This window comes from Candidatus Binataceae bacterium, assembly GCA_035308025.1.
Lineage (GTDB): Bacteria > Desulfobacterota > Binatia > Binatales > Binataceae > JAJPHI01.
The window spans coordinates 1-114,493 of sequence record DATGHL010000017.1; the positions used below are offsets into that span (position 1 = coordinate 1).

Genomic DNA, 114,493 nt, shown 5'->3' on the forward strand with positions numbered 1-114,493 from the left:
GGAGGACTCAACCAGGGGTGGGCCAAAACTGAGTATCGCGGAGACCGCCCTCGTTCTTATCGAACAGACGGAGCAGTTAACCCTGGCGGCCACCGGCAAAAATAGTTGTCGCTCATCGGCAAAAATAGTTGACGTCCAACACCACGTTGGCAAAAAGCGGCTCGGGCTGGACGACACGACCTATCGCGGAATCATCGCGCGGGTCTGCGGCGGCAAAACTTCGGCTGGCGATCTCGATGAGCGTCAACGTCACGCGCTGCTCGATGAGTTCAAGCGGCTTGGCTTCCAACAAAGCACTTCATACACAACGTCGCTTGACGAGTTTGATGATCGCGAGCCGCAGGCGCGGCTGATCCGGGCATTGTGGGCTGATCTATCAGCGCTCGGAGCGTTGCGCGATCCGAGCGAAAAGGCGTTGCGGCGCTTCGTCAAGCGAGTCGCAAAAGTGGATTCGCTGGCCTGGCTCGGACCGCATGAGGCGAACGCGGTTATTGAGGCGCTCAAACAGTGGAGAAAGCGCGCTGCGGTCACAAGCAGGCTTCGACCGGGCGGCGCGGCGGGCGCTGACAGTTAGAAAAAACGCGCGATCGGGGCGCGAGTAAAAAACAGTCAAGGAGGATTTCGCGGAATGGAGAATCATATCGACACGGGCGGCTCGGGGCATCTTAACGGCAACGGCAAAGGGAAGCATGCTGCCGTGAACATAGCGGTGCCAACGCCGAAGAAGCCGGCGCGCGAGTCAACGAAGCGGCGCCGAAAGGCAAGCAACGCGGGTGATTCGAACGCTATAGGCGTCTTGGGCGACGTTGCGACCAAAGTCGCCGTCACCTCGCACGAGTACTATCGGGCTGCGCGAGAAGAGGCATTATATGCCCGTGTGCAGGCGAGAACCGGAGAGGAATGCACCAATTACGACTACTGCGACAATGTTGCTGAGACAGCGGAGGCCAAAGCGCGGTTCATGCTCGCCCTAATGAGCCTGCATGAATGCTTATCCACGCAGGGGTTGGCCGTCAAAGACGTATATAAGGTCATCATCGACGCTGATGATTGTCGAGGCGCATTCGAACTGTGCGGGGAATGGCATGCCTGCGCAGAGTTGGCCGCCAAAGCCGACAATGATGACTTACCCACGCAGGAGCAGGTTGTCGAGCTGATCGGCAGGACGGAAATCCTGATCGAGCGGATACAGGCGTTCTTCGAGAAAGAGGGCATCCAGCCGGATCATTTTCGACGGTAGGGCGACGTTTTCAAAGGAAAATCAGGTTGAGGTGGGGAGATGGCGGACAAAACGCACAAAAAGACGGGCTGGATGCGGCGGTGGACGCGCTGAACGGCGCTGCAGAGAAGGCCTGGCAGCCGCCGCACAAGCGCGTCGAGGCATTACTCGACCGGCTAATGGTCGGGATCCATCCGTCGCGGCGCGGCGAGGTTGCCGATCTAGTAAATGTCGCGAATCCGCGGATCGTCGAGGCGATCTCGCGCGGCGATGAGCAGACGCTCACTAGTGAAAAAGACAAGCTGGCGCATGCGATTCGCTTCGGTGGATTCAGCAATGCGAAGGTCGAGCCGTCACAGATTGAGATCTGGGAAAAACCCTTCCGCCTTTATGGCTGGGATTCGGGTGAGGTCGGGGTCATCAAGGGCCGTGTCAAACCCGGTATGCAGATTCAGGCGGTGTCCTGGTGGGCGGTGAAGATCGACGGCCACGTGCATAAGCGCGAAGAGATTAGGCTCGGTATGCGCCTGGCGTGGGATAAAGAGACCACAGACCGCGAATTTTTGGAGCGCTATGACGCGCGGAACCCGATTCCGGCGACTTCGACTGTCGAGTTCCAGGCCTCGCGCGATCCTGAAATCAGGGCGGCGCTCGAACGGGTCAGGGCGTCCGGAATGGCCTGATACGAAAGCAACTCACAGAATTTCAGGCCGCGTGCGACTCGCTGATCGGGGCTTTCATGGATGTGAAAAGACCCTTCGAGGCGTCGATCAACACGCTGGGGCGCATTCGCGCACTACCGATCGAATCCGTCGAAATTCTCACGCAGGGCATTAAGGAGTGTAACGCCGCGGCGGCCAGCATCCGCACTCATTTGCTGGGAACCGAGAGCATCGCGGCCTTTGGGAAGCAGTTCCTTGAGCTCGAACGGACGTTACAGCGCCTGATCGAAGGGCAAAAACGATGAGCGCGGCCGCTTGCATCTGCCCGATCACCCCGGACCGGCGAATCACCAAACCATGCGCTTGTCACGCCTCGTCGAGCGTGGCGCGGAGCGCCGCGACTGAACACGCGCCGGAATGGATCGATCTGATTCCAGCCGGCAGCTTTTCGACGCGCGACGGGCGCGGTCCGTTTAAGAACGAACATCCCGACGCGGTGATCGCGGCGACGCGCGAGCTCCGCATGACGGCGGGGCTGCCGATTGACTACGAACACGCCACGGATGTCGCCGCGCCGGAAGGGCGGCCCGCGCCGGCGGCCGGTTGGATCAAAGAGCTGCGGATTGTGCGCGGCGGGATTCAGGGCCGGGTCGAATGGACCCAAGAGGGCGCGCGTAAAGTCGCATCACGTGAGTATCGGTATGTCAGTCCGGTTTTCGAACACGACCAGGGTGGGAACGTTCTATGCCTGTTGCGGGCGGCAGTAACCAATAACCCTAACCTCTATATGCGAGCGATCTCGTCGGCGAGGAACAATCAGATGACTAGTCAATTAACGGCAGTGGAGAAGCAGGTTTGCGCGCAGACCGGGGTTAGCGAGGCAGAGTTTGCAGCGACGAAAGCGACCCGCAATGGCACGACGCGAACGGGTTTGTTCAGCGCCGGAGCGCCGGCTCCGCTGGGAATCTGTAACAACATCACTCACCAGCTTACCGAATACGCAGTTACGCATTCGGTCGGGAATCTGCGCGCCGCGCACGCGTATATGACCAACTTTATCGGGCACGCGGCGGCGCGATTCCTGACGGCGCACGATCTCGAGTTTTGCAAGCAGCATGATATGCCGCTCGCCAAGTTCGCGATCGCCAGGCACGCCCGGATGAGCGGCAAGCCGCTGACTGTTTCGCACGGCCAAGTCGAACGGCAGGCGCTGGCCGATGCGCAGTTTGAAATGAATCAGCAGACCGAACCCTCGGAGCTGCTCAAGCAGGCGAGCGAAGAGATCAGCCAATTCTTGAAAGATCCCGACCATATCGAGTCACTCCATCATCTGGTCAATGCGGAAGCCTACGTCAGCATGGCGATGAAGAAAGTGGGCGCGGTCCGGCAGCAGGCCGGCGGGTACTGACGAACAAATCGGAAACTCAAAAAGGAGACAGCAAGATCGAAAATGGTTGAACCAAAAGCTGACCCGAAAACTAAGGAAATCACGTTGCCTTCGGGGCGTAAGGCGGTGATCCGCGAAGGCTTCGGCCGCGACTTGATGAGGGCGCAGAAAGTCGCGAGGGACGTCGCTGAAATTCCGATGGCATTGGTCGCGCAGCTCGTCGAGATCGACGGCGCGACGATAGTATATGAAGATGTGCTCGAGATGAACCTTGCGGACGTACTCATGCTCCAGGCGCAGGTAATGTCGGGGGATTTCGATTCCCCTCCGCCGCCGACTTTGCCGGCCTAGTTCAGTTTGGCTTTTTAGCCGAGGAACTAGAACGGATGAGTTTCGAGCGATTGACCTATTGGCTGGAAGCCGTGCGGGAGCATCAGGAAGCGGTCAACAAGGAAATCGCGCGGGCGCGTGGAGGGTGACGGGTTTTTCCCGGCGACGGAGTGGCTGAAGCATGGCGATAAAGCTTTTCGAAATTGGCTATCTCATCGCCTTGAAAGGCGTGGCCGCCTTTCACAGCGCCATGGCCAGCGTCACCGGTGATTTTGAAAAAGTGAATGAGGCCGTCAAAAGCACGCAAGCCATGCGAGAGTTTTCTGCGAACCTCGGCATGATGGGCGGCGCCGCAGTCGCGGCGGGCGGTGCGGCGAGCGCGGCATTGTACTCTGTACTCAAGCCCGCGATGGAGTCCAAGGCGGAATGGTCGCGCGTCCAGGAATCCATGAACGATGGCGCCGCGACCATGAAGAACCTGAACGAGGCGCGGGAGACGGCCGAGAAGATCGTGTCGGCGAGCGTCATTAGCGAGACGCAACTCGGCGAGGCCTACTACGTCGCGAGAAGCAACATGATGTCGCACGCCGAGGCGCTCGACGCGATCAGCGCGGCGAATGACCTGGTGGTCGCGACGACGCGCAACGCGGCCGACGCGCAAGCGCAGATGGCTCCGACGACGCGCACGCTGACGACGATGCATCAACTGTTCGGAATGTCCGCGCGGCAGGCCGCCGATCAGATGGCGGCGTTGCAAACGCGATATGCGGAGTTGGATATTTCGGAAGTCACGTATGGTCTCCAGTACGCACAGCCGGTGACCAAACAGACCGGCATGGGCGTATCCCAAATGGAAGCGGCGCTCGCGATGTTGTCAGTCGGCGGCCTGCACGGCCAGGACGCGGGCACGGCCTTCCGCGAGATGATCGCGAAGTTCACGACGGATTCGAAGTTACAGCAGTTTGTCCGGGTAAATAAGCAAGGCGGTTTCGATCTGGCGGCCTCGCTCGACGCACTCAAACAAGCGATGGCCGGGCTTTCGCCGCTTCAGCAGGCGATGGCTCTCAAGGGCTTTGGCTTCAATCTTCGGGATGTGACCGGCGTGAACATCCTGCTCGGCAAGATCGGCGAGCTCCGCGCCGCGACCACAGACCTGGATCATTCCCAAGGTGACGCGGCGAAGCTCTCGACGACCAGAATGTCGGCGGCGGATGAGCAGTGGGCGGAGCTGCTGAATAATCTCGATCTGCTCAGGACAGCGATCGGCGAGAATTTGTTGCCCATCGTGAATCGCTGGATCCCGAAGCTGATAAGCGGGCTTCAGTCGATGCACACCTGGGTCGAAAAGAATCGCGGAACCGTGACCACCTTGCTGAAGGTCATGGCGGGCTTCGCCGCGATCATGATACCGCTCGGCGCGATTGCGGTGCTCTTCGCCGGCCTCAGTTTTGTCGTTTCCTATGTTCCGGGAATGACCGCGCTGGTCGGAGTGATCAGAGGCGCCGGAATCGCGACCAAAGTCTGGACGGCGACGCAGTGGCTGCTGAACGCCGCGATGGATGCGAATCCAGTCGGGCTGGTGATCATCGGGATCGCCGCGCTGATCGGGGTCGTCTATGAGCTTTACAAACACTGGGATATGGTCAAGACGTTCGTGATGAAGATGATTCCTGAGGCGTTTCACTGGGGCGTCAACCTATTGAAAAGCTTCGCGGCGGGCATCGCGAGCGCCGTCATGTATCCCGTGCATGAGGTCGAAAAGCTCGCGGGTAAAATGGGCCGTTTTCTGATCGGGCACAGTCCCGTCCCTGAAGGGCCATTGCATGACCTTAATTTGAGCAAAACGATCGCGATGACCCTTCAGCCGATGCCGGTGCTCGCCGCGATACGGCGGACGGCGGCCGCGATGGCGATCGCGGGGCCGATGATGCTCGGCGGCGCGGGGAGCGCCGGCGCCGGCCTGGCGGGCGTCACGATCAATTACTCGGTCACGATCAACGGCGGCTCGGCGGACGAGTGGGTGAGGTCGGCCAAGCGGCACGCGGACGAGCTCGTCCGTATCATTGATGAGAAGATGTCGCGGCGAGAGCGGAGGAGCTACCGAGATTGATGGGGGGAAGCGAAATGACCTTTCAATCGATTTGCTTGGTCTCTTCAGTGGTCCTTATCGCACTATGCGGTTGGATGAACTTGCGGATCACGAAGCGCCTTTGTCTCGGTCTCAAGGATTTGTCCGAAATAACGACCTCAATACAAACTTTGCCTGCGAACCAGCCGGATGGCGGGAATAAGTGCACGTCGAGCTCCCGCTTATCAACTAGGTAAGACGTGTGAACGAAGGGAAGGGTGGTCGTAGTACCTCGTCCACGCACGTCGAGGTCCATTGCAATCTGCTTGGCAGGCGGCCGATTAGGGTCAAATCTGAGACCTAGGAGAGCGCGTTTGGGCCGTAGCGGCCGAACAGACTGAAAGACTAGGGTCCGTTGAGCCTGATTCATTAAGAGTATATGAAACCACAACGCGTCACCCTCCTCGGTCCAAATTGGTTCGTCGCACTCCAGAATTGGAGCCTCGATCTCGACTTGGTACCGGTAGCTCAACCAGGCGAACAGTGCCGTCGCGCTAGTCGCCACCGCAACGATTATTTCAGCTACATCCACTAACGAGAGACTCGCAAGCCTCAGCCATTAGATAATCAATTCTGGATGCCTTCAAGGATTCGGCTTTGCCGCGTGGATCGTACCTCGCGCGTCGTGTTCTGAATGTGCTCGATGAGATCAAACCATCCGAGCGTTTCCGGCCCTCCTGCATCCTTAAATTAGGCTCGCTAATGGCAGCTCGGGGAGCGGGCACTCGCGATTCCTCATAAATTGCCGCGATCAAACCAAGCTGCCGATCTGATCAAACCAAGGTGCCGCTTACAGTGTGGGCGATCGCCTGAAACTGGCAATCGCCTGCGCTTAGACGTGTCATAAGATGCACGGCGCGATGCGCGCACACGCCTTTATAGCTGTGCAGCATCAATAAATCTAATGTTGGAGAGAGCTTAAGGCGGATGGAATGGTCAGATGGTTTGATCTCATCCGAGGGCGCGAAGGCGAAAACAGAACCGTTGGGCGCGGCTATTCTACTTCAGAGACTCTTCAGCCCTATCGATCGTCGCCACCAGTTCATCAAGTCGCACACGGTAGCTATCGACAAACGCTGGAAGTTCCCTCAGTGCCTCAATGCGGAGGCCGCGACTTGCTTGTAGCAGCGGGGTTGTCTTGTCGAGGATGCGCTCCTCCTCGTCCAGTTCGACAAGCTTGCCCCAATCGTCAACGCGAAACCTACGATATAGACGCACTAGGAATTGCCAACGATCCCCAGTTTCTCCATATTCGAGCTCTTGTTCAAAGCCCGCTTCGCATTCACCTAATTGCCAACCCGGCGCAAACTCAATACCGGCTTGGGCAGCGGCAAGTCGCTTCTCGACCTGCCCGATTAGCTCGTTAATGCTGTTACTCTTCTCGTTTAGTCGCTGCGCGGCGTTGGAAAACTCGGCGAGCGACTTCTCTATATCAACCATGCGGTCAGCCAATCCTTGGGACCGATCAGGTCCATGTTGCGGAATTATCATGCGCAGCTTCCGCTGCGACTTCAAGCCGCGCCCAACGGCTATAAGAATTGCACCATAAGCGCCCGGCACTCGCAACATGGCGCGTAGCGATTATCCACAGAAATCCAGCCCGTCACCCGATTGCGCCGAGAAAAAGCACGCCGGCAAGCTTCTGCTGAGCAAAATAGATACTTCATAATGAGATCCGTCTTACGCGCTGAAGCTTCTGCAATCTCGCCTCTCCATTTCTCTTTCGATGATCCGCATGAGCTCGGCCGCGTGCCGCTTCGCGGCTTTTGCCCACTCGTCCGCCGAGCCGCCGGGGATCGTCGGCGAATAGTTGACGACGATCTGGACGGGCGCCGGGCCCGCGCTACCCGCCATTCCGCTGAGCAGCATCGGCGCCGCGATCATCGTAGCGAGCGCCGTCCGATGCATCGCCGCGACGATCGGCGACGGCCGGATCGTCTCCGCGATCGTTTCCACCAGCCGGATCCGGTTCAAGTCGCGCAGCGGCCCGACCTTCGCCGGCGAATGCGGCAAGTAATCCCGCAGCTTGCCGAGCACACCCTCGATCGCGTGGATCGGCCACGTCACTGCGCTCTCGATCCCCTTGGCAAAGGTCTTGAGTAGATTGACGCCCCACTGAAACGCCTCAGGAATTATTTTTACAAAGAAATTCTTGATCTGCGGCCACCACGCGATCACCGCCGCAACCGCTGCGACAACTCCGACCCCGATCGCGATTGCCCAGGCCGCCGCCAAACCGGTCGCGCTGGCAATCACAATGGCGATAGATCCGAAAACCGTCAGCAACGTACCAATCGCTATGGCCGCCACTCCCGCCACTCCAGCGAAAATCAGTAAATACTTGGTCAAGGTCTGATGGGTGTCAGCGAAACTCTTTGCCATGTTGACTACGCCAGTCAGCATGTCGATCAGCGTCGAGAGCTTGCCCAAGAGTGCACCCAACGCGTCCTTAAGATTCTGAAAGCTCTGCCAGAAGATCTGCTTCTTCGAAGCTTCAGTCGCTTCGTTGATGCCTTCCATTCCCGCGACCGCGCCCGGCGCTATCGACGCGACCTTCGCCAGGTTCTCGCGTAGCATCCCGGTCTCTTCGATCAGCGGTAGCAGCCGCACCCCCGCCGTCGCCCCAAAGACTTTCGATAGATAATCAATCTGCGCGGCGTGTCCCATCGTCGCTAGCCGCGCGCGCACCTGATCGAGCACATTGACTAATCCGTGCTGCGTATCGATTCCGTATTTCGCCCCGTGCGTCAGCACCTCCGAGAGCGCCATCGCCGCCCGCCCAGCCCCTTCCGGGCCGAGGATATGCTGCATCTCGGCCATCACGCCGAGCGCTTCCGCCGCGTTACCCTTCGCCATCAGCGTCGCCCCAGCCAGCCGCCCGAGGGCCGACGGCACCGCGTCCAGATTGGTCACGCCAAAGACCTTAGTTACCGCCGCAAAGGTCCCGGCGATCTGGATCGCTGAATTGCCGCAGGCTCTCCCCGTTTCAGTGAACAAATTCATTGCCGCGGCGGCATCGATCCCGGTTGCCGCGTGCAGCTTCAGCGCCTGCGTCGCCGCATCAATCGACGCCGGCAGACTATGAAATACTGGCGCGGCATCTTTCACCCTCGCTAAAAACTCATCCGTCGAGCCCTGATGCATCGACGAGAATTTCTCCGCCGCCTCGCGCGCCGTGTCGAGCTGGCTGCCCGTCCAGCCGGTCACCGCGCCGAGCTTGGCCAGTACCGATTGCGTCTCGCTGGCCGCCTCGACGATGCTCTCGACGCCGCCGAGCACGCCCTCGCCGGCGCTCTTCATCTGCTCGCCGATCTGCTCCAGGCCCATGCCGGTCAGCACTTTGGCCGACGCATCGAGCCCTTCGAATTGTTCGCGGATATGTCCCACGACGCCCGACACCTTGTCGATCGCCTTGATGACGTATCCGAGCTCGAACAGCTTAATCGCCATCGTTTTACGATTCCTTCATCACGCTTGCGCGGGCCGCGATCTAATACCCGCCGGCGGAGCGCCGCGCGGCGCCGGCCTTCTTCATGGCCATGCTGATATATGCCTCGGCGTTGACCAAGAATTGAAGCGATTCCAGATGCTCCGGGTCTTTTAGGAATTTCGCGATCTCGTCGGTCGCCAGCTTGAGCAACTCCGACGGCTCGGTGTTCTGATTCATTTCAAATTGAGCATCGGGCAACTCCCGCCTTCCGCACGCCGATAGGCGGATACCGTCACCCGGCGCGGATGACACGTGCATGGCCCGGTAATTCGCCGATCCGGGGTGATCGGGCAGATGCAAGCGCCCTCGCTCATTTCTTTTGTCCTTCTGCGACACTCTGGAGCGTGCGTTCAAGTCTGAGAAACTCGACCGACAACTCCATCATCGCTTTGTTTCGGCGCATAGAGTCGCGCAAGATGATCGTTGCCTCGCGGCATTTTCTCGTTGCCTCGGCCAGAACTTCCGGCGATTCAATGGGTAGCGCGCGGATGCGCTCCAGAGTCAACGCCGAGGCTTCAAGTGGTCGCTTAAAATCCCCGAAGGCTGCGATCAACGAATCGAGTGCCGCTCGAAAATCCGCCGCCGGCTTATTTGCCGGAATCCCGATTTCCTTCATCGCGATTTCTCCATCAGCCGCCGCTCGAATCGCCCGAAGCGTATCGCCGAGCCGCCGCAGCGCTTCACTCTCCTGAATCAGCTTGAGCCGCATCTCGCCGGCGAGCGTGCCGAGCTCACCGGCGACCGTCTTTTGGAGATCGGCCGGGAGCCGCATCGCCGCGATTCGCTCGATCGAGCCGAGGATCGCTTCGGCCGGCGTAATCACCGTCTCGCGGATCGCCGCCGCTGTTCGCTCCGCCGCGCCCGTCAATGTTTTCGATTCTGATTGTTGAGTGTAGGCCATATACTCAGTTCAAATTTATTTCGCGAAACCCATGTCCGTCCGACAAGCCCCCCAGGTAGGAGATCGCGTGTCGTTTAAGGCTCGCGCCGCAATAGCCACAAATCAGGCGCGAACCTGTTTCTCGTTCTTGCAGTTCCTCCATTATGAAATCGACGAAATCTGGATTTAGTCTCGTTTTCCATACGCGCCTGGTATGCCGCGAACGCCTCGGCCAGCTCGTCGTCCGCTGCCCGGCTATTTCGTGGAAGAGTCATGCTCGGCCCGGCTTTCGACGGAGCGCAAATGATCCATCATCAACCGCAGCTCCGCTTCGACCGGCGCCAGGTTGACCGCCCCGAGCTGACGATCACTTCGGCGCTATCGTCGAAAAGCTTCATCTGCTGGCGCGTCTGGTTGCTCATGGACGCCAGATCGAGCGCCGCGAGGCGCTCACCGATGCGATCGACCATCGGTCTCATCCGATCGATCGCGTCGAGCATCGTGGCGAACCGCTTCGTTATTTCCGTCTGCTGCGTCTTCCAGTCCTGCATCATCTCGAACTCCCTCTTATGACATCCGTGCCGCGCGCCGCTGTTCTCGCCGCTCGCGTTTGCGCTCGGCCCTCTCGCGCCGAGCGGTTTCTTTTTGTTTTTTCAAAAGCGTCTCGGTGCGTCGCTTCACGTCACCCTCAGATGAAAAAGCCGGCGAGCTCAGCCGCCGCCAGCCGCTCAGCCCGACTCAGCCGCGCGCCAGCCACACTCCACCGCCGGCGTTGTTTGAGCGCTTCGATGACCGCGTTCGCTTCCTGCGGTCCCAGCCAGGCCAGCGAATCCACTTTTGCGACTCGCTTGACTAATCGCCGCAGCCCCTTTTCACTCGGATCGCGCAACGCTCCGAGCGCCGCCAGGTCAGCCCATAGGCAACGGATCAGCTTCGCTTGCGGTTCGCGATCATCGAACTCGTCGAGTGATTTGGTGTAAGAAGCGCCTTCTCGAAACCCGAGTCGCTTGAACTCGTCGAGCAGCGCGCGGCGTTCGCGCTCGTCGAGCTCGGCGGCCGAAGTCTTGCCGTCGCAGACCCGCGCGATGATTCCGCGATAGGTCGTGTCGTCCAGCCCGAGCCGCTTTTTGCCAACGTGTATCTTCCCCAACTCGGCGCGCCGCATGGTTTCGACTGCAGATTTTCGTGCGCCGTTCATTGAGCTCCATCACCGCGTCGATGCGCCGCAATCCACGCCCGCACATCTTCGGTTCGATAGCGGATGAGCTTCGAGCCGAGCTCGATGTACACCGGCCCTCGGTCTTGCCGACGCTAAACTCTCAGCGTCGCAGGCTCAACCCCCAGGATGCGCGCGACCTCTACGTCTTCTAGTAGTTTTTCGACCGTCTCACTCATCATGAGTCCGCCCGCCACACCACATAACCGCTTCCATCGCGCCGCCGTACGGAGGCTCCGCCGATTATCAGCCAGACAATTTCGTCGCCGGGCTCCAGCGCCGCTGAGACTTTCTCGACGAATGCCTCAACCGGCCAGCCCTGATGTTGGTAAGCTTGTTTCGCGACCGACTCGATATGCTGCCGCAACTCTTGGGGTGTCCGCGTCAAAGTTGCGTGGCAGCGGGTGCAAATGCCCGTCGGCTTGGCTTCGGCTTCGGCGAGCCGCCGATTGGCGACATCAACGAACGCCCCGGCCGCGATCACCACCGCCGCCAGATCATAAATCGCCGCGTCTATCCGTTGGGTCAGCGCTTCGCGGTCGAACACTGATAAACGCTTACTGCCGGATAATGCTGTTTCGAGCTGACGGAGCGCCGCGATCCCATCGCGCACGGTCACCTCTCGGCGAACTTGCATTTCCCTATCGTCTAGTTTGGCGGACATGATATTTCTCTCTGGCACCATTAGCCTCACCCGACTGCCGATCTGATTGGCCGTTGCGTCAATGCTGAAATCGAGATTTGAACGGTCTCGGGTTTGGCGTCCTTGCCTCTTCGGACCGGTAGCGCCGCGCGATCGACGAAACCCAGATCTGCGGCGTCGGCAAGACTTAGCGCATCAATCTTTGCGTCAAGCGCGCGCCGCTCAAGCTCTGCATATACGCCGAGTAACAGGCGGATTGTGCCCTTGCTTCTTGTGAGGCAGTGTTCGACGAGTGGTCGGTCAAAAGTCACACCCTCGACCAGATCGAGCGCCAGTAACATCGCGTCCGCCAATGATGCTTTTTGGAACTCGACGCCGCCGCCGACACGCGAGCTGATAGCCTCGAGGAAGCCGGTCGCGCCTTCGAGCAGCCGTGCCAGGCTGCCGATCGATATGAAGACGATCCCACGCTCGCCTCATCCGCCAGATCGCGCAGCGTATGCAACAAACTGAAGTTCCGCCCGCGCGCAAGATAGTCACTCTCATCAATCAAGAGGTAAAGATCGGGCTGGGTTTTCAGTTCTGCTAGGAGCGTTCTATATAGATACTCGGTCGAGGACCATTCGGTGCCCCAACCCGGGTTGATCGCGCTCAAAATATCTCTAAGCATCATGCCGCGACTGGACCGCCAAGCCTCACGCGCTCTGACCCATACGACGCGGCCATACTTATTCCGAATCGCTTCGATGAGAGAGGTTTTCCCCAAGCCAGCGGCGCCATAGATGACACCTAGTGGCTGAGAGCGTGTTAGCCGGGCAGGCACTGTAAGACCCGCGACTATGTTTTGCGTGGACGATGTAATTCCCGTTTTCACGCTACTAGTCCCAAGCTTTTGCGCACTTCAAACTCGCGGCTGGTTTCATATCCCCCAACCCACAAAGCGTCAGATCTGCTTAGCTCGCCGCTCGGCATGGCCTTGAGCTGCAGGTAGCGTTCAAAATCCAGCTCCGCCGGGCTTTGGGCAGGCCAATCGGATGAGTCGTCAACCGATGGCATCCGCGCCTCAATCTGCGGCCGAAGCTTGATGACGTTGTTTGTCTGCGCTGCGGCGCCGGCTTGAATCGCTTCGCTGGCCGCCGTCAACGCTGGTGTCTGATAGGAAAACCGTTCATGTTCGGGCACGGCGCTCGGTGCGTTTTTCGCGGCGTGTTCCAGCACCTCGTCCGCGAGGCTCGCGGGATTGATCCGCTTTACGAGGCGTCGCGTTTCCGCGCGCCGCTCGCTCATGAAGCGGTTTTGAAACTGCCGCGCCGCGATCGCGAGCGTGTCACGATCCAGTCCCGCGCGTTCAGGGTTGACGGCGACGCAGAGCTTCTCGCGTCCGCGCCGAGTTTCGCGAAACACATACACTAGCCCCATGTTCCCGGATGGATGCGGAAAGACCCTTACCTGCTCGCCGCAGTGCGCGCTCAGCTCTTCCGCGATGAAATCGACGCCCTCAACGTGGACCTTGCCCGCGACGACTTTGCGCAGCACCGAGCCTTGACTGAGCAGTCCCAGCGCGGCGCGGTCATCAATAAAACGCACCCCGCCGCGCCATGCCGCCGCTACCTCATTCGGTGAACAGCCGGCGAGTCCGGCGTGAACTCGGGCGCCGTAAACATTCGCCGCCCAAGTATCAATCTTCGTTTGCAGCTCTTCGACCGTCAGCTCTGCTTCAAACAGTTCCGCGCGGTTCTTCCCGAAACGTGCCGCAAAAGATTTTCTCGCACGCCGCGCTTGTTGCTCCGCAACGCTATGGCCAGTAAAGCCCGGCAGCATCGGAAAAAACTCGTGCGACAGCGTTCGATTCATCCGCTCGACGTGAGATTTCAACTCCGGCCGGAAGGGTGGGCGCGGCGTGTAGGTAATCCCCAGATCTGCGAGCAGCCGCTGCAAGTGCTCGCTCACAAATCCGGCGCCGTTGTCCCCGACAATCTCCTCGGGGACGCCCCACGCCGTGATCGCCTTGCAGATAAGCCGCGCCGCTGCACTCGCGCTTTCCGACGGCGCAACCAGAAACATCGCGCGCCGGGAGTACACATCGATGACCGCGAGAATCGCGTAACGGCGGCCGTCGCTGAGCATGATATCGCCGCGCGTGCCGTCGATTTGCCACTGCTGGTTCAGCCGGACTATATGCACGTCCGCCCGCGCAACCTTCGTTCGATGTTTCGACTTGAATCGCCCCGGATCGTTCAACGCTTCTTCCAGCGCCGGGTTCTCGGTGCGCCAACGTCGGACGTAATCCTTGATCGCGGTCAGGGAAGGGAGTTGAGCGTCGGGGCATCGCACGATCATCGCTTCGCGGATCCTCGGCGCTGTAAGCGAGCGGCCGAACTTGGCAAGCATCGCCTGCGTCAACTCGCGCAGCTCGGCCTTAGATTTCGATGATCCCGCTCTCCGCGCGATTTCCGTGTTTCGGCGCGAGCGCGCCGATCCCATTGCGCGCCAACTTCGCCCATCTGATTAGCGTCGGCGCGCTGACTTTGACGATCCCTGCCGGCAGCTCGATCTCGCCCGACCGGCACAGTTCGGCGAATTTCTCGGACGCGATCGATGGTGACAGCCCAGAGTGACGCTCAAATTCCCGCAGCCGCTCTAGCACACAGGCCCGCGCAGTGACTACTTGGCCCGCCTTGTTTGACAATTCGATCAAAGATTTGACGGCCGCGGCGCCGGTCCGAACGGAAATCGGCGGCTTTGCACCGCCGCGCTCGCGCTCGTCGGCTTGCTGCGACGGGCGCTCGCCTTCTGAACTCAGACCGGCCGCCGCAGCCGAACTGAATAATTTTTCGCTCGCTTGTCGCTTTGCTCGATAGCGCGCTTTTGAGAAGGCGCGCAAAATCTCGGATGTATAATGAAGTTGGTAAGCCTTTCCTGATTTTCGTTTCGGGACACCAGCTTCGCTGGCGACTCGGTGAAAATGGTCTGTGGACCATCCTGCCGCATTTGCGAGCAGTTCTGCCGGCAGCTCGATCATCCTTGATTCTCTCGCCGCGCTTTCAGTGCCCTTCTGCGATAGCGAGAAGGCCAAATATCCGCCGGCTTCATTCCAAGCGCGGCTGCAATGAGCCGCTCGGCTTTCAAATACGGATGATCGAGGGCTTCGCGAAGGGAATCTCGTCTGTACCCGTTTTGAAAACTGAGAGCCCGCAGCGATAATCCCCTGCGGTGCAATTCGGCGATCACATATTCGCGCGGCCAGTCAGCGCCGGTTGACACTACGCTGACGGCCACCGATGATGCGCGTAGACTCATTTGGGCATATATGCCTTATTTCAATTGTCGTGTCAACTACAATCAGACGGAGAGGGCGAAAGCCAAAAGCTGAACCCGCGCGCCCCGAAATTCCGGCCGCTCTTCATCCGACAGTTATGATGGCGGGGTTGGCCGCGCGCATAGAGCGAGCGTCCCGAGACGCGCCGATGAACCGGACCGAATTAACCAAGGCGGCCGGCGTCTCGCGCGCCGCTCTATATGCTTGGATCAAGGGCAGTTCAACGCCGAGCATCGCAACCTTAGCGCTCGTCGCTAGATTGACCGGCACCTCGCTCGGCTGGCTTGTCAGCGGCGAAGGTGCGATGCGTCCAGGGGAAGAAGTGCCCGGCGGATACGCCTTGCCCGCATCGCCTTTTTATAACGTTCAGCCGCCGCCTTTCGCATTCAAAGAGGAATGGCTCGCGGATTTGATCACAGAATCGGGCGCGAAAAAACCAGGCGAACAGATTTACTTAATCGCCGTGACTGACGATGCGATGGAACCCACGCTCAAACGAAAAGATTTACTCTTGGTACACCGGCGCGCGCTGCGGCGTGGAGAAAGCGGGCTTTATGCCTTGGTCATACGAGACCCTGTCGGAACTGGACAGCTAGTAGCCCGGCGGATCCAATGGGAACTAGACGGAACCCTTACCATAAGGTGCGACAACCCCGCCTATCGTTCCGAAACCCGAGCCCTGCGAGCAGAGGAAGCGCCACAAATCGTGGGACCGATCCTCTGGCGCGCTGGGTATGTCTGAAGGATTAGCTTAACTAATTCCGTCAGGAAATCTCGATCCGCTGCAACGCCGGAGCGATCCGGCAAAAAAGATGCCTTCGAGCCCGTCAAAAAAATATCGAGCGAAGGCGATCTTCGCTCGATATTTTTGGCTTCGCTCGACATTTTTGGAAGCAAATAGTGTCGATATTTCAAGCACCTACGCTCATCGCTCGACATTTTTCCGCGTCGGCGGGATGATTTGATCTAAATGTCGAGCGACGCAGTTAGGCCCCGCTTCTGCCTAACGTCGCGTGCTTCCACACCTTCGCCGGTTCAGGTCTCTCGGCAGGATTGTTTGATCTGACGAGCCGGGCTTACCTGCCGTCGTTCCCCTGCGCGTGGCCATCTCACGCGGTTCTGACGACGGGTCAGACGCGGGCCAACAGCCCCGCCGTTGTTAGGGTTTAAGGCTTCGTCGCGTCCCATCGCAGCAAGTCGAACCAAGTAGCGGATCGACAAGTCCGGCCAAGTCCGTACTAGTCCGGCCAAAAATTGCCGAGCGATCAAACCATCCCGTCTCTTACACTCCTTGTTTGGAATCGCGGCGCGATGGTCCGCTTCGGCTACGCTCAGGGCAGGGTTTCGCCGCGGCTCGCGGTGCTCACCGGCCCAGGATAACTAATCAGGCTGGCGCAAAGGTTCCCGACGCCGGGGCGGAGGCTGGGAGGGTCAGGGTGAAGATGGCGCCGCGTGGAGCGGCATTCTCGACCGCAATTTCGCCATCGTGGGCGAGGGCGATTTGCCGCGCGAGGGCGAGGCTCAGCCCCTGGCCTTTCGCTAATGATGGGCGGAATCTGGATCAGTGAACTCGTCGAAGATGCGCGGCAGGTGTGCGGCGGCGACGCCTTGACCCTGGTCGGCGATAGTCAGGGCGCACGACGCCTTCGTCATGCGAGACGGCCACCGTGACCGCGGTCCCCGGTGGACTGAAGCGTATAGCGTTATCGATCAGCGCGGCGATGACGCACTTGATTTGCGTGCTGTCGAGGCTCGCCGGCGCGCTCTGTGACAGCGTTTGGGTGATAACGATTTCGCGCTCGGCGGCGCGCACACTCGCCTCGGTGAGGACCTCGCGGACGACCGCGGAGAGGTCGGCAGGCGCGAAATTGAAAGTCCAGGTGCCGCTCTTCATGGCGGTCAACCGGATGACCTTATCGAACAGTTGGCCGAGACGGCCGGCAGCGTCGCGCACGCGGATCAGCCACGCCTTACGCTCATGCGGGTCCATCGCGTCGTCCTCCAAAATCATCTCGATCACCGGAATGATATGGCTGAGCGGCGTCCGCGTTTCATGGTTGAGCAGGCGTAAAACGTCAGTCTTGAGCTGGTCGACCTCTTCGAGCGAGGTCAGCCGTAAGAAGGTTCGGACTTTGGCAATCAACTCGTCTTCGTCAAACGGCTTGGTAATGTAATCGTCGGCGCCGGCCTCGTAACCTTGCAGCCGTTCGGAGAGCATCGCTTTGGCCGAGACCATGATGATCTTGGCATGACGCCGCGTGCGATCGGCGCGCATCCGGCGGCAGGTATCATAGCCATTGAGACCGGGCATCATGATAATCCATCAGGACCAGGCCGGGATGAAACTCAGTGGCGAGCTCGAGGGCATCGTTGCCACAAGCCGCGGTGGCGAGGTTATAGTCCTCACTGAGTATCTCTTCGAGGATGGCGACGTTGACTGGATTATCGTCGACAATGAGTATTCGGCTCTGATTCATAATTCACCTACTGCGATTTGAGCGGTGGGGTGTGCCATCGCGCGGCGGGAGCGGCATACTGAATAGTGAGATGGCGCTCCGAGGTGAGGGAGATAAACTCATCGACGACCTGCGCGAGCAGCAGGTTCAGATCGGCCAACTCGAAGTTGAAGTTCATCTTGCCGGACTCGAGCTTGGACAAATCCAGCAGATCGTTGAGCAGGGCCAGCAAAATGCGGCCGCTCCGATCGACGCGGTCGAAGTATTCGCGCAGCTTCTCGGGTTTGACGCGACCGCTCCGGCGCATACCGAAGCCGGCGAAACTCAGAATGCCCTGCAGGGGTGTACGCAATTCGTGGGATATATTGGCCAGAAACTCACTCTTGGCCAGATTGGCGGCCTCGGCGCGCTCCTTTGCTTCATGCAAGCTTTGCGTGAGCTGATGGCGTGAGTATTCGTAAATCCATCCGAGGAGCGCGATGAATAGTACCGCAGTAGACAGGGCCGCCTCGAGAACCAGACGACCCAGGCTTGCGAAAGGGGCTCGGGAAAGGGGTCGCCGAAACTCGTCATGTAGTAAAAGGTGACAATCTCGGCGGCGATGTAGCCGGCGCAGATGAATCCGAAGTTGGCGCCGACGAGGAAAGCCGCCATCAGCGGGAAGGGCACTTGCCAGGCCAGAGTAGCTATACAGTAGCCGCCGTTCTGATAGGCGATGTAGTTGAGGCCGCTGAGGATTTCGAGACAGAGCATCACGCTCGGCGCGTGCGACGATTTTGTGTGCCGCAGCAGAAAGGGATTGGTGAGGATCAGGAAGATCAGGAGAACCAGGGCCAGCCGCGGTCGGTCTCGGGCCTTCAACCTCCCAGACTAAAATCGTGAAGAGCGCGCCGAAGGCGGCGGCACGGCCCACAACTCGTATCGTAATCAGGACGCGCGCGCGACGGCCTTCGTCCGGTCCGGCGGCGCGGGTCTGCGCGCTGAAATAGTCATCGAGCCGATACGCCATCCGGCCAAAACGGCCAGATGTCGTCGTGACGAGATGGTGGGCAAAGGCTTCGCGTCGCAGCATCCCAGGGAGTGTGGAGCAAACGTGATGCGGGTTGCGTTTTTGAAGCGGGGCGAAGTTCAGGAGTTGCCCGCTCGAACATATCGACGGCAAAGCTCCTCGAAGTGACCCAGACTGGGACACCGCGCGGGGCCGGGCGATCGCGCGAGTTGAATCGAGGCAACTTCGAGTAGTTTATGATTAAACCCGGGGCGTCAGCGGATCAAAGGCGAAGGGGTCGGGGCCGAAGCGGTTGGGTCCGACGGTGCCGCGCAGACAGCACCATATCAGGAGGATGAGGTAACATCCCGCAGTGATTAAGGCAAAAATGATCCAGAGCCCGCCGAAAACAGGCTGGCCAGTAGAATAGGTCATCGCGAGAAAAATCAGCGTGAGCGAGGCCGCGGGCGACGGCAGGAGCAGGTACCATCCTGAGCGATCGATGTCGTGAAGGCGGCGCACATGGACGGCGAGATTCGGCAGGATCAGGCCGAGACCGACGATGACGGCCAGCACTGGGATCAAGCGCGCGACGGTGTTGACGACTATTCCGAAAATCACGAACCACCAGTATTCCGAGCGCGGCGCGCGCCCCTTAAAGACAGCGTAGTTGGTGAGGCAGGCTTCGATCGCCTCAAAGAAACCCATCGGGATTAACCTCTCGTTGCGCGCGATCAAGACTCTTGACGCAGCTTGCGGACTTCTGCCGTCGGCCGCGCCACGCAGACTTGGCTCAGAATGACATCAGGGCCTGCTTTGCGGTTACGGGTATTGCGCAACACGACACTAATGTAATGCGGCGGGTGACGAAATTGAACGGTGCCGCGCAAATTCGCGTCCGATCGAATGAGCTCCGCAGCATGTCTGCGAGCGCCTCGAGCGCGGCTGCGGGCGACGCGATGGTGGAGCTATAAGCCCATCCGTCGTCGCCAGCAAATTGATTCACCCCCGCGCGATCGCTCAATTAGCATCGACCCCGCCAAATTCTGGCTATAATTGTCGAGGGCGGCCCCTTCGGTTCACAGGGGAGTGATGCAGGCCTTAATCAATGGAGATTGACGATGCGCTTATCAAAGTCGCGTTTTGTATGCGCGATTCTCGCCCTCCTCATGCTCGCGAGCGTGAACGTGATCGCCCGCGGTCAGGCATCCGGCGCGAGTGAACGGATCCTCTGGAGCTTTCGCAATGGCGCCGACGGCATTTTACCCAGTGCCGGACTGATCATGGATGCGAGCGGCAACCTCTACAGCACGACGTTGGGCGGCGGTACACAAGCTGCTGGGACGGTGTTTGAGGTGACTCCTCCCGCCGTTTTGGGTGGCGATTGGACCGAGTCCATCCTCTGGAGCTTTGGCAACGTTCCGGACGGCGCAGGCCCTTTTGCCGCCGTGCTGATGGATGGTAGCGGCAATCTTTACGGCACGACCTTCGGGGGCGGCGCTTATGACGCGGGGACGGTATTTAAGCTGACACCGCCCTCTACGGTAGGCGGAAATTGGACCGAGTCAATCCTTTGGAACTTTGGCCGCGGTGCTGACGGCTATAACCCCTATGCTGGTCTGATCATGGACGGGAGCGGCAATCTCTACGGCACGACCTACGAAGGTGGCGTGTACGGCCCGGGTACGGTATTCAAGCTGACACCGCCCTCAGCTAACCGGGGGAATTGGACCGAGTCGATCCTCTGGAACTTCGGCAACGGCGCCGATGGCAAAAACCCCTACGCCGGTTTAATCCTGGAGGCGAGCGGCAACCTCTACGGCACGACGGACAACGGCGGGGCCTACGGCTTAGGGACGGCGTTCATGTTGACGCCGCACTCGACCGGCGGCAAAGGCAATTGGAGCGCGTCAATCCTCTGGAGCTTCGGCAATGGCGCCGACGGCCAACACCCTCTTGGCGGCCCGATCATGGATGCGAGCGGCAACCTCTACGGCACGACCAACGTCGGGGGACCCTACGACAACGGGATCAACGATTTCGGAGGGACAGCGTTCGAGCTGAGCCCGCCCTCAAGCAGCGGGGGCAATTGGACCGAGTCCATTCTATGGAGCTTTGGCCGCGAGGCTGATGGCCAAATCCCCTATGACGGTCTGATCATGGATCCGAGTGGCAATCTCTACGGCACGACCTACGAGGGCGGGGCCTTCGGCGGCATGGCCAGGCGTTCCGGGGATGGGACGACGTTCAAGCTGACGCGCAAAGGCGGCAATTGGACCGAGTCAATCCTCTGGAACTTCGGCAACGGCGCCAGTGACGGCATTTTGCCCTTTGCCGGCCTGATCATGGATGGGAGTGGCAATCTTTACGGCACGACTTCAGAAGGCGGGGACTACGCCGGGACAGTGTTCGAAATCTCCAACATCTCGGGTCCGCAGATCATCGTGAGCCCCAGGAACGTCGTGTTTCCGGACACGGAGGTCGGAAGCACTTCCATCGCCAAGGTACGAGTGCGGAACACCGGCACTGAGCAGTTAATCGGCGCCATGAAGAGTCCGCCACGGGGATTCAGTCTCAGCGGGCCGGGGAATTTCAACCTCGCGCCCAATACTGAAGCCACAATTACGATGATGTTCACCCCGACCTCGACCAGGCGGACGCTTCACGCAGACGCCATTGTGTCGAATGCGGTGAATCACAGCACGGTGCACATCAAGCTGGAGGGCACGGGGACGCCGTAACCAAGCATCGCGTCCTTGAGAGTCGCTCAAACTGCTCGCGCGTGAGGTCCGCGAGTCACACCGGACGTTCAGAATTCGATCGGAGTGCCGAAGATCATCGCATGAGCGGCTTGGCGCCCGTTCGTGCGGCAGCGCGGCGGGTTTGCCAAGAGGGCGCGAAGGGGAGTCTAATCGCGCGGGGTCATGGCCGCGTTGCGGCGGCGCATATCAGCGCGGGAGACAGGCGATGAACGGGGTATCACACGTCGCGATTGGGGTGCGCGAGATGGAACGGTCGCTGAAGTTTTATCGCGACCTGCTCGGGCTCGAAGTCAGGTACGATCGCACTCAGCCGATCGGCGGGATGCCGCGGCTGTACGCCAATCCGGAGAAGGGGCAGCGCCGCGCCGTCCATCTGCATTACGGCAAGGGGGCCGACGGCGGATTTGTGGTGCTGTCGGAGCGGCCGGACGGGACGCCGGGTGAGGCGATCAAGCTCGACCAGGTCGGGATTTCGCACTTCGCGTGGTGGGTGGACGATCTGCGGGCGATTCACGCGCGGCTCGCCGCCGCCGGGGTCAAGATTCTGGTGGCGCCGAGCGCGGTCGATTCGGCCGGTTATGGTGACGCGCCCGGCAAGCAATACCTGACCTGCCTGTTCGAGGATCCGGACGGGATTATTCTGCAACTCGATCAGCGGGTGGACTAAGTGCTGCGCGGGATGCGCGTGCTCGATCTGAGCACGGAGCGGGGCCTGCTCTGCGGGCAGATGCTCGGGGACCTGGGCGCCGACGTGATCAAGATCGAGCCGGTGGGCGGGTCGCCGGTGCGGCAACTGCCGCCGTGGCTGGACGAGCGCCCGGGCGCGGACAACTCGATCTACTGGCTGGCGTTTAATCGTAACAAGCGGGCGATCACGCTCAATCTCGAGAGCGCCGCCGGGCGCGGCCTACTGAAACAGCTTGTAGCCAAAGCTGACATTTTGATCGAGTCGGAAGAGCCGGGCCGGATGGCCGCAGCGGGGCTGGATTACGCGGCGCTGAGCGCGGCGAATCCGGCGCTGGTCTACGTCGCGATCACGCCGTTCGGTCAGGACGGGCCGAAGGCGGGCTGGGCCGACAGCGATTTGATCCTGATGGCGGCCGCCGGCGTGCTGATTCTTTACGGCGACGAGGACCGCGCCCCGATTCGGATGAGCGTGCCGCAGGCCTATCATCATGCCGCCGCGGACGCCGCCGGGGCCGCGCTGATAGCGTATTACGAGCGGCTGGCTTCGGGCCGCGGGCAATTGGTCGACGTGGCGGCGCAGGAAAGTATCGGGCTGGCCGGCCAATCGACGGCGCTGGCGGCGCTGGTGGAGAGCGCCGAGACGCAGCGGATGGCGGGCGGCGCGAAGCTCGGGGGGCTGCGCGTGCCGTTGGTCTGGTCGTGCAAGGACGGCCTGGTGTCGTGCGTGTTCCTGTTCGGCAGCGCGATCGGGGTCTTCACGCGCCGGCTCGTCGATTACATCTTCGCGCAGGGCGCCTGCGACGAAACGATGAAAAATACCGACTGGATCGGCTACGGCGCCAAGCTGATGTCGGGCGAAGAGCCACTGGCCAATTACGAGCAGGCGAAGGCGGTGATTGCGGAGTTTCTGCAGGGGCGGAGCAAGGCCGAACTGTTTGAAATCGCGCGCGCCAACAATCTGTTGATTGCACCGATCGCCACGATCGAGGACCTGCGCGAGAATCCGCAATTTGCGGCGCGCCAGTTCTGGCAGACGGTGGCGCATCCCGACGGCCGCCGGCTCACATACCCGGGCGCTTTCGCGCGCTTCAGCGCAACCCCGATGAGCATCCGGCGGCGGCCACCGACGGTCGGCGAGCATAACCGCGAAATCCTCGGCGGCGAACTGGGATTGAGCGATGCCGAATTGGCCGCGCTCGCGCAACAAGGAGTGATTTAATGGGTGCGCAGGCGCTGGCGGGCGTGAAAGTGCTCGACTTCATGTGGGTGCTGGCTGGGCCCGGAATCACGCGCAGCATGGCCGACTACGGCGCGACCGTGGTGCGGATCGAAGCGACCACGCGCACCGATCCAATCCGCACGGTGGGCCCCTTCCAGCGCGACCTGGTCGCGCCCGAGAGCTCGGCGCTGTGGTGGAACAACAACGCGGGCAAGTACGGGATGACGCTGGACATGAGCAAACCGGAGGCGCGGACGATCGTGCTCGATCTGGTGCGCTGGGCAGATATCGTGGCCGAGGCCTTTTCGCCCAAGGCGATGCGGGCGTGGGGGCTGGACTACGAATCGCTCCGCGCCATCAAGCCCGACATCATCATGCTGAGTAGCTGCCTGATGGGGCAGAGCGGGCCGCTGGCGCGCTTTGCCGGCTTCGGCAATCTGGCGGCGGCGATGTGCGGCTTCTATAATCTGGTGGGCTGGCCGGATCGCACGCCGTCGGGACCGTTCAGCGCGTATACGGATTACATCGCGCCGCGCTTCGGGCTGGCCGCCGTGATGGCTGCGCTGATTCATCGACGGCGGACGGGGGAAGGTCAATATATCGATCAGGCGCAGGCGGAGTCGGCCTTGCAGTTTCTGGCAGTTCCGATCATCGATAATGCGGCGAACGGCCACAGCTATCCGCCGGTCGGGAACGAGGATCTCTATCACGCGCCGCACGGGGTCTATCCGGCCGCTGGGGAGGATCGCTGGATCGCGATCGCATGCCGCAGCGAGGCTCATTGGCGGGCGCTGCGCGAAGAAATCGGCAGGACCGAGCTGCAAGCGGATGGGCGTTTTCGCACTCTGGCCGAACGGCGGCAGAATCGCGTTGTGCTGGACATGATGATCGGCGAGTGGACGCGCAATTATACGGCGGAAACGCTCGAGCGGCGCTTGCAGGAGGCCGGCGTGCCGGCTCATACAGTGCAGAACGCCGCCGACCTCGCGATCGATCCGCAACTGGCTCATCGCGGGCATTTCGTCGATCCGCCGCACGCGACTGCGGAGCACGCGTGGGTTGAGAACTCGCGCTTCAAGCTGTCGCGGACGCCCGCGCAAATCGCGCGCAACGCGCCGACCCTGGGTCAGCATAATCAGTACGTACTTGAACAGATCCTCGGCTATAGCGAGGATCGGATTGCCGGGTTAGTCGCGGATGGCGCTTTGGGCTAGAGTCGGGCTGAAATCGTTCGGTTGATACCGCACAATCAGGCTAGCCTTACAGCAAAACAGCAGGAACAATAGTTACTAAGCAATAAGGAGCTGACGCGGCCAGTGATGTGCCTCTTCGCTCGCGTATACATTAAAAAGTGAGGAGCACGGTTTTTTGGCGACGATCTGTTGGCGGAAGCGCGCTGCTGAGCGTGTGGCTACTACTACTCGCCTGGTCATTTCAGCTCATGACGGGAGTCGCGCGGGCACAAGCGGCGAAACCTGCGACGGCGTCGGCCGCCGGGTCGGTCACGGCAATCCAGGGCAAAGTCGCGATTTCGCGCGGCAGCAATCAGTTCGCGGCGCTCTACGGGACGCCAGTGCAGGTAGGCGATCAGGTGACGACGGCGCCGGGCAGCCAGGTGACGATCACGCTCGATGACGGCACGCAGCTCGAACTGGCTGAGTCGAGCACTCTGATGATAATAGCGAATCGGCTGAACGCGAGCGGCCAGCGCGCCCAAACGAGCGTCGATCTGCTCGGGGGGCTACTGCACTCGCTGGTGCGCTTCGCACCCGGCAACGCGCCCAACTATGAAGTACATACGCCGAACGCGGTCGCCGCGGCGCGCGGCACCAATTACGATACCGAATACACCACAGGCACACCGCGCAAGGAGAATCCGGGCTGTCTCCAGTTTACGGACATCGCGGTTTTCGAGGGTTCAGTCGCGGTGTCGAATCCGACCAGCTCAAACAAGTCGGAGGTGCGCCTGACGCGCGGGCTTAAGGACTCGGTCCCGTGCGTTCTGGCGCCAACGGCAGGCGTCGCGATCGGCACGAGTGCGGGGGCGGCGGGCAGCGCGGGTGGCGCCGGTGGCGCCAGCGCAGGAGCGGCCGCAGGCGGAATCAGCAGCGCCGTGATCGTCGGCGGAGTCGCGGTCGCGGGCGTCACCGGGGGAGTGATCGGCGGGGTCGCCGGCGCCGGCGGATTCGGTAATGGCGGCGGCAGTAATGCAACGCCGACGCCGGCGCCAATCAGTCCGTCGCAGTAGTGCGGCGTGGGTGACACTCCGGTCGCGGAGTTTGGCCAAAGCAAAGACACAACTCTCTCTCGCCTCCATGGCGGACTCACGAGAGTTGGCGTACCTGAAAATCGGACATTTTCGGGGCTGGACTGAAACATCTCCAAATTGAGATGGCGTATTCCTGCTGAGGCGCTGCGCGAGCGCGGCTCAGCTCGGTTCGCGATAGAGCAGCCGTGGCGAAGTGGGAGGGCAGCAGGTTATTCGTACCGTTGCGGCGCGGCTTTTGCTGTCATCGAGGAACCTGTGGGGGTATCGATGAAGTACCAAGTGATGGCGCGAGCGGCGCTGTTTGGATGGTTTTTTCTGGTGACCTCGAATTTCGGTGGGACACCGATCAAGCTCGGCGATTACAACAGTCAGTATGGGTGCCGCGACTGGCTCGGCGGATGCCAGCAATGGATCGCCGGCGCGGGCGGCGCGTGCTCGACGGACTGCGGTTTCGACAGCGGCAAACTGCATGATGACTATGTGTATTTGTTCTATCCGGATTCCGGCGGCGTCGTAAAATCGAGCGGGTATGGCTCGCTGGCAAGCTGCGAGGGGGCGATTACTCAGTGGTGTCCGAGCGAGGTCACCGGCGTCGCGGGCAACTGCTCGGCGGACTGCTTCTACGAGGGGAATACTCACGAGTAACTTGCGCCGCGCGCCTTGCGCCGCTGCGCTAGTGCGCCGGCGCGGGACTGAGGAAGTTCGCGATCTTGTGATCGGCGTCTTCACTCGACATCGCGGTGAGTTGCGGGGGCGCCCCGACGTAGGCTTCGGGACCGGTGGTGTGCAAACAATCGAGTAGCTTCATGCGGTCGGAAACAGTCGATAGATTGCCGGTCGCAGCTTGATCCGGGTTAGCGCACTGGCGCACCGATTCCGCAATCAGCGGATAGACCAAGCCCATAACGCCGAATTTGTCCAACTCCGCCGACGGCGGCGACCCCGGCTGCGCGAACCGACAGAGGTCGTGGTCCGGAGCAGCCCCGAGCGGAATCCAGACGTTGTCCCAGTCGGCGATGCGCGGTGAGCTGGTTTTGCAGTTGCCTTCGTGGGAAAGAATCGCGGCCCAGCGCGCCGCGGCCTTCGCGAGCCACAGGAGCTCGTCGGGCGGTTCGTCTTCTTGCGCAAATTGGCGGATCGCGTCGGCGTAGGCATTTTTGGCTTGCGGCTCATTGCCGGCAGCATAGAAAGCGTCGCCCAGCATAACCTGCGGCTCCATCGCGGAAGCTGGTTCCAGGGGCGGCGGCATCGGCGAAGTCGCGGCGGCGTTTTCGAAGGCGACAACCGCAGAATCGAGTGAAGACTGGAAAATATATCTTAATGTCGGTGCAATTGCGCGACCCGGCGACCATCCAATCGCCTGCAAAAACTGTCTCTGCTGACCGTCGGGGAGTGCCTGGGCGCGGAGAGCGGCAGCCGCCATGTCCGTCCAGGCGCGGCCCTCGGCGAGGAAGAGTTGGCGCGGATGCTGATCGGTAGGCAGGTATAACTGGATAAGTCGCACCATTTGCCGAGAGACCAGGTACCGGCTCGGCAGGTCACTGTGAGCTGCCGTAACCCCGTGAATCCAGGAAAGCACGTAGACCACATTATGAATCGGGAGGTGATCTTTTTCGGGGGGCAGACGTTGCGGGATCCGATCGATCAGACGGACTATTCGGGTGTAATCGATGGGCTGGACGTTAGCCTGAGACGTAGTCGCCGGATGCCAGCAGAGGAAGTCGCGCGAGTCGTCGTCCATCAGGCTGCTGAAAGCCTGGATGATGTCGCTTTGCAAGCCGATCGAGACAATCCGCAAATGTTCCTGATCGGACATCGCGCGGCGGGGAATATCTTTCAGGCTATTCAGTGCGGCATTGGCCGCGCGAAAACCCGCGGCGCGCCGCTCCGGCGGTGTGCAGCGCGCGGTATCGACGTTGAACAACGCGAGGTTGGTCTGCACGAGCATCCGGCAGGTGTTGCTGAGGCCGCTTCGCGCGTCCATGCGCTCGAGGTCGGGCATAGCTTGCGGATCGCCGCGCTGAAACGCTGAACCATCGAAAATAACTTCGCCCAGGCAATTGCTGTCCGGGGTATTGGGATGAGGACCGAAGACCGCGGCCGCCGCGCGGCTCTCGTCTAAAACAGCCTTATCGAAGAAGATGGTCCACAGTGGTTCATTCAGAAAGAAATCACTGGCGAGCAGCGGGTCGGCCTGCAGGAGCACCGTTTTCGAGGTCTGTTCGAGCGCCTCGCGCAGACCGCGCCGCAGGCCGGCGCCGGCGCTTGGGAGTGGATACGAGAGCGACTGAGTATTCGTCGGGCCTTGCGACTTGACGAACAGGGTCAAGGATTCGCGCGGCGCAGAGGGCGTCGCCGCGGCGGCGCACGGCGCCGGCGAACAGCTAATGCCGATCTGCACGACGAATTCCGGCGGAATCCCCAGAATGTTTCGCACCAGCCCGGTGATGTCGCCGGTAGAGATGTCGAGGCCGAACGGCTTGAAGGAAACCGCGTCGGGCGTGTTCGTGCCGAGCACGTTCTCGAAGGCCTGCGACTTCACGATTTCGTTAACCCCGGTGATCTTGGCGTTGACGTCATCCACCAGCACCGAGGGCAGATCGAATTCGATGGCGTGATCAAGCAGGAGCTTTTCGGCTTGCGGATCGATCGCGACGGTGATCCGTCGATGACGCAGGTCGCGCCAGACGGCGACCGTCGAAACGATGATGAGGGCGGCGCCGGCGAGAAATAAAAGGATGGTTTTGACCAGGGCATAGGCCGCGTCGGCCCAGTTTTTTGCTCTTTCGGCGCGGCTGTCGGGGTGGGGCTTTGGGGCTGAGCCCGCAGGCTGGTGGTCAGCGCGGGGCTTGGGGACCGACGGCTCCGCTGATGGTTGCGCATTCGGCTCGTCGGTGTCGGGCGTCACAGCAGGGACCGCTTTAATGGGCGCCGGCGGGGGGGCGGCCTTTGGCGCGCGGCAGCAGAAGACAGAGCGCAATCGCGAAGATCATTACGACGCTGAGCGAATGGTAAATGTTGTTCAGCGAGAGCATCGTCGCCTGACTCTGGACGCTGCCGTAGAGCATCTGCAGGCCCTGTTTCTGTCCGGTAACGAGTTCGTTCAAGTAGTTGAAGTGGCGGGCACCGCTCGGCGGGGTCATACCGAGGCGCCAGGCGTCGAAGGCGGTGATGTGATCGACCAGGAGGCTCTGCTGAATCTGCTCCTTGCGCACCAGCAAGGTGGTTAATACGGAAGTGCCGATAGAACCGCCGATATTGCGGGTCATTGAATAGAGGCTGGCGGCGTAGCCCATCTGCTCGCGCGAGATGGAGCCGAGCGCCGCGGCCGAGAGATTGGGGAAGACCAGCCCCATGCCGACCCCCTGGATCAGCGTGGGCCGGATGAAATTGCCCATCGCCATGCTGAGGTCGAGATCGCCGAGCATCCAGGTGGAGACGCCCATGAGGAAGAAGCCGAAGGCGACCAGCGGACGGGTGTCGTAGCCGCGGCGCGCGATCCCGCCGAGCAGAAACATCGCGGCCATAACGCCGAGGCCGCGCGGCGCCATCGCGAGGCCGGCCTTCCACGCGGTGTAGCCGAGCAGGTCCTGCAGAAAGACCGGGTTGAGAATCTGCACGCCGTAGGCGGTGAAGGTGAGCAGGATCAGCAGGACGGTCGGGACGGTGAAGTTGCGATTTTTGAGAATGCGCACCTGCACGATCGGTTCGGGGGTAACCCATTCGTGGTAGATGAAAATCAGGAAGGCGCTGCCGGCGATCAGGCTGAAATACCAGACCCAGGCGGTGGCGAACCAGTCGGCGCGTTCGCCGCGATCCATCACGATCTCGCCGAGGCCCAGCGCGAGCACCAGGCAGACTATGCCAAGCCAATCGGCGCGCCCCTTGCCTTTGAGTTGGCGCAGATAACCGGGGTCATGGACGAAGGTCGAAACCATGAAGGCCGCCGCGATGCCGATCGGCACGTTGATATAAAAATTCCAGCGCCAGTTAAAATTGTCCGTGATGTAGCCGCCGACCGTCGGACCCATGATTGGCGCGACCATCAGCCCGAGGCCCCACACCGCCATCGCCAGCGTCTGCTCGTTGGGCGGAAAGGTCTCCATCAGGATGGCCTGGGAGAGCGGTTGCAGGGCCGCGCCGGCGATCCCCTGCAGGAAGCGGAAGGCGACCATCTGGTTGAGCGACTGCGCCGCGCCACACATCGCCGAGGAGATGACGAAGGCCGTGATCGAGATGATGAAGTAGCGTTTGCGGCCGAACTGTCCTGCGATCCATCCGGTCGTCGGAATCATGATGCCGGCGGCAACCAGATAAGTGGTGACGACCCAGGTGACTTCGTCGATGGTGGCGGAAAAACTGCCCTGCATGTGCGGCAGTGCGACGTTGACGATTGAGCTGTCGAGAACTTCGAGCGCGGTGCAGAGGATCACCGAGATGGCAATGATCCACTTGTGGGAAACTTCGGCGGGCGCGGCTGGTACGGATTGCGCAAGCGCGGCGGCGGTACCCTCAGGCTCCATCGCTGATTTTTATGAAGCGTCAGCCGCCAGACTCATTCGAGGCGTTGTCCGGGGCGCAGGACGGAGGCGGCGAGCTCGCTGGGCGCAATCTTTTTGGGACTCGGCTCGAGGCGGACGCGGCGGACGACCAGCGTCGCGCCGTTGAGGGCGACACGAAGTCCGTCGGCGTCAAGATCGAGGATCGTGCCGGCAGCCGCGGCTCCGGCACGCTCGGCTTCGAGAACCGCGTCATATAGATGAAGCGGCTGGCCGGCGATCAGGGCGTAGGCGGCGGGCTGCGGATCACATCCGCGAATCAAGTTATGGACTTCGCGCGCCGGTCGCGAAAAATCGATGCGGGCATGCTCGTCGCGGCAGAGTGATTCGTAAGTGGCGCGGCTTTCATCCTGTTCGATGCGCGGTGGATCACCCGCCTCGACCAGTCTCAGCGCTTCATCGAGGGTCTCGATGCCGAGCGGAAAGAGCGTGTTGAAGTAGAGCGAGCCGGTGGTGTCGTTGGGGCCGATCGGAACGCGGCGCTGGAGCAGGAGTGGTCCGGTATCGATTCCACGATCGGGCCAGAACCATGAGATGCCGCTCTCGACGTCACCCTGAATCAGCGTCCAGTTGATCGCGCTGCCGCCGCGATGACGCGGCAGGAGCGAGGGATGGAAACAGATGGTCTTCAAGCGCGGCGCGAACAGGATGCGCTCTGGCACGATAATCGTGACAAAGGCCATCACGCAGAGATCGGCGTTGAGCGCCTTGAAGTGCTCGAACGCGGCCTCCCCCTTGAACGACGCAGGCTGGCTGAAGGGCAGGCCAAGTTCCACGGCCTTGGCTTTGAGCGGGTCCGGGCGCGCGCCGGCAACATCCGGCGGCGCGAAGAGGTGGACAATCTCGTGGCCGCGGGCCTGCAGCACTGCGAGGGCCTTCTCGGCAAAAGTGGCCTGGCCAATCAGGACGACGCGCAAGTTGAACCTCCTCCGGGCGGCTGGATGGGCCGAGGTTAGCAAAACTCGACGGGCAGTGCACGATTACCGTGGCGACGGGATTCGGCGGTGGCAAATCCTCCTGATTCGTCGTCGCGGCGGCCCGGTAAGATTTTCCGGCGCGCGCTTTTTGCACAGCCACAATATGGCGCGATTTTGTTCAATCGCCAGTAATTGAAAGGGTTGTGCGACTCGCTGGCTTGGGCGCGATCATTGCTCCCGTAAGCGGCAGCAAGACGCAACCAAAAGGTATACTTATATGGGCTATGGAATCGCGTGGTTATTGGGAGTGCCAGTTTCTGTCTTAATTATCTGGTTTATCATTCGTCGAGTACTGTAGCTGGGGATTCTTTTCGCTCGATCTAAGCTTTGGACAGCACCCATCGAGGACATTCACAACGCGAGGAGGTCGGCCATGTCGCCAATACTTATCATCCTGATTCTACTTCTGATTTTCGGCGGTGGAGGCGGCTATTATGCTTATGGCCTCGGCGGCGGAATAGGTATCGGCGGAATCATCCTGATTGTCCTGATCGTGATGCTGGTTACGGGTCGATTATAACGCAGGCAGCAGGCCGTTAGTTGAGCGCCGGCCGCTAAGTTTATTCGGCCGACGCTCCAGTGACGTTTAGCGGCGCTCAGCGCGGGTTTTTGCCGCCTTTTTAGCTGCCACTGATCGATCGTTGCTGGTGCGATCCGCGGCTGCTTGCCGTCCATGGATTGAGATTTTGGCCGACGAGAGCGCCGTCCTTGATTCCTTTTTTAGAGTTGCAGTACTGGCGTGCGCGCGCTTCGGTGCGGGTTTCTGCAATTTAGATGACGCTTGAGAATCAAGTTTTGCCTTTCTTCGGGTTTGCGGCGATGAGTTACGAGTGGCCGGCGGGGGTAATTTGATTCCGGCGCGCCGAGCCTTGGACAAGCCGATCGCAATTGCCTGCTTGGCGGATTTAGCTCCGTGCTTCCCCTCGCGGACATGCTCAATTTCTTCGCGGACGAACTCACCCGCTTGGGTTGACGGCGCTTTCCCCTCGCGGGCGTCCTTGCGTGCTCGCCGTAAAGTTTGTCGATCAGGCATCTCACACCTCCTGTTGGTTTAAAGGAATCCTGGAAAATGATGATGCGAGCAATTGAGATGCCAGAGCGTCGCCTTGATTTTCCGTCGATTCTTCACTCCAGTAATTGCGCTACCAGCAAAAAGGTGAGCCCCAACGTTCGATGCAGAGCCCGGATCCTAATCCGCTCGGACAGGCACGGCGCTCAAATATGACAATGAGCTTTTAACTAGTTGAACGGCGCGGACCACATCAGCGCCTCTCGGCCGTTAAGCGGCGGCCATCGCCGCCAATTTCCCCAGGGCGGAAATTACCTGGGCAATCTGGTCGATGGCCGCGACGACTTTGGCTTCGTCGGCCTGCGCCTGCGTGACCGTCTGAGTCGCTGTTTGTACGCAGGCTACGGCGTCTTTGTATTCCTGTTGCGTCTGGTCGAGGACAGAGTCGGCCAGCGCGCCGAGTCTTACCGTCAGGTCATTAAACTGTTTGCCCAGTTGAGCTTGTTGGGTTGGATTTCGCGCCTGCTGATAGAGCTTCCATGTCTGATTGATCAGAGCAACGAGGATATCGTGGTCGGATAGATTCGGCACGGAGCGGCTCCTCTGATTAATTTTGCGAGGTGTGCGACTTCAGACTTCCGACGTTCGAGGCTGCCGTCAGCGCTGCGGCGTAAAACTCTTCGATGTCATGCCGGTTAAAAGTAGTATTCTGAAGTGCGTTCACCAAAGCTGTATTCGCCGCGACACAGGCGGCAGCGCTTTTCTGAATTTCCGGAAATGCCGTATCAACTTCCTCGAGGTTCTGCCGGGCGAGAAGGTAGCCGCTCAGACTATCCGAGCGTGCGAGCCGATCGCGCGGATTCGCATTGATCGCCTGGCCTGAGGCTATCGCCAGTTGGGCAGCAGTATTTCTGAAGCGAAACGCGAAGCCATCGCGCTCGAGTGAGAAATTGTCACCTACCGTTTTGCAAATAATCGGGACGGTATTTTTGGTGCTTTCGACAACGGCGTGAATCGCGTGGGCTTTCATGTTATCGAGGATTAATTCCGTCAGTTGCTGAGCAAGGTCGCTAATCGCGTCCGCGCTCGCATTGGCCGCGGGAGAGCCTGGGATTGCCTGTAACGCCGCGGCAAGATCGTCTGAAGATTTCTTGATGTCGTCCTTGCTGTCGGCGTTCATAATCCCGCTAAGAGCAGCGCCGTAGGCTTTCATCACCTGCGGACCCGAAAGAAAGGTCTCGAACCAGTCACCGGAAAAATCGGCAGCCAGATTGTCGTATTCACAAGGCTTTTCCGTCGCGCCTGCGCTGACCACCGCGTGACCGACCTTTTTGCAGTGTTCTATGTAAGCGACGGCAGCGCTCTCATTCGGATTGGCCTTCGTCGAAGGAGGATCTGGAATCCGGTAGAGCGCCAAGTTCATCGCGACGGTCTGATCTCGCATCTTCGTGAGTTCGTTCGCAGACGCGTCGCCGAAGGCCGTCGCCGCGTCGGCGAATTTAGTGGTGGCGGCGCGCTGGTTAGCGGTGAGTCCGCATCCACTCACGCCTAGCACTGCAAGCAGCAGAAACCATAGGTGCCTGGTCATTCGATTTTCGATCTCAGATCTCTCAGTTAGCCGGATTGATATATCGGCGCTCGTTAATTCCTAGTCCAGTGATGAGTTCAGCGCTTCGCGTCGAATCTATTTTCCGTCTGGCGCGCAGCAGGTCAAGTCAGTTCTTCGATGCTTGCTTTATCGGCACGATGCCCTTCGCCATCCAATCCATCACGTCCGGGAACAGACGTTCGGAGAAACCGCCCGCCAGTCCGGCCAGCAGGATTTTGAGCCTGCTCAGGATGTCGGCCGGGGCGAGCGCGAGAACGCCGTGGAAAGGATGCCAACGCGCTGGATCGGGCATGGTGAGCACCGGCAAGAATTGCTGCTCCAGCGGAATCAGGTGACAGGCGAGACAGGAGAAAATCAGGAAGCCGGCGGCGGCGCCAAACAGCGGCGCGAGTGCCGCGCTGAGCAAGCTCGGATCTTGACTGGCAGGCAGCAGGAGCGGCTGCCGTGCGGCCAGATTCTGCACGCGGAGCACGCTGCTGAGAAAAGCGCCGGCGGCGCCGGCCATCATCGAATAAAACAAAGCCGGGAGATAGGGAATAGTCCAGATAATTTTCCACCACAGCGAGCCCTTAAAGCTGCCATCGTAGTACATTCCAGAGGTCAGACAGCAAAAGACTCCAAGGATGATCAGGCTGGCGATCAGCAGAACGGTGGATTCCAGGATCGTGCGAAAAAGCCGCGCGCAGAGTTCCTGGTTGCGCTTCCAACTGGTCATCACCGTGTGCAGATCGCTGAGCATCTGCTCGGCGGCAGCGCGGAGGCTGGGCTCGTCGACGGTGTCGGCGGTGAAGGAATTCAGCGGCACGCCGGAAACCTGAGAGTAGACCCGCCGCATCGCGCGAAACCATTCGCGCACGCGCGGCGCGGATTCAAGCCTGACGAGCACGGTCTCGAGGCTGTTGATATCGTCATGACTGACCGGCAGCCCGGCGCTGTCACGTCGAACGATCAAGTCGGCCACGTGCTGCGCGTCAAGATGATCGGAAGAGCGATCCAGGGCAAGGTACTGAGCCCGCAACTCCTGAAAAGAGCTATATTCAGACGTCGATAGATGACGCCGGCGGCCGCCCCGGACGAGACGCGGCGTGCCCGCATCCACGGTCTGGCTCAAGTTGATGGATTCACTGGCGGCGGCCATTCTCGTACTCGCTTAAGTGCTAGCTATGGGCGCGACTTCAAGGCACCCGCACCCATCTTGATGCGATCAGCAATTGCAGTACCAAGTCATTGACGCAGATTTCCGCGCGGAAAATCTGTCTGCGTGCCAACTGCGTTTAGCGGTTGTTAGACAACCTTAGCAGCTAGCCAGCTCGAACCTTCTCTGCTCGATGCGAGTTCGGACAAATTTGACTCTACGGGGAGTGGGGCAAATAATGATCGCAGTTTGCGGATGATGCTTGGGGGCGGGAAGAGCGGATGAACGGCGCGGGCGGCCTCGGCGTTATGGATTTGGTCTTCGGCACCGGGCCAGTGGTCCAGGTAGTGCTGTGGACGCTGGTGGCTTTTTCGGTCGGTAGCTGGGGCATTATCATCTATAAGTTCGTGCAGATTTCGCGGGCGCGCCGGCAATCCGAACGCTTTATCGCGATCTTCTGGGAATCGAAAAATCTCGCGGCAATTCATACGGCGAGCGTGGGCCTGGGGAATAGTCCGGTCGCGCAGGTGTTCCGCGCGGGCTATCAGGAATTGCTCCAACTCACGCGGGCGAAGCGTCAGGCGGTCGGCGCAGAGAGCGGCTTCTCGACCGACCTGGGCGGGGTCGAAAACGTCACGCGCTCGATGAAGCGGCAGTCGAATATCGAACTGACCAAGCTTGAGCAAGGGATTCCGTTTCTGGCGACGACCGGGTCGACCTCGCCATTTATCGGGTTGTTCGGCACGGTATGGGGAATAATGACAGCGTTTATTGGGCTGTCGGCGGCTCATACGTCGAATATTCAGGCGGTCGCGCCGGGTATCGCGGAGGCGTTGATCACGACCGCGGTCGGACTCGTCGCGGCGATCCCGGCGCAGATGTTCTACAATTTCCTGACGACGCGAGTGCGCGTACTGGCGGTCGAGATGGATAATTTCATTTCTGAATTCCTGAATATCGCGGAACGTCACTTCCTGTCGTGAGAAACTCGACGCTCCGCCCGGCGAGGAACCCATAGTGGCGACAGAGTCTGGGCCGCGCGGGATGCTGGTCTCGCAAATCAACGTGACGCCGCTGGTCGACGTCATGCTGGTGCTGCTGATCATCTTCATGGTGACCGCGCCGATCATCCAGCAGGGCGTGCAGGTCAGCCTGCCGAGGGTCAAAGCTGCCGCTCTGCCGGGCAAGGACGAGCAGTTCATCGTCTCAATCACGCGGGCGCGACAGATCTACCTGAACGACGCGCCGATGAGCGTCGAAACGCTGACGGAGAAATTGATGGCGATCGGACACGAACGGCCGGATCGGCAGATTTTTATTCGCGCCGACGACCAGGTCCCTTATGGCGAAGTGATCAAGATGATGGCGGCAATCAAGGCGGCGGGAATCGAAAATGTGGGGATGGTGACGGAGATGCCGAATGAGGCCGCGAGCGCGTCGGGCAAAGGCGGCTGATTCTTCTCACGGTGCGGGAGATTTTGGTCGGTCCGCGCCGGGCGTCCGCTGATGGCCTCGCCGAACGATCGCGGCAACACCGGCCGGCCCTCGTGGCGCGGCTATACGCTGGCGATGGTAGTTTCCGCGCTCGGTCATGCGGCGCTGATCGTGCTCATGCTGGTGATAATTCCGCGCATCTGGCGGGCGCCTCAGCCGCCGGCAGCCTACACGGTCAAGATTGTCGATTCGATGCCGGCGGGCGATCTTGGGACTCATCTGCCGCGCCTCAGCGAGAGCGAGAAGCCGGCGCCGGCCGCACGCGCGAGTCAGGCGCCGGAAGCCGCGGCGACGCCGCCGCCCGAGGATCGCGATAAGGAGGCGATCGCATTGAACACTATCCATGTGACGCCGACGCCAACGCCGCGAGCAACCCCGAGTCCGCGCCCAACTTCGCGTCCGACGCCGCGCGCGACGATCGCGCCAACACCGCGGCCTCGCAAGGCGCATCCGATCACCGTCGCGCCGACGCCGACCACGACCCCAACACCGCGACGCGCCAGGCGTCGGCGGCCCGCGCCACCGCCAACGCCATCACCGGTGGTCGTGGCAAAGGCCGCGCCGACGCCGAGCGTCCGGCAACAACTTGCCAAGGTGCGCGCCCAACTCCTCGCAGAGGAGTCCCGGCGGCCCAAGGCCAGTCGCGAAGAAACCACCCCCAAAGGAATCGATGCGGCAGAGCGCGGCGGTCCAGTCGTCGCGAACCGCGCGTGGGAGGGTAAAGGCTACGGCGTTGGTCCCGGCAGCGGCAGCGCTGGGATTCAACAGGATGCGGGGTTTCTGCTCTACTATCAGGAGGTGCAGAAACGGATAAAGGACGCCTGGAGCTTCGCCGGGGGGAGCGATCCCGATCTGACGGCCACGGTAACTTTTGGCATCAATCCGGATGGATCGCTGAATTCGGTCAAGGTAACCTCGAGCTCGCACGATCCGGCGTTTGACGATTCGGTAGTCCGCGCGATCCGACGGGCAGCGCCCTTCGCGCCGCCGCCGGATAAGTACCAGGCCCAGTTTCTCGACGGCGTGCCAGCGATCTTCAAGCTGGCCAATCTCACGAATGCCGGAAACTAGACTGCGCGCTCGACGTTTAATTGCAACGGTGACAGCAGCAATGAGAATGGTATCAAGCGCGCTGGCGGCGCTGCTTATGACGGTGGCTGGCGCATCGGTGACGTGGGCGCAACCCCTGACCAGCGCACCGTCAACCTTGCCGCCGATTCAGATCGTCGGCGCTGAGCAGGTCGCGCCGATCGCGGTCTCGGCACTCAAGAATATCGGCGGCGACGACGATCATCGGGTCTCTGAGGTTTTCGCCGCAACGCTCGATCGCGACCTCAAGCTGTCCGGCTATTTCCGCCTGATCAGTCCCCAAGCCTATGTCGAAGATGCGCAAGCCTCGGGCTACAACCTCGGTGAATTCAATTTCGCCGATTGGAGCTCAATCAACGCCGAGTTTCTGGTCAAGGGCAGCGCCAAACGCGACGGCGGGCAGGTGCTGATCGAAGCGCTGTTATTCGACGTCGGGCAGCAGCGGCGGATGATGGGGGAAAAGTACACCGGCGCGCCCAACGAAGTCGGTGAGATGGCGCGGCGCTTCGCCGACGCCGTGATGGAATCTGTCACCGGGACCCGCGGGCCCTTCGCGAGCCGCCTCGCCTTCGTCTCAACTCACGGCGGGCGCTTCAAGGAAGTCTATACGCAGTGGCTCGATGGCGCCGGCGAGAACTTTCGCGTAACCGATAATCCGACGATCAATCTGTTTCCAAGTTTCGACAAGAGCGGCAGTCATTTACTCTATCTATCGTACAAGTCGATGAGCCCAAGCCTCTACCTGGCCGACACCAACCAACGCGTCGAAACGCGCATTCAGTCAGCGATGGGCATGGCGGTCGGCGGCGCACTGACGCCGGACGATCGGATCGTGGGGGCATTCTCGCGCGGCGGCGCGACCAATCTCGAACTGCTTGACGGCGGCGGCGCGGAGATCAGCCGGCTGACCGATGATCACGCGATCAACGTCAGTCCGTCGGTGTGCAGCGGCGGAAGTCAGTTGGTCTTTACCTCAGACCGCGCCGGCACTCCACAGATTTACGTGATGGGGCTCGATGGCGGCACGCCGCAACGGGTTACCTTCAAGGGCGACTACAACACCGCGCCAGCTTTTTCGCCCGATTGCAAAAAGATCGCCTATGAGACGCGGACCGGCGGCGGAATTTTTCAGATCATGGTAATCGGAGTGGGTGGCGGAGCGGCGCGGCAATTGACCAGCGAAGGCTCGAACGAGGGTCCCTCATGGTCCCCGGACGGGCGTTATCTGGCCTTCAGCTCGCGGCGCGGCGGCCGCTCACGAATCTATATGATGCTTGCGGCGGACGGAAAAATCACCGGGTCGCTAACCGAAGGAGACGGCAATGATACGAATCCCTCTTGGTCGTGGTGGATCGGTGGCTAAGGCGGCGGACTGGCGCATCGCGGTCGTTGCGACGCTCGCGATCGTCGCATTGGCCGGCGCGGGCTGCTCGTCGAAGAAGCCGGAGGGCGCGGGTGGTCCCGGCGAAGGGCAAAACGGACTTGGCCAGTCGAGTGTCTCGAGCAGCGACTCGCTCAGCCAGCTCCAAAAGGGCACGCTGGGCGCGGGCAATCAGGGTCCGCTGACGGATATCCATTTTGACTATAACGATTCGACGGTGCGCGCGCAGGACGGCGAGATTCTGAAGACCAATGCGGACTGGTTACAGAAAAACCCGACAACGCACGCGCAGATCGAAGGCCATTGCGACGATCGCGGATCAGAGGAATACAACCTCGCGCTGGGCGCCAAGCGCGCGCAGGCGGCCAAGGATTATCTCCAGACTTTGGGCGTCGACGCGAGCCGCCTCTCGACCATCAGTTACGGTAAAGAGCTGCCCTTGTGCGCCGAAGAGACCGACGAGTGCTGGGCGCAGAACCGCCGCGATCATTTTGCGGTCTCTCAGAGCGCGGGGGGCCCGCAATGAGATTGCCGCAAGCGGCTCTGATGCTGACCGCGGCTCTGATGATAACCGGGGTGCTCGCGCTGGCGGGCTGCGCGCCGAGCGGTGACGTCGACCAGTTGCAAAACGGTGAACAATCGCTGCGCCAGATGGTCGCGGACGATCGTCAGCAGATCGATGCGTTAAAGGAAAAGCTCACGCAGGACGACGACAAGATCGCCCAGCTGCAACAGGGTGGCGGCCAGAGCAACGACTTTGCGGCTCTGCAGGAGCGCGTAAAGAAACTCGAACAGGGGCAGAGCGTCTCGGCAGCGTCGCCCACCGCGCCTGGCGCAGCGTCGAGCCCCGGCGCCGAGGCGAGTCCCGGCGCCGAGCCGACGCCGGGCAATGAGGGAGCCCTGCCGCCAGACGCCACTGCGTCCACGCCCTCGAATGCGCCCCCGCCTGGTCCCGCAGCGCCAACCGCCGCGCCGATGACTTGGCAACAGGCGGCCACGTCGGAGCTTGCCGCCGCGCAAACCGACGCCGGCGCCAGGCAGTATCGCGCCGGGTTACTCGCGATGAAAGCCGGCAAGTATCAGGCTGCGCTCGGCAAGTTTCAGGATCTGCAACGCCGCTATCCCAAGTCCGCGCTCAGCGAGCCGGCAGAATACTTTTCCGGCAACGCGCTGTTTGAACTCGGACAATTCGACCGCTCAATCCTGCAGTTCGCCGACTTGACGATGCGCTTTCCCGAGGGTCGCTACGCCAGCGCGGCGCTGTGGTGCGAGGCCCAGGCCTTTCTCAAAACCAACGATCCCATCGACGCGCGGCTGACCCTGCGCAAACTCGTCGACGATCATCCCGACACGCCCGAGGCGACGGCCGCGGGGCCGCTGATGGCGTCGCTGTCGTCTTAGCTGTAGCCGATGCGAATAATCCGCAATCTTGACGACTTGGGGCGGCCGCCGGCGCCGGTGGTGGCGCTGGGCAATTTCGACGGCGTCCACATTGGTCATCGCGCGATTCTCAAAACCGCGATCGAGCACGCTCGTCAGCTTGGAGGGGCCGCTTTCGCGCTGACCTTCGATCCGCTGCCCGCCAAGGTGCTCGCGCCGAAGCGCGCGCCGCGCTTGATTCTGACGCCCGAAGATAAGGCGGAACTTTTGCGCTCGTCCGGGCTCGACGGCGTGATCGTGCTCGAATTCACGCTGGCGCTGAGCCGGCTCGATCCGCACGAGTTTGCGCAGCGCTACTTGCGCGAGCGTATCGGCGTGCGTGCGATCGTGGTCGGCCACAACGTCAGCTTTGGGCATAATCGCGCGGGCAACGCCACGGTGATGGAGGCGCTCGGGCGGGAATTGAGCTTCGAAACGATAGTTGTCGGGCCAATCGCTCTCGGCGACGCCGAGGTGAGTTCCACCGGCGTGCGCGAGGCGATTAGCGCGGGCGAACTGCGGCGGGCCGCCGCGATGCTCGGACGGTATCACTTCCTCAGCGGTCCGGTGGTGCATGGACGCGAGCGCGGACGCACGATCGGCTTTCCGACGGCCAACGTGCAGCCGCGCACCGAGTGCCTGCCGCCCGATGGTGTCTATGCAACGCGCATCGTGCTGGCCGACGGCGCTTATCCGTCGATCACGAATATCGGGATGCGGCCGACTTTCGCCGAGCCGGAGCGCAGCTTCGAGGCCCACATCTTCGACTTCGACCGCGACCTCTATGGGCAAGAGGTCAAGCTCGAACTCATCGAGCGGATTCGCCCTGAAAAAAAGTTCGCGTCGGGCCAGGAGCTCGCAACGCAGATCGCCGCCGACTTGCAACGCGCGAAAGAGATTCTCGCGGCGGCGTGACCCGCACCGGCAGTTAGAGCCGCGCGGCCGGCTCGACCCACTCGCGGGCGAGATGCTCGAGATGCGCCGGGATTTGCGCCTCATCGGAGGGCATCCGCACAAAGGGGATGACCTCGCTGACGCCAAGGTCGCGGTAGCGCCGTAGACGATCGGGCGTGACGGCTTGCTGATAGGGGGAAACGATGATCTCAATCGCGTCGCGGGTGCGACCGTTTTCAACCAGCAAGGCGTCGAGGCGGGCGAGTTTTTCGGCGAGCTGCGCATCGCTCAGATTGACGCTGAACCAGCCGTCGCCGTAGCGCGCGACGCGCCGCAGCGCCGGCAGACTTTCGCCGCCAAAAATGATCGGCAGCCGCGCGCCGCGCCCCGGCTTCGGGAAGCTGCGCGCATCTTTGAAATTGGCGAACTCGCCGCTGAAGGTGGATTGCTCGTCGCCCCATAGGCGGCGCATCGCTTCGATGTATTCGCACGTCCGCTGGCCGCGCCGCGCGAAGCTCACCCCCAACGCGGCGAACTCCTCCGCCGACCAGCCAACGCCCACGCCCAGCGCGAAGCGTCCCTCGCTGAGACGGTCGAGACTCGCGATTACCTTGGCCAGGATCAACGGATTTCGCTGCGGCACCAGGCAAATGCCGGTTGCCAGCCGGATGCGGCTGGTGCGCGCGGCGGCATAGGTCAGCGCGACGAACGGGTCGAGAAGATCGGTCGTGCCCGCGGCCAGAAACTGCCCATCGGTGGAATAGGGGTAGGTCGAATCGTAACGGTCAAACAGGACGACGTGTTCGGGCGCCCAGAGCGTCGCGAAGCCGAGCCGTTCGGCGTGCTCGGCCGCCGTCTGAAGCGTGCGTGGGCGCGCGCCCTTGCCCATCCCGATTCCGCTAATGCCGATCTTCATGACGCCACCTCGTTAAGCCGGCTTCGCGCCGCGTTACGCCAGCCGCGCCGCCGGCTCGACCCATTCACGGCCAAGCTTTTCCAGGATCGGCGGCAACTCGGCGTCGTTTTCGGGTGGCGGACAGAGCAGCACAATTTCGCTTACCCCAGCCTCGTGGTAACCGGCCAGGTCCTCGCGCGTGACCGGTTGCAAATAGGGCGAGACGATCAGCTCGACGCTGTGCGGATCGCGATTACGCTCGCGCAGGAGTTCCTTCAAGCGGGCGATTTTCGCCGCTGCCTGTTCGGGATTGAGATTGAAGCCGAACCATCCGGTGCCGTAGTCGGCGACGCGGCGCAACGCCGGACCGCTCTCGCCGCCGAAGATGATCGGAATGTTCGCCCCTTGGGCCGGCTTCGGAAAACTCCGCGCATCTTTGAAATTCACGAATTCGCCGCTGAAGCTGGCCTTTTCTTCGCCCCACAGCTTGCGCATTACGTCGATATACTCGCGGGTCCGCTGCGCGCGCCGCTCGAAGGGGATCCCCAGGGCCGCGAACTCTTCCGACGACCAGCCGACGCCAACCCCCAAGGCGAAGCGGCCACCACTCAAGTAATCGAGGCTGGCGACGACCTTGGCGAGGATCAGCGGATTATGCTCGGGCACCAGGCAGATCCCGGTGGCGAGCCGGATACGCTGCGTAAGCGCCGCGACGTAGGTCAAGCCGATGAAGGGATCCGTCCAATCGACTGTGCTGGGAGCGCCGAAAGCGCCGTCGTCGGAATAGGGGTATTTCGTCTCAGTATATTTGTCGAAGAGTACTACGTGCTCGGCGGACCAGAGCGTACCGAAGCCCAGGCGCTCGCAAGTTTCGCCGAGCATACGCAGCGTCGCCGGGCGCGCGGCTCGGCCAATCCCAACAGTTAGCAATCCTATTTTCATCGTGATTACCTAGTCCAGTTAGTCAGTCCGCGAATCTATTGTTTATTCGTCGTCTCGATGTCAGCGCATTCGGCGGTTCACACTCCACTAATCAAGAATCTTGACGCAGCTCGCAGACTCGCCTGCTCGCTCCGCGCGGCGGCCGCGCTCCGCTAGCGCGGTTTGACGAATTTGAGCATAAAGCGGTCCTGCTGATGATTCATCTTCCAGAACGGCAGGGTGCGGTTATCCTTGGGGTTGCGGAAAATGTCGGAATCGGCCGCCAGCCGAAAGCCCGCGTCGCTGATCTCTTTGATCTCGAACTGCTCGTCGATGCGATGAAGAGTGCCGGCGTCCCGCGCGCCCGATCCCGGCTGCGCGCTGTTATCCACGATCGCATAAACCCCGCCGGGCTTGAGCGCCTTGAACACTGCCTCGTTGATGTTCGTACGATCAAATTTCCGGTCCACCATGTCGTGATAGTTGAGATTAACGATCACCAGATCGAGCGTACCGGGCGACGCCGGCAGAAATGCGGGATCATCGAAGGCTCTCGGTACCTCGATTAGATTCGCCATGCCGGGTTCTTTCATTCGCGCTTCCCAGGCTTTTTCGGCGTCCTTGAATTTGGCGCCGAAGGCCGGGTTCTGTGAATAGACCCGCCCCGCCGGGCCGACGATGCGCGCCAGCAACTCCGTCGTATAGCCGCTGGCGGCCCACAGGTCCGCCACATGCATCCCCGGCTTGACTCCGAAGAAGGCCATCACCTGCGCCGGCTGCCGCGACGCATCGCGCTCCTTATCGGCCGCGGGCCGATCCGGTGAGCTCACCGCGGCGGTGATATATGCGGGAATGTCGGCTGGCGCGAGCGCGTGCTCGTGGACGACTTTGTCCGCAATCGCGAGGTGCGGCGCGCTCAGAAAAAACAGGCTCACGCCGACAATCAGGCCGGCAATCAAAACCATCCTCAAATCTTTCATGCAATCTCCGGGTGGCGCAGCGGCGCTAATTCTTGGCCGCTTGTGCGCGGCCCCGCTGCATCACCGATTCACGAGCGCCGCCGAGCTCGCCGAGATCAGCGGCGCGGTTGAAAGCGCTGAAAGCCTCCTGCTCGATCTGCAGAGCCTCCTGCAGCGAAGTGCGGGTCGTGCGCTCGTAGAGCTGTTTCATCTGGCGAACGATTTTCTGATTCGCGCCGGCGATTTGCCTCGCGAGCTCGCGCGCCGTCGCCATCAGCTCGTTCGCCCGAACCACGTGGTTAACCAAGCCCATCCGCTCCGCTTCGCGCGCCGACAGATAGTTGCCGGTCAGCGACAGCTCTTTCGCCTTGCGAATTCCGACCGCGCGCGGCAGCCGCGCCGACATCCCGCCCCCCGGCATCACGCCGACCCGCGCGTGGGTATCGGCGAACTGCGCCGTCTCAGCCGCGACGATCAGATCGCAGGCCAGCGCGAGCTCGAAGCCCCCGGTGATCGAGAAGCCATTGACCGCGGCGATTACCGGAACTTCCATGTCGTCGATCACGGAGATAAAGCTGACTTTGCCCTCGTCGCGGATGCCGCCCTGCGAGGTGCCGAGCTCGCGCAGATCAAGCCCGACGCAGAAGGCGCGGCCCGCCCCGGTGATGATCACGACGCGGACCTCGGGATCGCTGCGCAGCTCCTGCATCGCCTGGCAGAAGGCTTTGCGCATTTCGCGGTTCAGGGCGTTGAGCTTCTCCGGGCGGTTGAGGGTGACGGTGGCGATGCCATCCTGCTTATCAATCAGAACTACGACTTCGGCGTTACTCATGGCCGAAGTCGTAACACAGCTATGGGAACTCTGGCAAAAGCGTTAGAGTGCGTCAGACGGAAGCGAACGATGCCGACGGCAAGCATTGCTTCGGCGGAATCCTAATCGTCGCGTTCGAAAATCCGATGGCGGCCGAAAAGGCTCTGCTAATACCATTCTCCCTTGATGCCTAGTGGTTCCAGTGATTTTATGTCCGTGACCCGCACAGCCAGCCCAGAACCCTGAGGCGCAGACCATGCCCACCCCGCAGGTTGATGCCAGGTTTTCGTCTCAATGATCGCGTTCGCTCCTAATTCTCGTGCGCGGTCTGCCATCGCGACCAACGCTCCATCGGCCGACCCGTACCAGACCTTCCCTACATCAATAGTAGAAACTTTAACAAAGGCCACGCTCGCGGGGAGTGACTGTTTCGTAACAAAGACCTTTTCCTGGCTGGGTGGGTAAGAGGTTTGGACGGGAGTCGAATCAGTCGTAGTTTTGAGAATAAACGGACTGTGGGCAGAACACCCCGCTAAGAAAAGGAACAGAAGTAGGAGATACCTGCGGCCTAGCGCGAGTGGAGCCTGTGCAGGCTGTATTCTGACTCGTCTTTCCGGGTTCAACGCCCCGGTTTCGATGCTGTCGTCGCGTTCAATGATGACTGCGGATTCGTTCATAACGGCCGAAGTCATAACACAGCTACGGGAACTCTGGCAAAAGCGTCCACATCAACCGCAGCGGAGTCGCGCCGGCCATAAGAACTTTCGCAACGGACTGATAGACTTATCGGAAGAGAAATCGGCGCGAACGAAAGAATTGATGGATGCAAACGCATCGGCGGGTAACCGCGGGCGCGCCGACTTCGGCGGCGTGACGGTGGTCGCGTTCGAGAGCCGGATGGCGGCGGAGACCGCCCGGCTGATCGAACGCTTCGGCGGACGCGCCCTGATTGCGCCGGCGATGCGCGAAGCGCCGCTCGAGGAGAATCGCGCAGCGCTCGACTTCGCCGCGCATCTGCTCGCGGGTGAATACCCGGTCGTCGTCTTTCTGACCGGGGTCGGCGTGCGCGAACTGTTCCGCGCGATGGAGACGCGCCATCCGCGCGTCGAGCTGGTTGCCGCATTGTCGCGTACGCTGACGGTTGCACGCGGGCCCAAGCCGGTCGCCGCCCTGCGCGCCGTCGGGCTCGAACCCAGCCTCGCCGTCGCTGAGCCCAACACCTGGCGCGAGATTCTCGACGCGCTCGATTGCAATATCACGCTCGCAGGCCAACGCGTCGCGATCCAGGAATACGGCATCACCAACCGCGACCTGATGGCCGGGCTCGAGGCGCGCAACGCCGAGGTCACTGCGGTCCCGGTCTACCGCTGGACCCTGCCGCTTGATCGCGCGCCTCTGCGCGAGGCGATCCGCGCGATTGTCGCGGGAGAAGCGGGCGTGGCGCTCTTCACCAGTTCGATTCAGATCACCAACTTGATGGGGTTGGCTGAGGCTGACGGGCTGAGCGAGCAACTGCGGCGCGGCCTGGCTGCGATCGTGGTCGCCTCGATCGGACCGATCTGCTCGGAGCAACTGCGCGCCTGCTCGATCACAGTTGATGTCGAGCCGAGCCACCCGAAGCTCGGTCATCTGGTGAAGGAAACCGCGGAGGCGATCGCCGGAATCCGCGCGGCCAAGCCTGGGGCGATCGGGTTAATCGAGCCTGTGCGTCGAGTGGATGAATCGTCGAATGAAATACCGCCCCCGGCGAGCGTGCGCGGCGCTTTGGCCGACAGCCCATTTATGCGCGCCTGCCGGCGCGAGGCGGCGCCCTATACGCCCATCTGGCTGATGCGCCAAGCCGGGCGTTACATGCCGGAATACCGGCGGGTGCGCGCCCAGAATACCTTTCTCGAAATGTGCCTGCGGCCGGAACTGGCGACAGAGGTGACCGTGACTGCGGCGCGGCGGCTCGGCGTCGATGCCGCGATCATCTTCGCCGATATTCTGCTGCCGCTGATTCCGATGCGCGTCGGGCTGAGTTACGAATCGGGTGATGGCCCGGTGATCGAGCGGCCGCTGCGAAGCCTCGAACAGCTCGAACAAATTCCGCCGGTAAATGCCGAGGAGTCGCTGGGCTTCGTCGGCGAAGCCATCCGCCTCGTCAAACGCGAGCTCGGCGAGAGTATGCCGCTAATTGGTTTCGCCGGCGCCCCCTTTACGCTCGCGTCGTACCTGATCGAGGGCGGCGCGTCGCGCCAGTATCAGGCGACGAAAACCCTGATGTATCGCGAGCCCGCGACGTGGCATCGCCTGATGAGCACGCTCGCCGGCGTCACCGTCGATTACCTGAAGATGCAGATCGCCGCCGGCGCCGACGCGATCCAGTTGTTCGATAGCTGGGTCGGCAGTCTCGGCCCCGACGATTACCGCCGCTTCGTCCTGCCGCATACCCATAGCGTGATCGCGGCGGTGCGCGGCTTGGTTCCGGTGATTCACTTCGGCACGATCACCGGAAATCTCCTTGAGCTGATGCGAGAGGCGGGCGGCAACGTGATCGGTCTCGATTGGCGCGTTGATCTCGACGAGGCCTGGCGTCGGCTCGGACCCGACGTCGCGGTTCAGGGCAATCTCGATCCGGTCGCATTGTTCGCGGAGCCTGCGGAGATTCGCCGGCGAGCGCAACTAATTCTCGATCAGGCGGCGAACCGCCCCGGCCACATCTTCAATCTCGGCCACGGGATCCTGCCCAAAACTCCGGTGGACAATGTGATCGCTCTGATCGACGCGGTGCATGATCTGAGTCGGAGATGAATCATGACTCGGAGATGAATGAGGCATCCGCAACCGACGCTCTGTTATTGATCGGCTTCGGCGGCCCGGAGGGACCCGCGCAGGTTCGTCCGTTTCTTGATCGCGTGCTGCAGGGGCGGCCGGTTCCGCGTGAGCGTTACGAGGAGGTCGCGCGCCACTACGAGGTCTTCGGCGGATATTCGCCCTACAACGATCTCACGCGGCGTCTTGCAGACGCGGTGCGCGAAGCGTTGCGGCGGCAAGCGAACGAAATTCCGATCGCGATCGGAATGCGAAACACCGAGCCTTATATGGTTGACGCGATCCGCGCGCTGATGGATCGCGGAGTGAAGCGGGCATGCGGTTTCATCCTTTCGGCCTTTCGATGCGACGCGAGCTGGGAACGCTATCAGCGCGAAACCGCCGCGACTTGCGAGACACTCGGCGCCGCGGCCCCCACGATCGTCTATCCTACGCCCTGGCACACCCGTCCGCAGTTTATCGAAGCACTCGCTGATCGCCTGCGCGAAGCGCTGGCGGCGAGCGCTCCTCGCGAGCGTGACAACGCCGAGCTGATCTTCACCGCGCACAGTATCCCCTGTTTGATGGCGGCGGCATCCCCATACGTCGAACAACTGCGCGAGACCGCTGCGCTTGCCGCGGCCGCCGTCGGCATCGACCACTGGACACTGGCCTTTCAGAGCCGTAGTGGAGCCCCGCGCGATCCTTGGCTGGAGCCTGACGTGCGCGACGTCATCGTCGCCGACGCTCGGCCCAAAATCGTGATGCCGTTGGGCTTTCTCTCTGACCACGTTGAAGTGCTCTATGACCTCGATGTCGAAGCGGCTGACGCCGCGCGTGCTGCGGGCGTATCGATCCGACGTGCTGGGACCGTCGGTGACCATCCGGCCTTCGTCGATCTGACGGTGGAAATCACGCTCGAGTCTCTGGCCGGCGCGGGTTAGCCTCGATGGCGGCAGGTCAGTCTCGACGAATCGTCGTGATCGGCGGTGGGATCACCGGGCTGGCGGCAGCTTATCGATTGCGCGAGTTCGCCAGCGCATCTGAAGCGCCGGTCGAAGTCATCCTGCTTGAGGCCGGCAACCGCCTGGGTGGCGCACTCGAAACGGTCTACTCCGATGGCTTCACCATCGAGACCGGGGCGGATTCATTCCTTTCGGAAAAACCGGCGGCGATGAATTTGGCTGAGCGGCTCGGCCTCACGCGCACGATGGTGCGGACGCAGGAACAGTTTCGCAAGACGCTGGTGGTGCGCAACGGCCGGCTGGTCGAGATTCCGGCGGGTTTCAGCCTGCTGGCGCCCACTTATTTCGCTCCGATCCTGCGCAGTCCGCTCTTCAGCCTCGGTGGTAAATTGCGCATGCTGCTCGAACCGCTCGTCCCGCGCCGGCGCGCGACCACCGACGAAAGCCTCGGCGCCTTGGTGACGCGTCGGCTCGGCCGCCAGGTGCTCGAGCGCATCGCCCAGCCGCTCGCCGCCGGCATCTATACTGCCGACCCCGCACAACTCAGCGCCTCGGCGACGATGCCGCGATTCGTCGAAATGGAGCGGCGCTACGGCAGCCTGATCCTGGGTCTGCGCGCCGCAGCGCGCGGGCGCGAAGCGGAGAGCCGCAGGGTTAGCGGCGCGCGCTGGAGTCTCTTTGTCAGCTTCAGCCGCGGGATCGGTACGCTGGTCGAGGCGCTCGCCGCCAGCCTCGGCGACGTCGTCCTGCGCGGCCGCCGCGTCGTCGCGCTCGCGCGGAAGCCGTCCGATGGATGGAAGGTCCTGCTCGCCGGGGGTGCGGAAATCGATGCCGACGCGATCATCTGCACTACGCCGGCTGCGTCCGCAGCGAAACTCGTGCGTTCGCATGACGCGGCCCTCAGCGCGCAACTCGATGAAATCCGCTACGCCTCTGCCGCAACCGTGAACCTCGCCTTTAACGCGAGCGATTTCGCCGCGCCACCGGCAGTCTTCGGCTTTGTCGTGCCCGCCGCTGAGCGGCGTAACATTATTGCGGGCAGCTTTTCGAGTCTCAAATTCGCCGGACGCGCACCCGCTGACAAGCTCCTCGCGCGAGTTTTCATCGGCGGCGCCTTCAACAGCGCCATCCTTGCGCGTGATGACGACGCGTTGATCGCAACTGCACGCGCCGAGTTTGAGTCTCTGCTCGGAGTAACCGCGACGCCGCTACTCGCGCACGTCAGGCGCTGGCCCGACTCGATGCCGCAATACGCGCTCGGTCATCTCGATCGCGTCCACTCGATTCGCGCCCGGGTTGCGCGGCTCTCCGGCCTGATCTTGGCCGGCGCCTATCTGGACGGCGTCGGCATCCCCGACTGCGTGCGTCAGGGCGAGGCGGCGGCGGAGATAGTGATTGGGTCTCTCGCCGATTCCGGAAAGTAGTATGAGCGCCGGCCGTCACTACCACGACGATGTCGATGGCGCGAGCTGGGCGCGCGTCATTGCTCATGCGGACATGGACGCGTTCTACGCGTCAGTTGAGGAACTCGACAACCCGGCGCTGCGCGGCAAGCCGGTGATCGTCGGCGGCAGCTCGCGCCGCGGCGTCGTCACATCGGCCTCCTATGCAGCCCGCCGCTTCGGCGTCCGCTCGGCGATGCCGACAGCGCAGGCGCATCAGCTCTGTCCCGATGGCATCTTCGTGCCGGGCCGCATGACCCGTTATGCCGAGGTCTCGCGCGTCGTGCGCGAGGTCTTCGACAGCTTTAGCCCGGTGGTCGAACCGCTGTCGCTGGATGAGGCGTTTCTCGATCTCAGCGGCACGCGCCGCCTGCTCGGTCCTCCGCTCGACGTCGGCCGCGCGCTCAAACGCCGCGTGCTCGAACGCACCGGACTGGTCGTTTCGGTCGGAATCGCACCGGTCAAGATGGCGGCAAAAATCCTCAGTGACCTCTCCAAGCCGGACGGCCTGCTCGCAATTGGCCCCGAGCATCTGTGCGAATTCCTTACGCCGCTGCCGGTTGAGCGGCTGTGGGGCGTCGGGCGGGTGACGCTCGAGCGGCTGCAGCGCATGGGAATCATTACGATCGGTGATCTGGCGGCGCGCGACAGCGCCGCGCTACGCGCGATGCTCGGCTCTTTCGGGGCGCATTTGTACGAGCTTGCCCACGGCCGCGACCCGCGTCCGGTCGTCGGCGACTGGCAGCGCAAATCCTATGGCGAAGAGAACACCTTCGAGCACGATCTGGCGCTCGACGCGCTCGAACTGAAACGCACGCTCATCGCTCATGCCGCGGCCCTGGGCCGGCGGCTGCGCGCGGACCAGGTGCAAGCGCGCACCATCACGCTGAAACTCAAGCTCGCGCGGCCGCTCGGCGGTGGACGCTATCCGAGTCTCACCCGGAGCTATTCGCTCGACGCCGCCACCGATGATACCGGCGCGATCGCGCGCACTGCGATCGCGCTGCTGGAGCGCGTCGATGACCGCGATCGCATAAGACTCGCCGGCATCCAGGCGCATAACCTCGAACGCCTCGACGCGGCGCAACTCGGGCTCTTCGATCGCCGCCAGGGGGCGAACCAGCGGAACGAAGTGGAGCGAGCAGGCGAGTCTGCGAGCTGCGTTCCAGGAAACGAGTCTGTGACGCGCGGCCAAGGTCAAGACCAAGCCTCAAAAGCCAGCAGGCTAAACCGCGCCCTCGATCAAGTAACGACGCGCTTCGGCGCCGCCGCCGTGACCCGCGGGATGACCGAGGCGACTCGCGCCGCGCCCACTCGCCGTATCAAGTGAGCACCGCGCAGCTCGCGGCGAAAAAGTTCCGCGAGCTGAGCGGTGTAATCTTCCAGGCTCCGGATTCCGACCCGGCGCATCCCGGCGATATTGATCGACGAGGGATGCATTAGCGGAATTACGCGGTAACCGGCGGGAGACGCAATCGTCGAAGCGTGGACTTCGGCGATTTTGATCGAGCGTCCCAGAACGGCGGACGCCGCGCGCACCCCGAAGGCAAAGATCACGCGCGGATGAACGATCTCGAGTTCGCGCGCGAGGTAACGATTCACGCAAGTCACGGTTTCAGCGTTACTCGGTGAACGATTCGCGCCGCTCGGGGAGGTTGGCCAACATTTAACCGCGTCGCTGAAATAAAAGGCGTCTTCGATTTCGAGCTGCGTCGGCAATAGTGCGAGCGCGATGGCGCGCCGCACTGTCAGATTCCGCGGATTCGAGAAGGGCCGACCATTTTCAAGTGAGACCCGGCCCGGCGCCTCGCCGAGAATCATCAGGCCATTATCAGGATTGCCGCGCGCTGCCGGCGGGAACTTCCGCCACGGCGCCAGCGACGGACACTCGTGGCAACGCATCGCGCGCTGCCAGAAACGCGCGAGGTCCGCCGCCGCGCTCGCAGTCTTGTCCCCCATAAAATTCGCTCATAGCCGCATCGGCATCACGACATACTTGAAGCTCGAGTCGGTGTCGCTCGTCATCACGCACGGGCTGACCTCGTCGGTCATGCCGAGTATCGCGTCGCCGTCGGTCAGAACATTCAGCACCTGTTGCAAGTAGGCGCCGTTGAAGCCGGCCGCAAACTCCTCACCGTTGAAATCAATGTCGAGCGTCTCGCTCGCCTCACCCGTCTCCGGGCTGGTTGAAGAGACCGTCAGCATCCCGGCAGAGAAGCCCAGCTTGACGCCGTGGTAGCGCTCATTGGAAAAAATCGCGGCGCGCTTGATCGTGCCGAGTAGCGCTTCGCGCGCGACCGCGACCTGATACCGCGATTCCTTGGGCACGACACCGCGATAGTCGGGAAACTCGCCTTCGACTAACCGCATCGAGACTTCGGTCCGTCCGCGCGTGAGCGAAGCCAGATTGCTGTCGATCACCAGTGCGGCTGCCGTGTCGCCCGCTTGATCCAGCAGCTTGCGCAGCTCCGCGAGTCCCTTGCGCGGAATGATTGCGCCGCCCGTCATCGTGAAGCCGGCGACTTCCCGATCAATCATCGAGAGCCGATGGCCGTCAGTCGCGACCATCCGGACGACTCCGGGCTCAGGCGATTCGATAAAGACGCCGCTCAGATTATAACGAGCTTCATCCGGACTAACGGCGAAGATTGTGCGATCAATCATCGCAGCCAGCACCGCAGAATCGATCTTGAGCTCGCTCCGCGCCGGCGCTTTCGGGCCCTCACCCTTGACGTTCTGCGCCGGCATCGCGGGAAAACTGCGCGGATCCAAGCCCGGCATCTTGAAGCGCGCGCGCCCGCATTTGAGTTCGACCGCATCGTTATCGAGCACCTTAAGGCCGACCTTGTCGCCGTTGGCCTCGCGCACGACCTCGAATAGTTTGCGCGCGTTCAGCGTGAGTTTGCCCTCGGTGCCGGCTTCGCATTCCAGGCGCGTGCGAATTCCAACTTCGAGATCCGTGGCCGAAAGCTCGAGCTGGTCGCGCGTTATATCGAGCAGCACATGCCCGAGTATCGGCACCGTGTTGCGGCGCTCGACGATCCCCTGAACCATCCCGAGGCCATTCAAAAACAACGCCCGCTCGATGACGAATTCCATTGCCATTTCCTGTTTGCGTTCCCCGCTCTTCTATTTCTAATTGATTAAATTAAAAGAAATAAACAGAAGTAGAAGGCGCTGTGGATTTGTTGAAAGACCGCGCAAGCGCCCGCTCCATTACGATAATTCTCGCGCATAATCCTGTGACCGCAGCGCCGTGCTCATGACCGGCTCGTGAGCATATCGCGATCGGCTGTGGATTGGCTTGGACTTCTCCCATGCTTTTCCCCAGAAGGTTCAACAGGTGATTCACGCGGCGCTGGCGTGCGTCGCCTTCAGTTCGCGCTCGACTTTCTCGATCGAAAACCGAAACGCTGAATCATTGCCGATCCGCCGTGCAATCAGATTATACGCGTGAATCACGGTCGAGTGGTCACGCGAGAAGTGCTCGCCAATCATGGGAAATGAGCTGTCCGTCATTTTGCGGCAGAGGTACATCGCGACCTGGCGGCAAAAGGCGATATGCTGGGTGCGTTTTTTGGACTTGAGATCAGCCAGCCGGATATGGAAAGAATCTGCGACAATTTTCTGGATCACTTCGATATCCGGCTTTAACTCATGCGTGCGCACCATGTCGCGCAGGGCCTGCCGCGCGAACTCCACCGTGATCGGCAGATTGCCGATTGAAGCTAGCGCCACCAACCGGGTGAGCGAGCCTTCGAGCTCGCGCACATTGGAGCTGATGTTTTGGGCGATCCAGAGCGCCACCTCGGACGACAGGTCAAGCCGTTCGGCCGTAGCTTTTTTCTGGATGATCGCGACGCGGGTTTCGAGGTCCGGCGCAGCGATGTCAGCCAGCAGACCCGATTCAAAGCGGTTCCGCAGCCGTTCCTCCAGACCGGTGATGTCTCGCGGCGCTTTGTCCGAGGTCAGGACGATCTGATGGCGATCGGCGTGCAAGGAATTGAAAGTGTGGAAGAATTCTTCCTGGGTGCGCTCGCGGCCGGCCAGAAACTGCACGTCGTCGAGGATCAGAGTGTCGGCGCGCCGGAACTTTTCCTTGAACTCGCTCATTCGGTCGCCGCGCAGCGAGCTGATGAGCTCGTTCATAAAAACCTCGGCGGGCATGAAGAGCACTTTGCGCGCCCGTCCACTGGCCTCCCAGATGTGGTGGCCGATCGCGGTTGCGAGATGGGTCTTGCCCAATCCCACACCGCCATAGAGGAATAGCGGATTATATTTGGTGCCGGGCTGAGTTGCCGCGGCCAGCGCCGCGGCATGGGCGAACTGGTTGCTCGAGCCCACCACGAATTCGCCGAAAGTGTAGCGCGCGATGAGTTGCGGATGGAGCCCGCGCCGTTCCGGCGCCTCAGCTGGCGCTGGCGTCGGACTGCGGCTGTTTGCGGCTTTGCGGTGATTGCCGTTGGCGTTACCGTTGCTCTGGCCGTTACCGTTGCTCTGGCCGTTACCGTTGCTCTTGACGTTGCCGTTGCTATGGCCGTTTGCGGCAGCATTCGAGATCAACTTGATCACGACCGCTTCACCTGCCGCGAAGGCAATCGCCTCGCGCAGCAGCTCCATGTGATGGCTGGTGATCCAGTCGCGGAAGAATTTATTGGGCGCTTCAATAGTTGCGGTTTGACTTTCCAGCGCGATGAGTTTGAGCGGCTCGATCCAGGTTTCAAAGCCAACCTTTCCCATGACTTCCCGCAGACGATCCCCAGCTTTTTGCCAGACACCGTTCATCCATGACCTCCTTCGACGAGTTCCGTTGCGACCGAATCGAATTCACGAGGAACACTTACACACAGACTTATTAACAATTGTTGATAAGACCCTTTCTCCCTTTTGCGGTAAGGGTTGAAGGATAACCAGACAACGGTCCGTCAACTCATCCGAAGGGTGCGCGATGAAGCCGGGGACGGCTGCGCGCAAGCAATAGGTAGCAACCTCGGCGAGCAAACGCCGCGAAACATCCTCGATCCCCGAAGCCCATCAGTCCCCCCCGGAACAGCTTCTGAAAGACGACCCACTGGTGGTGAAGGTGAATGAAATACTTCTTGGATCGCGACGTGGTCAAGAATTGCGCGCAATAAAAATTAAAAGTGCGCGGCTTTGTTGAAAAAAAATCGTGTACGACCGGCGTAAAGAAATTTCCAGTTTGACCGCGCTGCTGTCGCGCGCACGCGCAATGGCTCCAGGAGCCAAGATGCATGTGATACTTTAAGCGAACCGCGCGATCGGCTTGCACCGCGGCGGGTCGCAGTATTTGATGAGAGCGCGACCGGACCGCAGCAGATTTCCCGTCTATGGCAGGATATTCCGATAAAACTTCGCGCGCGCTTTTTGCGCGGGCCGCACGACGAATTCCGGGCGCGGTGAATTCTCCGGTGCGCGCGTGGAATGCAGTGGGCGGCGCGCCGATCTTTATCGAGCGGGCGAGCGGCGCTTACGTCTTCGACGCCGACCAGAATCGTCTAATCGATTATGTTGGCTCTTACGGCCCGGCTATTCTCGGCCATGCCCATCCCACCATTGCCGGTGCGCTCGCAGAGCAAGCCCGGCTTGGCTTTTCCTTCGGCGCGCCGACCGCGCTTGAGGTCGAGCTCGCCGAAATGATCGGCGCCGCAATTCCGCTCGCGGAGAAGGTTCGCTTGGTCAGCTCCGGCACTGAGGCCGGCATGACGGCGCTGCGGATCGCGCGCGCTGCTACCGGACGGCCCGGTTTCATCAAGTTTGACGGTTGCTATCACGGCCACAGCGACGCGCTGCTGGTGCGCGCCGGCTCCGGCGCGTTGACGCTCGGCGTGCCGGACTCCGCCGGCGTGCCCGAAGCGCTCGCCGCACTCACCCAGGTCGCGCCGTGGGACGCGCTCGCGGTGGTCGAGCGCTATTTTTCCGCCGATGAGAAGCGCGTCGCCGCGATCATCGTCGAAACAGTCGCCGCAAATATGGGTGTCGTGCCCGCCTCCGCCGATTTCATTCGCGAGCTCGGCGCGATCGCGCATCGCCATGGCGCGCTGCTGATCTGCGACGAAGTGATCACCGGTTTCCGGCTGCACTACGGCGCTGCGTACGATCTGGTCGGCGCCACGCCGGACTTGATGATGCTCGGGAAAATAATCGGCGGCGGGATGCCGATTGGCGCGGTGGCCGGCCCCGCCGCGCTGATGGATCTGCTCGCCCCAACCGGTCCGGTCTACCAAGCGGGAACGCTGTCGGGTAATCCGCTGTCGGTGCGCGCCGGTTTGGAGACACTTAAAATCCTCGCGCAGCCCGGCCAGTACGAGCGGCTCGAAGAATCCGGTGCGCGGCTCGAGCGCGGCCTCCGCAAGGCGCTGGCCGAAACCGGAGTGCGCGGATGCGTCAATCGCGCAGGCTCGCTGCTGACGCTCTTCCTTGGCGTGGAACGAGTGAGTAATGCGGAAGAAGCGCGCAAAGCCGATACCGCGGCCTTCACCCGATATTTTCGTGAAATGATCGCGCGCGGAATCTATATTCCGCCCTCGCAATTCGAGGCGATGTTTATTTCGCTGGCGCACACCGAAGATGATATCGACCTCACGATCGCCGCAGCGCGCGAAGCGCTGGCGGAACTCAAGCAGACCCGCTGATGATGCCCGCTGAGGCTGAACGACCGAAACTTTGGCGCTTTCTCGGTATCGGCGCCGAGTTTTTCTCGCCGATATTGGGCGGTGCTGTCGCCGGCTACTATCTCGACGAGCACTTTCGCACTCAGCCATGGATGGTGGTGACGGGAGTCCTGCTCGGAGTTTTCCTCGGCTTCTATCGGCTGTTTGTCGAGCTGCGAAATTTTCAGAAGAGCCTGTGATCTGCACGCGATGAATTGGAGCGTCCCGACGATCGCCGGAATCCAGCGGCTGGCGTTGCTGCTCACGCTTGTCGTGAGCGCGGCGCTTTTCGTTTTTGTTTCGGAGGCCGCCGCGATCGGCGCTGTCGTTGGCGGCGTTCTGATGATCGTCAATCTCTACCTGTTGGTGCTGGTCGGGAAAACGATGGTCGCAATCGCGGGAGGCGGTGGCGCCGTCGGCGCGATTATCGCTCCGATGAAACTGCTGCTTTTCGTAGTCGTGGCCTATCTGATAATCTCGCGCCTGCACGTTGATCTGCGTGGCTTTATGTTGGGCGTCTTGACTCAGTTCGCGGCGATATTTATTGAAACTGGGCGCGTCTCCTGGCGAGGCGCGAGCGCTCCGGAGGAGCATAAGGTTTGAGGCCGGTTAATTTTTTCGAGTTAGCTTCCCACGCGTTGGGGAAATTTCCGCCGGTGCTCATTGGCGCCTGGCTGGTGATGGGACTCTTATTGCTTTTCGGCTTTGCTGCGCGAAGCGCGTTAGCGGCAGCGCCCGAGCCGATGCTGCCCGACGAAGGGATCACGCTGCGCCACGTGGCCGAAGTGATCGCCGAATGGCTCGACGGCTTCGTCGCGCAAGTCTCCGAGTTGCATGGCGCGCGCAAGCTGGTGCCGTTTTTCGGCAGCATTTTTCTGTTTATTCTGACCGCGAATTTCCTCGGCCTGATCCCGGGGATGGAGCCGCCAACCAACGACATGGATCTGACCTTCGCGCTCGCCGGCATCTGCTTTTTTTTCTATCTCTACCAGGGCTTCAAGGCGCATGGCGCAGGCTATTTGAAAACTTTTCTCGGCCCGGTGCTCTTTCTGCTGCCGCTGCTGATGCCGATCGAAATCGCGGATAATCTTTTCCGTCCGTTTTCGCTCGGTGTTCGTCTGTTCGCAAATATGTTCGCAGACCATCAGGTGCTCGGTCTTTTCACCAGTCTGACTTACCTGGTCATACCGATCGCTTTCTATACGCTCGGCGCGATCGTCTGTGTAGTTCAAGCGCTAGTCTTCACCATCCTTTCGATTAGCTATGTGCGGATGGCGGCCGGCGAGTCTCATTAGGTCATTCGGCGAAAGATCATTCGAAAATAAATCAGAACAAAAAGTTTAAACTCCGCGACCGCCAATCCGCTCCGGCCGAAGTGTGGAAGATGATAGAGGCGAGGTTAAATAGCCCAGGACGGAATCGACGGCGCGGCAACAAGGAGGAAGGCAGGGATGATTCGTAAACTCTGGAGGACGATTGGGACAGCGCTGGTGGTGCTGATGGTGTCGCCGCTGGCGGCGCTGGCTCAGGAAGGCGCTGCGCCCGCGGGCGGGCACGGCAGCGGCCTGATCGGTTTGGGTATCGGGCTGGGTCTGGGGATCGCGGCGATGGGCTGCGGTCTCGGACAGGGCAAGCTCGGAGCTTCGGCGATGGAATCGATCGGCCGTAATCCGAACAGCACCAATCAGTTGTTTGTGCCAATGATCATCGGTCTCGCCTTTATCGAGTCGCTGACGCTCTACTCGCTGGTCGTCTCGTTCATCATGATGGGCAAGATATAACCGAGAAGATGTAGCGAAGAAGATTCAGCAAAATAGATGCAGAGCCTGCGCGAGCAGGAAAGAAAAGCGGAGCCGCTCTCGGCTCCGTTTTTTCTTTTGTCTTTATGGGGTGGTGCGATAATCGACGCAGCCTTATTCGGTGGGGGTGCTCAAATAGGTTTCTGCGACCTTGTGATGATGCCGGATCAGCAGCTCCTGATCCTGCAGGAAGATCTCTTTTCGCGCGCCCGACGCCAGCATCGTCTGCGTTCGTTCGAGCGTACTGCCGTCTTCCATATTCACATCGCGCAGCATGATCTTGCTGTACTCCTGACTGAAGCGCTGAGCGAGCGTCGTCGCCTTGGGATAATAGAGGCGGACCTCCCACAATGTGCGGTTCTCCGTCAGCGGCCAGAAGGTGTGCGTCAGATAGGTTTGCGCCGCCACATACATCAGACAATTGGGAAAGATCGCGTTACCGTCGATCGACCAACTGGGATCGCGCGTCGGATTCAGCCCTTCGGGCACGGCGCCATCGACCGGCCGGATGACGACCGCGCCCGAGCCGTAGCGAGCCGCAACGCCTTCGACCGGCGTGGGTTTGCGGGCAAAATTCCCGGGCATCGAGATGCGTCCGTGGCGTGGAAAGAGCTTGAATTCCAGCGCATGGCCGTATTTGTTGGCCGAGTCCGAAAAGACGTTGGGGATCGATCGGCGATGTAGCGTAGTGATGTGCCAAACCTCCTGGAAGGCGTCCTTGAGGACCTTCCAGTTGGCATGCACCTCGGCGTTCCACCCAAAACGCGTCGCGGCCAACGCGCCGAAGGGATAGCCGCTAAGGCCAGTCCCGAACTCGCCGAGATATGCCGTCAGGGTCTCGCTGGGATGTGGATCCATATTGATAAAAATAAAGCCCTCCCAAGTATCGACCGCGATCGGTGCGAGGCCGAGCGCGTCGCGATCGAGATTGAAAAAACTCCCCTCATCGGAGATATGGCGCAACGAACCGTCGAGCCCGAATGCCCATCCGTGAAACTTGCAGGCGAAGAGGCCGGGGCAATTGCCGCTCGCGTCGGGGACGAGTTTATTACCGCGATGCGAACACATGTTATGAAAGGCGCGGATTACGCCGTCTTTGCCGCGCACGATTAGAACCGACGTGTTGCAGACGGCCAGATCTTTCACGATGTAATCGCCCGGCTTCGGGACCTGCTCGACGCGGGCGACGTTGAGCCACACTTTGCGAAAGATGAGCGCCTGCTCGCGCTCGAAGTATTCTCGCGAGACATAGGGCGCGATCGGAACCGGCGCAGTCCCGAGTTCAGGATAGAGGTCGTGCCATTTTCTGTCGTTGGCGAGGGGTCGAGCGGCAGCAGCAGCCATTTCTGGTCTCTCCTATTTCAATCGTGGAGCGGAATAAACCGCTTGAAATCGTAGCCGTCGATAACGCTCGGCTGACCGAAGTTTTCGATCGCCGGCGCGACCTCAGCCAACGACAAAGTTAGCAGAAAGAGCCGGTTCACATCGGCGGGAACGTTTTCCGGGGCGAAGCCTTCGAGGAAAGTCAGAATTTCGTCGAGTCGCGGGAGCATCGCGGCGTAAAAATCCCTGATTGCGGCCATCCCGACCGTCTGACGACGGGCCGTGCGCTCGCGTTCGGTCGCCAGCGCCCAATCCAGATAAGGTTCGAGCGCTGCGAACTGCGCCGGTAATTGAGGCTCACTGGTGCTCAATGATGAAGCGCTCCTTTCCTGTTTTATTTGCCGTCGGCTTATTCATTTTCGGCATGACGCCAATTGTTGTTGCTGCTGTGGTCGCCGCGCAGCCAGCGCTCGAGGTCAACGTCAACTGCTTCGCGCCGTTCGGCCGCGATAGTCTCGGCCTTTGGATGATCGACGGTGAACTCGAGATTGAGGCCATCCGGATCAGTTACATACATCGAGCGGCAGTAGCCGTGCTCGATGACAAAGTGCTCGCATCCGGCCTGCTTGAGCCGCTCGGCGATCGCGGCCTGAGTTTCGCCGGTCGTCTTGAGCGCGATGTGGACGAAGGGCGTCGGTCGAAACTGCGGGCCGAAGCGTTCGTAATCGGCTTCGCTCTCGAATTGAAAGAAAGCGAGCGCCCCGCCGTCGGCGAGCTCGTAGAAAGTATGGCAATAGACGCGCATCCCGCCGAAAACTTCGTCGCGCTCGGTCCAGCAGGCCGCCAGCGGCAGCCCGATGAGGTCTTCATAAAAACGCCGCGTCACCCGCTGGTCGCGCACTACATAGGCGTTGTGATGGAGCCGTAGCGGAATATTCGGTTGCTGGTCCGGGTTCTTGTCGCTTTGCATTTTTTCAATTTCTCACTTTCTCACTGTGCGAGGCGCTTAGATAAACGCGGTGCCCAAGTCTCACGATTGTCGAGGTCGATAGGGCGGATGAGCGCAGCCATCAAACTCCTCAACGCGGGTCGTTTTTTTCACCACTCGCAGATTCGGCTCGCTATGGGTTCCACCTAGTGTTAGTCCCGGCGCTTAGCGCCCTGCAAGATGTCGAACTTGCCGCGCTTACGCTCGCGTCGGAGGAGAACCCAGACCGCGCCCGCGCCGCCGTCATAGGCGCGCGCGCTGGTGAAGGCGAGCACGTAGCCGCCGATCGTGCCGTGCGAGAGCCATTGCGCGACGGCATGCTTGAGCACCGGTTGACCGCCGGGCGAGCGCAGTCCGCGGCCATGGACCACCAGCACTGCGCGCCGCCCCTTGCGCACGGACTCGACGATAAAATCGGTGAGGACGACCTTGGCTTCGGGCTGGATCAGCCCGTGGAGGTCTAGGTGGCCCTGGGTGGCGAAGTCGCCGCGCCGCAACTGGGAGACGACGCGCGGATCGAGACCCAGCCGCGCGCCCTCGACGTATTCGTCGGTCTCGGTCAACTCGAAGGGGGCCTGCCCTGAGACGAGATCGGAGAGTTGCGCGAGCACCTCGGCGTCCTCGCTAACTATGGTGCGGGTGACCCGCGGCTCGATCGCGATACGATCGCTCGCCACCCCATCGAGGCGGCGGACTCCCGCGAGCGCCTGCTGGAGCAGCGTCGCGTCGTCGAGGGCGGGAGGCGCCGAGGTTTTCGCGGCAGCAGGCAGCAAGGTCGGGAGAGGATTCGCGATCGGCGGCGGCGTTGGCGCACGTCCTTTGAGCAATTTCTCCAAGTCTTTGAACGGCGACTTGAAAACCGCTTTGGGCTCCGTAGGCGGCGATGGTTCGTGGGGATCCGGTTTGCGTTTTCTGCCCATGATGAATCATAGCTGTCCGCGCGATCCGATTCAGAACTCCAGGAGAGAACGGGACTTCGCAATTGATCGCAAAAAGCGGTAGAGAGATGAGCGGAGGATTCGCACATGGCCATGGTCAGCGGCAACGAACTGGTCGTCCGGGCGCTTCAGGACGAAGGCGTCGATACGGTCTTCTATCTCACGGGCGGGCCGATGGTCGACGTCGCGGCCGGCTGTATCAAGGCCTTTCACTCCGTGGATGTGCGCCATGAGCAGGCCGCCGCGATGGCGGCGCATGCCTACAGTCGCGTGCTCGGGCGTCCGGGCGTCTGCTTTGCGGCCTCCGGACCGGGCACGACCAACCTGATCACCGGGGTTGGCAACGCCTACCTCGACGCAGTTCCCGTGGTTGCACTCGGCGGCGCGAGCGCGGTCGCACAGGACGGGATGGGCGCGTTCCAGGAAATGGATCAGGTGGGGATGTTCAAACCGATCACCAAGTTTTCCGAGCGCGTGTACGACACGGCGCGCATCCCCGAGATCATCAACAAGGCGTTCCGCGTTGCTACCGGCGGGCAACCTGGTCCGGTTTACGTCGATCTGCCGGGCGACGTGCTCTACAAGAAGGTCGAGGAAGCCGAAGTTTTGTTCCCGAAACGGCCGCACGCCGTGCCGCGCATCTCCGGCGATCCCGCGATGGTCGCGCGGGCGATCGCGATGTTGCGTGACGCGAAACGCCCACTCGTCCTAACCGGCACCGGGATCCTCTGGTCGTGCGCGATGAAGGAGCTGCGCGAGTTCGTCGAGCTCAGCGGGATCCCGTTCTACACCACGCCGCAGGGTCGCGGGGTGATCGAGGAAGACCACGCCTTGAGTTTTCTGGGCGCGCGCAATCAGGCGTGGAAAGAGGCCGACGTCGTATTGGTCGTCGGGACCCGGCTCAACTTCATCGTCGGCTTCGGCCTGCCGCCGCGCTGGGCGGAGGACGTCAAGATCATCCAGGTGGATATCTCGGACGAAGAGATCGGCCGCAATCGTGCTGTCGCGGTGGGGATTGTCGGCGACGCGAAGGTGGTGCTGCGCCAGTTGATCGATGAGGGACGCGACGCCTTCCGCGGCGCACAGCGCACCTCGTGGCTCGAAACGCTGCGCAGCGGTGATACGCGCGCCCAGGAGAAGGCCGTCGCGCTGCTGAATTCGACCAAGCAGCCGATTCATCCCTTGCGGTTGTGCAAGGAAGTTCGCGACTTTATGGACCGCGACGCGATCATCGTGGTGGACGGCCACGAGATTCTGAACTTCGCGCGGCAGTCGATTTCAATCCATGCCGCCGGCCACAGCGTCAACGCCGGACCCAATGGCTGTATGGGCGTTGCGGTGCCGTTCGGACTGGGGGCCAAGGTGGCGAAGCCCGACACCCAGGTTATCGTGCTTAGCGGTGACGGCTCCTTTGGGATGAACGGGATGGAGATCGACACGATGGTGCGGCACAAGATTCCGGCGATCATCGTGATCAGCAACAACGGCGGATGGGCGGGGATCGGCGGGATGGACGCGGGCCGCGACCTCGGCTACAGCCGCTACGACAAGATGGCCGAAGTCTTTGGCGCGTATGGCGAGTTCGTCGAAGATCCCGCGAAGATCCGCGCAGCGCTCGATCGCGCAGCGAACTCGGGCAAGCCGGCCGTGGTCAACGTGGTCACCGACCCGCACGCGCGCTCGTCAACGGTTTCGTTCGCGAACTATCGCGCGATCTAAAACACTAGCGGAGCGCGGTTGCCGCGCGGAGCGAGCAGGCGAGTCTGCGAGCTGCGTTAAGATTCTTGATTAGAGCGCTCTGTCACGGGGAAGGTTGATTCAACTCTTTTTCTTCGTGGCGGCGGAGTTTCTCGAGCAGCGTGCGGACGTTCTTGACCTCGACGATTTTCCAGCGGCCATCCTCGCGCGCCATCTGCACCTCCCACACCTGACCCTTATGATCGGTCCAGCGCGTGTAGGCGGCGTCGCCGTCGCGATGGAGCAGCGCAATCGCGCCTGCCACCGCCGCTGGGGGCATCTGCACCTGCTGGACGCCGTCGTTGACCTGCTGGACCGCCCACTGCCGCAGCAACGCCGCCATCGGACCGGAAAAGAGATTGACCATGCCCTTGCCGAGCAATTGGCCGAGCAGGTTGCTGCCGGCGCTGGTGTCTGAGGCACCGCTCCCGCTGTTGTCGCCCTCGATCATCTCGGCGCCGGCCGCCTGGACGACTTTCTGAAAATCAACATAGTCCGCCGCGGCCGCGCCGTTGCGCGCGTCCACGCACTGCTTAAGCTCGAAGATCGCGTAGGAGGGCGTGTCCGGCAAATAAAAAAACGCCCAGCCGCCGAGGATGAGTACGATCAGAAGTGCGGTCCAGTGCCGCGAGACAAAGTTCATGCAGTCATTCTGCCGCCGCCGAGAGTTAGATAAAAGTGCGCCTGCTGAGCCGTTCCTGCGCCGGCGGTTGCCGGTTTCGCATCGCCTAATGTTCTGCTCGGCGAATGAAAAGGTTGCTTATATCTATGGGGCTAGCCGCGCTGCAATTGCAGGAATGGCTGGCCACGCATGAGGGCGACGTCTGCGCCGGCACGCGATGACCTTGAGCTCGCGGCATCGGCGCAGATGCGGAGATGTTTTTGCAGTCGACGCGTTCTGATAAAAGTGACTGTATCGTGAGGAGGCGGGCGTCCGGATGAGACGAAACGTTGATCGCCGCGTGGTGATAACCGGTGTCGGGCTGGTGACGCCGCTCGGCATCGGGGTCGAGCAGAACTGGGAAGCGCTGATGGCGGGTCGCTCCGGCATCGGCCCGATTACCCGCTTCAAGGTCGATGATTTCGGCTCGCGCATCGCCGGCGAGGTGAAGGACTTTGATCCGCTGGACTGGATCGATAAGAAAGACGTCAAGAAAATGGATCTGTTCATCCAGTACGCCGTAGCGACGGCGGAACAGGCGATGCGGCAATCCGGCCTGAAAATTGACGAAAGCAACGCCGATCGCGTTGGGGTGCTGATCGGCAACGGCATCGGCGGACTGCTGACGATCGAAGAGAATCACCTGTCATTCATCGACACGCGACTCAAACGCATCACCCCGTTTTTCATTCCCAAGCTGCTCTCCAATCTGGCGCCCGGGCAGATTTCGATCCGCTTCGGCGCGCGCGGCGAAAATGTCACAACCACCAGCGCTTGCGCCTCGGGTTCGCACGCCGTCGGCGAGGCCTTTCGCATGATTCGTCATGGTTATCTGGACGCTGCGATCACCGGCGGCGCGGAGGCGGCGCTGACTTCGCTCGGGGTCGGCGGCTTTATTGCGATGCGTGCGCTGTCAACACGCAATGACGATCCGCAAGCAGCGAGCCGCCCGTTTGATCGCGAGCGCGACGGCTTCGTCATAGCGGAAGGCGCCGCGGCGCTGATTCTGGAGGAACGCGACGCGGCGATCGCACGCGGCGCCACGATCCTCGCGGAAATCGCGGGCTATGCCTCGAACGCCGACGCCCACCACATCACCTCGCCCTCGCCGGAGGGTTTGGGAGCCGGCAAGTGTATTCGCCTGTGCCTCGAAGACGGCGGCATCGGCCTGGATGAAGTCGATTACATCAACGCCCATGGGACGTCGACGCCGCAGGGCGACGTCGCCGAGACGCAGGCGATCAAGCACGTCTTCGGCGAGCACGCGGCGCGCATCGCGGTGAGCTCCACCAAGTCGATGACCGGGCATACGCTGGGGGCGGCGGGGGCGATCGAATCGGTCTACACGATCACCGCGATTCAGCGCGGGATGATTCCGCCGACGACCAATTATGAATATCCGGATCCAGAATGCGACCTGGATTACGTGCCGAATCAGGCGCGGCCGGCCCGCATACGAATCGCACTGAACAATTCGTTTGGCTTCGGCGGCACCAATACTACACTGGCCTTTCGCCCGGCCGCTTAGGAAGAGCATGGCTTCGAGAATCGTCGCTACCGGGCGCGCGACGCCGCGCACCGTGATCAATAACCACGACCTTTCGCGGCGGATGGAGACCACCGACGAGTGGGTGCGGACGCGCACCGGCATCGAACGCCGCTATGTCATCGCGACCGGCGAATCATTGATCGAGATTGCGGCGCAGGCGGCGGAGACCGCGCTCGCGCGTGCTGGTCTGAAAGCCTCAGAGCTCGACGCGATCGTGGTCGGCACGGTCTCGTCGGATTTCGGCTTTCCCTCGTTCGCCTGCCAGTTGCAGCATCGGCTCGGAATCGACACGATTCCGGCCTTCGACGTGGCTGCGGCCTGCTCGGGCTTCGTATACGCGCTCAGCGTCGCCGACGCGTCGATGCGCGCGGGCGACTACGCGCGCGTCCTGGTGGTCGGCGCCGACGCGCTCTCGACCATGGTCGATTGGAACGATCGCGCAACCGCGGTGCTCTTTGGCGACGGCGCCGGCGCGGTGGTCCTGGTCAGTGAGAAGGGCGATCGCGGGGTCCTCGCGAGCCTGCTGCGCGCGGCCGGCGCTTACTGGGATTTGCTCTACGTCCGTAATCGCGGCGTGCAGACCACAATGGACGCCGAGATCAGGCGCAACAACGAAGACGCCATCCGGATGAAGGGTCCCGAGTTGTTCAAGATCGCGGTGAAGAGCATGGAAGAGGTCTCGCGCAAGGTGGCCGAGCGCGCCGCCGTGGCGCTCGACGAGATCGCGTTGATCGTGCCGCATCAGGCGAATCTGCGGATCATCAATGCGGTGGCGCAGCGGCTTGGTCTCGGCGCCGACAAGGTCTTCACCAACGTCGATCGTTACGGCAACACGTCAGCGGCGTCGGTGCCGATCGCGCTTGACGAGGCGCTCGAAGCGGGCCGCATCCATGAACGCGACCTCGTGATGCTCAACGCGTGCGGCGGCGGTCTCACCTGGGGCGCCAATCTGCTGCGGTGGTGATTGAAGACCGCAGGCGCGAGCGCCGATCCCGCTGAAGATCGCGATCCGCTCCGCCCGTTCGACGATTTGCTCCGCCGCCGGCTACTCCTGGTAATCGGCAAAGGCGGAGTAGGTCGCACCACCGTCACCGCCGCGATCGCGCTCGCCGCCGCCAGGCGGGGCCGCCGAACCCTGATGATCGAGACTGATCCGCGCGTCCCGATCGCCGCCGGATATAGTGTCCGCGCCAGCTTCAAACCGGCTCAGGCCGCTCCCAATCTTTGGCTGATGCTGCTGGACCGCCAGCAATCGCTCGAGGAATATCTGGGCTTCGTGGTTGCGCGGCCGCTATTGCGCGCGGTCTTCGCCAGTTCGCTCTACCAGTGCTTCGTTCACGCCGCGCCCGCCGTGCGCGAGCTGATGATGATGGGCAAGATCTATCACGAGATCGAGCGGCGCGCCGCGCCGCGCTGGGAACTGGTCGTCGTCGATCTGCCGGCCAGCGGCCAGGCTCTCAGCATGATCGGGATGCCGTTCGCGGCGCGCGAGACCTTCGGCGGCAATCTGGTGGGACGCGAGGCCGCTGAGGTCGCCACCTTGCTGCGCGACCCCGATAAATGCGCCGTGATCGCGGTGACGACCGCCGAACCGCTCGCGTTGACGGAAACGCTCGAAATCCATCGGCGGCTCGCGGCCTGGCAGATCGCGACCGCGGCGATTGTCTTCAATCGCGTGAGCGCGGCGGCCTTCACGACCGCGGATATTGCTCGGCTGAGCGAGTGCCGCGCGCGGCACCCTGAGCTCAAGCATCTGGATGACTTGGCCGCGATCGCGCGTGCGGAATTGCAGCGCCGGACGCGGGAGCGCCGCGCCCTCAGCATCCTCAGACGGCGGATCGACGCGCCCATCGTGCAACTTGAAGAAGCGCATTCCGAGAATCTGTCCGAGAGCTTGGCCGCGCGGATGGCCGACAGCCTCGATCGTCGCGCAATTCCGACCGGAGAAGCGTGATCGCTCCGCGACTGGCGTCCACCGACTTGCGCAATTAGGCTTGATCACGCGACCGCGATTGCACCGGCCGCGGAGGAAGGCATGCCCGAAGCCTCAGAGAAGCGCGGCGCCAAGCCGCATCGCGACCCCTGGATCATCCGCACCTATGCGGGCTTCGGCGACGCCAGTCAGGCCAATCAGCGTTTCCTCCGCAATCTGAAGGAGGGGCAGCGCGGGCTCTCGATCGCCTTCGACCTGCCCACGCAGAACGGTTACGACGCCGACGCCCCGATCGCGGCCGGCGAGGTCGGCAAGGCCGGCGTCTCGATCGCGCATTGGCGCGACATGGAACGGCTCTTCGACGGTATCCCGCTCGATCAGATCAACACCTCAATGACGATCAACTCGACCGCGCCGTTCATCCTCGCGCTTTACCTGGTGGTCGCCGAAAAACACGGCGTGCCCTGGAGCGAGCTGCGCGGCACGACTCAGAATGATCTGATGAAGGAGTTCGTCGCACGCGGCACCTCGATCTTCAATCCCGAGGTCTCCTTCAGCCTCTCGACCGAGCTAATCAGTTTCGCGGTCGCGCGCGTACCCAACTGGAATCCGATCAATTGCTGCGGCTATCACTACATGGAGAGCGGCGCCGGGCCCGTCGAGGAGATCGGCTACGCCTTTGGCAACGCCCTGATGATTCTCGACGCCCTGCGCGCGACGCTCGCGCCCGCGGCCTTCGAGCAGACCGTGCGCCGCATTTCGTTTTTCATCAACAGCGGCATCGAGCTGGTGCCCGAGATTTGCAAAGTCCGCGCGTATTTCAAGTTGTGGCGCGAGCTTTGCCACGACGAGTATGGGATCGCCGACGTCGCCTTTCGCGCCGGATGCCAGGTGCGCTCGCTCACGCTCACCGAGCAGCAGCCCGAGGTCAACATCATCCGCGTCGCTTACGAGGCGCTGCCGGTGGTGCTGTCGGCCGCGGCTCGCGTCAATGCCCTGCAATTGCCGGGCTTCCGCGAAGCGCTCGCGCTGCCCGATGAAGCCGAACAGTTGATCGGCCTGCGCACTCAGCAGGTGCTGATGCACGAAACCGGAATCGGCGGTTATGGCGACATTTTTGCCGGCAGCAAGGTTATCGAAAAGCTCACGGATGAAACCGCGGAGCAGGCGCGGAAAATCGCGCTCGACCTGCGGGCGCGCGGTTATGCGCGTGCGATCGCGACGGTGAGCACGCAACTGACTCAGCTTCTGGCGGCGCGGCAGACCCGCCTCGAATCCGGGGAGATCGTCCAAATCGGCGTCAACGCTTTCACCGGCGAGATCGGCCTGACGCCGCCCTCGACCGCCGCGGATGACCGCGACTACGCCGCCGGCGCGCGCGAGCAGATCGCTGCGCTGACGGTGTGGCGCGCAGCGCGTGATCAGCGCGTGGTGGCGGACGCGCGCGAAAAGCTCGAGCGCGCCGTGCGCGGAAACGGCCCGGCGATGGAGCCGACGATCGCGCTGGCGCGCGCCGGCGGTACCGTCGGCGAATGGACCAGCACCATCGAGCGCGCGACCAATGGCCGTTATGTTCCGCCGATTCTCGACCGCGGCGCGACGGTCGGCCAGTTCAAGGTTCCGGTGGTAAATCGCCGCATCCGGATCGCGCTGGGCAAGGCCGGACTCGACGGCCACATCAACGCGGTCAAGTTGCTGGCTCACGCCTGCATGCAGGCCGGGATGGAGGTGATTCTCGCAGGTTTCAAGCAGACGCCTGCGCAGTTGGTCGAGGCCGCCCTACAGGAGGACGCCGAGATCCTGGCCATCAGCAGCCTGGCGGGCGCGCACATGGCGATCGCGCGCGAGGCCATCACGTTGTTGGAGAGCAATGGCAGCGGCCACGTCAAGCTGGTGATTGGCGGAATTGTGCCGGAGCAGGATCGCCAGCGCCTGCTCGACCTCGGGGTCAAGGCCGTCTTCACGCCCAAAGACTCGAACCTCGGCGCGATCGTGGAAAAGCTCACCGCGCTGAGCGAGCCGGCCTAACAGGAGATTGACGGAGATGCGCGTTGCACTGATTTCCTTCGCGCTGTCCGCGATGCTGATCGCTGGGTCCACAGCGTCGCTGATTGCCGCCGAGCCGCGGCCGTGGCTGTGCCGCGATGTCCCGGTCTTTTCGAGCGCGAAGCCGATCATGTGGCGCGCCACCTTGCAGGGCGGCGGCCAATGGCTGATGACCTTCATGCACTACGATCCCGCCGGTGGTCACGACGGCTTCACGGTGGTCAGCACGAGTAATGTCAGGGGCAACGCCGCGGGCGCGCTCAACGCCGGGCAATGGTATGCGGTTGCGCTCTATCGCGCGGGTGATCATTGGATCTGCCCGGGCAACGCGAGCGACGATGACGAGCCGCCCGGCGGAGCGATCAGCAGCCTCTGTTACGGCCGCGGCGACGATGGTTGCGATGTGAGCCTGATTGTCCGTCCGGCCGAATCGTCGAATCCTCATTGAGCCGGCGGTGGACCACTACGCTGAGAGATCGAGAAAGTGGAGGCGGCGAGCGGAATCGAACCGCTGAATCGAGGTTTTGCAGACCTCTCCCTTAACCACTTGGGTACGCCGCCCTCCGGATAAAAACGCTCCGGTGCGAAGGAGCGAGTCTAGCACACCGCCGAAAGCCGCGAAACCGCCGCAACCTCTGCGCGGGTGGATTCGCACTCGAATCCGCAAATTCCTGTGCTTTGCAATCGCCCTTCCCTTAGATCACGTTGCTACTTGCAGCAGCGGCAAGCCCCTCAAGGTCATTCTGAGCGCAACGAGAATCCCGGTCTTCACTCCCCAGCTAGCGCATTATCAAGTTGAGTCCCGCCGGCTGGCTGTAGCGCCCCAGATCAAAATAGTCTTTGGGCGCCTGCTCATTGAGATAAAATGGCTCGCCGCCGGAGGGATCAAGAAAGAAAGTCTGATGGCTATTCTGCACATCCCAGAATGCATAGATCATATCCTCGGAGGTATCGACGATTCCGACATTCGGCACCTCCCGCGGATGAAGAAACATTCCATAAATCCGCCACAGATGCAGATCCTTGTCGTACAGATCCTCCCACAGCGGCGCGGCCGTCGCCTTGTCCACGTACAGCACGCGCTTGCCGTAGCAGTAGCCTTCCGCGTGGGACGGTAACTTGCTCGCGCTGATAACATCGACGTCGCGGACTTGCCATTTCCCCCACGACGGTTTTGGCCAGCCGAGCGGCATATCGAAATCATCGGGAAAATGCGCGGGCGGATTGGCCGGCATCAGCATCACGATTTTTTGCGGTCGGAGGTAATCGACCTTCATCTGCGTCAGGTTTGAATCGAAACCCGAGCGATATTCTTCCTGGGTCGAGTCTGTCCCTTGGTTCGGGGCACAACGCGCCAGCGTCGAGATCGGCTGGTAGCGGCGCAGCGCCGGAAGAAAGATGTAAGAGTCTTCGTCACGCGTCAGGTCTTCGTATGAGATAGTCAGCGTGGCGGTATAGCGGCTCTGCTCGGGCTCGGTCACCATCAGCCACTGCGAGTAGAATGCATCGCCCGAGCCCGGCGTCTTGGCCGGCACGCCCGGATCGGTCAAATAAGCCAATTGCCGATCGACGATGTTAACAAATTTGCAGTTGTTTCCACTCCCATTACTGGTCACACAGCCGGCGCCGTGGGTATCGACGGCCAGATAGGGCAAATAGCGGTACCAGAGATTAGCCAGAATCTTCCAACCCTTGTGCGGTTCAGCTGCATCGGGAAAGGGCGCGCCGCCCTGATAGCCTTGAAGCGTGACCCCGCCATCAGGCAACTCAATTAGTTTGACCTGGCCGGCATATTTCTCAGTTGCTTCGACGTAGCCCTTCGGCAACGGATGAATGACCGTCGGACCGATCTCCATCTGTACATCCGGCGGCATCTTGAGTGAGTATTCCCCGGCAAACAATTTGATCATGCCGTCAGGCATAAAGTCCCGGTACTGATTCCAATTCTGCGCGGTAATGACGGTCCCAACCGGGATCGAGGAGGTATTCAGAACCGGCGCTACCGCCGCGCCAGCCGGAGTCGGCGCGGGACTGATCGTTTGGCCCATCGCCGCGCCGACCGGGATAATAAGCATCAGGCCGACTACTAGCGTTTGGATCTTGCTCATGACAAACCTTTCGGATGATTGGGAGGTGAAAAGTAAAGTATTCGGACACTACTCGCGTTCAGAGCGCGGAGCGCAGCGACCGGTTCGGTTATTCCGGCGCACCGTACCAGCTTGTACGCCCGTCGGTCAACGATTTCGAGATAATCTCGGCAGCCGCGATTGCGCCTGAGCGCTAGGCGGCGGCGCGCGAACCGAGTACCTGGCGCAGGAAATGCCCGGTGTGAGAGTTGGGCGCGGCCGCAATTTCCTCGGGCGACCCTTCCGCGACAATCTGGCCGCCGCGATCGCCGCCCTCCGGCCCCAGGTCGATTATGTAGTCAGCGGTCTTGATAACTTCAAGATTATGCTCGATGACGATGATCGTGTTGCCGCTGTCGGCGAGGCGGCCGAGGACCGTCAGCAGCTTCTTGATGTCGTCGAAGTGGAGCCCGGTCGTCGGCTCGTCAAGAATATACAACGTGCGGCCCGTCGCGCGCCGCGCCAACTCCTTGGCCAGCTTGATCCGTTGGGCCTCGCCGCCGGACAGCGTCGTCGCCGACTGGCCGAGGTGAACATAGTCGAGCCCGACGTCACGCAAGGTTTCGAGCTTCTGGCGAATCGGCGGCACCGAGCTCATGAAGTCGAGCGCGGCGAGCGCGGTCATATCGAGCACCTCGGCGATACTCTTGCCCTTGTACTGCACCTCGAGGGTGTCGCGATTGTAGCGTTTGCCGCCGCACACCTCGCACGTCACGTAGACGTCGGGCAGAAAGTGCATCTCGATCCGGATAATGCCGTCGCCCTGGCAGGCCTCGCAGCGCCCGCCCTTGACGTTGAAGGAAAAGCGGCCCGGGCCGTAGCCGCGCATCCGCGCGTCGGGGAGTTGCGCAAACAACTCGCGAATATGCGTGAATAAACCGGTGTAGGTTGCGGGATTAGAGCGCGGAGTGCGGCCGATCGGGCTCTGATCGACGTGAATCACCTTGTCGAGATGCTCGATACCCTCCAGCGCCTTGAAGGCGCCGGGCCGCTCGCGTCCGCCGCCGCCCAGGCGTTGCGCCAACGCGCGATGCACCGTGTCGAGCACCAGCGTGGATTTGCCCGAGCCCGACACGCCGGTGACGCAAACCACGACGCCGAGCGGAAAGGCCACCGTGAGATGGCGCAGATTGTTCTCATGGGCGTCGCGCACGGTGAGTCGGCGATGACCGATCGGCCGGCGGCGTGCGGGCACTGCAATTTCGAGTTCCCCCGAAAGATATTTGCCGGTCATCGACGCCGGATTATCCATGATCTCGGCCGGCGTCCCCTGGGCGACCACGTGACCGCCGTGAATCCCCGCGCCCGGGCCCATATCGATAATGTGATCGGCCTCCAGCATGGTGTCGCGATCATGCTCGACCACGATCACCGAATTGCCCAGCGCCTTGAGCCGCTTCAACGTCGCCAGCAGCCGCTCGTTGTCGCGTTGATGGAGTCCGATCGAGGGCTCGTCAAGGATGTAAAGCACGCCGACCAGGCTTGAGCCGATTTGCGTCGCGAGCCGGATACGCTGGCCTTCGCCGCCGGAGAGACTGCCCGCAGTGCGATCGAGGTTCAGGTAATCAAGCCCGACGCCGGCCAGAAAGCCCAGGCGCTCGCGCACCTCTTTGAGGATCATCGACGCGATCGCCGTCTCCTGCGCGGACATCTTCGGCGCCGTGAAGAAGCTGCACGCCTGCTTGATCGACATCGCCGTCACTTCGCTGATCGACTTGCCGTTGAAGCGCACGAACAGGCTTTCCTTCTTGAGCCGCGTGCCCGTGCAGACCGGACACGGCCGCAGGTTCATAAAGGCTTCGAGCCACTCGCGGATGTTCTCAGACTCGGTCTCCTTGTATCGGCGGTCGAGCCACATGAGGATGCCTTCGAAGGGCCGTGCATTAGCGTGCCGATGGCCATGCCGTTCAAAGCCGAATTCGATCGCTTCCTCGCCCGAGCCATTGAGCAGCGCCTTGCGCACTTTCAGCGGGATCGCCTTCCACGGCTGATCGAGCCGGAACTTGTAATGCGCCGCCAGCACCTCGATTACCGGCTGCATATAGTTCATCGTCGCCCACGGCGCGATCGCGCCATCGGCAATACTCAGTTCCTCGTTCGCCGCCACCAGCTCGGGATCGAAATACATAATCGAACCGATGCCCGAGCATTCGGGGCAGGCACCATGCGGACTGTTGAAGGAAAACATGCGCGGCGTAATTTCAGGATATGAGATGCCGCAAACCACACAGGCAAAGCGCTGGCTGAAGTAGATCTCCTCGCCCGCCCCTTTGCCCTCGAGCTTTTCGATCTTGAGTAGATCTTCGCCGTACTTGAAAGCGACCTCGAGCGAATCGGCGAGGCGCTTTTCGATCCCAGGACGGAGGGCGAGCCGGTCCACCATCACGTCGATCGAGTGGCGATGATTTTTGTTGAGATTGATCTCTTCGCTTAGCTCCAGCAGCTCGCCATCGATCTTGACCCGCACGAAACCAGCGCGGCGCAAATCCGCCAGCTCCTTTTTGTATTCACCCTTGCGATCGCGCACGATCGGCGCGAGCACGTGGAGCCGCGTGCCCTCGGGCCACGTGCGGATGCGATCGACGATCTGCTGCACGCTCTGCTGTGAAATCTCGCGCCCGCAGTTGTAGCAGAAGGCATGGCCGACGCGCGCGAAGAGCAGCCGCAGATAGTCGTAAATTTCGGTGATCGTCGCGACCGTCGAGCGCGGATTGCGCGTGCCGCTCTTCTGTTCGATCGAAATCGCCGGTGACAGTCCCTCGATCGAATCGAGGTCGGGCTTTTCCATCTGCTCGAGAAACTGCCGGGCGTATGCCGACAGCGATTCGACATAGCGGCGCTGCCCCTCGGCATAGATGGTGTCGAAAGCCAACGAGGACTTGCCCGAGCCGCTCAGCCCGGTAATTACGACGAGCTGGTCGCGGGGAATCTCGATGTCGAGATTCTTGAGGTTATGCTCGCGCGCCCCTTTGATGATGATGCGATCCATCTCGGCTTATATGCGCGGTTTAGCTGGCGCGACGCGCCACAGCGTCGCGGGCGGGAGCTATGGAAGTGTTATGCGCCGCGGCATATTCGATTGCCGCGATCATGCTGGTGGCGCTCGCGACGCCACGGCCCGCGAGGTCATAAGCCGTGCCGTGGTCGGGCGAGGTGCGAATAAAGGGCAAGCCGAGGGTGATATTCACGGCGCGATCGAACTCCAGCGTCTTAAGCGCAATCAAGCCCTGGTCGTGATACATCGCGACCGCCCCGTCGAAGCCGAAACGATCGTCATGCCGCACGAAGGCCGTATCCGGCGCCAGCGGGCCGAAGGCCTCGAATCCGGCGCGCTGCGCACGCCGAATCGCCGGACCGATGCAGCGCAGCTCCTCGTCGCCGAACAGCCCGCCCTCGCCGGCGTGTGGATTAAGTCCGAGCACCGCGATCCGCGGCCGCGCTACGCCCAGCTCGCGCTCGAGATGCTCGCTCAGCAGCCGAATCGAATCGAACACGCCTTCGCGTGTGAGCGCTTTTGGCACCTGGGCCAACCCGATGTGTACGGTCGCAAGCACCAGCCGCAGCCGCGTGCCGGCGAACATCATGCGCCACAACCGCACGCCGCAGAGCTCGGCGAGCAGTTCCGAGTGGCCGGGGTATTGATGGCCCGCGCGATTCATCCACTGCTTATTGATCGGCGCGGTAACCAGCGCGTCGGCTTCACCGGCGAGCGCCATGCGGCAGCCTTCCAGAATATAACCATGCGCGGCGTTGGCGCCCTCGACTCCCGGATGGCCGGGCCTCATCGCGCGCGCCCCGAGCCGCCCGACGTTCAGCACGGCGAGACCATCGCGCAGGCGCGGCCGCGATGCGCCACGCCGCCACTCCGAGGGGGCCGGCAGCCGCAGCCGTGCTGCTGCGCTGCGCATCGCCACGAGATCCCCGATCGCGAGGATCGCCGGAGCGCTCCGCTTGCGCGCGAGTGCAGCGGCGGCCTTCAGAATTACTTCGGCACCGATACCGGCGGGATCGCCCATGCTCACCGCAACTAAGGGTGGTCTTGATCTCGCCATCATTTATAGATGAGAGAGAGCGCAATCAGTTTCAGATCAACCAAGTCTATTCTAAATCCCCGCTCGGGTCTTGGAGCGGTTTGCCCGGTTACTGCGTCGTCTCGACGTAGTGTTCTTTTACCAGATCCTGATCGACCCACTTGTCGAAGTATTCCTTCGATTGCTCACCCTGGAGCTTCTCGCGGATCTGATTCTTGACCTCGGCCAGCGGCACTGTTCCGGGAACCTGATGGGCTTCGACCTTGACGATGTGAAACCCATGCTTGGTGCGGATTACTTTCGAGATGTCGCCAATCTTGACGTCCTTGATGCCGGCGGCAATGTCGTCGTTAAGGTCGGTCGCGCTGAAGACCCCGAGTTCGCCGCCCTTGCTCTTTGAGTCGTCGTCGGAGAACTGGCGCGCGAGCCCGGCAAAGTCGCCGCTTTTGACCGCTTGGCTGCGAACGTCTTCGGCCTTGCGTTGCGCGGCGGCAACTTGCTCCGGCGTGGCGTCGCTGGGCACCATGATCAGAATCTGCGCGAGCCGGTATTTTTCTTCGGTCACCGAGAACTCGTCGGGATGATCCTTATAATACGCGTCGATTTCGGAGTCGGGGATTACGGTTTTGTCGCGAACTTCGTGCTGGAACATCGTCATCGCCTGAACCTGCTTGCGGATGTTCGCGCGAAAGGTCGCGTAGCTTACGCCCTGCGACTGCAGTTGGGCGCGCAGTTGATCCTCGCTCATGTGGTTGCGCTGTTCGATCCCCTCGATAAAGCGATCAACGTCGCCGTCGTCCACTTTGTCGGCGTACTTCTGTGCTTCAGCCTGGATTAGTTGCTGGGTGATGATGGCCTTGAGCTTGGCGCTGGGCTCGTCCGGCACCGCGTCCGCGGCGGCGGACTGACCGGACTGATCCCCGGGCTTGCCCGCTTTGAAGTTATCGACGTCGTGGGAAGTGATCGGATCTCCGTCGACGTTGGCAACGACGCTATCCACCATCTCCCCGCTCAATGGCGCCTGCGGTCGTGGCGTATAGTCCGCCGCGTCGGTGGGCAGCGTACCTAGCGTCGTCGGGGCCGTGGCCGATGCGGCATTTTTGGAGCCACTCGAGAAAAGCCCAGTCGGCAGATGAAGACCCGCGCTCGAACAGCCCCCGCCGCTCAGTGCGAGTATCAGCCCACCGCCCCAGGCCGCGGCGCGGAGCGTCAGCGCGGGGTCGAACAAGGATTTGACCGTCTTAGCTTGCACTTTCACCGCGGGATTTCGTCAATTGGCGAGCGGCGCGGCGTCTGCCGATCGCCGCTCCAACTTTTCACAGGCCGCCAGCACCTGCAAGACGGCATCGATTTGCGCAAAAATCTGTTCATATTCGCCGAGCATAATGCGCACGATCACTTGATAGGCCGGGGTCAGGCGCATCGTCGCGCGATTGGCGTGGGCCAGTGCGACCAGCTTTTCCGTCTCGAGCGGGGCGTCGGGGTGGAACTTGATTTCGAGCTGATCGCCCTTGAGCAGAGCGCTCAAGATCATCAGGTCGCGCATCTGACGCCGCAGGTTCATCGCGGCGATGAGATTTTCGACCAGTGTCGGCACCGGGCCATAACGATCGCGCATCTCGTCGCGCAGTTCGTCCATCTCGGCCGCGCCGCCGGCGCGCGCGGCGCGGCGATAGAGCACCAGCCGTTCGTTCTCGTCCGGCACGAAGCTATCGGGTACGTACGCGGGAATGCCCAGCCGCAGCTCCGGCTCGAAGTCCGGGCGGATCGGCTCGCCACGCAGCTCGTGGATCGCCTGCTCCATCATCTCGGCGTAAAGCTCGAAGCCCACCGCGGTGATCTCACCGGATTGCTCTTTGCCGAGCAGGTTGCCTGCGCCGCGATGCTCGAGGTCGCGCATCGAGAGCTTGAAGCCGGTGCCCGCTTCGGCCTCGACCAGCTCGCGCAACGCGTCGATCCGGCGCTTGGCCTCGCGCGTGATAATGTGTTCGCCGGGAATCAGCAGGTAGGCATAGGCCTTGCGCTTCGAGCGCCCGACGCGGCCGCGCAACTGATAAAGCTGCGCCAGGCCGAAATGATCGGCGCGATTGATGATCATCGAGTTAGCGTTGGGAATGTCGAGTCCCGACTCGATGATCGCGGTGCAGACCAGCACGTTGATGCGATCCTCGATGAACTCGCGCATCACTTCCTCGAGCGCGTGCTCCTTCATCTGGCCGTGCGCGATGGCGATTTTGGCCTCGGGCACGAGAGCGCGTAGATGGCGCGCCATATAGTCGATATTTTCGACGCGGTTGTGCACGAAGAACACCTGGCCGCCGCGATTCAGCTCGCGGATGATGACGTCGCGAATCAGGGCGTCGTCGAAGTGGGCGACGAAGGTGCGAATCGCCTGGCGATCGGGCGGCGGGGTCTGAATCACCGAGAGGTCGCGTATCCCGAGCATCGCCATGTGTAGCGTGCGCGGAATCGGCGTCGCCGTCAGGGTGAGCACCTCGACCAGTTTGCGCAGGCGCTTGATGCGCTCCTTGTCGGCGACGCCGAAGCGATGCTCCTCGTCGATAATCAACAGTCCCAGCTTGGGAAATTCGACATCGGCCTGAAGCAGGCGATGGGTTCCGATGACGATATCGACGAGGCCCTTGCGCAGCTCCTCGATGACGCGGCGATTCTCCTTCAGCGAGCGGAAGCGCGAGACCATCTCGATCCGCACCGGATAGTCCTTGAAGCGGTTGCGGAAGTTGTTCCAATGCTGTTCGGCGAGCACGGTCGTCGGGGTTAACACCGCGACCTGCCGCCCGTCCATCGCACAGATAAACGCGGCGCGGAGCGCGACTTCCGTCTTGCCGAAGCCGGCGTCGCCGCAGATCAGGCGGTCCATCGGCTTGGGCCGCGCCATGTCGCGAATGACCTCGTCGATTGCGGCCTGCTGATCCGGGGTCTCCTCGAACTCGAAGCGCTCGGCGAAATCTTCGTAGTCGCGCCCCGGATGGAGAAAGGCATGGCCGTCGATGGCCTCGCGCGCGGCATAAATGTCGATCAGGTCGGAGGCCATCGCGAGCACGGCCTCGCGCGTGCGCTTTTTGACCCGATCCCACGAACCGCTGCCGAGCCGATCGAGCTTGGCCTCGGCGCCTTCGCCGCCGACGTAACGCTGCACCAGATTGATGCGCTCGACCGGGACGTACATGGTGTCGCTGCCGGCATACTCGAGGTTAAGAAAGTCGCCTTCGAGATCCGCCACCTTCATGTGTTTGAGCCCGCGATACTTGCCGATGCCGTGCTCGATATGGACGACCAGATCGTCGGGCCGGAGCTCCTCGAGATTGAGAAACGCGCCCTTGCCGCTGCTCTTGCGCGTCCGCCGCCGCGCCCGCGGCTCGCCGAAGAGATCCTCTTCGCTGTAGATGTACAAGCCGTCATGCTGCAAGACGGCGCCCGCGGCGATCTCGCCCTCCATGATGACCGGGCGGAAGTCAGGCCATTCGAGCAGTTGCGCGAAGCTCGGGCATTCCTGGTTAATTTCGAGGTCGTAGGCTTCGAGATGACGGCGCAACCGCGCCGCCTGATTGGCGCCCTCGACCACCATCAGGGCGCGTCCCTGCGAGCGCCGAATCTCCTTGAGCTCGACCGCCAGCGGCTCGAAGGAAGGCGCCGCGCGCGCGCCGGTCAGCTCGACCGCGCCCAGGCGCAGGCTCGGCTGCGATTTGATCTCGATGGGCAGCGCCCAGCCTTCGCGCGGCGCGGCGACCGTGATGAGCGATCCGGCCTCGACCGCGGTCATGGCGGAGAGCGCGCGCTCGAGCTCGTCGAGGCGCAGATACAGGGTCTCGGCAGCTGGAAAAAAGACTGGCTTGGCCTGCGCCGCCGCGGCCTCCGCTTCGATCCGTTCGGCCAGCCGCTCGGCCTCGGCGAGGATGCGGCCGGGTTCAAGCATCCACGCCACCGTCTGCTCCGGGATGTAATCGAAAATCGATTGCAGCCCGCTGTCGTAGAGAAAAGGCGTCAGCAGTTCGACCCCGGGAAAAAGCAGGCCGTTCTCGAGCGTTTCGAGCAGCTCGCCGGTCTCCTTGCGCACCATCCCGATCTCCGCGCAGCGGATCGCGACACGATCGCTTAGTTGCTTTTCGCGCAAGGCGGCCGCTGGAACGTAGCGCGTGCGAATGATCGTCGCTTCTTCGACCTCGCCTAGCGAGCGCTGGCTCGCCGCGTCGAAGTGACGAATCGAGGTTACCTGATCCTCTTCCAGCTCGAAGCGCACGGGATTGTGATGAAGCGGCGAAAAAACGTCGACGATGCCGCCGCGCACGCTGAAATCACCCGGCTCCTCGGTTTGCGGCACGCGCTGATAGCCCATGCCGCCGAGCGCATCGACGAGCGCGTCAAGATCGAGCCGATCGGCGAAAGTAATGCGAAACACCGATTGCTCGAAGGCCGCCCGCGGAATCGTTCGCATCATCAGGGCTTCGATCGAAGTCACGATCGTGGGTTCCGGCGTGCGGGTCAAAGCGTAGAGGGCCGCGAGCTGCGCGGCCTGGAGATCAGATGGGGGTGAGACCTGAGCGAACGGACGCAACTCCCAGGTGGGCAAGAGATGGAGGCGGCTAGTGGCGGCGTCGGCGGCGGGCGGCTGATCGAGAAAGAAAGCGAGATCACCCGCCAAGGCCTCGGCCTGCGCCGCGAGCGGAGCGATCACGACCAGCGGCCGATTCAAGGTCAGCGCGACCTCGCGGATCATCAAGGCGTTGGCGGCGCCCTTGAGTCCCATCACGGGAAAGCGCCTCTCAGCGCTGCGCTCGATGCGCGCCTTAAGCTCGCTCGCCGCTTCCTTCAGGCTTCTTTCCACGAACCTCTATAAAAGGGCGTATATAATAAGGACGCACGAATACATCGGCACGCCGTGCGACCCGACGCGGGCGACCCGCGAAGGATTTCGATAACCTGCCGATGACCCAGCGATTATAGCAGACGTGACACCGGTGATTCGCGATCGCGAATATCCGCGGATCAGTTTGTGTCGCCGGCGGTATGCGTGGCGTCCGGACTGCCCTCGGCGAGGCCATCGGCGGCGTCGTGCGGGCGGCCGAGCTTGATCGGCACCTTCAGGGTTTCGTGTATGCCATCCTGATGGAATCTGACCACGGTCAGGTAGATCGTGTCGCCCGGCTTGAGCGGCGCGAGCGCAGTTTCGAGCGCGCCGGTGCTATCGACGCGATTATCGTCGATCGCGACAATCAAGTCGCCGTCGGCGCCCAATTTGCCGGCCTTCTTGAGCAAGGGCATAAGTATCAGATTGAGCGGCGCCATCATCTCGCCCGCGGTGGCGCCGCTGGCGCCCATCTTGGTGACCGCGCCCTGTCCGCGCAGTCCGGCTTTCTCGGCCGGACTATCGGGGTCGACGCGGACGACCTCGAGGCCATGAACCTCAGCGCCGGGCGTGTCGTCGGATTCGATATACTGCACTGACACCCCGAGATACGGCAGATTCGCCGGCGGGGCGGGCTGCTCTTCGCTCGCGGGCGGTGGCGGTTCCGCTGCGCGCTCATCGAGTTGGTCAGCAGGTGGCGCGGGCGGTTCGGCCACTGTCGGAGTCCGTACGATCCGTGGCGGCAGCTCGAGGGCGCTGTCGGTCTGCGCGCGCACCGGGTCGCGCGCAAAGAGTAGGATAGCCACGCCGAGCATCGAGGGCGCGATTCTCTTCCTCAAGCTCATCGGGTTTCTATTTTAGCTGTCCGCCGCGTCGTCTTTAAACCGGCGGATTTGGCGCTTCTGCTCAAGGGCTGGTCGCGTTTCAATATCGCGGCGCTCTTGTTTATACTCCCGACCGGGGATTACCCTGCAAACCGGGCGGGATCGCTCTCGAAGCGTCCCACTGACTGCGAAACCAGCTAAGGCGAGGCCGGCGTGCGAATGCGTTGCACACATCTGACGATTATTCTTGCGTTCTTGGCCGGGTTGGCGCTTGTGCCTGGGCGGCTCGCCGCTCAAACCGACACCGGCTCGAACCCCGACACCAATGGGCTCGAGGGGGCGCAATCGCCGCAACTTGACGAGCAGGCGGCGCGCTTCGGTGTGATGCCGAGCCAGACCGCGCAGATCAAGCAGGCCATCCAGCAAAACAGCCTGACCGGCGCACAGCTCACGGCGATGTGCGCCGGCGTCAGTCAACGCCATTTGTCGCCCGCCGATGTCGAATCCGCGGCCTCTTCACTCGGTATCTCGGGGGCGCAACTTGACCAGCTCAAGCAATGCACCAAGCCCGGAGCTGGTCAGCCCTCGTCGGCGTCTCTCGCCAGACCGCAGGGCGCGAACTCCGATAATGCTGCCCTAAATGATCAGACAATCCCGCGGACGCCGGGGCCGGAGTCATCGATCGAGGCCAGCTTCCGCCGTCTCGCCAATCCTGACAATCAGGTTGAGCCGCCGAGTCCGGCGCATCTCGAGCAGTTCGGCTATTCACTCTTCTCGTCTAAAGTCTCGACCTTCGCACCGGTCGACAGCGCGCCCGTGAGCGACGACTATGTGATCGGTCCGGGCGACCAGCTCAACGTCCTGATGTGGGGCCGGGTCAATCAGACCCTCCATCTCGACGTCCAGCGCGACGGCTCGCTGATGTTGCCCCAGCTCGGGCCCATTCAGGTGGCCGGCCTCAATTTCGCCCAGGCCAAACACCTCATCGAGGATAAGGCCGGAAAGATTACCGGGGTTCAGGTTGATGTGACGATGGGCCGGCTGCGCAGCATCCAGGTTTTTGTCATCGGCCAGGTCAACCATCCGGGACTGTTCACCGTAAGTTCCTTGTCGCACGTCTCCAATGCGTTGGTGGCGGCGGGGGGTATCAGTAAGATCGGCAGCCTGCGGCGCGTCGAGTTGCGGCGCAACAATCAACTGATTCGGGTCATCGACCTTTACGCGCTCCTGATGCGCGGTGACACCTCTGCCGACCTCCAGCTCGAGCCGCGCGACGTCATCTTTGTCCCGGTCATCGGCCCGGTCGTCGCGATTTCCGGCAATGCGAAGAGCCCGGGGATTTACGAATTGATCGGCGGTGAAAGCCTGCAACGCGCGCTGGCGCTGGCGGGCGGCGTCGGCGCCTTCGGTTATAAGCAGCGGCTCCAGGTCGAGCGCGTGCAAAACCATGAACGCAACGTCGCGTTGGATACTTCCCTTGGCCGCCTCTCCAGCGTCTCGCTCCGTGTCCAGGATGGCGATCTGATCAAGATTTTCGGCGTGCTCCCCGATCAGGACAACATCGTCAAACTCAAAGGCAACGCGCGGCGGCCCGGAACCTACCAATGGCGCGCGGGAATGACGGTCTCGGATTTGATCGCAAATGGTGAAGGCGTCGCGGATCATACCTATTTTGATTACGCCCTGATCAAGCGCGTCGAGGGCCCGGATCGCCGGGTGCACTTCCTGCCGGTCAACCTTGGGGTGGCTTTGCACGACGGCGGCGTCGATGCGCAGGACCTCAAGCTGCGCCCGCGCGATGAACTGACTATCTACAGCGAATACGACCTGCAGGACCTGCCCGCGGTCACCGTCGAGGGCACCGTGCGCAGACCCGGCCGCTATCCGCTCTCCGCCGGCATGAAGTTGAGCGACCTCATTTATGAAGCTGGCGGGCTCAAGGAGGAGGCCTACCAGGAGCGCGCGCAGTTGGTTCGCTCCTACGTCGCTAACGGTGCGGACACCCAGTTCCTTTACATCGATGTCGATTTGCGTACGGCGCTCGAACCTAACAGCAGCAACGATCCGCCGCTCACGCGCGGCGACGATCTCCTCATCCAGGAGGCCTCGAACTGGCATCTGCCCTGGCGCGCCGTGGTCGCCGGGCAAGTAGTCAGGCCCGGACCGTATCCGATCGCCGAAGGCGAGCGGCTCTCCGTGCTGCTCAGACAGTGCGGCGGCTTCAAACCCAACGCCTTTCCGTTCGGCGCGGTTTTCGTCCGTCAATCGGTCAAACAGTTGCAGCAGGAGGAGCTCGACGCCGCCCGCACGCGACTGCAGAAGGATGTCGCGCGGCTCTCTCTGATGCCGCAACAGGCTGGCGGGAAGGAGCCCACCAGCGACGCCTTGACCGCGATCCAGAGCGTGCTGAACCAGACCGTTAGCACGCAGGCGGTCGGGCGTATCGCGATCAACCTTAATTCTGCCGGGCAGACCGCTAACTCGTCCAGCGACATCGTGCTCGAAAATGGCGACCGCCTGGATATTCCGGCGCAACCGATTTCAGTCCAGGTTCTGGGCGAGGTCTATAACCCCAACGCGATCGTCTATCAGCCCGGCCTCACCGTCGCCGATTATCTGAACCGCGCGGGCGGTCCCACCGATGAGGGCGACGCTGATCACATCTATGTCGTGCAGGCCAACGGCGATGTTCTGACCGACGAGGGTGTCCGTCAGTCCGGCAAAAATCGTTTTTTTCCGCTGATCTCGAGCGGCTTGATGGGCAAGCGGCTCGGTCCCGGCGACACGATCTATGTTCCCGAAAAATTGATCTACGTCAGTGGTCTGCAATATGCCACGGACATCACGCAAATCGTCGCCAACAGCGCGACCGGGCTGGCCGTCCTCGGCATCCTCGGGAGCTCGCTGTAGGATTCGATGAGCCGGATAGCGATCTTAGCGGGCCTGATGCTTGGCGCGAGCCTGCTCGCGTGCGCGGCGATGGCGCAGCCGCCGGATCGCGCGGCCGCCAGATGTCGCATCGATGCGGACCGGCTGTGGTTCGTCACCGCCGCCGCCGCGGACCTCGTCGGGGTCGACCCCGACCTCCTCACGGCGATCGCGTGGGTCGAATCGCACAATTGCGACCGCGCGGTTTCCCCGGCCGGCGCCGCGGGCCTGATGCAACTGATGCCTGAAACGGCCGCGCGTTTCGGGGTCGTCGATACTTTTGATCCGGCGCAAAGCGCGCTCGGCGCGGCCAGATTTCTCGCCGAACTTGAGGGCGGCGCGAACGGCGATCGACCGCTCCCTCTCGCGCACCTGCTTGCCGCCTACAATGCCGGTCCGGGCGCCGTCGAGCGCTATGGCGGCGTTCCTCCGTATGCGGAAACCCGGCACTACGTCCGCGCCGTCCTGATGCTCTATCTGGCGGGGCTCAAGTCGCCGCCGCCGGCGTCGGGTACCGCCGCCCCGGCCGCATCTTCGGCGGCGCCCCACCATGCCAGTGACGACGAAGAAATCTTCACGCAACTGTGCCGCATCCGCAGCGCTCGCGCTCGTTCGCAATCGGCAGCGATGCCTTGAAGCCGCCGCTCGGCGCTTTATCGAGATTGATTTGAGCAACTTCCTGCGTCGCCTGATTTCACTCAAATGCTTGCTCGCGTTAGCCCTGGCGAGCTGGCCGGCTGTCGCACGCGCCTCAACCTACGTCGTCTTCATCCCGCTCGACAGCCCGGTCTATGAGGAACTCGACACCCTCAACGGCCTCGGCTACCTCGATACCTGGCTCAACGAAATCAAACCGATTAGCCGAGTCGAGGCCGCGCGCTTAGCGCTCGAAGCCGAAGGCAACGTCGAACAGTCAGCCGCCGCCGATCCGCTCGCACAAGAACTTGTCCGTAACCTGCGTCTCGAATTGCACGATGAAGTCGGCTGGCTCGAGAACAACGTCGAGGATCAACTCCCCTCGATGGCCTATCCGATCCAGCGGGTCGAAACCCAGCTCCTCTACTCGCGCGGCGAGCAACGTCAATGGCGCACCAGTAATACCGCGGTCAAGAGCGACGCCGGCATCAACGCCGAGGAGTCCACCCCCCTGCTGCCCTACAACGACGCCATCCAGACGGCGACCGGCGGCAATGAGATCGTGCGCGCCTCCGGCTGGGCGGGCTACGGCGGCTTTCTCACCGCTTACGCCGAGGGCGCCGCGGCCGGCCCGCTCTCACGCAACATTAAAAACAACAGCCGCCTGCAGCTACTGGGTAGCGGCGGCGTGCTGAGCTGGGGCAACCTCGCGATCTCCCTCGGCACCGACGAGATGTGGTGGGGTGCTGGCCATTTCGGACCGCTGGCGCAGGGCAACGCGGCTTCGCCCTTCCCGGCCGGGCGCATCCAGTCCATCCATCCGACGCTGTTGCCGGGCTTCTTGCGCTATCTGGGACAATTTCGCTTTCAGGGCTTCTTCGGCCAGCTCAACAGCGAGCGCTACTTTTCACATCCCTGGATCGACGGCCAGATCTTCAGCTTCAAGCCGCTGCCGAACTTCGAGTTTGGCTTCACCCATACAATCATGTTTGGTGGCTCGCATAACAATAATTACAGCACCCTCGGCTTCATCGGCCGCGCCACCGGCTTCGCGACCGGCAGCGTGTCGAGCGGCGATACCAACTCGCGCGGCGGTATCTATCTGAAATTCCGAATCCCTAAACTGCGCAATCTGGAGGTCTACCAGGAGATTCTCGGCGAAGACAATCTCACCAACGAAGTCGCCGGCATAGGCCGCTTCCTGCCGTTCCTCGCGGTCTCCTATCAGGGCGGATTCTATCTGCCGCGCCTCACCGCCGATGGCTTGACCGACTTCCGTTTCGAGTATGCCCTGCTCGAGCCGAACTATTCCACCCACGGCGACTCGCTCTACTGGACCTATGACGGCCAACTTATGGGCAACGCCCTCGGCCCCAATGCCACTGAGGTGGATTTGCAGATCGGACGCTGGTTCAATGTCGATAAAAAGCTCTCCAACAAAATTTCCCTCGACCTGTTCTATACCGAACAGGCGCCCGGCTATGGCTCGAACTATTCCTACCCGGCGAGGTTCTATCCCTACACCCTGGGCAAAGAGCATAGCGGCGGCCTCGCGATCGATCTGTTTCATCTGCCGGCGCCGCTAGGCTTCGGCAGAGGCGCGGCCAGTGTGCTCAGCGGAATCTCCGGGCGGGCGGGCGTCGAGTACGTCAGCGATCTGAACTATCGCGCCAATTCGCACTCGGTGCGGCTGCTGCTTATGCTCTCGAGCACGCTCGAGCCGCCGTGGCATTGGCAGGGGCAGTAATCGCCGCGAAGCCGCTCCGCCCGCCCGTCGATTGATCGAGGATCGCGCCATGACGCTCGACGAAGTTGATCTCAAAAACCCCGACCTCTACCTCGCTGGCGTCCCGCACGAGCTCTTCACGCGCCTGCGCCGCGACGATCCGGTCCACTGGAATCCCGAGCCTGATGGGCGCGGCTTCTGGTCTATTACCAAATACGACGACATCGTCGCGATCTCGAAAAATCCCGCGGTCTTCTCGTCGGCGCGCGCCCATGGCGGCCATCGCATCTTCGACGAGAACGTGGTTGGCGTGGCCGGCCTCGGAGCCGAGGAGACCGCCGCCCCGATGATCAGCATGGATCCGCCGGAGCACAACCGCTTCCGCCGGATGCTCTCGCCGACTTTTTCGCCGCTGCGCCTCAAGCCCCTCGAGGAGCGGATTCACGAGCGCGTCTGCGCCATCCTCGATCGTCTCGGCGCGCGCCACGAGTGCGAGTTTGTCACTGACATTGCTGCCGAGCTGCCGGTCCAGATGCTCGCCGAGTTGCTCGGCGTGCCGCAGGAGGATCGCCTCAAGCTCTTCGACTGGTCCAATTCGCTGATCGCCGAGGACGACCCCGAGCTGCGCAAAAGTCCCGAGGCTACCGCCCGCGACGTCGCCGCGATGATCGACTATTCGGCGCGTCTCTGGGACCAGCGGCTGGCGCATCCGGGCAACGATCTCATCAGTATGCTCGTGCACTCGCAGACCCCCGACGGCGAGACGATGAGCAAGGAGCAGTACCTCGGCACGTTCATCCTGCTGGTCGTCGCCGGCAACGAGACGACGCGCAACTCGATCTCCGGCGGTGTGATCGCGCTGGCGCAGTTCCCCGACGAGCGCCGCAGGCTGGCCGCGAATTCCGGGCTGATGGCCACCGCGGCCGCCGAGATCGTCCGTTACGTCAGCCCCATCATGCACATGCGGCGCACCGCGATCGCGGACACCGAGCTGCGCGGCAAGCAGATCCGCGCCGGCGACAAAGTCATCCTCTGGTACCCCTCGGCCAATCGCGACGAGGAGATTTTCACCGACCCCTTTCGTTTCAACGCCACCCGCGCCGAGCTTCCGCAGCTCGGCTTCGGCACCGGCCAGCACTACTGTCTCGGCGCGCGGCTGGCCGAGATGCAGTTGCGGCTCTTCTTCACCGAGTTCTTGCGACGCTATCCCAACGCTGAACCGGTCGGGCCGATCCGCCGGATGCGCTCGAACTTCGTCGCCGGTATCAAGGAGATGCCCGTCCGCCTGCACTGACGGCTCGGACTTGACGGCTGCTGAAACTCGATCGAGAATCGCGGCCCCACCCGGAGAGGAGTGACGCGATGCGGATCAAGGGAGTTTCACACGAAGACGCCGCGCCGACCGTGCAGCTGATTTACCAGAAGAGCACCGAGGCGTTGGGGCGCGTTCCCATCCCCGTGACGGCCTTCGCGCACTGCCCGGAGATCGCCGAGGCCTACTCGGCACTGACCGGCGCGCTCACGCGAGGATTGGGTGTCGAGTCGCGGCTCAAAACGCTCGCCTGCATCCGCACAGCGCAGATCGTAGGATGCCCTTTCTGAGTGGACATCAACTCTGCCGTAGGCAGAGCCCAAGGCATCACCGACGAGCAGCTCGCCGAGCTGCACGCGTTCGAGCGCAGCGTCTTCTTCGACCCGCGCGACAAGGCCATTCTTCGCTATGCGGAAGGGATGACCAGCACGCCGGCCGACGTCAGCGAAACCGTGTTCGACGGGCTCAAGGCATATTTCGCGACGCCTCAGATCGTCGAACTGACGGCGATGATTGCCTTCGAGAATCTGCGCGCACGCTTTAATCGCGCGCTCCACGTCGAGAGCGACAGCTTCTGCGCGCTGCCGATCGATCATCCGGTCCGCCGAGCAACTCCGCCTCTAAAGACTTAACTTGTGAGAGGGCCGGAGCCGTTCCTTGACGAGCGGCCTGCGATAGCGCTTCACTGACCCCGTACACCTAATCGGGAGGTCGCACGCGATGGCCCGTATTATCGACGCCGACGGTCATATCGTCGAGCCGCGCAAGCTCTGGGAAGAGTATGTCGAGCCCGAATTCCGCGACCGCGTAATCCAGATTCGCCGCGCGGCCGGCGGCGCCGACGAGTTCTGGGTCAACGATGAACGCCGCCGCGCGCCCGGGGACTCGATCGTCGCCGCGGTGATTCCCGGCGGCTACCTCGATACCGAACGCACCCGCACTGCGGCCTGGGAGGATATCCTGCCGGCGAGCTGGGACCCTCACGAACGGGTTAAGGTGCTCGACGCCGAAGGCATTGACGTCTCCTTTTTGTATCCTTCATTCTACCTTTTGTATGGCGATCTCGAGGAGCCGCGGCTCGCCGTCGCCGCCTGCCGGGCCTACAACAACTGGATGGCGGATTTCTGCCGCCCCCATCCCAAACGGCTCTTCGGCGTCGCCGCGATGCCGCTGCAGGACGTCGACGCCGCCGTCGCCGAGATGCGCCGCGTGGTCAAGGAACTCAACTACAAGGCGGTCTTCATCCGCCCGAATCCGTTCAATCATCGCCGCCTGTGCGACCCGGCCTACGACGTTTTATGGCGCGAGGCCCAGGAACTTGATATCCCTGTGGCGATCCATTCGAGCTTCGGCACCAAGATGCCCGCGCTCGGGGCCGACCGCTACCTGAGCGACACCTTCGCCTTCCACATGGTCTGCCATCCGTTCGAGCAGCAGGCGGCTTGCATGGACGTCATCTGCGGCGGCGTGCTCGAGCGCTTCCCGCGCTTGCGCATCGCCTTTCTCGAGGCGGGCGTCGGCTGGGCGGGCTATTGGCTCGATCGCATGGACGGTCACTACGAGAAGATGGGTCCGATGGCGCCGTGGCTCAAAAAGCGCCCGACCGAATACTTCATGGAGAATTGTTACCTCTCGCTCGATCCAGACGAGCGCACCCTCGCCGCGATGTGTGCACTCGGGCTCGATCGCAACATTCTCTGGGGCTCCGATTTCCCGCACTTCGATTGCACCTATCCGGGCGTCGTCAAGCAGGTCGAGCGGGCGCTGGAGACGCTGTCGGAGGAGGCGCGTCACAACATCATGACGGCGAACCCGGTCCGCTTTTACAAGCTCGACGGATGAGCACGAAAATGACGCGCGGCGACAAATATTGCACAGAAGATTATCGCTGGCCCGCAATCCGTTAATCTGATTATTATGCGACACCGTGTTTTCGCGCCTCCGCTTTACACTGGGCGCTGCCGGGGCACTGATACTTGCTTTATGCGGGACCCGCGCCGCCCTCGCTCAGCCGCAATCGCTCTATCTCACCGATGCGCCGGTTTGGCTGCACTACTTTTGCGATAGCACGGAGCCTAATCCCAACGGCTCGGTTTCAGTCCAGGGAGCCCACTGCTATTCAAGTCTGACGATTCCCACTGGGGCCACCCTCGCGGTGACCGACAAGGTCTCGTTGCCCGGCGCGGCGCGCGATCTGCCGCGCGGAGAAATTCTCGCCTTCGTCAACGGCGCCTGCACGATTGCGGGCACGATCGCGGCCGGCGCGTTTATTGATGAGAGCGGTAACGGCGGCGGCTCCGGTGGTGGCGGCGGCAGCGGAGCGCCTTCGCATACCAGCGGCGTTAACGGCGCAGATTCGGTCGTCTTCGGGACCGCGAATATCGTTACTGCCGCGACCGGCGGCCTCGGCGGCGGCACGAGACGCAGCGTTAACCAACCAGGCGCGCCGGGGTCAACTCCGACCGCGGCGTCGCAGAAATTCATCTGGGGCGGCGCGATAACCTACGGCGTAATCGGCGGTTCGATCGGCGGCGCGGGCGGCAATTCCGGCGGCGCGGCCGGGCTAGGCGGCGGCGGCGTGGGGCTGGTCTGCGCCTCGATAAATTTCACCGGCGCGATCGACGTCAGCGGCGGTGACGGCCTGAATGCCCCGTCCGGCAGCAGTGGCGGTGGAGGCGGCGGCGGTGGTGGCGGCGTCGTCCTGATGGCGACGCCGAGTTACGTCGCGAATACCGGCTCGATCATCGTCGATGGCGGCGCGGCCGGGAACGGCGCCGGCGGTGGGCTGGTCGGCGGGGCCGGCGGCAAGGGCTGGTTCAAGCAATTCACCTTGCAATGAACGCGCACATTCATAGAACCTGGCGCAGTCTGATAACGACCGCCGCGTTCGCCGGTTGCGCGATCATGTTGGGCGCAGCGCTGCTGCACGCGAGGCCAACTGCGGCGCCCGCGCAGACCACGCTCTTTCTCACCGACGCCCCGAGCTGGACCCATTATTTTTGCGACAGCTCCGAAGCGGACCCCGATGGTTCTGCATCGCTCCAGGGAATCCACTGCTACCCAAGCCTGACTGTGCCGCTCGGCGCGGTACTGACGGTCACCGGCGCGGCGAGTTCAGTCGGCGTGCCGGCAGATTCCCCGCGCGGAACCCTGCAGGCGCTGGTCAACGGTCCCTGCACGATCGCGGGTGAGATCGACGCGGCCGCGGTCCAGAGCGGCGTTGGCAACGGCGGCGGCTCCGGCGGCGGTGGCGGTGGCGCGGCAGCCACCGACGCGGGTTCAGCGGGTGGCGTATCCAATCTGTTCGGAACTTTCCGCGTTGCGGTCGCCGCGCAAGGCGGCCTCGCGGGAGCGATCGCGGCCGCAGGCAAGATGGGCTCCACACCCACAACCGTTACGCAAAGATGGATCTGGAATACCGCGTCCACACTCGGCGTCCTCGGTGGTGGCGCGGGCGGGAACGGCGGCGCGGGACGCGGCGTCGGGGGAACCGGCGGCGGTGGTGGCGGAGGCGTCGCCCTCGCCTGTAATTCGATTAACTTCACCGGCGCGATCAACGTCAGCGGCGGCGACGGCGGCGCGGGCGCCGCGGGCGGAGGCGGTGGTGGCGGCGGGGGCGGCGGCGTCGTGATTCTCGCGACGCCCACTTACGTCGCCAACTCGGGCGTCACTCTCGTCAACGGTGGGACTGGCGGCGCGGGCAGCTCAGGCGCCGGGGCGGGCGGTCCTGCCGGTTCAGGTTGGTCAAATTTCTTTACGCTGCAGGCCGCCACTGCGGACAAGACAAGATGACGCGCAGGCCAACGATGAGGAAGCTCGCGTTTGCCCTGGCGGCATTTCTGGTCGCGCGTGCGCCCGTAGCCCGCGCGGCGGGACTCGCCCTGACCGACGCTCCCGACTGGATGCATTATTTTTGTGACAGCTCGGAGCCTGATCCCGACGGCTCCGCCTCACTCCAGGGGGCACACTGCTATCCGCGCCTGACCGTGCCCTCTGGCGCGACGATCACCGTCACGAACACCTCCTCCGTGTCGGGAGCCCCGGTCGATCTGCCGCGTGGCGAGTGGCTTGCCTTCGTCAACGGCCCGTGTACGATCGCCGGAACGATCAACGCTGCGGCAAATAATGGCGGCTATTCCAACGGCGGTGGTTCGGGCGGTGGCGGTGGCGGCGCAGCCACCACTGGTTCAGGACACTATGCGGGCGATAGCGACATGTTTGGCGGACCCGCCAGCATTCTGGCCGGCCGCGCCTTGCACAATCCTGATTTCGCCGTGATGCAGCTCGCGGCCGGCGGCCTCGGTGGCGCGCCCGGACTCGCCGGCGGCAACGGCAGCACGCCTACCGCGGTCGCGCAGCGATGGGTCTCGACCGTCGCCGACAAGGTTGACCTCGGTGGCGGTGGCGGCGGCAATGGTGGCAAAGGTTCCGCCCTCAAATCTATCGCCGGCAACGGCGGCGGCGCGGTCGTCCTGATCTGTGCCGATTTAATTAGCTTTACCGGCACGATCGACGTCAATGGCGGCAACGGCGCAGCGGGCACATCGGGCGGTGGCGGCGCCGGCGGCGGTGGCGGCGGGGTCGTCCTGATGGCGACGCCCGACTACGTCGCGAACACCGGCACGATCCGTCTCAATGGCGGCGCCGGTGCCGCGGGCGATACCGGCGCAGGGCCCGGTGGCAACGGCGCAGCCGGCTGGATAAAACTCTACACCCTGCACTAAAAGCCGTGCGCGAGCCGCAGGTAGCAGCAGCATCATCCGTTACCGAGCGACCGCTCGACCGCAAAACGGCGCGACTTCCGAGCAGCGACACAAATTGTTTCGCGCGAAACATTGCACGTGTGAGCCTGCAAGAGCGCGTACCCTCGGAGCGGTGAAAGAAATGAAGTACGGATTGTTCGGGATGAACATGCGGCCGTGCGTGACGCCCGAGGCTATCGCGGCGGTGGCGCGCGCCGCCGAAGCTGCCGGCTTCGACAGTTTCTGGGGCGGCGAACATCTCGCGCTGGCTGATCCACATACCGCCTCGTCGCCGATGCCGCCGGAGACCGTTTTCGTTGATCTCTGCGCCACGATCGCTTTTGCCTCTGCGCATACGCGCACTCTGCGCTTCGGCACCGGCATCATGCTGCTGCCGCTTCGGAATCCGGTCGTGCTCGCGAAGCAAATCGCGTCGGTCGATGTGATCTCTGGCGGTCGGCTGATTTTCGGCGTCGGCATCGGCAACCTCGAATTCGAGTTCGAGGCGGTTGGAATGCCGTTCGATCACAAGGGCTGGCGCGCCGAAGAGGCGATCGCCGCGATGCGGGCGCTATGGTCGATGGAGCGCGCCGAGTTTCGCGGACGTTATTTCTCGTTCGGCGGAGTCCGTGCGGAACCTCGTCCGCTGCAAAATCCGCATCCGCCGATTATCTTCGGCGGTAAGTCCGCCTACGCCTTTGGCCGCACGGCGCGCGTCGGCAACGGCTGGTACGGCTATGGACTCGATCTCGCAGCCGCGGCTATTTGCGTCGGCGGCCTGCGCGCCGCCTGTCTCCGCCACGGCCGCCGTTTCGACGAGCTCGAAATCAATCTCACGCCGACGGGCGAACTCGATCGCGAGCAGTCGCGGCGCTACGAGGATCTCGGAGTTCACCGCCTGATTCTGCCGCCGCGCGGCCGGACGACCACAGAGACCCTCGGCGCGATCGCGGATGCCCAGCGCACGCTGCTCCGTTACGTCTGAATTTTTGCGGCTTCGGTTAGGCAGACCCGCGCGCAAAGTGCTTCGCGCGATCCGTTCGGCAGGCAATCGAGCAAAAACGCGACAACGGAGCGGCGTGCTGCCCGGACGGTGAAAACGCGACAACGGAGCGCGGACTATCCAGACGGTGAGACCGACGGTTATGGAGTTTTGGCGGCAGCCTCGACCACCGGCGCGAGGCTGCGGACCGCCGCGACGCCGTCGCCGGTCACCGTGCCCGCCGCTGCGATCACCAGTCGGCTGACTCCCGCCTCGGCATACTGCTTCATCACGTCGGCGGTTGGCGGGGCGCCGCCCATCAGCAGCACCGAGAACTCGAGCTTCGCCGGGTCGCGTCCGAAGTCGCGCGCCATGCTCCGGATGCGCGGGATACAGTCGCGCGCCTGCTCGACGGTCAGCCCGCCGGGGCACCAGCCGTCGGCATAGCGGGCGACCCGCTTCAGCGCGTGTTTTGGATCGTGTGCGCCGAGCAGGATCGGCGGTCCGGGCTTCTGCAACGGTTTGGGCCCGAGCTTGAGCGGCGGAAACTTGATGATCTCGCCGTCGTACGCCACGTTGTCTTGGCTCCAAAGCAGGCGCAGCGCCTCAACGCTTTCGCGCAGATGCCGCCAGCGCCGTTTGAAATCCACGCCCATCACGGCGGCTTCTTCAGGAAACCAGCCGGCGCCGACGCCGAGAATCAGCCGCCCGCCGGAGTAAAAGTCGATCGAGGCGGTGGCCTTCGCGGTCGCGATCACATTGCGTTCCGGCAGCAGGCAGATACCGGTGCCGAGCTTGATCCGTGACGTCGCGCTCGCGGCAATCGCGAGCGCGACGAAAGGATCGATCAGTCGCGCATAGAACTCGGGTACCTTGCCGTCCTTCGAGCGCGGATAGTAAGTCGAATAGTTAGTCGGCAGGCATAGATGCTCGGCGACGAAAAATGATTCGCAGCCCACTTCTTCGGCCGTGCGCGCCAGCGTGCCGGGATTCCCCGATTGTTCAGTCAGAAACGCCAGCACCCCGAGCTTCATACATTACCTACTGATTATTCAATACTCACTGATTACTCAGTCGAACTCCAGCTAGCTGACCTTGGCCGCCATGTCGGGCTTGCCGGTCGCCGGATCGACGGGGACCGAGACGTGTGAATGAATTACTTTCCAGACGCCGCCTTCTTTGCGATAAACATCGGTCACGCGGAAGTTGCCCTCCTGCGCCTTGCCGTCCTTGCCCTTCCAGGTGAAGTGCTGAACGCTATACGCCACGCCCATTTTGCCGTCGGTCACAACCCCGATGTCGAGAAATTCGCCTTTGACGTCGCTGGCGTTATTGAAGAAGTTGTCGAGGTCGGCGTGCACCGCCTTGGCGCCCTTGTACTCCGCGGGGGGAACGAAGTCGAAGAAGACGATGTTCTTCCCGTCGTAGTATTTCATGACTTCGTCAGCGTTGCTGGCGTCCATGATTTTCTGTTCGTCGCTCTTGATCGCCGCCTCGTCTTTGGCGTTACTCGCGGCGTTTGCCGAGGCTCCGAGGCCGAGCGCGAACATGCTCGCGATGAGGGCCGCGCCGATCGTTATTCCAGACTGCTTCATGGTGCTCTCCTTCAGGCTCAGGTTTGGTCCATAGGCCACCTGAAATAGCGGGGCCCGCCCTTGCCGAACGGGATGGAGTATTGCACTCGCGTCCGAAAATGCAATCGGGCGTACGTTAGGTTCGCGGCTCGTCGCGGTGCCTTAATCCTAACGCAGCTCGCGGACTCGCCTGCCCGGCTCCGCTGCGCTCCGCCTGGCGTCGGGAACGATCGTGAGCGTCAGCTTTTCGGTGCGGCGCAGCAGTACGAGCTCGAGACGGGTATCGATCCGATCTGCAGTGAGTAGCCGCTGCAGGTCGTCAATGCCGGCGATGGGACTACCCGCCAGAGCGACCACGATATCGCCGGGCAGAAGTCCCGCGCGTAGCGCTGGGCTGTCAGGCTCGACTGCCGCGACGGTTACGCCGCTGCTCGCCGGCAGTTGATGGAAACGCGTCACGCGGCGCTGCAACTCAGTGTTGTGACCGGCGATGCCGATATAGGCGCGGACGATGCGGCCATCGCGAATGAGGCGGGCCGCGATGAGCTTCGCGGTGTTGATCGCGATTGCGAAGCAGAGTCCCTGCGCGGACATGATCGTCGCTGTGTTGATGCCGATCACCGCGCCGAGTGAATTGACCAGGGGTCCGCCCGAGTTGCCGGGATTGAGCGCGGCGTCGGTCTGCACGACGTTGTCGATCAACCGACCGGAGCGCGCTCGCAGTGAACGGCCGAGCGCGCTGACGACGCCTGCGGTGACAGTGCATTGAAAGCCATAGGGATTGCCGATCGCGACGACCAGTTGGCCGACGCGAATCCGCTGCGAATCGCCAAGCTGCGCCGCCGGCAGGTCGTTGCCGATGACGCGGATTACCGCGAGGTCGGTATCGGGATCGTCGCCGATCAGCGTTGCGCTCATCCGCTTGCCGTCGTTGCCGGTGACGCTGATCCGCGCCGCGCCGTGCACGACGTGACTGTTGGTCATGACGTAGCCGTCCGGCGTAAAGACGACACCCGAGCCGCTACCGCGCGGACTCTCAGTGCCGGCGCGGCCGGCGCCGAAGACTTCGAGATTAACGACCGACGGGCTCACCGCCTCGGCGGCGCGCATCACGGCCTGCGAATAGGCGTCGAAGGTCGCGGCTTCGTCAGGCTCGCGGTCTGGTGCGGAATCGGCGGTCTGCGGCTCGTGGGCCGCATCATCGACCAGCGGTAGTTGTACTTTCATGCGGGATACTCCTGCGGGTTAATGTAATCATCGTGTCAAGCGTGGTTGGGATGCATCTGTGTCGCGGCAACTTCCGCTCGCGCTGGCTCGCCGCGGGCGGCTATGAGGCCGTCGCCGAGCGGCTGTTCAATGAATGCGCCGTCGATGGCTTCTTACTCGAGTACGACGATCCACGCGCCGGCGGCTTCGAGCCATTGCGCTTTATGCCCAAGGATAAGTTCGCGGTCCTCGGTCTGGTGAGCACCAAGACGCCGGTGCTCGAAGACACGGGCGCAATCGGGCGGCGGATTGACGAGGCTGCGAAATTCGTCCCGCTCGAGCAACTCGCACTGAGCCCGCAGTGCGGATTTGCCAGTACGGTCGGCGGCAATCTGTTGAGCGCCGGGGATCAGCAGGCGAAGCTGCGCCTCGTGGTCGAAACCGCGAAGGCGGTGTGGAAGTGAGCGAAACGAAACACTCAAGCAAAGGGGGTTCTTGAATGATACCGGACCCGGTGAAAGTCGCCGCCATCAATGCAACCCTGCTAGGTATATGGTCCGGAATCGGCGCAATTCGTCTATCCCGCATATTCGATTCGCTCAAAGAGAGCGATAAAAACTTATTGACAGCTGAATTCAAGCTTCGACGGGGGCTAGAAACCCTGACCCCAATAATCGGCCTTAGCCTACCAAGCGAATATTTTTACAGCGAGCAAAGCGATTTTCGACGACTGGCTGAGAAACTTACTAATCTTATGTCAGGAGTGGAAATTAAGGGGACCGTTGATGAGCGAGGTGCAGAAGTACTGAGGCTTATTTCCGCTATTTCTGGTCAATATCCATTCCCCAACAGGATGAAATACGAGCAAGGCAAGACCCTATTCGAAATGGAAACGATGGATATTCACTTTCGAGATAAGGGTAAAGTGATTAATCGCATCGATGACATAATTTGGCTCGAAGGCAAGCTTGTTACCACTATTGCACTGTTCCCGCAGCTCATTGACTCTTTCATGGCAGGGCCAGAAAAGGCGTGGCGTGGGTGAGTCAACTACTCCCAAAACTGTCTCGGAGTGCTGAATCTACTTTGGACATCGAAAGGCTTATTAGGAAATGTTACGGTACTTGACAGTGCTCTGATTCGGTGGTAGATTTCTATGCATGATGACCTTCCAAGCATTCATGGCGACGTTTCCCGACGAAGCTGCTTGCAGCCAATTTCTCAAAGACCGGCGATGGCCTGACGGTAAGGTCAAATGTCCGCGTTGCGGAAACGAAAAGGTCTACACGCTCAAGCAAGCCTTCAAGTGGCAGTGCCAGAGCGCGACGTGCGGTAAGAACGGCTATCGGTTCTCGGTGCTGGTCGGGACTATCTTCGAGAATACCAACGTCCCGCTCGTAACGTGGTTTAAGGTTCTCTACACCATGTTGCAGAGCAAAAAGGGCGTTTCGTCCCGCCAGCTTCGCCGGACGTTCTTTGGCGAGCGTTCCTCTCTGCATACCGCTTGGTACGTCGGCCATCGGCTCCGCGCCGGTATGCGGGATGATGATTTCAAGCAGCTTATGGGTATCGTGGAAGTCGATGAGACTTTCATCGGCGGCAAGGACAAGAACCGGCATTGGGACAAGAAATCGCACGTCTGGCGGAATCGGCTCCGGCAAGGTGGGCGTCATCGGAGCCATCAGTCGGAAGGGTAACGTGGTTTGCCAGATCATCGAGAATACGGACGCCAAAACCCTTAACCGCTTCGTGCGCAAGGCCGTCAGCGACCGCGTAAGCCTCGTCGCAACCGATGATCATCGCGGTTATGACTATCTGCAAGCGGCGGGCGGGTTGCCGCACGAAGCCGTCAAGCATTCCGAGAATGAGTACGTGCGCGGCGAAGTCCATACCAACAACATCGAAAGCTTTTGGGCGCTGTTCAAGCGCGGAGTCATCGGCGCCTATCACAACGTCAGCAAGAAGTATCTGCCCCTGTACCTGAATGAGTTTCAGTTCCGCCACAACAACCGGAAGAATCCCGACATTTTCGGCGAAGCTATAGCAGGATGCTGAAGCGTCCGAACTGGCGGATGCTTCTGCATCACGCGGCCAGAAAGCAGGTTCAATTGAACCTAAGATTCCCGAGGGCGAGAAGCCATGCCTAAGACGAAGCATGCGCAGAAAATCATTTTCTTCTACTGCTACACCTGTAAGGACTACGAATTGAAAACGAACCCGCACTATCGGAGTCAGAAGGCCCGCTTCGCGCGACGGCGACGCAAGGAACGCGATATATCTGTGAAAGCTGGCTAGCATCATGCGTGCTAAGCGCTGGCTACATTGGTTTGCCATTCTTCGTGGTTGGATTAGCCTTCTTACTGACCATTGCTCACTCACTCCTAGAGCCAAGTGAGCCCGCGAGCCGCAATTACAAACGCCACTTCCCAGAGGCTACCGCCTACAAGCAAGACACTGACACCGATTCCGCCGCGATGATCGGCGCCCCAGATCATCAAGCCAGCTCCGGTCAGAATGAGGGTCAGAGCAATGATGATTCTCTCTGGCTTATCCTCTTTACTGGAATCGCGGCCGCCGCGACTGGCGCGATCGCGATATTCAATTGGCAGTTGGTAGGCGTGACTCGCGAAATGGTTAAAGCGACCGGTCTTGCTGCCGAAGCCGCTCGCCTCGCTCTTCACGTCAACCGGCCATACCTGATGGTAGTGGGAATGACGCCACTCGCCCTGATGAGCGAAGTACTCCATGTGCAAGAGCCAATCTCGCGCCTGACGATCAACCTGCACAATGTTGGAAGTAGTCCTGCTGAATTGACCGAAATCCTTGCAGGTTCTTGGAAATTCGACTGTGTGGCGGATATGACCGAGCCAAGATGGGAGCGTCTGATTCACGCGCCCCAAGACATCGCCCGCTCGGTCTTGGCCGTCGGCGGTGAACTTGACCCTATTCGCATAACAATCCACTGGACTGAAGAGCATATGGCGAGCGTCAATTGCGGAGCGAAGCGCGTTGCCATCTACGGAGTAGTTCGATATCGCAGCGGTCCGAAGGAATCGTACTACACTCGCTTTTTCTACTGGTTCTCCCCATTGACTAGGCCGGAGCTTCAGAAAGCCGCCAGCGAGGAATTGAATGAGCGCGCATAGCACTAACGTTAGAGCACCGGCCTGTCCGAGCCAGAATAGCAGGCGCGGCAGTACTGTCAAGTACCGTAACATTCCCCTTTATAGGGAGGTAGCCGCCAATGACTCAGCAGGTCCCCTGGCATATTTCGGCCGACTACATGGAGTCATGCAATTGTGATTTCGGGTGCCCATGCAATTTCAGCGGTTTGCCATCCGGTGGGCGCTGCGAGGCGCTGGTCGGATATCACATCCGCCAGGGAAACTACGGTGATGTGAACCTTGGCGGGGTCGATTTCATCCAGACGGAATCGTGGCCGCGCGCGATCCACGAAGGTAATGGAACCGGTGGCGTGTACATCAGCGACAGGGCTAGCGTCGAACAACGCTCCGCTATCGTTGAGATTGCCTACGGACGCGCTGGCGGTGATGGACCGTTCGCGATTTTCGCTGCAACCTGGCGCCAAGTCCTGGAACCGCAATTCGTTCCTATCGAGATGAGCGTGGATGGTAAGCGCAGCCGTTTCTCCGTTCCCGGTGTGCTTGAAGTCCATCTGACTCCGCATCTCGACTCGGTTTCCGGCAAGGAACAGGAGAAGTTCAGATACTTCTACCGGATGGCTTTATATGGAAAACGGCGCAGGCGGTGAAGACGATCACGATGCGAATTCTGAGTCCGAGCCTGAATTTCGACTACTCCGGCAAGAACGCTTTCTACCCGGTAGTTGAATATAGCGGGCCTTAGATAGTCCACTCCCTGTTTGAAAAGGGAGAACGTGTTCGAGTTGCTCCGATACTCACGCGCTTACCAAGGGGGGTCCGGAAAGTTTACGCGCTAAGTCGGATGATCAGTTCAGAGGGGCGAAGATCTCCGGGCCGATCTCGCGGCCCTTCAAATCACCGAGCATCACCATTCCCATGCGCTCGCCCTTGAAGCACGACGATGCCAGCTCGACTACCTGATCGTTGGTGACCTGCTCGATGCCCCGCGCGATCTCTTCGAGCGGGATGTCGCGATGGAAATAGATTTCGTTGCGCGCCAGCCGGTTCATCCGGCTATCCGTTGATTCCATCCCGAGCAACATGTTGCCCTTGAGTTGACTCTTCGCGCGGGTCAGTTCTGCCGGCCGTAAGCCTTCGCGGACGACCTGCACCAACTCCTTGATCGTCACGTCAATCACCTCATCGACCCATTCGGGCGAGGTCCCGGCGTAGATCCCGAAATAGCCGCAGTCGAGAAACGCCGACATGAACGAATAGATGCTGTAGACGCGGCCGCGCTTTTCGCGCACCTCCTGGAACAGCCGCGACGACATCCCGCCGCCGAGCGCAGTGTTGAGCACGTAGCCGGCGTAGCGCAGCCGGTCCACCTGGCTGAGCCCGCGGCCGCCGATACAAATATGCGCCTGCTCGAGCTTCTTCGCCTGGTTCAGCACCATCAGGCGCTCGGTCGGCGCCGTGATCGGACCGATCGTGCCGTCACCCTCGATCCCGCCGAACAGCCGTTCGCAGTCCGCAACCAGCAGCTCATGATCGATCGCGCCCGCCGCGGCGATAAAGACCCTGCCCGCGCGATAGCGATCGGCCATGAACGAAACCAGCAGCTCGCGATCGATCGCGTTGACGGTCTCGACCGAACCGAAAATCGGCAGCGCCAGCGGATGGCCGCCCCAGAAATGCAGATTGAAGAGATCGTGGATAAAATCGTCGGGCGTATCTTCGGCCTGCGAGATCTCCTGCAGCACCACTTGCCGCTCGCGATCGATCTCCTCGGGGGCAAAGACTGAATCGAGGAAGATGTCGGCGAGTAAATCCACCGTCATCTTGACGTCCTCGCCCAGCACCTTGGCGTAGTAGCAGGTGTACTCCTTGCCGGTAAACGCATTGAGCACGCCGCCGACCGCGTCGATCGACTCGGCGATTTGCGCCGCGGTGCGCTTCGCGGTGCCCTTGAACAGCAGATGCTCGATAAAGTGCGAGACGCCGTTCTCCGGCCCCTCTTCGTACCGCGAGCCATTCTCGACCCAGATGCCGATCGTGGCCGACAGCACCTGCGGCATCGCCTCGGTGAGAACGCGAACCCCGTTCGTCAGTACGCTCTTTTTTATCATCAAGATCAGATTCGAATCCTATTTGGCCTTTTGCTCGAGTTCCTCTTGCGCCTCGCGTAGCGAGAGCCGGATTTTTCCGCTGCGATCAACGTCGAGCACCTTGACCATGATCTCGTCGCCCTCGTGCACGACGTCTTCGACCCGCCGCACGCGCTCTTTGGCGAGCTGTGAGATGTGCAGCAGGCCGTCGGTGCCCGGCATGATTTCGACGAAAGCGCCGAACTCGACGATCTTGCGCACCACGCCGTGGTAGATGCGTCCGACCTCGGGCTCCGCCGTGATGCCCTGGATCGCCGCGACCGCCCGTTCCATCGCGTCGCCGTCGGCCGACGCGATCCGCACAGTGCCGTCGTCCTCGATATCGATCTTGCAGCCGGTCTCTTCGACCAGTCCGCGGATCACTTTGCCGCCGGGTCCGATGACGTCGCGGATTTTGTCGGGTTTGATATGCAGGGTTACGATCCGCGGCGCATAGGTCGAGGTGTCGGCGCGCGGTTTCTCGAGCGCCTTTTCCATCACACTCAGCACGAACAGTCGCGCCTCGCGCGCCTGAAGCAGCGCCTGCCGCATCACGTCGCGCGTCACGCCGCCGACCTTGTTATCCATCTGGATCGCCGTGATGCCGTCGGCGGTGCCCGCCACCTTGAAGTCCATGTCGCCCAGATGGTCTTCGTCGCCCAGGATGTCAGTGAGCACGCGCACCTGCTCGCCTTCCTTGACCAGGCCCATCGCGATTCCCGCGACTGCCCCCTTGACCGGCACGCCGGCGTCGAACAGCGCGAGGCTGCCGCCACACACGCTCGCCATCGAGGAGCTGCCGTTGGATTCGAGCACCTCCGAGACGATGCGGATGGTGTAAGGAAAATCGTCTTCCGCCGGCAGAATCGGCGCCAGCGCGCGCTCCGCCAGGGCGCCGTGCCCGGTGTCGCGGCGCGAAGGACCGCGCAAGAATTTCACTTCCCCGGTCGAAAACGGCGGAAAGTTGTAATGCAGCATGAATTTCTTGAAACGCTCGCCAAACAGCGCGTCCACCCGCTGCTCGTCGGACGAAGTGCCGAGCGTCGCCGTTACCAGCGCCTGCGTTTCGCCGCGCGTGAACAGCGCCGAGCCGTGCGTACGGGGCAGCACCTGGACTTCGGCGCTGAGCGGACGGATCTCGGTCGAACTGCGGTCGTCGATGCGCCGATCCTGTTCGATAATCACCCGGCGCACGCGCTCGCGCAGCACCTTCTCGCTGGCCTCGCCGAGCTCCTTGACGCGATCGGGAAAGCGGCCAGCCATCTCCTCGACGACACGATCCGAGAGGGCATAGACCGCGTTATTGCGCTCCTGCTTGCCGGAAATCTTGAGCGCCGCTTCGAGGTCGCCGCCCATCTGCTCTTTGACCGCGGCCAGCAGCGCGGGATCGAGCACCTTGGGCTTGAATTCGCGCTTTGGCTTGCCGGCCAGCCGCCGCAGCTCCTCCTGCAGCTCGAAGACCGGACGCAGCTCTTCGTGCGCCATGAACAATGCTTCCAGGACCGCTTCCTCGTCCACGATGTCTGCGCCGCCCTCGAGCATCACGATCGAGTCGGGCTTGGCCGCGACCACCAGCGAGATGTCGCTCTCTTCGAATTCGGCAAATTTCGGATTAACGGTTATGCGGCCGTCGATCCGGCCCATCCGCACCGCCGCGACCGGCCCATTATGCGGAACGTCCGAAACCTCGAGCGCCGCCGATGCCGCAATCAGCGCGAGCGTATCGGGATCATTGTCGCGATCGGCCGAGAGCACCGTCACGACGATCTGCGTCTCCTTGTCGTAGCCTTTGGGAAACAGCGGACGCATCGCCCGATCGATCAGGCGGGAAGTCAGAATCTCTTTTTCCGACGGTCGCCCTTCGCGCTTGAAAAAGCCGCCAGGGATCTTGCCGGCGGCGAAGGTCTTTTCCTGATAGTCCACCGTGAGCGGCAGAAAATCGATCTTCTCCCGCGCCTGATAGGCCGATACCACCGTTGCGAGCACGACCGTATCGCCATACTGCGCGAGGACGGCGCCGTGCGCCTGACGGGCCAAACGGCCGGTCTCGAGCGACAACCGCCGCCCGGCAAACTCAATCTCTAGCTTTCGATACATTGCTTACACCTGCGGGATGGAGACGACTGCAACGCCGTTCAATGTCGCGGCTCGGCCACGCGGCGTTACTTTCCTGATGCACCCAAGGGGACGTGACGCGCGCAGAGCCCGCGCATCACCAACGATCAATGCCGCGATGCCGCGGCCTAACGCCGGATGCCGAGCTTCGCAATCAGTCCTTTGTAACGATCAAAGTCCTGCGTATGCAGATAGTCGAGCAGACGGCGGCGCTTGCCGACCAGGCGCAACAATCCGCGACGCGAATGATGGTCTTTCGCGTGACCCTTGAGATGCTGGGTGAGCTGCTCGATTCGCGCGGAAAAAATCGCGATTTGAACTTCGGACGAACCGCTGTCGGTTGCCGCTCTGGCGTTAGCCTTTATGATGTCCCGTTTACGGGCGGCCTCGAGAGGCATCAGGTATTGCTTCTTTCCCTCTTCCTTTTGTTGACCGCGAGGCTACCAGAGCTTCGCGCCACAGTAAAGGCGCGCACTCCCCTTTCAGACCTTCGGTGCGATCACAGAAAACCTGCGTCATCACTCAAGGCGCGCCGATCGCGCCCGCCGAGGCTGACTCGGTACCGCCAGCTACTGTAACTCCCTTACGGACGCGAACAGTATCTTCCGGATGTTTTGGAACGTCAACGCGGATAGTGCGATAACCACCGCTGGAGGCGTTGGGCGCCACGAATCCAACTGTGTATTGCTCGCGCAACTCCTCGCTGATTGAGCGGCAAGCGTCGCGCATCGCTTCGCCGTCGCCAACTTCCCTCAAGACGTAGGTCTTGGCCCCGGTCTCGCCTGAGAGCAGTCTCAGCGTGCGTCCATCGACCTCATCGATACCCGAAAAAGCCGAGAAAAGTCCGCCTCCACCGCCGCCATTGTCCTCCCCGATCCCAATGGAATACACCAGCACGCCCATCCGCCGCGCATAGGCGACGACGTCTTGCAGATCCGCCTGACTCTCATTATCCATCCCGTCGGTGACGACCAGCAGCGCCTTTTTGTCCCAGCGGCCATGACGGACCCGGATGAGGCCCTCGATAATTGTGTCGTAGAGCGCGGTTTCGCCCCACGGGTTGAGGATTTGCAGCTTGTCGATTACGAGTCTGTGATTGAGGGTAAAAGGCTGTAAAAGATAATCACGATCGGAAAATGCAACCAGAAAGATGTCATCTTGCGGATTGAGTTGCTCGATAAAGGTCGTGATCGCAGCCCGCGCTTGAGGAATTTTCGGCCGCATGCTTCCCGAAGTATCGACTAGAATCCCCACCGAGACCGGAGTGTTCAGATCGCGCCGGAAAAATTCGATCGGCCGATTCTGCCCATCAATCGAGAGTTGCAAGTCGTCGCGCTGCAGACCGGTCTGGTAGGTGCCGTCCTGCTTGGTGACGGTGACCGTCACCTGCTCGTAACCGGACTGGTTGCGCAGTTGGCGCGGCGCGATCGAGAGCTCCTGAGGCGCTTGCGGCGCGATCGGTGGAAGCTGATCTGTCGCGCCATGTTGGAGGCCGTTAGCCGGGACTTCGAGGGTCGAGCCCGCGCCGCTCTGCGGCTGGTTTCGTGGCAGTTCCAGGGGTGCCGGGAAGCTGCCCTGCTGCGCCCCGACGATCCGCGCGCAGACCATCAGCGCAAAGATTAAAATCGCGCCGCCAAGGCCGATCGTCATCCGGTGAAATCGATTATTGCGAGTGGTCATATGATTGTTAACGCACTTGGCGCTATGATCTTCCTACTCCCAATCGCGGAGGGCAAGTCGTCACCTCCCCACGCGCTGAGCGTTAGTTCAATCCCGCCAAGCCTCTTGCGTCACTCTGAGCCGAGTCCGCGAGGCGAAAGCCTGCCCTGAGCCTGTCAAAGAGAATCCCGGCTCTTGCTCTTCTTCCCTCCGGTCATCTGCCCGCGCTCAGTCAGACGCGCGAGCACCTCCTTAGATTTGACGAAAAGTCAGCTCCGCGTGTTTCAGACGATCGGCAAAAATTTGCTACGCTGAGCCATAGAGGGGAGGCAGCTTTCTGGATTCCACAGATAGTCGGACGACCACTTCGGGCGAACGCGCGATTCTGGTCGGCGTCGAAACCGGCGCGCGCGACGGCATCACCACTGAGGAGTCGCTCGCCGAACTCGGCGCGTTGGCGGAAAGCGCCGGTGCCGAAGTCGCGGGCAGCGTTCAGCAAAAGCTCAAGGCGATCGATCCGCGCACCTTTATCGGCCGCGGCAAAGCCGCCGAGGTTCGCGAACTCGCGAATCAGCAAGGGGCCGTGCTCGCGATCTTCGACGACGCGCTCAGCCCGGCGCAGGCCCGCAACCTCGAAAATGAACTCAAGCTCCGCGTGATCGATCGTTCGCAGCTCATTCTAGACATCTTCGCGCAACGCGCGCGCACCCTTGAAGGCAAGCTGCAGGTTGAAATCGCGCAACTCAGCTATCTGGCTCCGCGCCTGACGCGCCAATGGGGCCATCTGTCGCGACAGACCGGCGGCAGCGGCGCCGGCGGAAGGATCGGTACGCGCGGCCCCGGCGAGACCCAGCTCGAAGTTGATCGACGGCGCGTGCGCGAGCGGTTGACCCGCCTTAAAGCCCGCCTTGGCGAGGTCGAGCGCACCCGCTCGATCCAGCGCCGCCGCCGCACCGACGTTCCTTACGCCACCGTCGCGCTCGTCGGCTACACCAGTTCGGGCAAATCCACCCTGATGAACGCGCTGACCGGCGCCGGCGTCGAAGTCGCCGATCGACCCTTCTCGACGCTCGACCCGACTATCCGCCGGCTCAAGCTGCCCGGCAACATCCAGGTGATGATTGCCGATACCGTCGGCTTCATTCATCGGCTGCCCCACATGCTGATCGAAGCCTTCAAGGCGACGCTTGAAGAGGTCCGCTCCGCCGATCTCCTGCTCCACGTCGCCGACGCCTCGTCGCCACTGCTCGACGAGAGGATGCGCGTGGTCGATCAGGTGCTAGAGGAGATCGGCGCAGGTGCGACGCCGCGGCTCGTGGTGCTCAACAAGATCGATCTCATCGAAGGCCCGCCGCGGGCGCACTATGGTGAAGAATGCGTGGGCATCTCTGCCCTGCGGCGCAAGGGTTTGGACAACCTGCTCGAAGCGATCGCGCGAACACTGGCGCCGCTGCGCGAAGAGATCGCCGTGACCTTGCCCTCGGCGCGCGGCGACCTCGTTGCGATGGCGCGGCGGGACGGCGAGGTCTTCGCCGCTGAGTACAGCGACGGCGTCGTCGCGATGCGCGCGCGGGTCAGTCCGGCCGTTGCCGGCCGCCTGCGCAAGGCCGCCCTCTTGACCCGCGCGCGGTCCAGATGGAGCGTGCGTGAGTAGTTCGAGACCGATGGCCTCTTCACCGAAATCGTCCGCGCCTCCGTCCCTGGTCGCGCATTATCCGCAGCTCAGCTTCGGCCAGCTCCTCAACGTCCCCAACGCGCTGACGCTCTGCCGGCTCTTCCTGATCCCGGTCTTCCTCGGGATGCTCAGTAAAGGCCGCTTCACCACGGCGCTCTACGTCTTCGGCGCCGCCGCCGTGACCGACGCGCTCGACGGCACGGTCGCACGATGGTTCGATTGCCGCACCGAAATCGGCGCGATTCTCGATCCTTTCGCCGACAAGCTGCTGCTGCTCAGCGCCTTTGTCGCGCTGACCACCGACAATGTGATGCCGGGCTGGCTGCTCGGCGTGGTTGTTATCCGCGACGTCGTCATCGTCTTCGGTTACCTGATGATTTCCTTTTATGCCGACGAGCGCGTGCCGGTGCGTCCGAGCTACCTGGGCAAGACCGCAACGGTCTTTCAGCTCGCCTGCGTGATCGGCGCGCTGTCGCATCTCGGCGCGAGCGAGCCTCGGCTATGGCGCACGCTGCTCCATCTGACGGTGGTAGTCACCGCGGCCTCGGGCGTGCACTACGCCTATCGCGGGCTCGCTTGGCTGAGCTCCCGCGAACCCGAGATGTTCGCGTAGATCAAGCTAACAGCACGGCGACGATGCCGGTTAGAAAAACCCCGTCGAAGGTTCCCGCGCCGCCAATCGACGCGACCGGCGCGCCGAGATCGCTGAGCTTCCCTAGATTTGCGAGATCGGCGCCGATCAGCGTTCCCGCCACCCCACTCACATAGGCGATCGCGTCCAGATGCTGGTTACCAAACAGCCCGCTTAACAGATATGCGGCCATCGCCGCGACGATCGGCGGGATGAACATCGGCGTTGCGATGCCGAGTCCACGGACCGGCCGGGCAGATCGATTGACCACGATCGCTACGATCGTGGCGCCGATCGCTGCCGGTACGATCGCACTGGCCTGATGGATCAGCACATAAAGGCACACGAGGATTGGCACCACCGCGCCGCCGACGTTGACCGCGATGACGGTTGACGCGCCCGCGGCGCGCGCCGGGACTCGATAACGCACGCCGAAGGCGCTGACCATCTCGGCGTTATGCGCCGCGCCGCCGTCGATGCGCGCGATCGGGATATTGATGAAGCTGCCGAGCAGGCTGGCGAAGAGCGCCATAAAGGCCAGTTCCGGCGGCAGGCCGAGCGCGCCAAAAGCGTAATGGATCACGCCGATCTCGAGCAGCGAGAACAAGATCGCGAGAATGATGAAGAACGCGATGCCGTAGAGCAGAACGAAAGGTCCAAAGAATATCCGCCGATAATATCAAGGAAGGAGGGGAGCGCGTCAGGACTCAGGTCACGAACGCCCTGTCAGGCGCGGCAAGAAGCGTCGACGGTCTGCGAAGGCCTCCGCGTATTTCGTGCCGAGCGCGGCTTCCTCCGCCGGGACCCGAATGCGCATCAGAACGAAGTTCGCGGCTGAGAAGACGATCGCCGTCAGCCAGCATCCGCGAACCATCGGCAACGCGACCAGCTCGAGCGCAACCGCGATATAGTTGGGATGGCGCACTAGGCGATATGGTCCGCTCGTAATCGGAGCTGCGGCCGGCGTAACGATGATGCGGGTGTTCCAGCGTTCGCCCAGCGCAATCACCGCGCTGTAGCGCAGACCCTGCGCGGCGATCACGCCGGCCAGCGCGACCCATCCGAGGACCGGTGGAAACTCGCGATGGAAAAATGCCGGCTCGCCGACGCACGCGGCCAGAAAAGCCGTATGCACCACGACCATCGCGCGGTAATGCCGTTGACCGCTCTCGATTCCGCCATGCGCGAACGCGCGCCGCGCGTTACGCCGCGACAACCACAGTTCGAACAGACGCTCGATTCCGACGAGCGCAACCAGGGCGTAGTAGGCCTCGAGCGAGCGCACAGCTACCAACGGAGCAGGACCATCTCGATACCGAACCGGGTCCCATCGCGAGCACGACGCCCCACTGACCCGGTTCCGGACGTCCGCTGCCGAGCAATTCCTCGAGAATGAACAGCACCGACGCCGACGAAACGTTGCCGATCCCTTGCAGCGAGCGCCACGAACCGCCGAGCGCCGTCGGCGCCAACTCGAGCGCCTCTTTGACCGCTTCGAGCACCTTCGGTCCGCCGGCGTGGACCACCCAATGGCTGATATCGCTGCGGCTGAGACTGTGCCGCGCCAAGAAAGCGCCCGGGTCGTCCGCCAGATGCTCGCACACCAGTCCGGATAATTGCGCCGACAGGATAATCTTGAAGCCGCTCTCGATCAGATCCTAGCCCAGCGCGCGTTCGCTGTCCGGATAGACTATCGAACCCGAATCGATGATCTGTGGACGCTGATTTCCAGCCAGTTCCGCACCGCGCATAATCACCGCCGCCGCGCCGTCACCGAAGAGTCCCGACGCGATCATATTGGTGATCAGGGTATCGGTCCGCTGGAGGGTTAGCGAGCAGAGTTCGACCGACACCAGCATCGCGATCTGCTCGGGATAGGCGCGCAGATAGTCCGCGGCGCAGCCGAGACCGCCGACCCCGGCGGCGCGTCCCAGGCCGAAAATCGGTGTGCGCCGGATGTCACGCCGCATCCGCAGCCGATTGATGAGTTGCACTTCGAGGCTCGGCGTCGCGATCCGGGTGACCGTGACAAAGAAGATGTGATCGATCGCGCGTGCGCTGAGACTGCAGGCTGGTGAAGCTCGATCATTCTACGTTGTATCAACGCTGGAGCCTGGACTTCATCACCGACACGCTGAGTGATAGCCGGCGCTTGCGGATCCTCCGCGGCGTCGACGACTTCAGCCGTGAATGCCTGGCCACGGTGGTCGATACTTCATTGAGCGGCGTGCGGGTCGTGCGCGAACTCGAGCGCCTCACCGGTGAGCGCGCGACGCCCGAGGTTATAGTCAGCGACAATGGCAGCGAACGGACTAGTGTCGCCCTGCGGTGGGTTCCTGACCGCGGGTTGAACACCCAAACAACGCACAAATATCTGTCGATTGTGAAATTATTTCTGGCTTCACGTCGGGGCCATTGTCCCAACTCCGCATTCAGGACGTCGTGAAATTTGTGCGGCACCAGGCAATGCTTCTTAAAGGAAAGATACGAGTGCATCACACGACCACAGCGTTACGCTCGTTCCTCCGATACCCAAGGTACTGCGGAAGCCGGAGTTCCCAAAGTCGCCAGCTGGTCCTTAACCGCAATACCTCGGTCGATCTCCCAGGATGACTTGCGTAGAGTCCTCGCGTCATGCGATCGCGAGTCTGTTGTAGGCCGACGCGATTTTGCAATCCTCCTATTGCTTGCTCGGTTGGGGATACGCGCAGGCGAGGTCGTCGCGCTCAAACTCGACGACATCGATTGGAGAGCGGGCTGCATATACATACGAGGAAAGACCGACGAGCGTTCTCAACTGCCACTGTCATCCGACGTAGGTACGGCAATTGCCGACTACCTAAAACGGCGCCCACGCAGCAATGACAGTCGCGTCACTCTTCACACGCGTTATTGCACCAATTCGAGGCCTCTAAAACTCAATAGCTATAGGCTCCATTGTTAACCGGGCACTCACACGCGTGGGGATACGCACACCGTAGAGGAGACATCAGTTTCGGCAAGCACCAGCAACTGAAATATTACGCAAAGGAACATCTTTACCGGAGATTGGCCAGATACTCCGCATCGCAGTTCTCAGACCACAGCGATCTATGCTAAGGCCGACCTGACTGCCTACGCAGCTTGGCCTTCCCTGGCCCGAGACGAGCCATGATTACTCTAAGAGAATCACTGAATGAGTATCTGGAAATGCGCCGTGGCTTGGGATACAAGCTCTCGCGCGCATGTTCCGAGCTAATGCAATTCATTCAATTTATGGAAGACCAACGCGCTACACACATCGACACCGACTTATCGCTCGAATGGACACAACTGACACGAAAGTTCAATCGTCTCTGTGGGCAGCTCGACTCGGCTTTGTGCGCGGTTTCGCAAAATATCGGTCAGCAATCGATAACCTTAGTGAAGTTCCGTCCCTATTGAGTCTTGCATAAAATAGTGACAAGCATTCCAATCTTTGCTAGCATAGGTAATTATGTTAGACTTGACACTTCTGACTTTAGCAGATGCTCGCTAGGGGTGACAGGTCGGAATCTTCGAATCCAACAGCATCATGCGCGCGGTGGCCAGGCTCGGTGATGCTAAGCTCGGGGTATATGGGAAGGATCCCTACGAAACGTCACGGATCGACAGCTTTCTCGACGCAAGTCTGGTGTTCGCGCGTGATTCACAAATCTATCTGCTCGCGCTGGGCAGCGGATCCTTGTCCGAGGAGATTTACCATCGAACCCGCGAAGCATTCGCGGTATACATGGCCGGGATCAACTCCGCACTTTCGGCAGGTCGAGGTTTCATTGTAGGCGACCGCCTGACCCTGGCCGACGTGTGCTTCGTGGCTGAGCTCGGGCTGTTCCATAACGAGAAGCCGCGCGCCCGAGATCTGAAGAAGCGAGGACTAGAGCCGATTCTGGCTGGGAACGTCGACGAGCAGTTTCCGGATGCTATGGCTCACTTCGCGAAACTGTCGAAACATCCAGCATTCGCTCCCGATATCGACCGGTACATGCAAAAAATCGAACGGGCGACAGCGTGAGCGACCGATGGCTCGTGGCGAAGCACCGGCCGCGGAATATTTCTTCGGCAGTAAATCCCTTACGCTGCAGCAGCTGCTGCCCCCAATTTCCGCAGCACTGTTACATCTCGACGAAAGGAAACCATCATGAGTGAAAAAGAAGAGTTCGAAAAGCTCCCGGAAGCAATGCCGAAGTGGCTCACGGACCACGTGGAGCTCTATCTGTCCGAGCCCGAGAAGGCCCATCTGTGGGACTCGACCATTGGCGGCGGACCCGGCCCGCTGCCGACGCTGCTCCTGATCGCGCGCGGCGCGAAGAGCGGGAAGCTCCGTCCGCTGCCGCTCCTATACCAGGAGATGGATGGTAAGTACGTCGTCATCGGCTCGAAGGGCGGCGCGCCGACGCCTCCGGGCTGGTACGTGAATCTGAAGGCGAATCCGGAGTGCGAGATCCGAGTGGGCGCGAAGCGCATGCACGCCCGCGCGCGCACGGCGAGCGGCGACGAACGAACGCGCGGCTGGCAGAAGATGGCCGCGATGTATCCGCCCTACGACGACTACCAGAAGCGGGCGGGCTCACGGCAGATCCCGGTGGTGGTGCTGGAGCCGATTGGCTCGGTGTGAGCGCGAGGCTCGTCGAACGGCGTCGTAACCGATCACGCTTGTTCAGTCGTCAATGCTCAATTGACGTTTGGGGCGCCGAGCGAGGCGCGGCGATGGGGAAAATGTTCGCGCCAGCTTGCCGTGTAAGATTCCTCCTTTATCACTTCCAATTAGGAACCTAGTTTTGAATCGCGGGTTGTGCAAAACTATCGGGTAGATGCGCTGGCAACAAATCGACACGATGACCTGCTCAGTCGCCCGAACCCTGTCGGTGGTCGGCGACCGCTGGACGATGCTGATCATACGCGACGTGTTTCTGGGTATCAGCAGGTTTGACGCGATTCAGCAGGATTTGGGGCTCACGCCGCATCGCCTATCGGACCGGCTGCGCAAACTGGTGCGCGATGGAATCCTCCTCCGCGTCGCCTACCAAAAGCGTCCGTTTCGATTCGACTATCGGTTTACCGAACAAGGGCTTGATCTCTACCCTCTCATGGCTACCATGACCGAGTGGGGCGATCGCTGGATGGCTGGACGCGCGGGTGTCCCGGTGGAATTGGTCCACCGGCCCTGCGGCCACACGATCAAACCGGAACTCCATCTGTCCATGCTGCAAATCGAAGATAGTCGCACGCGAGATGAGCGCCCGGCCCGGTCCAGCGCTTAAGGGTCGCGCTCTGCCCGGACAGCATCGCAGCGCCGGAAAGTCACTTGCGAAACCAAAAAGACCGCTTGACCGCTCCTGCTCGAGTTCTCTTCCAATTCGGAGATCGCTGCTGCGCGAAGTCGCTGTTTTGTGCTAGGCCACATCGTCGATCCGATCGTGTACGGCACGCGACGATCTCATATATCGGACTCCCATCGGCAAGTACGCTTTTTTGAGCAAGTGGCTCTCCAGCAACAGCTCGGCCAGCAGTTCCTTGAGCTGACGCTCTTGCGCCTAAATCCTTGACTTCGTCGCTGGGGCGCTTTGCGGGCAGTATCACCGGCTAGCCGCTTCTTGCCCGCCTCCTGGAAGTCCTTCCACCGGTAATAGAGATTCTGGCTGAGGCCTTTCCTTGCGGCACAGCTCGGCGATACTGTCTTCGCCGCGCAAACCCGCAATCACAATCCGGACCTTCTCTTCCGCTGAATACTGTCGCCGGTTCGCTCGCCGTATATCCCGAACCTTTGTCTCTGCTGCCTCTGACTGCAGCTCTGCTTGCGATCTAATCGCCGCTCCTTCGCGGTTAAGATGAGCTCAATTCTCTCTCTTCCTCAATCACGCAATTCTGTTTAACTGGTGCCGACGGGGAACAACCAGTGGTGTCGTGTTGTTTCCGGCTGTTGTCTTCAACATCTTCCGGAACACCCGGTATGCGGCGAGTGCCCGCTCCTCTGAGACCTTGCTGAAATCGATATCGAACGGCATCTGATGCGCCAGGAAGTAGAGCAGTTCCACGTCGAGGTCGAGCACCTTCGCGAAGTGCTGGAGGAGAAAGCCGCGCGGGGGATGCCGCAGGCGGTGCTCAATATCGTTCAGATACGGCCCGGAAATCCGCCCCCCTTCGGTTTTGATTAGCGCGGCGAGTTGCTGTTGCGTCAGATTGGCCTTCCGCCGCGCCTCAGCAATCACTTCGCCGAAGAGTCTCATCGCGCTACTCCCGTACTTGGCCGTCCGCTGTCGCGTTTGAGCGCCGCCCTAAATAGTCTAAACGCCGTCACGATCTGAGCCGCGTCGATATACTCCGTCGGCACCACGTCCGGAGTCATCCGCCGCGCCCAAAAATAGAGCACCTCCGGCGGCAGCTTGAGGCTCGCCGCGATCTGCTCGATCAGGTAGTCGGGCGGGACGCCGGTAGTGTCGGGAAGTTGGTGGAAAAGTGAAAAGGCGTCAAGATCCGGCGAGTTGAGCCACAACTCACACCCGCTAGGCGGCGGGTGCCGGAGGATGACGCCATG

At 61.9% G+C, this 114,493-nt stretch carries 111 protein-coding genes, 1 tRNA gene and 2 pseudogenes; 61 read left to right on the plus strand and 53 right to left on the minus strand.

Annotation, left to right across the window (positions count from 1 at the left end; all coding sequences use genetic code 11):
- From VKS22_04230 to VKS22_04260, 7 genes are all read left to right on the plus strand, one after another.
- The coding region (locus VKS22_04230) for a regulatory protein GemA (GenBank protein ID HLW69811.1) at positions 1-574 on the plus strand (574 nt) is incomplete at its 5' end.
- A 54-nt stretch (positions 575-628) separates the two neighbouring features.
- Positions 629-1,240 (plus strand): hypothetical protein, encoded by a 612-nt coding sequence (locus VKS22_04235; GenBank protein HLW69812.1) that lies wholly within the window; start codon positions 629-631, stop codon positions 1,238-1,240.
- A 26-nt stretch (positions 1,241-1,266) separates the two neighbouring features.
- A complete protein-coding gene (locus VKS22_04240; protein ID HLW69813.1) occupies positions 1,267-1,902 on the plus strand; it encodes a hypothetical protein in 636 nt (211 codons plus the stop codon).
- A gap of 56 nt (positions 1,903-1,958) precedes the next feature.
- Positions 1,959-2,186 carry a hypothetical protein gene (locus tag VKS22_04245; GenBank protein HLW69814.1) on the plus strand — a complete coding sequence of 76 codons (228 nt, stop codon included), beginning with the start codon at positions 1,959-1,961 and terminating at the stop codon, positions 2,184-2,186.
- Positions 2,183-3,289 carry a phage protease gene (locus tag VKS22_04250; protein ID HLW69815.1) on the plus strand — a complete coding sequence of 369 codons (1,107 nt, stop codon included), beginning with the start codon at positions 2,183-2,185 and terminating at the stop codon, positions 3,287-3,289. The genes VKS22_04245 and VKS22_04250 overlap by 4 nt, the downstream gene beginning before the upstream one ends.
- A gap of 84 nt (positions 3,290-3,373) precedes the next feature.
- Complete coding sequence (locus VKS22_04255; GenBank protein HLW69816.1) at positions 3,374-3,619, plus strand: hypothetical protein; 246 nt, start codon at positions 3,374-3,376, stop codon at positions 3,617-3,619.
- Between the two features lie 160 nt (positions 3,620-3,779).
- The gene (locus VKS22_04260; GenBank protein ID HLW69817.1) at positions 3,780-5,708 is read left to right on the plus strand and encodes a phage tail tape measure protein; all 1,929 of its coding nucleotides are present in this window, start codon (positions 3,780-3,782) and stop codon (positions 5,706-5,708) included.
- 1,017 nt (positions 5,709-6,725) lie between these two features.
- Here the strand turns inward: VKS22_04260 and VKS22_04265 are convergent.
- The 11 genes from VKS22_04265 to VKS22_04315 all read right to left on the minus strand — a co-directional run bounded on the left by VKS22_04265 (position 6,726) and on the right by VKS22_04315 (position 15,234).
- Positions 6,726-7,166 carry a hypothetical protein gene (locus VKS22_04265; GenBank protein HLW69818.1) on the minus strand — a complete coding sequence of 147 codons (441 nt, stop codon included), beginning with the start codon at positions 7,164-7,166 and terminating at the stop codon, positions 6,726-6,728.
- 240 nt (positions 7,167-7,406) lie between these two features.
- Entirely contained in the window at positions 7,407-9,176 is a 1,770-nt protein-coding gene (locus VKS22_04270) for a hypothetical protein (GenBank protein ID HLW69819.1), read from the minus strand.
- A 40-nt stretch (positions 9,177-9,216) separates the two neighbouring features.
- On the minus strand, positions 9,217-9,516 hold the full coding sequence (locus tag VKS22_04275; GenBank protein ID HLW69820.1) for a hypothetical protein: 300 nt from the start codon (positions 9,514-9,516) through the stop codon (positions 9,217-9,219).
- Positions 9,517-9,526: 10 nt separating this feature from the next.
- A complete protein-coding gene (locus VKS22_04280) occupies positions 9,527-10,117 on the minus strand; it encodes a hypothetical protein (GenBank protein ID HLW69821.1) in 591 nt (196 codons plus the stop codon).
- A 293-nt stretch (positions 10,118-10,410) separates the two neighbouring features.
- Complete coding sequence (locus VKS22_04285; GenBank protein ID HLW69822.1) at positions 10,411-10,650, minus strand: hypothetical protein; 240 nt, start codon at positions 10,648-10,650, stop codon at positions 10,411-10,413.
- 134 nt (positions 10,651-10,784) lie between these two features.
- Complete coding sequence (locus tag VKS22_04290; protein HLW69823.1) at positions 10,785-11,294, minus strand: regulatory protein GemA; 510 nt, start codon at positions 11,292-11,294, stop codon at positions 10,785-10,787.
- A 196-nt stretch (positions 11,295-11,490) separates the two neighbouring features.
- Positions 11,491-12,006 (minus strand): hypothetical protein, encoded by a 516-nt coding sequence (locus VKS22_04295; protein ID HLW69824.1) that lies wholly within the window; start codon positions 12,004-12,006, stop codon positions 11,491-11,493.
- Positions 12,003-12,296 (minus strand): hypothetical protein, encoded by a 294-nt coding sequence (locus VKS22_04300; GenBank protein HLW69825.1) that lies wholly within the window; start codon positions 12,294-12,296, stop codon positions 12,003-12,005. Before VKS22_04300 ends, VKS22_04295 begins: the two co-directional genes overlap by 4 nt.
- Before the next feature lie 529 nt (positions 12,297-12,825).
- Positions 12,826-14,346, minus strand: coding sequence for a DDE-type integrase/transposase/recombinase (locus tag VKS22_04305; protein HLW69826.1), 1,521 nt, complete (start codon positions 14,344-14,346; stop codon positions 12,826-12,828).
- 28 nt (positions 14,347-14,374) lie between these two features.
- Entirely contained in the window at positions 14,375-14,977 is a 603-nt protein-coding gene (locus tag VKS22_04310; protein ID HLW69827.1) for a hypothetical protein, read from the minus strand.
- Positions 14,974-15,234 carry a helix-turn-helix domain-containing protein gene (locus VKS22_04315; protein HLW69828.1) on the minus strand — a complete coding sequence of 87 codons (261 nt, stop codon included), beginning with the start codon at positions 15,232-15,234 and terminating at the stop codon, positions 14,974-14,976. The genes VKS22_04310 and VKS22_04315 overlap by 4 nt, the downstream gene beginning before the upstream one ends.
- A gap of 188 nt (positions 15,235-15,422) precedes the next feature.
- On the opposite strand from VKS22_04315, the gene VKS22_04320 reads away from it, so the two are divergent.
- Positions 15,423-16,016, plus strand: a complete 594-nt coding sequence (locus VKS22_04320; protein HLW69829.1) for a helix-turn-helix domain-containing protein — start codon at positions 15,423-15,425, stop codon at positions 16,014-16,016.
- 819 nt (positions 16,017-16,835) lie between these two features.
- On the opposite strand, the gene VKS22_04325 is transcribed toward VKS22_04320, so the two are convergent.
- The gene (locus tag VKS22_04325; protein HLW69830.1) at positions 16,836-17,585 is read right to left on the minus strand and encodes a response regulator; all 750 of its coding nucleotides are present in this window, start codon (positions 17,583-17,585) and stop codon (positions 16,836-16,838) included.
- 1 nt (position 17,586) lies between these two features.
- Here VKS22_04325 and VKS22_04330 point away from each other — a divergent pair, with 1 nt between their 5' ends.
- On the plus strand, positions 17,587-17,772 hold the full coding sequence (locus VKS22_04330) for a hypothetical protein (protein HLW69831.1): 186 nt from the start codon (positions 17,587-17,589) through the stop codon (positions 17,770-17,772).
- Here VKS22_04330 and VKS22_04335 read toward each other — a convergent pair.
- Together VKS22_04335 and VKS22_04340 are read right to left on the minus strand one after the other, a co-directional pair.
- Positions 17,759-18,802 (minus strand): histidine kinase dimerization/phospho-acceptor domain-containing protein, encoded by a 1,044-nt coding sequence (locus tag VKS22_04335; protein HLW69832.1) that lies wholly within the window; start codon positions 18,800-18,802, stop codon positions 17,759-17,761. The genes VKS22_04330 and VKS22_04335 overlap by 14 nt on opposite strands.
- Positions 18,803-18,979: 177 nt before the next feature.
- The gene (locus tag VKS22_04340; GenBank protein ID HLW69833.1) at positions 18,980-19,426 is read right to left on the minus strand and encodes a DUF805 domain-containing protein; all 447 of its coding nucleotides are present in this window, start codon (positions 19,424-19,426) and stop codon (positions 18,980-18,982) included.
- 413 nt (positions 19,427-19,839) lie between these two features.
- Between VKS22_04340 and VKS22_04345 the strand changes: the two genes are divergently transcribed.
- From VKS22_04345 to VKS22_04370, 6 genes are all read left to right on the plus strand, one after another.
- Positions 19,840-21,459 carry a choice-of-anchor tandem repeat GloVer-containing protein gene (locus VKS22_04345; GenBank protein ID HLW69834.1) on the plus strand — a complete coding sequence of 540 codons (1,620 nt, stop codon included), beginning with the start codon at positions 19,840-19,842 and terminating at the stop codon, positions 21,457-21,459.
- Between the two features lie 226 nt (positions 21,460-21,685).
- Positions 21,686-22,147 (plus strand): VOC family protein, encoded by a 462-nt coding sequence (locus VKS22_04350; GenBank protein HLW69835.1) that lies wholly within the window; start codon positions 21,686-21,688, stop codon positions 22,145-22,147.
- Positions 22,148-23,386 carry a CoA transferase gene (locus tag VKS22_04355; protein HLW69836.1) on the plus strand — a complete coding sequence of 413 codons (1,239 nt, stop codon included), beginning with the start codon at positions 22,148-22,150 and terminating at the stop codon, positions 23,384-23,386. It abuts the gene before it with no gap.
- Positions 23,386-24,600, plus strand: a complete 1,215-nt coding sequence (locus VKS22_04360) for a CoA transferase (GenBank protein ID HLW69837.1) — start codon at positions 23,386-23,388, stop codon at positions 24,598-24,600. The genes VKS22_04355 and VKS22_04360 overlap by 1 nt, the downstream gene beginning before the upstream one ends.
- Before the next feature lie 191 nt (positions 24,601-24,791).
- Complete coding sequence (locus VKS22_04365) at positions 24,792-25,634, plus strand: FecR family protein (GenBank protein ID HLW69838.1); 843 nt, start codon at positions 24,792-24,794, stop codon at positions 25,632-25,634.
- 288 nt (positions 25,635-25,922) lie between these two features.
- The gene (locus VKS22_04370) at positions 25,923-26,300 is read left to right on the plus strand and encodes a hypothetical protein (GenBank protein HLW69839.1); all 378 of its coding nucleotides are present in this window, start codon (positions 25,923-25,925) and stop codon (positions 26,298-26,300) included.
- Between the two features lie 28 nt (positions 26,301-26,328).
- Here VKS22_04370 and VKS22_04375 read toward each other — a convergent pair whose 3' ends face one another.
- Genes VKS22_04375 through VKS22_04385 form a run of 3 tightly spaced genes read right to left on the minus strand, consistent with a single transcriptional unit; the run spans position 26,329 to position 31,131 of the window.
- Complete coding sequence (locus VKS22_04375; protein ID HLW69840.1) at positions 26,329-28,563, minus strand: hypothetical protein; 2,235 nt, start codon at positions 28,561-28,563, stop codon at positions 26,329-26,331.
- A 13-nt stretch (positions 28,564-28,576) separates the two neighbouring features.
- Complete coding sequence (locus VKS22_04380; protein ID HLW69841.1) at positions 28,577-30,178, minus strand: DHA2 family efflux MFS transporter permease subunit; 1,602 nt, start codon at positions 30,176-30,178, stop codon at positions 28,577-28,579.
- Positions 30,179-30,210: 32 nt separating this feature from the next.
- A complete protein-coding gene (locus VKS22_04385; protein HLW69842.1) occupies positions 30,211-31,131 on the minus strand; it encodes a methionyl-tRNA formyltransferase in 921 nt (306 codons plus the stop codon).
- Positions 31,132-31,564: 433 nt separating this feature from the next.
- On the opposite strand from VKS22_04385, the gene VKS22_04390 reads away from it, so the two are divergent.
- Positions 31,565-31,711 (plus strand): hypothetical protein, encoded by a 147-nt coding sequence (locus VKS22_04390; GenBank protein ID HLW69843.1) that lies wholly within the window; start codon positions 31,565-31,567, stop codon positions 31,709-31,711.
- 66 nt (positions 31,712-31,777) lie between these two features.
- Here VKS22_04390 and VKS22_04395 read toward each other — a convergent pair whose 3' ends face one another.
- The 4 genes from VKS22_04395 to VKS22_04410 form a co-directional block, all read right to left on the minus strand.
- Positions 31,778-32,224 carry a DUF6496 domain-containing protein gene (locus VKS22_04395; GenBank protein HLW69844.1) on the minus strand — a complete coding sequence of 149 codons (447 nt, stop codon included), beginning with the start codon at positions 32,222-32,224 and terminating at the stop codon, positions 31,778-31,780.
- 246 nt (positions 32,225-32,470) lie between these two features.
- Positions 32,471-32,791 carry a hypothetical protein gene (locus VKS22_04400; protein ID HLW69845.1) on the minus strand — a complete coding sequence of 107 codons (321 nt, stop codon included), beginning with the start codon at positions 32,789-32,791 and terminating at the stop codon, positions 32,471-32,473.
- 16 nt (positions 32,792-32,807) lie between these two features.
- Complete coding sequence (locus VKS22_04405; protein ID HLW69846.1) at positions 32,808-33,788, minus strand: hypothetical protein; 981 nt, start codon at positions 33,786-33,788, stop codon at positions 32,808-32,810.
- A gap of 127 nt (positions 33,789-33,915) precedes the next feature.
- Positions 33,916-34,947: a hypothetical protein gene (locus VKS22_04410; protein HLW69847.1), complete on the minus strand. Its 1,032-nt coding sequence runs from the start codon at positions 34,945-34,947 to the stop codon at positions 33,916-33,918.
- Between the two features lie 278 nt (positions 34,948-35,225).
- Here VKS22_04410 and VKS22_04415 point away from each other — a divergent pair, with 278 nt between their 5' ends.
- Genes VKS22_04415 through VKS22_04445 form a run of 7 tightly spaced genes read left to right on the plus strand, consistent with a single transcriptional unit; the run spans position 35,226 to position 41,242 of the window.
- Positions 35,226-35,927 (plus strand): MotA/TolQ/ExbB proton channel family protein, encoded by a 702-nt coding sequence (locus VKS22_04415; protein HLW69848.1) that lies wholly within the window; start codon positions 35,226-35,228, stop codon positions 35,925-35,927.
- 34 nt (positions 35,928-35,961) lie between these two features.
- Entirely contained in the window at positions 35,962-36,399 is a 438-nt protein-coding gene (gene tolR / locus VKS22_04420; protein HLW69849.1) for a protein TolR, read from the plus strand.
- Between the two features lie 51 nt (positions 36,400-36,450).
- The gene (locus VKS22_04425) at positions 36,451-37,509 is read left to right on the plus strand and encodes a cell envelope integrity protein TolA (GenBank protein ID HLW69850.1); all 1,059 of its coding nucleotides are present in this window, start codon (positions 36,451-36,453) and stop codon (positions 37,507-37,509) included.
- Between the two features lie 40 nt (positions 37,510-37,549).
- On the plus strand, positions 37,550-38,890 hold the full coding sequence (locus tag VKS22_04430; protein ID HLW69851.1) for a hypothetical protein: 1,341 nt from the start codon (positions 37,550-37,552) through the stop codon (positions 38,888-38,890).
- The gene (pal, locus tag VKS22_04435) at positions 38,883-39,434 is read left to right on the plus strand and encodes a peptidoglycan-associated lipoprotein Pal (GenBank protein ID HLW69852.1); all 552 of its coding nucleotides are present in this window, start codon (positions 38,883-38,885) and stop codon (positions 39,432-39,434) included. Before VKS22_04430 ends, pal begins: the two co-directional genes overlap by 8 nt.
- Positions 39,431-40,309 (plus strand): tetratricopeptide repeat protein, encoded by an 879-nt coding sequence (locus VKS22_04440; protein ID HLW69853.1) that lies wholly within the window; start codon positions 39,431-39,433, stop codon positions 40,307-40,309. Before pal ends, VKS22_04440 begins: the two co-directional genes overlap by 4 nt.
- A gap of 9 nt (positions 40,310-40,318) precedes the next feature.
- Positions 40,319-41,242, plus strand: coding sequence for a bifunctional riboflavin kinase/FAD synthetase (locus VKS22_04445; GenBank protein ID HLW69854.1), 924 nt, complete (start codon positions 40,319-40,321; stop codon positions 41,240-41,242).
- Positions 41,243-41,255: 13 nt separating this feature from the next.
- Here the strand turns inward: VKS22_04445 and VKS22_04450 are convergent, their stop codons facing one another.
- The 4 genes from VKS22_04450 to VKS22_04465 form a co-directional block, all read right to left on the minus strand.
- Positions 41,256-42,137 (minus strand): LLM class F420-dependent oxidoreductase, encoded by an 882-nt coding sequence (locus tag VKS22_04450; protein ID HLW69855.1) that lies wholly within the window; start codon positions 42,135-42,137, stop codon positions 41,256-41,258.
- 33 nt (positions 42,138-42,170) lie between these two features.
- Positions 42,171-43,058 (minus strand): LLM class F420-dependent oxidoreductase, encoded by an 888-nt coding sequence (locus VKS22_04455; GenBank protein ID HLW69856.1) that lies wholly within the window; start codon positions 43,056-43,058, stop codon positions 42,171-42,173.
- Positions 43,059-43,210: 152 nt separating this feature from the next.
- Positions 43,211-44,017 carry a hypothetical protein gene (locus VKS22_04460; protein HLW69857.1) on the minus strand — a complete coding sequence of 269 codons (807 nt, stop codon included), beginning with the start codon at positions 44,015-44,017 and terminating at the stop codon, positions 43,211-43,213.
- Between the two features lie 25 nt (positions 44,018-44,042).
- Positions 44,043-44,828, minus strand: a complete 786-nt coding sequence (locus VKS22_04465; protein ID HLW69858.1) for an enoyl-CoA hydratase — start codon at positions 44,826-44,828, stop codon at positions 44,043-44,045.
- Between the two features lie 798 nt (positions 44,829-45,626).
- Between VKS22_04465 and hemE the strand changes: the two genes are divergently transcribed.
- The 4 genes from hemE to dinB are packed head-to-tail and all read left to right on the plus strand — an operon-like array spanning position 45,627 to position 51,337.
- Positions 45,627-47,600: a uroporphyrinogen decarboxylase gene (gene hemE / locus VKS22_04470; GenBank protein ID HLW69859.1), complete on the plus strand. Its 1,974-nt coding sequence runs from the start codon at positions 45,627-45,629 to the stop codon at positions 47,598-47,600.
- Positions 47,597-48,544, plus strand: coding sequence for a ferrochelatase (gene hemH, locus VKS22_04475; protein ID HLW69860.1), 948 nt, complete (start codon positions 47,597-47,599; stop codon positions 48,542-48,544). The genes hemE and hemH overlap by 4 nt, the downstream gene beginning before the upstream one ends.
- Positions 48,545-48,549: 5 nt before the next feature.
- Positions 48,550-49,989, plus strand: coding sequence for a protoporphyrinogen oxidase (gene hemG, locus VKS22_04480; GenBank protein ID HLW69861.1), 1,440 nt, complete (start codon positions 48,550-48,552; stop codon positions 49,987-49,989).
- Position 49,990: 1 nt separating this feature from the next.
- Positions 49,991-51,337, plus strand: a complete 1,347-nt coding sequence (gene dinB, locus VKS22_04485) for a DNA polymerase IV (GenBank protein HLW69862.1) — start codon at positions 49,991-49,993, stop codon at positions 51,335-51,337.
- On the opposite strand, the gene VKS22_04490 is transcribed toward dinB, so the two are convergent.
- From VKS22_04490 to dnaA, 3 genes are all read right to left on the minus strand, one after another.
- On the minus strand, positions 51,250-51,966 hold the full coding sequence (locus VKS22_04490) for a uracil-DNA glycosylase family protein (GenBank protein HLW69863.1): 717 nt from the start codon (positions 51,964-51,966) through the stop codon (positions 51,250-51,252). The genes dinB and VKS22_04490 overlap by 88 nt on opposite strands.
- A gap of 9 nt (positions 51,967-51,975) precedes the next feature.
- Entirely contained in the window at positions 51,976-53,106 is a 1,131-nt protein-coding gene (dnaN, locus tag VKS22_04495) for a DNA polymerase III subunit beta (GenBank protein ID HLW69864.1), read from the minus strand.
- A 249-nt stretch (positions 53,107-53,355) separates the two neighbouring features.
- Positions 53,356-54,792 (minus strand): chromosomal replication initiator protein DnaA, encoded by a 1,437-nt coding sequence (dnaA, locus tag VKS22_04500; GenBank protein ID HLW69865.1) that lies wholly within the window; start codon positions 54,790-54,792, stop codon positions 53,356-53,358.
- Positions 54,793-55,355: 563 nt separating this feature from the next.
- Here dnaA and hemL point away from each other — a divergent pair.
- From hemL to VKS22_04525, 5 genes are all read left to right on the plus strand, one after another.
- Entirely contained in the window at positions 55,356-56,660 is a 1,305-nt protein-coding gene (gene hemL, locus VKS22_04505) for a glutamate-1-semialdehyde 2,1-aminomutase (protein ID HLW69866.1), read from the plus strand.
- The gene (locus tag VKS22_04510; protein ID HLW69867.1) at positions 56,660-56,878 is read left to right on the plus strand and encodes an AtpZ/AtpI family protein; all 219 of its coding nucleotides are present in this window, start codon (positions 56,660-56,662) and stop codon (positions 56,876-56,878) included. Before hemL ends, VKS22_04510 begins: the two co-directional genes overlap by 1 nt.
- 10 nt (positions 56,879-56,888) lie before the next feature.
- Positions 56,889-57,281, plus strand: coding sequence for a hypothetical protein (locus tag VKS22_04515; protein ID HLW69868.1), 393 nt, complete (start codon positions 56,889-56,891; stop codon positions 57,279-57,281).
- Positions 57,282-57,358: 77 nt separating this feature from the next.
- Positions 57,359-57,973 carry a F0F1 ATP synthase subunit A gene (gene atpB / locus VKS22_04520; GenBank protein HLW69869.1) on the plus strand — a complete coding sequence of 205 codons (615 nt, stop codon included), beginning with the start codon at positions 57,359-57,361 and terminating at the stop codon, positions 57,971-57,973.
- A 156-nt stretch (positions 57,974-58,129) separates the two neighbouring features.
- On the plus strand, positions 58,130-58,459 hold the full coding sequence (locus VKS22_04525; protein ID HLW69870.1) for an ATP synthase F0 subunit C: 330 nt from the start codon (positions 58,130-58,132) through the stop codon (positions 58,457-58,459).
- Between the two features lie 132 nt (positions 58,460-58,591).
- On the opposite strand, the gene VKS22_04530 is transcribed toward VKS22_04525, so the two are convergent.
- The 4 genes from VKS22_04530 to VKS22_04545 all read right to left on the minus strand — a co-directional run bounded on the left by VKS22_04530 (position 58,592) and on the right by VKS22_04545 (position 61,708).
- Positions 58,592-59,821: an aromatic ring-hydroxylating dioxygenase subunit alpha gene (locus tag VKS22_04530; GenBank protein ID HLW69871.1), complete on the minus strand. Its 1,230-nt coding sequence runs from the start codon at positions 59,819-59,821 to the stop codon at positions 58,592-58,594.
- 17 nt (positions 59,822-59,838) lie between these two features.
- The gene (locus VKS22_04535) at positions 59,839-60,171 is read right to left on the minus strand and encodes a hypothetical protein (GenBank protein HLW69872.1); all 333 of its coding nucleotides are present in this window, start codon (positions 60,169-60,171) and stop codon (positions 59,839-59,841) included.
- Positions 60,172-60,209: 38 nt separating this feature from the next.
- The gene (locus tag VKS22_04540) at positions 60,210-60,770 is read right to left on the minus strand and encodes a VOC family protein (protein HLW69873.1); all 561 of its coding nucleotides are present in this window, start codon (positions 60,768-60,770) and stop codon (positions 60,210-60,212) included.
- Between the two features lie 170 nt (positions 60,771-60,940).
- The gene (locus tag VKS22_04545; GenBank protein HLW69874.1) at positions 60,941-61,708 is read right to left on the minus strand and encodes a Smr/MutS family protein; all 768 of its coding nucleotides are present in this window, start codon (positions 61,706-61,708) and stop codon (positions 60,941-60,943) included.
- A gap of 105 nt (positions 61,709-61,813) precedes the next feature.
- Here VKS22_04545 and VKS22_04550 point away from each other — a divergent pair, with 105 nt between their 5' ends.
- Positions 61,814-63,445: a thiamine pyrophosphate-binding protein gene (locus tag VKS22_04550; protein ID HLW69875.1), complete on the plus strand. Its 1,632-nt coding sequence runs from the start codon at positions 61,814-61,816 to the stop codon at positions 63,443-63,445.
- 82 nt (positions 63,446-63,527) lie between these two features.
- Here the strand turns inward: VKS22_04550 and VKS22_04555 are convergent, their stop codons facing one another.
- Positions 63,528-64,106: a hypothetical protein gene (locus tag VKS22_04555; GenBank protein ID HLW69876.1), complete on the minus strand. Its 579-nt coding sequence runs from the start codon at positions 64,104-64,106 to the stop codon at positions 63,528-63,530.
- A 295-nt stretch (positions 64,107-64,401) separates the two neighbouring features.
- On the opposite strand from VKS22_04555, the gene fabF reads away from it, so the two are divergent.
- From fabF to VKS22_04580, 5 genes are all read left to right on the plus strand, one after another.
- Positions 64,402-65,652: a beta-ketoacyl-ACP synthase II gene (gene fabF, locus VKS22_04560; protein ID HLW69877.1), complete on the plus strand. Its 1,251-nt coding sequence runs from the start codon at positions 64,402-64,404 to the stop codon at positions 65,650-65,652.
- A 7-nt stretch (positions 65,653-65,659) separates the two neighbouring features.
- Positions 65,660-66,637, plus strand: coding sequence for a beta-ketoacyl-ACP synthase III (locus VKS22_04565; GenBank protein HLW69878.1), 978 nt, complete (start codon positions 65,660-65,662; stop codon positions 66,635-66,637).
- Positions 66,638-67,627, plus strand: a complete 990-nt coding sequence (locus tag VKS22_04570; GenBank protein HLW69879.1) for an ArsA-related P-loop ATPase — start codon at positions 66,638-66,640, stop codon at positions 67,625-67,627.
- Between the two features lie 81 nt (positions 67,628-67,708).
- Positions 67,709-69,634, plus strand: a complete 1,926-nt coding sequence (locus VKS22_04575; protein HLW69880.1) for an acyl-CoA mutase large subunit family protein — start codon at positions 67,709-67,711, stop codon at positions 69,632-69,634.
- A gap of 16 nt (positions 69,635-69,650) precedes the next feature.
- Positions 69,651-70,100, plus strand: coding sequence for a hypothetical protein (locus tag VKS22_04580; protein ID HLW69881.1), 450 nt, complete (start codon positions 69,651-69,653; stop codon positions 70,098-70,100).
- A gap of 37 nt (positions 70,101-70,137) precedes the next feature.
- Here the strand turns inward: VKS22_04580 and VKS22_04585 are convergent.
- From VKS22_04585 to VKS22_04615, 7 genes are all read right to left on the minus strand, one after another.
- Positions 70,138-70,213 (minus strand) — tRNA-Cys (locus tag VKS22_04585).
- Between the two features lie 218 nt (positions 70,214-70,431).
- A complete protein-coding gene (locus VKS22_04590; GenBank protein ID HLW69882.1) occupies positions 70,432-71,760 on the minus strand; it encodes a DUF1329 domain-containing protein in 1,329 nt (442 codons plus the stop codon).
- 172 nt (positions 71,761-71,932) lie between these two features.
- Positions 71,933-74,767 (minus strand): excinuclease ABC subunit UvrA, encoded by a 2,835-nt coding sequence (gene uvrA, locus VKS22_04595; protein HLW69883.1) that lies wholly within the window; start codon positions 74,765-74,767, stop codon positions 71,933-71,935.
- A gap of 19 nt (positions 74,768-74,786) precedes the next feature.
- The gene (gene pdxA / locus VKS22_04600; GenBank protein HLW69884.1) at positions 74,787-75,794 is read right to left on the minus strand and encodes a 4-hydroxythreonine-4-phosphate dehydrogenase PdxA; all 1,008 of its coding nucleotides are present in this window, start codon (positions 75,792-75,794) and stop codon (positions 74,787-74,789) included.
- 124 nt (positions 75,795-75,918) lie between these two features.
- A complete protein-coding gene (locus VKS22_04605; protein HLW69885.1) occupies positions 75,919-77,067 on the minus strand; it encodes a peptidylprolyl isomerase in 1,149 nt (382 codons plus the stop codon).
- A gap of 12 nt (positions 77,068-77,079) precedes the next feature.
- Positions 77,080-80,655 carry a transcription-repair coupling factor gene (gene mfd, locus VKS22_04610; protein ID HLW69886.1) on the minus strand — a complete coding sequence of 1,192 codons (3,576 nt, stop codon included), beginning with the start codon at positions 80,653-80,655 and terminating at the stop codon, positions 77,080-77,082.
- A 161-nt stretch (positions 80,656-80,816) separates the two neighbouring features.
- A complete protein-coding gene (locus VKS22_04615; GenBank protein ID HLW69887.1) occupies positions 80,817-81,521 on the minus strand; it encodes a PDZ domain-containing protein in 705 nt (234 codons plus the stop codon).
- Between the two features lie 198 nt (positions 81,522-81,719).
- On the opposite strand from VKS22_04615, the gene VKS22_04620 reads away from it, so the two are divergent.
- The 11 genes from VKS22_04620 (at position 81,720) to VKS22_04670 (ending at position 93,829) form a co-directional block, all read left to right on the plus strand.
- Positions 81,720-84,410: an SLBB domain-containing protein gene (locus tag VKS22_04620; protein HLW69888.1), complete on the plus strand. Its 2,691-nt coding sequence runs from the start codon at positions 81,720-81,722 to the stop codon at positions 84,408-84,410.
- A 6-nt stretch (positions 84,411-84,416) separates the two neighbouring features.
- Positions 84,417-85,064: a lytic transglycosylase domain-containing protein gene (locus tag VKS22_04625; protein ID HLW69889.1), complete on the plus strand. Its 648-nt coding sequence runs from the start codon at positions 84,417-84,419 to the stop codon at positions 85,062-85,064.
- Between the two features lie 31 nt (positions 85,065-85,095).
- Positions 85,096-86,811 (plus strand): capsule assembly Wzi family protein, encoded by a 1,716-nt coding sequence (locus tag VKS22_04630; protein ID HLW69890.1) that lies wholly within the window; start codon positions 85,096-85,098, stop codon positions 86,809-86,811.
- Positions 86,812-86,860: 49 nt separating this feature from the next.
- Positions 86,861-88,084 (plus strand): cytochrome P450, encoded by a 1,224-nt coding sequence (locus VKS22_04635; GenBank protein ID HLW69891.1) that lies wholly within the window; start codon positions 86,861-86,863, stop codon positions 88,082-88,084.
- A 68-nt stretch (positions 88,085-88,152) separates the two neighbouring features.
- On the plus strand, positions 88,153-88,392 hold the full coding sequence (locus tag VKS22_04640; protein HLW69892.1) for a hypothetical protein: 240 nt from the start codon (positions 88,153-88,155) through the stop codon (positions 88,390-88,392).
- Entirely contained in the window at positions 88,393-88,734 is a 342-nt protein-coding gene (locus VKS22_04645) for a hypothetical protein (protein ID HLW69893.1), read from the plus strand.
- Positions 88,735-88,822: 88 nt separating this feature from the next.
- Positions 88,823-89,944: an amidohydrolase family protein gene (locus tag VKS22_04650; GenBank protein HLW69894.1), complete on the plus strand. Its 1,122-nt coding sequence runs from the start codon at positions 88,823-88,825 to the stop codon at positions 89,942-89,944.
- 85 nt (positions 89,945-90,029) lie between these two features.
- Positions 90,030-90,941: a hypothetical protein gene (locus tag VKS22_04655; protein ID HLW69895.1), complete on the plus strand. Its 912-nt coding sequence runs from the start codon at positions 90,030-90,032 to the stop codon at positions 90,939-90,941.
- Entirely contained in the window at positions 90,938-91,894 is a 957-nt protein-coding gene (locus VKS22_04660; protein HLW69896.1) for a hypothetical protein, read from the plus strand. The genes VKS22_04655 and VKS22_04660 overlap by 4 nt, the downstream gene beginning before the upstream one ends.
- Before the next feature lie 14 nt (positions 91,895-91,908).
- Positions 91,909-92,826 (plus strand): hypothetical protein, encoded by a 918-nt coding sequence (locus VKS22_04665; protein ID HLW69897.1) that lies wholly within the window; start codon positions 91,909-91,911, stop codon positions 92,824-92,826.
- A 160-nt stretch (positions 92,827-92,986) separates the two neighbouring features.
- The gene (locus VKS22_04670) at positions 92,987-93,829 is read left to right on the plus strand and encodes a TIGR03619 family F420-dependent LLM class oxidoreductase (protein ID HLW69898.1); all 843 of its coding nucleotides are present in this window, start codon (positions 92,987-92,989) and stop codon (positions 93,827-93,829) included.
- 158 nt (positions 93,830-93,987) lie between these two features.
- On the opposite strand, the gene VKS22_04675 is transcribed toward VKS22_04670, so the two are convergent.
- The 3 genes from VKS22_04675 to VKS22_04685 form a co-directional block, all read right to left on the minus strand.
- Positions 93,988-94,860 (minus strand): LLM class F420-dependent oxidoreductase, encoded by an 873-nt coding sequence (locus tag VKS22_04675; GenBank protein ID HLW69899.1) that lies wholly within the window; start codon positions 94,858-94,860, stop codon positions 93,988-93,990.
- Between the two features lie 51 nt (positions 94,861-94,911).
- Complete coding sequence (locus VKS22_04680; GenBank protein ID HLW69900.1) at positions 94,912-95,421, minus strand: nuclear transport factor 2 family protein; 510 nt, start codon at positions 95,419-95,421, stop codon at positions 94,912-94,914.
- 147 nt (positions 95,422-95,568) lie between these two features.
- Entirely contained in the window at positions 95,569-96,627 is a 1,059-nt protein-coding gene (locus VKS22_04685) for a trypsin-like peptidase domain-containing protein (protein HLW69901.1), read from the minus strand.
- 32 nt (positions 96,628-96,659) lie between these two features.
- Between VKS22_04685 and VKS22_04690 the strand changes: the two genes are divergently transcribed.
- From VKS22_04690 to VKS22_04715, 6 genes are all read left to right on the plus strand, one after another.
- The gene (locus VKS22_04690) at positions 96,660-97,070 is read left to right on the plus strand and encodes a hypothetical protein (protein ID HLW69902.1); all 411 of its coding nucleotides are present in this window, start codon (positions 96,660-96,662) and stop codon (positions 97,068-97,070) included.
- A 50-nt stretch (positions 97,071-97,120) separates the two neighbouring features.
- A complete protein-coding gene (locus VKS22_04695; GenBank protein ID HLW69903.1) occupies positions 97,121-97,651 on the plus strand; it encodes a hypothetical protein in 531 nt (176 codons plus the stop codon).
- Positions 97,652-97,766: 115 nt separating this feature from the next.
- A complete protein-coding gene (locus VKS22_04700; GenBank protein HLW69904.1) occupies positions 97,767-98,303 on the plus strand; it encodes an IS1595 family transposase in 537 nt (178 codons plus the stop codon).
- Positions 98,188-98,661 carry an IS1595 family transposase gene (locus tag VKS22_04705; protein HLW69905.1) on the plus strand — a complete coding sequence of 158 codons (474 nt, stop codon included), beginning with the start codon at positions 98,188-98,190 and terminating at the stop codon, positions 98,659-98,661. The genes VKS22_04700 and VKS22_04705 overlap by 116 nt, the downstream gene beginning before the upstream one ends.
- A 272-nt stretch (positions 98,662-98,933) precedes the next feature.
- The gene (locus tag VKS22_04710; GenBank protein HLW69906.1) at positions 98,934-99,752 is read left to right on the plus strand and encodes a hypothetical protein; all 819 of its coding nucleotides are present in this window, start codon (positions 98,934-98,936) and stop codon (positions 99,750-99,752) included.
- 98 nt (positions 99,753-99,850) lie between these two features.
- On the plus strand, positions 99,851-100,378 hold the full coding sequence (locus tag VKS22_04715) for a DUF1326 domain-containing protein (protein HLW69907.1): 528 nt from the start codon (positions 99,851-99,853) through the stop codon (positions 100,376-100,378).
- Positions 100,379-100,576: 198 nt separating this feature from the next.
- Here the strand turns inward: VKS22_04715 and VKS22_04720 are convergent, their stop codons facing one another.
- The 4 genes from VKS22_04720 to VKS22_04735 form a co-directional block, all read right to left on the minus strand.
- Positions 100,577-101,839, minus strand: a complete 1,263-nt coding sequence (locus tag VKS22_04720; GenBank protein ID HLW69908.1) for a pitrilysin family protein — start codon at positions 101,837-101,839, stop codon at positions 100,577-100,579.
- 18 nt (positions 101,840-101,857) lie between these two features.
- Positions 101,858-103,954 carry a polyribonucleotide nucleotidyltransferase gene (pnp, locus tag VKS22_04725; protein ID HLW69909.1) on the minus strand — a complete coding sequence of 699 codons (2,097 nt, stop codon included), beginning with the start codon at positions 103,952-103,954 and terminating at the stop codon, positions 101,858-101,860.
- Between the two features lie 146 nt (positions 103,955-104,100).
- Positions 104,101-104,370 (minus strand): 30S ribosomal protein S15, encoded by a 270-nt coding sequence (gene rpsO, locus VKS22_04730; protein ID HLW69910.1) that lies wholly within the window; start codon positions 104,368-104,370, stop codon positions 104,101-104,103.
- Positions 104,371-104,494: 124 nt separating this feature from the next.
- Positions 104,495-105,622: a VWA domain-containing protein gene (locus VKS22_04735; GenBank protein ID HLW69911.1), complete on the minus strand. Its 1,128-nt coding sequence runs from the start codon at positions 105,620-105,622 to the stop codon at positions 104,495-104,497.
- A 394-nt stretch (positions 105,623-106,016) separates the two neighbouring features.
- Here VKS22_04735 and hflX point away from each other — a divergent pair, with 394 nt between their 5' ends.
- On the plus strand, positions 106,017-107,285 hold the full coding sequence (gene hflX / locus VKS22_04740) for a GTPase HflX (protein ID HLW69912.1): 1,269 nt from the start codon (positions 106,017-106,019) through the stop codon (positions 107,283-107,285).
- A gap of 10 nt (positions 107,286-107,295) precedes the next feature.
- Complete coding sequence (locus VKS22_04745) at positions 107,296-107,919, plus strand: CDP-alcohol phosphatidyltransferase family protein (protein ID HLW69913.1); 624 nt, start codon at positions 107,296-107,298, stop codon at positions 107,917-107,919.
- A 1-nt stretch (position 107,920) separates the two neighbouring features.
- Here the strand turns inward: VKS22_04745 and VKS22_04750 are convergent, their stop codons facing one another.
- The 3 genes from VKS22_04750 to VKS22_04760 form a co-directional block, all read right to left on the minus strand.
- The gene (locus VKS22_04750; GenBank protein ID HLW69914.1) at positions 107,921-108,544 is read right to left on the minus strand and encodes a DUF1614 domain-containing protein; all 624 of its coding nucleotides are present in this window, start codon (positions 108,542-108,544) and stop codon (positions 107,921-107,923) included.
- A 105-nt stretch (positions 108,545-108,649) separates the two neighbouring features.
- On the minus strand, positions 108,650-109,222 hold the full coding sequence (locus VKS22_04755; GenBank protein HLW69915.1) for an isoprenylcysteine carboxylmethyltransferase family protein: 573 nt from the start codon (positions 109,220-109,222) through the stop codon (positions 108,650-108,652).
- Between the two features lie 373 nt (positions 109,223-109,595).
- Positions 109,596-109,985, minus strand: coding sequence for a hypothetical protein (locus VKS22_04760; GenBank protein ID HLW69916.1), 390 nt, complete (start codon positions 109,983-109,985; stop codon positions 109,596-109,598).
- A 53-nt stretch (positions 109,986-110,038) separates the two neighbouring features.
- Between VKS22_04760 and VKS22_04765 the strand changes: the two are divergent.
- From VKS22_04765 to VKS22_04780, 4 genes and pseudogenes are all read left to right on the plus strand, one after another.
- Positions 110,039-110,269, plus strand: a pseudogene (locus VKS22_04765) (DDE-type integrase/transposase/recombinase).
- Between the two features lie 1,221 nt (positions 110,270-111,490).
- On the plus strand, positions 111,491-111,970 hold the full coding sequence (locus tag VKS22_04770; protein HLW69917.1) for a glutathione binding-like protein: 480 nt from the start codon (positions 111,491-111,493) through the stop codon (positions 111,968-111,970).
- A 126-nt stretch (positions 111,971-112,096) separates the two neighbouring features.
- The gene (locus tag VKS22_04775; GenBank protein HLW69918.1) at positions 112,097-112,573 is read left to right on the plus strand and encodes a nitroreductase family deazaflavin-dependent oxidoreductase; all 477 of its coding nucleotides are present in this window, start codon (positions 112,097-112,099) and stop codon (positions 112,571-112,573) included.
- Between the two features lie 196 nt (positions 112,574-112,769).
- Positions 112,770-113,219, plus strand: coding sequence for a helix-turn-helix domain-containing protein (locus VKS22_04780; protein HLW69919.1), 450 nt, complete (start codon positions 112,770-112,772; stop codon positions 113,217-113,219).
- A gap of 207 nt (positions 113,220-113,426) precedes the next feature.
- Here the strand turns inward: VKS22_04780 and VKS22_04785 are convergent.
- From VKS22_04785 to VKS22_04795, 3 genes and pseudogenes are all read right to left on the minus strand, one after another.
- Positions 113,427-113,765 (minus strand): annotated as a pseudogene (locus tag VKS22_04785) (transposase).
- A 48-nt stretch (positions 113,766-113,813) separates the two neighbouring features.
- Complete coding sequence (locus tag VKS22_04790; GenBank protein ID HLW69920.1) at positions 113,814-114,185, minus strand: helix-turn-helix transcriptional regulator; 372 nt, start codon at positions 114,183-114,185, stop codon at positions 113,814-113,816.
- Positions 114,182-114,493, minus strand: a 312-nt coding sequence (locus tag VKS22_04795) for a hypothetical protein (GenBank protein ID HLW69921.1), incomplete at its 5' end; no start/stop codon positions are given. The genes VKS22_04795 and VKS22_04790, both read right to left, overlap by 4 nt.

What these genes read in the sequence shown, in the direction of transcription:
- VKS22_04235 (HLW69812.1), top strand. Translation starts at nt 629, where the DNA reads ATGGAGAATCATATCGACACGGGCGGCTCGGGGCATCTTAACGGCAAC.
- VKS22_04245 (HLW69814.1), top strand. Translation starts at nt 1,959, where the DNA reads ATGGATGTGAAAAGACCCTTCGAGGCGTCGATCAACACGCTGGGGCGC.
- VKS22_04250 (HLW69815.1), top strand. Translation starts at nt 2,183, where the DNA reads ATGAGCGCGGCCGCTTGCATCTGCCCGATCACCCCGGACCGGCGAATC.
- VKS22_04260 (HLW69817.1), top strand. Translation starts at nt 3,780, where the DNA reads ATGGCGATAAAGCTTTTCGAAATTGGCTATCTCATCGCCTTGAAAGGC.
- VKS22_04265 (HLW69818.1), bottom strand. Translation starts at nt 7,166, where the DNA reads ATGGTTGATATAGAGAAGTCGCTCGCCGAGTTTTCCAACGCCGCGCAG.
- VKS22_04270 (HLW69819.1), bottom strand. Translation starts at nt 9,176, where the DNA reads ATGGCGATTAAGCTGTTCGAGCTCGGATACGTCATCAAGGCGATCGAC.
- VKS22_04280 (HLW69821.1), bottom strand. Translation starts at nt 10,117, where the DNA reads ATGGCCTACACTCAACAATCAGAATCGAAAACATTGACGGGCGCGGCG.
- VKS22_04285 (HLW69822.1), bottom strand. Translation starts at nt 10,650, where the DNA reads ATGATGCAGGACTGGAAGACGCAGCAGACGGAAATAACGAAGCGGTTC.
- VKS22_04290 (HLW69823.1), bottom strand. Translation starts at nt 11,294, where the DNA reads ATGAACGGCGCACGAAAATCTGCAGTCGAAACCATGCGGCGCGCCGAG.
- VKS22_04300 (HLW69825.1), bottom strand. Translation starts at nt 12,296, where the DNA reads ATGTTACTGGCGCTCGATCTGGTCGAGGGTGTGACTTTTGACCGACCA.
- VKS22_04305 (HLW69826.1), bottom strand. Translation starts at nt 14,346, where the DNA reads ATGCTTGCCAAGTTCGGCCGCTCGCTTACAGCGCCGAGGATCCGCGAA.
- VKS22_04310 (HLW69827.1), bottom strand. Translation starts at nt 14,977, where the DNA reads ATGATCGAGCTGCCGGCAGAACTGCTCGCAAATGCGGCAGGATGGTCC.
- VKS22_04320 (HLW69829.1), top strand. Translation starts at nt 15,423, where the DNA reads ATGAACCGGACCGAATTAACCAAGGCGGCCGGCGTCTCGCGCGCCGCT.
- VKS22_04325 (HLW69830.1), bottom strand. Translation starts at nt 17,585, where the DNA reads ATGCCCGGTCTCAATGGCTATGATACCTGCCGCCGGATGCGCGCCGAT.
- VKS22_04330 (HLW69831.1), top strand. Translation starts at nt 17,587, where the DNA reads ATGATAATCCATCAGGACCAGGCCGGGATGAAACTCAGTGGCGAGCTC.
- VKS22_04335 (HLW69832.1), bottom strand. Translation starts at nt 18,802, where the DNA reads ATGCTGCGACGCGAAGCCTTTGCCCACCATCTCGTCACGACGACATCT.
- VKS22_04340 (HLW69833.1), bottom strand. Translation starts at nt 19,426, where the DNA reads ATGGGTTTCTTTGAGGCGATCGAAGCCTGCCTCACCAACTACGCTGTC.
- VKS22_04345 (HLW69834.1), top strand. Translation starts at nt 19,840, where the DNA reads ATGCGCTTATCAAAGTCGCGTTTTGTATGCGCGATTCTCGCCCTCCTC.
- VKS22_04350 (HLW69835.1), top strand. Translation starts at nt 21,686, where the DNA reads ATGAACGGGGTATCACACGTCGCGATTGGGGTGCGCGAGATGGAACGG.
- VKS22_04360 (HLW69837.1), top strand. Translation starts at nt 23,386, where the DNA reads ATGGGTGCGCAGGCGCTGGCGGGCGTGAAAGTGCTCGACTTCATGTGG.
- VKS22_04370 (HLW69839.1), top strand. Translation starts at nt 25,923, where the DNA reads ATGAAGTACCAAGTGATGGCGCGAGCGGCGCTGTTTGGATGGTTTTTT.
- VKS22_04380 (HLW69841.1), bottom strand. Translation starts at nt 30,178, where the DNA reads ATGGAGCCTGAGGGTACCGCCGCCGCGCTTGCGCAATCCGTACCAGCC.
- VKS22_04390 (HLW69843.1), top strand. Translation starts at nt 31,565, where the DNA reads ATGTCGCCAATACTTATCATCCTGATTCTACTTCTGATTTTCGGCGGT.
- VKS22_04395 (HLW69844.1), bottom strand. Translation starts at nt 32,224, where the DNA reads ATGCCTGATCGACAAACTTTACGGCGAGCACGCAAGGACGCCCGCGAG.
- VKS22_04405 (HLW69846.1), bottom strand. Translation starts at nt 33,788, where the DNA reads ATGACCAGGCACCTATGGTTTCTGCTGCTTGCAGTGCTAGGCGTGAGT.
- VKS22_04410 (HLW69847.1), bottom strand. Translation starts at nt 34,947, where the DNA reads ATGGCCGCCGCCAGTGAATCCATCAACTTGAGCCAGACCGTGGATGCG.
- VKS22_04415 (HLW69848.1), top strand. Translation starts at nt 35,226, where the DNA reads ATGAACGGCGCGGGCGGCCTCGGCGTTATGGATTTGGTCTTCGGCACC.
- VKS22_04425 (HLW69850.1), top strand. Translation starts at nt 36,451, where the DNA reads ATGGCCTCGCCGAACGATCGCGGCAACACCGGCCGGCCCTCGTGGCGC.
- VKS22_04430 (HLW69851.1), top strand. Translation starts at nt 37,550, where the DNA reads ATGAGAATGGTATCAAGCGCGCTGGCGGCGCTGCTTATGACGGTGGCT.
- VKS22_04440 (HLW69853.1), top strand. Translation starts at nt 39,431, where the DNA reads ATGAGATTGCCGCAAGCGGCTCTGATGCTGACCGCGGCTCTGATGATA.
- VKS22_04445 (HLW69854.1), top strand. Translation starts at nt 40,319, where the DNA reads ATGCGAATAATCCGCAATCTTGACGACTTGGGGCGGCCGCCGGCGCCG.
- VKS22_04450 (HLW69855.1), bottom strand. Translation starts at nt 42,137, where the DNA reads ATGAAGATCGGCATTAGCGGAATCGGGATGGGCAAGGGCGCGCGCCCA.
- VKS22_04455 (HLW69856.1), bottom strand. Translation starts at nt 43,058, where the DNA reads ATGAAAATAGGATTGCTAACTGTTGGGATTGGCCGAGCCGCGCGCCCG.
- VKS22_04460 (HLW69857.1), bottom strand. Translation starts at nt 44,017, where the DNA reads ATGAAAGATTTGAGGATGGTTTTGATTGCCGGCCTGATTGTCGGCGTG.
- VKS22_04465 (HLW69858.1), bottom strand. Translation starts at nt 44,828, where the DNA reads ATGAGTAACGCCGAAGTCGTAGTTCTGATTGATAAGCAGGATGGCATC.
- hemE (HLW69859.1), top strand. Translation starts at nt 45,627, where the DNA reads ATGGATGCAAACGCATCGGCGGGTAACCGCGGGCGCGCCGACTTCGGC.
- hemH (HLW69860.1), top strand. Translation starts at nt 47,597, where the DNA reads ATGAATCATGACTCGGAGATGAATGAGGCATCCGCAACCGACGCTCTG.
- hemG (HLW69861.1), top strand. Translation starts at nt 48,550, where the DNA reads ATGGCGGCAGGTCAGTCTCGACGAATCGTCGTGATCGGCGGTGGGATC.
- dinB (HLW69862.1), top strand. Translation starts at nt 49,991, where the DNA reads ATGAGCGCCGGCCGTCACTACCACGACGATGTCGATGGCGCGAGCTGG.
- VKS22_04490 (HLW69863.1), bottom strand. Translation starts at nt 51,966, where the DNA reads ATGGGGGACAAGACTGCGAGCGCGGCGGCGGACCTCGCGCGTTTCTGG.
- dnaN (HLW69864.1), bottom strand. Translation starts at nt 53,106, where the DNA reads ATGGAATTCGTCATCGAGCGGGCGTTGTTTTTGAATGGCCTCGGGATG.
- dnaA (HLW69865.1), bottom strand. Translation starts at nt 54,792, where the DNA reads ATGAACGGTGTCTGGCAAAAAGCTGGGGATCGTCTGCGGGAAGTCATG.
- hemL (HLW69866.1), top strand. Translation starts at nt 55,356, where the DNA reads ATGGCAGGATATTCCGATAAAACTTCGCGCGCGCTTTTTGCGCGGGCC.
- VKS22_04510 (HLW69867.1), top strand. Translation starts at nt 56,660, where the DNA reads ATGATGCCCGCTGAGGCTGAACGACCGAAACTTTGGCGCTTTCTCGGT.
- VKS22_04515 (HLW69868.1), top strand. Translation starts at nt 56,889, where the DNA reads ATGAATTGGAGCGTCCCGACGATCGCCGGAATCCAGCGGCTGGCGTTG.
- atpB (HLW69869.1), top strand. Translation starts at nt 57,359, where the DNA reads ATGGGACTCTTATTGCTTTTCGGCTTTGCTGCGCGAAGCGCGTTAGCG.
- VKS22_04525 (HLW69870.1), top strand. Translation starts at nt 58,130, where the DNA reads ATGATTCGTAAACTCTGGAGGACGATTGGGACAGCGCTGGTGGTGCTG.
- VKS22_04530 (HLW69871.1), bottom strand. Translation starts at nt 59,821, where the DNA reads ATGGCTGCTGCTGCCGCTCGACCCCTCGCCAACGACAGAAAATGGCAC.
- VKS22_04540 (HLW69873.1), bottom strand. Translation starts at nt 60,770, where the DNA reads ATGCAAAGCGACAAGAACCCGGACCAGCAACCGAATATTCCGCTACGG.
- VKS22_04545 (HLW69874.1), bottom strand. Translation starts at nt 61,708, where the DNA reads ATGGGCAGAAAACGCAAACCGGATCCCCACGAACCATCGCCGCCTACG.
- VKS22_04550 (HLW69875.1), top strand. Translation starts at nt 61,814, where the DNA reads ATGGCCATGGTCAGCGGCAACGAACTGGTCGTCCGGGCGCTTCAGGAC.
- VKS22_04555 (HLW69876.1), bottom strand. Translation starts at nt 64,106, where the DNA reads ATGAACTTTGTCTCGCGGCACTGGACCGCACTTCTGATCGTACTCATC.
- fabF (HLW69877.1), top strand. Translation starts at nt 64,402, where the DNA reads ATGAGACGAAACGTTGATCGCCGCGTGGTGATAACCGGTGTCGGGCTG.
- VKS22_04565 (HLW69878.1), top strand. Translation starts at nt 65,660, where the DNA reads ATGGCTTCGAGAATCGTCGCTACCGGGCGCGCGACGCCGCGCACCGTG.
- VKS22_04575 (HLW69880.1), top strand. Translation starts at nt 67,709, where the DNA reads ATGCCCGAAGCCTCAGAGAAGCGCGGCGCCAAGCCGCATCGCGACCCC.
- VKS22_04580 (HLW69881.1), top strand. Translation starts at nt 69,651, where the DNA reads ATGCGCGTTGCACTGATTTCCTTCGCGCTGTCCGCGATGCTGATCGCT.
- VKS22_04590 (HLW69882.1), bottom strand. Translation starts at nt 71,760, where the DNA reads ATGAGCAAGATCCAAACGCTAGTAGTCGGCCTGATGCTTATTATCCCG.
- uvrA (HLW69883.1), bottom strand. Translation starts at nt 74,767, where the DNA reads ATGGATCGCATCATCATCAAAGGGGCGCGCGAGCATAACCTCAAGAAT.
- pdxA (HLW69884.1), bottom strand. Translation starts at nt 75,794, where the DNA reads ATGGGCGATCCCGCCGGTATCGGTGCCGAAGTAATTCTGAAGGCCGCC.
- VKS22_04615 (HLW69887.1), bottom strand. Translation starts at nt 81,521, where the DNA reads ATGAGCTTGAGGAAGAGAATCGCGCCCTCGATGCTCGGCGTGGCTATC.
- VKS22_04620 (HLW69888.1), top strand. Translation starts at nt 81,720, where the DNA reads ATGCGTTGCACACATCTGACGATTATTCTTGCGTTCTTGGCCGGGTTG.
- VKS22_04625 (HLW69889.1), top strand. Translation starts at nt 84,417, where the DNA reads ATGAGCCGGATAGCGATCTTAGCGGGCCTGATGCTTGGCGCGAGCCTG.
- VKS22_04635 (HLW69891.1), top strand. Translation starts at nt 86,861, where the DNA reads ATGACGCTCGACGAAGTTGATCTCAAAAACCCCGACCTCTACCTCGCT.
- VKS22_04640 (HLW69892.1), top strand. Translation starts at nt 88,153, where the DNA reads ATGCGGATCAAGGGAGTTTCACACGAAGACGCCGCGCCGACCGTGCAG.
- VKS22_04650 (HLW69894.1), top strand. Translation starts at nt 88,823, where the DNA reads ATGGCCCGTATTATCGACGCCGACGGTCATATCGTCGAGCCGCGCAAG.
- VKS22_04660 (HLW69896.1), top strand. Translation starts at nt 90,938, where the DNA reads ATGAACGCGCACATTCATAGAACCTGGCGCAGTCTGATAACGACCGCC.
- VKS22_04665 (HLW69897.1), top strand. Translation starts at nt 91,909, where the DNA reads ATGAGGAAGCTCGCGTTTGCCCTGGCGGCATTTCTGGTCGCGCGTGCG.
- VKS22_04670 (HLW69898.1), top strand. Translation starts at nt 92,987, where the DNA reads ATGAAGTACGGATTGTTCGGGATGAACATGCGGCCGTGCGTGACGCCC.
- VKS22_04675 (HLW69899.1), bottom strand. Translation starts at nt 94,860, where the DNA reads ATGAAGCTCGGGGTGCTGGCGTTTCTGACTGAACAATCGGGGAATCCC.
- VKS22_04680 (HLW69900.1), bottom strand. Translation starts at nt 95,421, where the DNA reads ATGAAGCAGTCTGGAATAACGATCGGCGCGGCCCTCATCGCGAGCATG.
- VKS22_04685 (HLW69901.1), bottom strand. Translation starts at nt 96,627, where the DNA reads ATGAAAGTACAACTACCGCTGGTCGATGATGCGGCCCACGAGCCGCAG.
- VKS22_04700 (HLW69904.1), top strand. Translation starts at nt 97,767, where the DNA reads ATGATGACCTTCCAAGCATTCATGGCGACGTTTCCCGACGAAGCTGCT.
- VKS22_04705 (HLW69905.1), top strand. Translation starts at nt 98,188, where the DNA reads ATGAGACTTTCATCGGCGGCAAGGACAAGAACCGGCATTGGGACAAGA.
- VKS22_04715 (HLW69907.1), top strand. Translation starts at nt 99,851, where the DNA reads ATGACTCAGCAGGTCCCCTGGCATATTTCGGCCGACTACATGGAGTCA.
- VKS22_04720 (HLW69908.1), bottom strand. Translation starts at nt 101,839, where the DNA reads ATGATAAAAAAGAGCGTACTGACGAACGGGGTTCGCGTTCTCACCGAG.
- pnp (HLW69909.1), bottom strand. Translation starts at nt 103,954, where the DNA reads ATGTATCGAAAGCTAGAGATTGAGTTTGCCGGGCGGCGGTTGTCGCTC.
- rpsO (HLW69910.1), bottom strand. Translation starts at nt 104,370, where the DNA reads ATGCCTCTCGAGGCCGCCCGTAAACGGGACATCATAAAGGCTAACGCC.
- VKS22_04735 (HLW69911.1), bottom strand. Translation starts at nt 105,622, where the DNA reads ATGACGATCGGCCTTGGCGGCGCGATTTTAATCTTTGCGCTGATGGTC.
- VKS22_04745 (HLW69913.1), top strand. Translation starts at nt 107,296, where the DNA reads ATGGCCTCTTCACCGAAATCGTCCGCGCCTCCGTCCCTGGTCGCGCAT.
- VKS22_04770 (HLW69917.1), top strand. Translation starts at nt 111,491, where the DNA reads ATGCGCGCGGTGGCCAGGCTCGGTGATGCTAAGCTCGGGGTATATGGG.
- VKS22_04775 (HLW69918.1), top strand. Translation starts at nt 112,097, where the DNA reads ATGAGTGAAAAAGAAGAGTTCGAAAAGCTCCCGGAAGCAATGCCGAAG.
- VKS22_04780 (HLW69919.1), top strand. Translation starts at nt 112,770, where the DNA reads ATGCGCTGGCAACAAATCGACACGATGACCTGCTCAGTCGCCCGAACC.
- VKS22_04790 (HLW69920.1), bottom strand. Translation starts at nt 114,185, where the DNA reads ATGAGACTCTTCGGCGAAGTGATTGCTGAGGCGCGGCGGAAGGCCAAT.